108 protein-coding genes, 2 pseudogenes and 1 riboswitch (2 of these 111 cut by a window edge) are annotated in these 115,343 nt (G+C 43.1%); of the genes and pseudogenes, 33 read left to right on the top strand and 77 right to left on the bottom strand.

Translation table 11 applies throughout. The features are described from left to right. The 20 genes from B0G52_RS25160 to B0G52_RS25080 form a co-directional block, all read right to left on the bottom strand. Nucleotides 1–318 carry the 5' end (the start) of an ATPase, T2SS/T4P/T4SS family gene (locus B0G52_RS25160; RefSeq protein WP_094048401.1) on the bottom strand. The gene continues 1,095 nt to the left of window position 1, outside the view, so 318 of the gene's 1,413 nt are visible here — the first part of the coding sequence; it begins with the start codon at nt 316–318; its stop codon lies off the left edge, out of view. 18 nt (nt 319–336) lie between these two features. After that, nucleotides 337–1,551 (bottom strand): CpaE/TadZ family protein, encoded by a 1,215-nt coding sequence (locus B0G52_RS25155; protein WP_094048398.1) that lies wholly within the window; start codon nt 1,549–1,551, stop codon nt 337–339. Nucleotides 1,552–1,563: 12 nt separating this feature from the next. Further along, on the bottom strand, nt 1,564–2,490 hold the full coding sequence (locus B0G52_RS25150; protein ID WP_143762643.1) for a CpaB family protein: 927 nt from the start codon (nt 2,488–2,490) through the stop codon (nt 1,564–1,566). 163 nt (nt 2,491–2,653) lie between these two features. Further along, complete coding sequence (locus tag B0G52_RS25145) at nt 2,654–3,613, bottom strand: helix-turn-helix domain-containing protein (protein ID WP_094048394.1); 960 nt, start codon at nt 3,611–3,613, stop codon at nt 2,654–2,656. A gap of 15 nt (nt 3,614–3,628) precedes the next feature. Continuing rightward, nucleotides 3,629–4,690 (bottom strand): GGDEF domain-containing protein, encoded by a 1,062-nt coding sequence (locus B0G52_RS25140; RefSeq protein WP_094048393.1) that lies wholly within the window; start codon nt 4,688–4,690, stop codon nt 3,629–3,631. After that, a complete protein-coding gene (locus tag B0G52_RS35390) occupies nt 4,691–4,993 on the bottom strand; it encodes a type II toxin-antitoxin system RelE family toxin (RefSeq protein ID WP_143762641.1) in 303 nt (100 codons plus the stop codon). It lies immediately after the preceding gene. A 16-nt stretch (nt 4,994–5,009) separates the two neighbouring features. Beyond that, nucleotides 5,010–5,267 (bottom strand): hypothetical protein, encoded by a 258-nt coding sequence (locus B0G52_RS25135; protein WP_094048391.1) that lies wholly within the window; start codon nt 5,265–5,267, stop codon nt 5,010–5,012. A 3-nt stretch (nt 5,268–5,270) separates the two neighbouring features. Then, the gene (locus tag B0G52_RS35385; RefSeq protein ID WP_143762640.1) at nt 5,271–5,837 is read right to left on the bottom strand and encodes a hypothetical protein; all 567 of its coding nucleotides are present in this window, start codon (nt 5,835–5,837) and stop codon (nt 5,271–5,273) included. Nucleotides 5,838–6,101: 264 nt separating this feature from the next. Beyond that, nucleotides 6,102–6,968, bottom strand: a complete 867-nt coding sequence (locus tag B0G52_RS25130) for a hypothetical protein (RefSeq protein WP_094048389.1) — start codon at nt 6,966–6,968, stop codon at nt 6,102–6,104. Nucleotides 6,969–6,982: 14 nt separating this feature from the next. Continuing rightward, a complete protein-coding gene (locus B0G52_RS35380) occupies nt 6,983–7,420 on the bottom strand; it encodes a hypothetical protein (RefSeq protein WP_143762639.1) in 438 nt (145 codons plus the stop codon). Nucleotides 7,421–7,847: 427 nt separating this feature from the next. Continuing rightward, nucleotides 7,848–8,654, bottom strand: a complete 807-nt coding sequence (locus B0G52_RS25120) for a hypothetical protein (RefSeq protein WP_094048385.1) — start codon at nt 8,652–8,654, stop codon at nt 7,848–7,850. Between the two features lie 256 nt (nt 8,655–8,910). Further along, complete coding sequence (locus tag B0G52_RS25115; protein WP_094048383.1) at nt 8,911–9,177, bottom strand: hypothetical protein; 267 nt, start codon at nt 9,175–9,177, stop codon at nt 8,911–8,913. A gap of 274 nt (nt 9,178–9,451) precedes the next feature. Then, nucleotides 9,452–10,558, bottom strand: a complete 1,107-nt coding sequence (locus B0G52_RS25110) for a hypothetical protein (protein ID WP_094048381.1) — start codon at nt 10,556–10,558, stop codon at nt 9,452–9,454. 81 nt (nt 10,559–10,639) lie between these two features. Beyond that, on the bottom strand, nt 10,640–10,957 hold the full coding sequence (locus B0G52_RS25105) for a hypothetical protein (protein WP_094048379.1): 318 nt from the start codon (nt 10,955–10,957) through the stop codon (nt 10,640–10,642). 469 nt (nt 10,958–11,426) lie between these two features. Next, nucleotides 11,427–11,576, bottom strand: coding sequence for a hypothetical protein (locus tag B0G52_RS35690; RefSeq protein ID WP_158223859.1), 150 nt, complete (start codon nt 11,574–11,576; stop codon nt 11,427–11,429). A gap of 543 nt (nt 11,577–12,119) precedes the next feature. Continuing rightward, nucleotides 12,120–12,680 (bottom strand): winged helix-turn-helix transcriptional regulator, encoded by a 561-nt coding sequence (locus tag B0G52_RS25095; RefSeq protein ID WP_094048375.1) that lies wholly within the window; start codon nt 12,678–12,680, stop codon nt 12,120–12,122. 158 nt (nt 12,681–12,838) lie between these two features. Next, nucleotides 12,839–13,000, bottom strand: a complete 162-nt coding sequence (locus tag B0G52_RS35685) for a hypothetical protein (protein WP_158223858.1) — start codon at nt 12,998–13,000, stop codon at nt 12,839–12,841. Continuing rightward, nucleotides 12,987–14,078 carry a hypothetical protein gene (locus tag B0G52_RS25090; protein WP_094048373.1) on the bottom strand — a complete coding sequence of 364 codons (1,092 nt, stop codon included), beginning with the start codon at nt 14,076–14,078 and terminating at the stop codon, nt 12,987–12,989. The genes B0G52_RS35685 and B0G52_RS25090 overlap by 14 nt, the downstream gene beginning before the upstream one ends. An 89-nt stretch (nt 14,079–14,167) precedes the next feature. Continuing rightward, nucleotides 14,168–15,103, bottom strand: a complete 936-nt coding sequence (locus B0G52_RS25085) for an IS3 family transposase (protein WP_233163035.1) — start codon at nt 15,101–15,103, stop codon at nt 14,168–14,170. Next, on the bottom strand, nt 15,021–15,335 hold the full coding sequence (locus tag B0G52_RS25080; protein ID WP_198960721.1) for a transposase: 315 nt from the start codon (nt 15,333–15,335) through the stop codon (nt 15,021–15,023). The genes B0G52_RS25085 and B0G52_RS25080 overlap by 83 nt, the downstream gene beginning before the upstream one ends. A 576-nt stretch (nt 15,336–15,911) precedes the next feature. On the opposite strand from B0G52_RS25080, the gene B0G52_RS25075 reads away from it, so the two are divergent. After that, nucleotides 15,912–16,772 carry a hypothetical protein gene (locus tag B0G52_RS25075; protein WP_094048369.1) on the top strand — a complete coding sequence of 287 codons (861 nt, stop codon included), beginning with the start codon at nt 15,912–15,914 and terminating at the stop codon, nt 16,770–16,772. Between the two features lie 264 nt (nt 16,773–17,036). Here B0G52_RS25075 and B0G52_RS25065 read toward each other — a convergent pair whose 3' ends face one another. The 41 genes and pseudogenes from B0G52_RS25065 to B0G52_RS24845 form a co-directional block, all read right to left on the bottom strand. Continuing rightward, complete coding sequence (locus B0G52_RS25065; RefSeq protein ID WP_094048365.1) at nt 17,037–19,226, bottom strand: DNA cytosine methyltransferase; 2,190 nt, start codon at nt 19,224–19,226, stop codon at nt 17,037–17,039. Between the two features lie 61 nt (nt 19,227–19,287). Further along, on the bottom strand, nt 19,288–19,620 hold the full coding sequence (locus tag B0G52_RS25060; protein WP_094048363.1) for a hypothetical protein: 333 nt from the start codon (nt 19,618–19,620) through the stop codon (nt 19,288–19,290). A 2-nt stretch (nt 19,621–19,622) separates the two neighbouring features. After that, nucleotides 19,623–20,480, bottom strand: coding sequence for a ThiF family adenylyltransferase (locus B0G52_RS25055; RefSeq protein ID WP_094048361.1), 858 nt, complete (start codon nt 20,478–20,480; stop codon nt 19,623–19,625). Nucleotides 20,481–20,534: 54 nt separating this feature from the next. After that, complete coding sequence (locus tag B0G52_RS25050) at nt 20,535–21,827, bottom strand: Mov34/MPN/PAD-1 family protein (protein ID WP_094048359.1); 1,293 nt, start codon at nt 21,825–21,827, stop codon at nt 20,535–20,537. Between the two features lie 58 nt (nt 21,828–21,885). Then, nucleotides 21,886–23,034 carry a hypothetical protein gene (locus B0G52_RS25045; RefSeq protein ID WP_158223857.1) on the bottom strand — a complete coding sequence of 383 codons (1,149 nt, stop codon included), beginning with the start codon at nt 23,032–23,034 and terminating at the stop codon, nt 21,886–21,888. After that, complete coding sequence (locus tag B0G52_RS25040) at nt 23,000–23,464, bottom strand: hypothetical protein (protein WP_094048355.1); 465 nt, start codon at nt 23,462–23,464, stop codon at nt 23,000–23,002. The genes B0G52_RS25045 and B0G52_RS25040 overlap by 35 nt, the downstream gene beginning before the upstream one ends. Beyond that, entirely contained in the window at nt 23,464–23,802 is a 339-nt protein-coding gene (locus B0G52_RS25035) for a hypothetical protein (RefSeq protein ID WP_094048352.1), read from the bottom strand. Before B0G52_RS25035 ends, B0G52_RS25040 begins: the two co-directional genes overlap by 1 nt. A gap of 614 nt (nt 23,803–24,416) precedes the next feature. After that, nucleotides 24,417–25,157, bottom strand: a complete 741-nt coding sequence (locus B0G52_RS25030) for a hypothetical protein (RefSeq protein WP_094048350.1) — start codon at nt 25,155–25,157, stop codon at nt 24,417–24,419. A gap of 435 nt (nt 25,158–25,592) precedes the next feature. After that, a complete protein-coding gene (locus tag B0G52_RS25025; RefSeq protein WP_158223856.1) occupies nt 25,593–26,045 on the bottom strand; it encodes an SEC-C metal-binding domain-containing protein in 453 nt (150 codons plus the stop codon). 163 nt (nt 26,046–26,208) lie between these two features. Further along, nucleotides 26,209–29,421: a helicase-related protein gene (locus tag B0G52_RS25020; RefSeq protein ID WP_094048346.1), complete on the bottom strand. Its 3,213-nt coding sequence runs from the start codon at nt 29,419–29,421 to the stop codon at nt 26,209–26,211. Between the two features lie 264 nt (nt 29,422–29,685). Then, nucleotides 29,686–31,668 (bottom strand): group II intron reverse transcriptase/maturase, encoded by a 1,983-nt coding sequence (ltrA, locus tag B0G52_RS25010; RefSeq protein WP_094048342.1) that lies wholly within the window; start codon nt 31,666–31,668, stop codon nt 29,686–29,688. 694 nt (nt 31,669–32,362) lie between these two features. Then, nucleotides 32,363–33,121 (bottom strand): annotated as a pseudogene (locus B0G52_RS25005) (DUF6094 domain-containing protein); the annotation flags it as partial. A 137-nt stretch (nt 33,122–33,258) separates the two neighbouring features. Further along, on the bottom strand, nt 33,259–35,106 hold the full coding sequence (locus B0G52_RS25000) for a reverse transcriptase/maturase family protein (protein ID WP_094048338.1): 1,848 nt from the start codon (nt 35,104–35,106) through the stop codon (nt 33,259–33,261). Between the two features lie 641 nt (nt 35,107–35,747). Next, nucleotides 35,748–35,906 carry a hypothetical protein gene (locus B0G52_RS35680; protein WP_158223855.1) on the bottom strand — a complete coding sequence of 53 codons (159 nt, stop codon included), beginning with the start codon at nt 35,904–35,906 and terminating at the stop codon, nt 35,748–35,750. Nucleotides 35,907–36,491: 585 nt separating this feature from the next. Beyond that, nucleotides 36,492–37,568, bottom strand: a complete 1,077-nt coding sequence (locus B0G52_RS24990) for a phosphoadenosine phosphosulfate reductase domain-containing protein (protein ID WP_233163025.1) — start codon at nt 37,566–37,568, stop codon at nt 36,492–36,494. 81 nt (nt 37,569–37,649) lie between these two features. Continuing rightward, nucleotides 37,650–38,240, bottom strand: a complete 591-nt coding sequence (locus tag B0G52_RS24985; RefSeq protein ID WP_094048334.1) for a hypothetical protein — start codon at nt 38,238–38,240, stop codon at nt 37,650–37,652. Continuing rightward, entirely contained in the window at nt 38,227–38,592 is a 366-nt protein-coding gene (locus B0G52_RS24980) for a hypothetical protein (RefSeq protein ID WP_094048332.1), read from the bottom strand. The genes B0G52_RS24985 and B0G52_RS24980 overlap by 14 nt, the downstream gene beginning before the upstream one ends. After that, nucleotides 38,586–39,560, bottom strand: coding sequence for a DNA adenine methylase (locus B0G52_RS24975; RefSeq protein ID WP_233163023.1), 975 nt, complete (start codon nt 39,558–39,560; stop codon nt 38,586–38,588). The genes B0G52_RS24980 and B0G52_RS24975 overlap by 7 nt, the downstream gene beginning before the upstream one ends. Before the next feature lie 55 nt (nt 39,561–39,615). Then, entirely contained in the window at nt 39,616–40,368 is a 753-nt protein-coding gene (locus tag B0G52_RS24970; RefSeq protein ID WP_094048330.1) for a hypothetical protein, read from the bottom strand. Between the two features lie 96 nt (nt 40,369–40,464). After that, nucleotides 40,465–41,880 (bottom strand): hypothetical protein, encoded by a 1,416-nt coding sequence (locus B0G52_RS24965; protein ID WP_094048328.1) that lies wholly within the window; start codon nt 41,878–41,880, stop codon nt 40,465–40,467. A gap of 185 nt (nt 41,881–42,065) precedes the next feature. Further along, on the bottom strand, nt 42,066–42,545 hold the full coding sequence (locus B0G52_RS24960) for a prepilin peptidase (RefSeq protein WP_158223854.1): 480 nt from the start codon (nt 42,543–42,545) through the stop codon (nt 42,066–42,068). A gap of 2 nt (nt 42,546–42,547) precedes the next feature. Continuing rightward, on the bottom strand, nt 42,548–43,432 hold the full coding sequence (locus B0G52_RS24955) for a coiled-coil domain-containing protein (protein WP_094048324.1): 885 nt from the start codon (nt 43,430–43,432) through the stop codon (nt 42,548–42,550). 333 nt (nt 43,433–43,765) lie between these two features. Further along, nucleotides 43,766–44,275, bottom strand: a complete 510-nt coding sequence (locus tag B0G52_RS24950) for a hypothetical protein (RefSeq protein ID WP_094048322.1) — start codon at nt 44,273–44,275, stop codon at nt 43,766–43,768. A 462-nt stretch (nt 44,276–44,737) separates the two neighbouring features. Next, nucleotides 44,738–45,814: a hypothetical protein gene (locus B0G52_RS24945; RefSeq protein WP_094048320.1), complete on the bottom strand. Its 1,077-nt coding sequence runs from the start codon at nt 45,812–45,814 to the stop codon at nt 44,738–44,740. A gap of 22 nt (nt 45,815–45,836) precedes the next feature. Continuing rightward, nucleotides 45,837–46,253 (bottom strand): hypothetical protein, encoded by a 417-nt coding sequence (locus B0G52_RS35375; protein WP_143762636.1) that lies wholly within the window; start codon nt 46,251–46,253, stop codon nt 45,837–45,839. Nucleotides 46,254–46,323: 70 nt separating this feature from the next. Further along, nucleotides 46,324–47,826 (bottom strand): TOPRIM nucleotidyl transferase/hydrolase domain-containing protein, encoded by a 1,503-nt coding sequence (locus B0G52_RS24940; protein ID WP_094048318.1) that lies wholly within the window; start codon nt 47,824–47,826, stop codon nt 46,324–46,326. A 1,038-nt stretch (nt 47,827–48,864) separates the two neighbouring features. Beyond that, nucleotides 48,865–49,836, bottom strand: coding sequence for a DnaA N-terminal domain-containing protein (locus B0G52_RS24935; RefSeq protein WP_094048316.1), 972 nt, complete (start codon nt 49,834–49,836; stop codon nt 48,865–48,867). 538 nt (nt 49,837–50,374) lie between these two features. After that, nucleotides 50,375–50,983: a signal peptidase I gene (gene lepB, locus B0G52_RS24930; RefSeq protein ID WP_094048314.1), complete on the bottom strand. Its 609-nt coding sequence runs from the start codon at nt 50,981–50,983 to the stop codon at nt 50,375–50,377. Nucleotides 50,984–51,505: 522 nt separating this feature from the next. After that, a complete protein-coding gene (locus B0G52_RS24920) occupies nt 51,506–51,898 on the bottom strand; it encodes a hypothetical protein (protein WP_094048310.1) in 393 nt (130 codons plus the stop codon). Continuing rightward, nucleotides 51,899–52,216: a hypothetical protein gene (locus tag B0G52_RS24915; RefSeq protein ID WP_094048308.1), complete on the bottom strand. Its 318-nt coding sequence runs from the start codon at nt 52,214–52,216 to the stop codon at nt 51,899–51,901. A 356-nt stretch (nt 52,217–52,572) separates the two neighbouring features. Continuing rightward, complete coding sequence (locus B0G52_RS24905) at nt 52,573–53,325, bottom strand: hypothetical protein (RefSeq protein ID WP_094048304.1); 753 nt, start codon at nt 53,323–53,325, stop codon at nt 52,573–52,575. Nucleotide 53,326: 1 nt separating this feature from the next. Further along, the gene (locus tag B0G52_RS24900; protein WP_094048302.1) at nt 53,327–54,595 is read right to left on the bottom strand and encodes a DNA polymerase III subunit beta; all 1,269 of its coding nucleotides are present in this window, start codon (nt 54,593–54,595) and stop codon (nt 53,327–53,329) included. A gap of 311 nt (nt 54,596–54,906) precedes the next feature. Then, nucleotides 54,907–60,585: a 3-keto-alpha-glucoside-1,2-lyase-like domain-containing protein gene (locus B0G52_RS24895; protein WP_158223853.1), complete on the bottom strand. Its 5,679-nt coding sequence runs from the start codon at nt 60,583–60,585 to the stop codon at nt 54,907–54,909. Between the two features lie 479 nt (nt 60,586–61,064). Continuing rightward, on the bottom strand, nt 61,065–62,237 hold the full coding sequence (locus tag B0G52_RS24890) for an S-layer homology domain-containing protein (protein ID WP_094048298.1): 1,173 nt from the start codon (nt 62,235–62,237) through the stop codon (nt 61,065–61,067). Nucleotides 62,238–62,525: 288 nt separating this feature from the next. Further along, nucleotides 62,526–63,836: a replication initiation protein gene (locus tag B0G52_RS24885; protein ID WP_094048296.1), complete on the bottom strand. Its 1,311-nt coding sequence runs from the start codon at nt 63,834–63,836 to the stop codon at nt 62,526–62,528. Nucleotides 63,837–64,632: 796 nt separating this feature from the next. Next, nucleotides 64,633–64,902 carry a helix-turn-helix domain-containing protein gene (locus B0G52_RS24880; RefSeq protein WP_255407510.1) on the bottom strand — a complete coding sequence of 90 codons (270 nt, stop codon included), beginning with the start codon at nt 64,900–64,902 and terminating at the stop codon, nt 64,633–64,635. A gap of 344 nt (nt 64,903–65,246) precedes the next feature. Further along, nucleotides 65,247–66,416: an RNA-guided endonuclease InsQ/TnpB family protein gene (locus B0G52_RS24875; RefSeq protein ID WP_094048292.1), complete on the bottom strand. Its 1,170-nt coding sequence runs from the start codon at nt 66,414–66,416 to the stop codon at nt 65,247–65,249. 59 nt (nt 66,417–66,475) lie between these two features. Further along, nucleotides 66,476–66,661: pseudogene (gene tnpA, locus B0G52_RS24870) on the bottom strand (IS200/IS605 family transposase); the annotation flags it as partial. 570 nt (nt 66,662–67,231) lie between these two features. After that, nucleotides 67,232–67,921, bottom strand: coding sequence for a thermonuclease family protein (locus B0G52_RS24855; protein ID WP_094048286.1), 690 nt, complete (start codon nt 67,919–67,921; stop codon nt 67,232–67,234). A gap of 388 nt (nt 67,922–68,309) precedes the next feature. Then, nucleotides 68,310–68,513 carry a hypothetical protein gene (locus B0G52_RS24850; protein ID WP_094048284.1) on the bottom strand — a complete coding sequence of 68 codons (204 nt, stop codon included), beginning with the start codon at nt 68,511–68,513 and terminating at the stop codon, nt 68,310–68,312. Between the two features lie 152 nt (nt 68,514–68,665). Then, nucleotides 68,666–69,019: a hypothetical protein gene (locus tag B0G52_RS24845; RefSeq protein WP_094048282.1), complete on the bottom strand. Its 354-nt coding sequence runs from the start codon at nt 69,017–69,019 to the stop codon at nt 68,666–68,668. A gap of 382 nt (nt 69,020–69,401) precedes the next feature. Between B0G52_RS24845 and B0G52_RS24840 the strand changes: the two genes are divergently transcribed. The 3 genes from B0G52_RS24840 to B0G52_RS24830 are packed head-to-tail and all read left to right on the top strand — an operon-like array spanning nt 69,402 to nt 71,312. Next, the gene (locus B0G52_RS24840; protein ID WP_094048280.1) at nt 69,402–69,602 is read left to right on the top strand and encodes a hypothetical protein; all 201 of its coding nucleotides are present in this window, start codon (nt 69,402–69,404) and stop codon (nt 69,600–69,602) included. Next, nucleotides 69,592–70,848 carry a DNA polymerase IV gene (locus B0G52_RS24835; RefSeq protein ID WP_094048278.1) on the top strand — a complete coding sequence of 419 codons (1,257 nt, stop codon included), beginning with the start codon at nt 69,592–69,594 and terminating at the stop codon, nt 70,846–70,848. The genes B0G52_RS24840 and B0G52_RS24835 overlap by 11 nt, the downstream gene beginning before the upstream one ends. Beyond that, on the top strand, nt 70,845–71,312 hold the full coding sequence (locus tag B0G52_RS24830; RefSeq protein ID WP_094048276.1) for a YhjD family protein: 468 nt from the start codon (nt 70,845–70,847) through the stop codon (nt 71,310–71,312). The genes B0G52_RS24835 and B0G52_RS24830 overlap by 4 nt, the downstream gene beginning before the upstream one ends. Before the next feature lie 194 nt (nt 71,313–71,506). Here B0G52_RS24830 and B0G52_RS24825 read toward each other — a convergent pair whose 3' ends face one another. From B0G52_RS24825 to B0G52_RS24805, 5 genes are all read right to left on the bottom strand, one after another. After that, nucleotides 71,507–71,806, bottom strand: a complete 300-nt coding sequence (locus B0G52_RS24825) for a hypothetical protein (RefSeq protein WP_094048274.1) — start codon at nt 71,804–71,806, stop codon at nt 71,507–71,509. A 355-nt stretch (nt 71,807–72,161) separates the two neighbouring features. Then, on the bottom strand, nt 72,162–72,590 hold the full coding sequence (locus B0G52_RS24820) for a hypothetical protein (protein ID WP_143762634.1): 429 nt from the start codon (nt 72,588–72,590) through the stop codon (nt 72,162–72,164). Nucleotides 72,591–72,754: 164 nt separating this feature from the next. Continuing rightward, nucleotides 72,755–73,282: a hypothetical protein gene (locus B0G52_RS24815; protein ID WP_094048270.1), complete on the bottom strand. Its 528-nt coding sequence runs from the start codon at nt 73,280–73,282 to the stop codon at nt 72,755–72,757. A 1,141-nt stretch (nt 73,283–74,423) separates the two neighbouring features. Next, nucleotides 74,424–75,935: a hypothetical protein gene (locus B0G52_RS24810; protein ID WP_094048268.1), complete on the bottom strand. Its 1,512-nt coding sequence runs from the start codon at nt 75,933–75,935 to the stop codon at nt 74,424–74,426. A 180-nt stretch (nt 75,936–76,115) separates the two neighbouring features. Next, nucleotides 76,116–76,928 (bottom strand): hypothetical protein, encoded by an 813-nt coding sequence (locus tag B0G52_RS24805; RefSeq protein WP_094048266.1) that lies wholly within the window; start codon nt 76,926–76,928, stop codon nt 76,116–76,118. A 121-nt stretch (nt 76,929–77,049) separates the two neighbouring features. Between B0G52_RS24805 and B0G52_RS24800 the strand changes: the two genes are divergently transcribed. The 4 genes from B0G52_RS24800 (at nt 77,050) to B0G52_RS36475 (ending at nt 81,270) form a co-directional block, all read left to right on the top strand. After that, the gene (locus B0G52_RS24800; protein ID WP_143762633.1) at nt 77,050–77,766 is read left to right on the top strand and encodes a hypothetical protein; all 717 of its coding nucleotides are present in this window, start codon (nt 77,050–77,052) and stop codon (nt 77,764–77,766) included. Between the two features lie 1,157 nt (nt 77,767–78,923). Beyond that, nucleotides 78,924–79,343, top strand: coding sequence for a hypothetical protein (locus tag B0G52_RS24795; RefSeq protein ID WP_094048261.1), 420 nt, complete (start codon nt 78,924–78,926; stop codon nt 79,341–79,343). Between the two features lie 22 nt (nt 79,344–79,365). Continuing rightward, nucleotides 79,366–80,808 carry a hypothetical protein gene (locus B0G52_RS24790; RefSeq protein ID WP_094048259.1) on the top strand — a complete coding sequence of 481 codons (1,443 nt, stop codon included), beginning with the start codon at nt 79,366–79,368 and terminating at the stop codon, nt 80,806–80,808. A gap of 339 nt (nt 80,809–81,147) precedes the next feature. Continuing rightward, the gene (locus B0G52_RS36475; protein ID WP_255407508.1) at nt 81,148–81,270 is read left to right on the top strand and encodes a hypothetical protein; all 123 of its coding nucleotides are present in this window, start codon (nt 81,148–81,150) and stop codon (nt 81,268–81,270) included. Nucleotides 81,271–82,394: 1,124 nt separating this feature from the next. Here the strand turns inward: B0G52_RS36475 and B0G52_RS24785 are convergent. Next, on the bottom strand, nt 82,395–83,252 hold the full coding sequence (locus B0G52_RS24785) for a helix-turn-helix domain-containing protein (protein WP_094048257.1): 858 nt from the start codon (nt 83,250–83,252) through the stop codon (nt 82,395–82,397). Nucleotides 83,253–84,857: 1,605 nt separating this feature from the next. Between B0G52_RS24785 and B0G52_RS24775 the strand changes: the two genes are divergently transcribed. From B0G52_RS24775 to B0G52_RS24755, 5 genes are all read left to right on the top strand, one after another. Next, a complete protein-coding gene (locus tag B0G52_RS24775) occupies nt 84,858–85,736 on the top strand; it encodes an ATP-dependent DNA ligase (RefSeq protein WP_094048253.1) in 879 nt (292 codons plus the stop codon). Nucleotides 85,737–85,915: 179 nt separating this feature from the next. Beyond that, on the top strand, nt 85,916–86,143 hold the full coding sequence (locus B0G52_RS24770) for a hypothetical protein (RefSeq protein ID WP_143762632.1): 228 nt from the start codon (nt 85,916–85,918) through the stop codon (nt 86,141–86,143). A gap of 793 nt (nt 86,144–86,936) precedes the next feature. Continuing rightward, entirely contained in the window at nt 86,937–89,471 is a 2,535-nt protein-coding gene (locus B0G52_RS24765; protein ID WP_233163033.1) for a UvrD-helicase domain-containing protein, read from the top strand. A gap of 9 nt (nt 89,472–89,480) precedes the next feature. After that, a complete protein-coding gene (locus tag B0G52_RS24760; RefSeq protein WP_094048247.1) occupies nt 89,481–90,092 on the top strand; it encodes a hypothetical protein in 612 nt (203 codons plus the stop codon). A gap of 463 nt (nt 90,093–90,555) precedes the next feature. Further along, complete coding sequence (locus tag B0G52_RS24755; RefSeq protein ID WP_143762631.1) at nt 90,556–91,854, top strand: hypothetical protein; 1,299 nt, start codon at nt 90,556–90,558, stop codon at nt 91,852–91,854. Between the two features lie 46 nt (nt 91,855–91,900). Here B0G52_RS24755 and B0G52_RS24750 read toward each other — a convergent pair whose 3' ends face one another. From B0G52_RS24750 to B0G52_RS24720, 7 genes are all read right to left on the bottom strand, one after another. Continuing rightward, nucleotides 91,901–92,314: a hypothetical protein gene (locus B0G52_RS24750; protein ID WP_143762630.1), complete on the bottom strand. Its 414-nt coding sequence runs from the start codon at nt 92,312–92,314 to the stop codon at nt 91,901–91,903. 18 nt (nt 92,315–92,332) lie between these two features. Beyond that, a complete protein-coding gene (locus B0G52_RS24745) occupies nt 92,333–92,764 on the bottom strand; it encodes a protein-tyrosine phosphatase family protein (protein WP_094048241.1) in 432 nt (143 codons plus the stop codon). 18 nt (nt 92,765–92,782) lie between these two features. Continuing rightward, entirely contained in the window at nt 92,783–93,262 is a 480-nt protein-coding gene (locus B0G52_RS24740; RefSeq protein ID WP_094048239.1) for an ArsI/CadI family heavy metal resistance metalloenzyme, read from the bottom strand. 2 nt (nt 93,263–93,264) lie between these two features. Next, entirely contained in the window at nt 93,265–93,687 is a 423-nt protein-coding gene (gene arsC / locus B0G52_RS24735; RefSeq protein ID WP_094048237.1) for an arsenate reductase (thioredoxin), read from the bottom strand. Nucleotides 93,688–93,714: 27 nt separating this feature from the next. Further along, complete coding sequence (locus tag B0G52_RS24730; RefSeq protein WP_094048235.1) at nt 93,715–95,007, bottom strand: arsenic transporter; 1,293 nt, start codon at nt 95,005–95,007, stop codon at nt 93,715–93,717. A gap of 12 nt (nt 95,008–95,019) precedes the next feature. Further along, complete coding sequence (locus B0G52_RS24725) at nt 95,020–95,334, bottom strand: ArsR/SmtB family transcription factor (RefSeq protein ID WP_094048233.1); 315 nt, start codon at nt 95,332–95,334, stop codon at nt 95,020–95,022. Nucleotides 95,335–95,426: 92 nt separating this feature from the next. Next, nucleotides 95,427–95,864 (bottom strand): arsenate reductase ArsC, encoded by a 438-nt coding sequence (locus B0G52_RS24720; RefSeq protein ID WP_094048231.1) that lies wholly within the window; start codon nt 95,862–95,864, stop codon nt 95,427–95,429. 144 nt (nt 95,865–96,008) lie between these two features. On the opposite strand from B0G52_RS24720, the gene B0G52_RS24715 reads away from it, so the two are divergent. The 6 genes from B0G52_RS24715 to B0G52_RS24690 all read left to right on the top strand — a co-directional run bounded on the left by B0G52_RS24715 (nt 96,009) and on the right by B0G52_RS24690 (nt 101,942). After that, nucleotides 96,009–96,446: a MarR family winged helix-turn-helix transcriptional regulator gene (locus tag B0G52_RS24715; protein ID WP_094048228.1), complete on the top strand. Its 438-nt coding sequence runs from the start codon at nt 96,009–96,011 to the stop codon at nt 96,444–96,446. Between the two features lie 88 nt (nt 96,447–96,534). After that, complete coding sequence (locus B0G52_RS24710; RefSeq protein WP_094048226.1) at nt 96,535–97,590, top strand: flavin-containing monooxygenase; 1,056 nt, start codon at nt 96,535–96,537, stop codon at nt 97,588–97,590. Nucleotides 97,591–97,982: 392 nt separating this feature from the next. After that, nucleotides 97,983–98,303, top strand: a complete 321-nt coding sequence (locus B0G52_RS24705; RefSeq protein ID WP_094048224.1) for an ArsR/SmtB family transcription factor — start codon at nt 97,983–97,985, stop codon at nt 98,301–98,303. A 69-nt stretch (nt 98,304–98,372) separates the two neighbouring features. After that, nucleotides 98,373–99,821, top strand: coding sequence for an NAD(P)-binding domain-containing protein (locus B0G52_RS24700; protein WP_233163020.1), 1,449 nt, complete (start codon nt 98,373–98,375; stop codon nt 99,819–99,821). A gap of 1,063 nt (nt 99,822–100,884) precedes the next feature. After that, a complete protein-coding gene (locus tag B0G52_RS24695; RefSeq protein WP_369827127.1) occupies nt 100,885–101,136 on the top strand; it encodes a DUF302 domain-containing protein in 252 nt (83 codons plus the stop codon). Nucleotides 101,137–101,298: 162 nt separating this feature from the next. Continuing rightward, a riboswitch (cyclic di-AMP (ydaO/yuaA leader) is annotated at nt 101,299–101,432 on the top strand. 3 nt (nt 101,433–101,435) lie between these two features. Then, the gene (locus B0G52_RS24690) at nt 101,436–101,942 is read left to right on the top strand and encodes a C40 family peptidase (protein ID WP_233163018.1); all 507 of its coding nucleotides are present in this window, start codon (nt 101,436–101,438) and stop codon (nt 101,940–101,942) included. Nucleotides 101,943–102,072: 130 nt separating this feature from the next. On the opposite strand, the gene B0G52_RS36845 is transcribed toward B0G52_RS24690, so the two are convergent. Then, complete coding sequence (locus B0G52_RS36845; protein ID WP_483296164.1) at nt 102,073–102,375, bottom strand: four-helix bundle copper-binding protein; 303 nt, start codon at nt 102,373–102,375, stop codon at nt 102,073–102,075. Between the two features lie 159 nt (nt 102,376–102,534). Here B0G52_RS36845 and B0G52_RS24685 point away from each other — a divergent pair, with 159 nt between their 5' ends. The 4 genes from B0G52_RS24685 (at nt 102,535) to B0G52_RS24670 (ending at nt 105,485) form a co-directional block, all read left to right on the top strand. Continuing rightward, nucleotides 102,535–103,161, top strand: coding sequence for a TVP38/TMEM64 family protein (locus B0G52_RS24685; protein WP_094048220.1), 627 nt, complete (start codon nt 102,535–102,537; stop codon nt 103,159–103,161). A 93-nt stretch (nt 103,162–103,254) separates the two neighbouring features. Further along, a complete protein-coding gene (locus B0G52_RS24680) occupies nt 103,255–103,590 on the top strand; it encodes a four-helix bundle copper-binding protein (protein WP_094048218.1) in 336 nt (111 codons plus the stop codon). A gap of 69 nt (nt 103,591–103,659) precedes the next feature. Beyond that, on the top strand, nt 103,660–104,355 hold the full coding sequence (locus B0G52_RS24675) for a response regulator transcription factor (protein WP_094048216.1): 696 nt from the start codon (nt 103,660–103,662) through the stop codon (nt 104,353–104,355). Beyond that, the gene (locus B0G52_RS24670) at nt 104,352–105,485 is read left to right on the top strand and encodes a sensor histidine kinase (protein ID WP_094048214.1); all 1,134 of its coding nucleotides are present in this window, start codon (nt 104,352–104,354) and stop codon (nt 105,483–105,485) included. The genes B0G52_RS24675 and B0G52_RS24670 overlap by 4 nt, the downstream gene beginning before the upstream one ends. A gap of 50 nt (nt 105,486–105,535) precedes the next feature. Here the strand turns inward: B0G52_RS24670 and B0G52_RS24665 are convergent, their stop codons facing one another. Beyond that, nucleotides 105,536–107,167, bottom strand: coding sequence for a multicopper oxidase family protein (locus B0G52_RS24665; RefSeq protein WP_094048212.1), 1,632 nt, complete (start codon nt 107,165–107,167; stop codon nt 105,536–105,538). 176 nt (nt 107,168–107,343) lie between these two features. Here B0G52_RS24665 and B0G52_RS36470 point away from each other — a divergent pair, with 176 nt between their 5' ends. The 6 genes from B0G52_RS36470 (at nt 107,344) to lgt (ending at nt 111,056) form a co-directional block, all read left to right on the top strand. Next, the gene (locus B0G52_RS36470) at nt 107,344–107,472 is read left to right on the top strand and encodes a hypothetical protein (protein WP_255407507.1); all 129 of its coding nucleotides are present in this window, start codon (nt 107,344–107,346) and stop codon (nt 107,470–107,472) included. A 61-nt stretch (nt 107,473–107,533) separates the two neighbouring features. Beyond that, on the top strand, nt 107,534–107,956 hold the full coding sequence (locus tag B0G52_RS24660; protein WP_094048210.1) for a BlaI/MecI/CopY family transcriptional regulator: 423 nt from the start codon (nt 107,534–107,536) through the stop codon (nt 107,954–107,956). After that, nucleotides 107,953–108,801, top strand: a complete 849-nt coding sequence (locus B0G52_RS24655; protein ID WP_094048208.1) for a M56 family metallopeptidase — start codon at nt 107,953–107,955, stop codon at nt 108,799–108,801. Before B0G52_RS24660 ends, B0G52_RS24655 begins: the two co-directional genes overlap by 4 nt. Before the next feature lie 210 nt (nt 108,802–109,011). Beyond that, a complete protein-coding gene (locus B0G52_RS24650) occupies nt 109,012–109,542 on the top strand; it encodes a TlpA family protein disulfide reductase (protein WP_094048206.1) in 531 nt (176 codons plus the stop codon). A 1-nt stretch (nt 109,543) separates the two neighbouring features. Then, a complete protein-coding gene (locus B0G52_RS24645) occupies nt 109,544–110,272 on the top strand; it encodes a prolipoprotein diacylglyceryl transferase (protein WP_094048204.1) in 729 nt (242 codons plus the stop codon). Continuing rightward, complete coding sequence (gene lgt, locus B0G52_RS24640) at nt 110,253–111,056, top strand: prolipoprotein diacylglyceryl transferase (protein WP_094048202.1); 804 nt, start codon at nt 110,253–110,255, stop codon at nt 111,054–111,056. Before B0G52_RS24645 ends, lgt begins: the two co-directional genes overlap by 20 nt. Here the strand turns inward: lgt and B0G52_RS24635 are convergent. Then, on the bottom strand, nt 111,053–111,877 hold the full coding sequence (locus B0G52_RS24635) for a C39 family peptidase (RefSeq protein ID WP_094048200.1): 825 nt from the start codon (nt 111,875–111,877) through the stop codon (nt 111,053–111,055). The two genes, lgt and B0G52_RS24635, sit on opposite strands and share 4 nt — an antisense overlap. Nucleotides 111,878–111,976: 99 nt before the next feature. On the opposite strand from B0G52_RS24635, the gene B0G52_RS24630 reads away from it, so the two are divergent. The 4 genes from B0G52_RS24630 to B0G52_RS24615 all read left to right on the top strand — a co-directional run. Next, on the top strand, nt 111,977–113,179 hold the full coding sequence (locus B0G52_RS24630) for a D-alanyl-D-alanine carboxypeptidase family protein (RefSeq protein ID WP_198960720.1): 1,203 nt from the start codon (nt 111,977–111,979) through the stop codon (nt 113,177–113,179). An 81-nt stretch (nt 113,180–113,260) separates the two neighbouring features. Next, a complete protein-coding gene (locus B0G52_RS24625; protein ID WP_094048198.1) occupies nt 113,261–114,163 on the top strand; it encodes a F510_1955 family glycosylhydrolase in 903 nt (300 codons plus the stop codon). Then, nucleotides 114,160–114,816: a phosphatase PAP2 family protein gene (locus tag B0G52_RS24620; RefSeq protein WP_094048196.1), complete on the top strand. Its 657-nt coding sequence runs from the start codon at nt 114,160–114,162 to the stop codon at nt 114,814–114,816. Before B0G52_RS24625 ends, B0G52_RS24620 begins: the two co-directional genes overlap by 4 nt. 31 nt (nt 114,817–114,847) lie before the next feature. Beyond that, nucleotides 114,848–115,343, top strand: partial view of an urease accessory protein UreH domain-containing protein gene (locus B0G52_RS24615; protein WP_094048194.1) — the 5' portion only. 251 nt of this gene lie beyond the right edge of the window; 496 of the gene's 747 nt are visible here — the first part of the coding sequence; its start codon is at nt 114,848–114,850; its stop codon lies beyond the right edge, outside the window.

Here is a 115,343-nt window from a genome sequence, read left to right as displayed (position 1 = left end):
TGTGCTCTCATCAATATCGATTTTGTATTCCAGAATCAGGTTTTCAACAACCGCCTTCAATCGTTCCTGGGCATTTGGTTCTCCTAAACCTGCACTCATAATATCCTCATGGAGCTGGGTATCGTTTTTCGATCGATCCATTAGATGCTTGTATATTATTTCTGAAGCTTCACTAAGGGACATTTTTGTTCTTACTCGACGTTTAGCAATCGGGATTAACTTCTCAGGCTTATTATCAAGTGAATTCAAATGTTTTAAATCCTTTATATAGCTTGTCAGATGAAATTTCTTCCTAATCCTCATAGTGGGTTCGCTCACAAATCAGTCTCCCCTTTCCTAGAACAAAGATGATAACTTTTTGAAAATCCCCTGCTTCTTTTCCGGATTGTCATTGCTGGAAACGTGTTTACCAGCTGCACTTCGAACAAGTTCATTTATTTTTTCATTAAACTCCTCACTTACACCAAGCTGGTAAGCAGGAATTCCCTCATTCACTGCTCGAAGTCCTTCTCCCCCCATAATGTTAGGAACTTCGGCCAATAGCTGCATCCCCAAATGATTTGAGATACTTTTTCCTTCCCCGCTCTTTGTAGATCTATTAACTATTAAGGCGATATCTTTAGGTTCAATTCCACAGTATTTCCAAACGCAATCAAACCACTCACCCCAACTTAATTTGAAAGAAGAGAAGTAATTCTGTGTGACCAACCATTTATGGTCCGCCAACCTTACTGCACTTATTGTCCCAGCATTATCAGGCTGCGCCCCAGCATCTACGATCGTAATATCAAAAGTAGCTTTTGCTGTATTCAGCAGATGGTGAATCATTTCTGGTGTGACATCAAATGCAGTATCTCTCCTGGATGATCCAGTTAGAATATGTAAGTTTTTAAGCCTTCCATAAACCAGACATGCTGCTAATAAATCATCTGAGCTTAGAGTACCGGTCTGCATTTTTGGACGAATTTTAAGATTGTTTCTTCCGCGATCTGTCAAATTGAAGTTTGTCCGGATTTCTGGATTTTTTAAGTTGAGGTCAATTAAGCCCACTCTAAGTTCTGGGAATTTTTGCGCTATTGCTAATGCCGTATTTCCAGCGATGGTGCTGGCACCATCCTTGTTTGATGTAGACCAAATGGAAATAACTTCTCCAAGATCAGTACTTGTTGTATTTCGAACATTAGGTTTAAATAATTCGTTTGATACCGCGGTTCCTATTTCTTCAGGGGACTGTCCAGATGGTACTATCAGGTACCCAAAATCATTTGACAATCGAGTTACGACTTCTTGAAGACTTGCATCGTATACTTCATGGTCTAAAATAATTATTACTTTTGCTGCCGGCGATTTTTCCTTGATGGTAAGCATCCATTCCCAGGGGTATACGTCTTCAAAAAGATTACAATTTGCAACGACAATATCGAATTGGGACCTCATTTTGTTCATAAAAACATATTTGTCTTGGGCAATTTCGATATTGATTTCAAACTTCTTATTTTCGAGAATTTTTTCTAAACTTGCATCTTGTTTCAAAGCGAATAATGCATTCATTTCGCCAATCTCCTATTCGTTCGAATTTTCAACATTGGAGGAACTCGAATTATCCTGAGTATCAGTGAATGAGGACTTTTCATCTTCTTTCTCTACTTGACTCCCCCTCACATTTTGGGTGCTAACTTCACCTGTGAAGTTGATTACTTGATCTTCATCCATTCCTTTAATGAAGATGGAGGAACCATTTACATTCTGAAAAACATCGGTTACTTTAGCCTCCGCGCTGTCGGTTTCAGCTAGATTGGGGAGTGCAAGTTTCACTTTTCCACCAATGGATCCAAGAACATAGGCTGTATATATATCATCATTCATAATGTACGTGTTCTGTTCGGCTTTTCCAGTTGCCTTTCCACGGTCGTTTCTAAGTTGCTCTGCCTCCGATTGTGAAAAGACCGAAATTGTTTTCTCGTCAGTGATCTCAATGCCCTCAGCATTCTTTACACTGGAAACCATGAGTCCCTCAATTATTTTGATTGCGCCTATGTGCCAGTATTGACCATTAAGAACTGCACGCTTTGGAGTGTCAAACTCAACCCAGACGTCTACTCGATCTCCTTTTCTAACCATATTGTTGACATTGGCAATTTGATCAGTCTTAAAGCTGAAGTACCTTTCCCCCTCCTTTGGGACAATCTCTTTTTTAGAGAGTTTCCATGGGAGAAATTCCTCTTGTTCACTTATTGGAACTACGACTGTTAAACCGATAAGTTGATCGATATCAAGAATTGCATTTGCTGAATGCGCTTCGTTAGCGATTACGACCTCTTGCAACATAGACCGCTCAATTACTTCACTGCTTTTTAGAAATCTTGTTGGTTTTATGGTAGTTCTCATCTCGACGTTCGATTTAGTTGCCTGTATAAACTGGTAGTATCCAAAAATTGAAACCCCCATCATTACTAGCGATGCGATCCATAGAAGTGCTTTCCTCCTCAATCTTCTCAGTCCCCTTGTATTAGTTTTTTGAAATAAAAAAGGACCCTATTGACACACCTATTCCTAAGAATAGAAGCTCAATAGAGTCCTTAATTTGCTTAAAATGAGTGAATTCACTCGAACTGTTTTAATTATAAGTCTAATTTTCCATATCCGCAATAGATTAAGTTTCTAGTGGATGGTTCTTCTGATGTTCAACAATCTCATCTATTTTTTTTCCTATCCATTTTGGAATCGAACTGTCATCTAGATTCGATTTAAGAATATTTTCAATTTCAAGCATTGAGCTATATTTTAATGGCACTGTAAGTCGGATTTCGTACTCTCCTAGAACAATGTTGCCAATTCCGTCTACCCACACGAAACCATCTATGACATATTGGCTTAATGCAGCATACAATGCTTCGTTATAAGGAATTATGCAATTCCTACAAACTACTAAATAGTAATTACTATTTTCATAGATTATGACATTGTGTATACCGCAATAATATACGAGTCTTTCTAGAACAAAAAACTCCACAGAGTAAATGTCATTTGACTTTGGTATCTGAAACTCTGTTCGACCCTCATATCCAATGTAAGGTCGATTCATACATTCTGCCGACTGCCACTTAAGATTCGCTAAGGTTTTCCTTTGTCCAAGCTCATCAATGACTTCCAATAGATCAAGATTCGTAATGCGGTATTTTGAACCATCGATATCAACAGAATCAAATAATCTTAGTGCATCTTTGAATAAAGACAATTTTTTCCCAGTACGATCTTTTTCGTTAGTCTTTTTTTGCTTTGATCGATACTCTTCAAGTATTTGGTCCTTTGATTGACTGAGCCACATTTTATCAACAAAATACTTTTTAGTGTTGCTTGCAAAGGGAGCTGAAAGCAACCTCTTTTTCTTCTCGACCCATTGAATTAAGAATTTTAAAGGTACATCTATTTCGATTGCAGCCTTTCTTAGGCTTATACTTGTTTCATAAAAATGGAAATCAGATTTCCTAAACCGTAGATTCTTACCTTCCTGAAACCCTACGACTAAACCTTTCTTGTTCCAGTCATAAACAGTTCTTACAGTGACATCACATAATCGAGCAACCTCTTCTGGTGAATAGGTACGTTCCAATGCCATCCGTCCCCTTTATTGATAACCAGTTACCTTGTTCTTACCAGTTGACTTACTATGGTACATGGCTTCATCAGCTCTCTTTATTAGCTCGCTCACCGAAACTCCACTTACCCACTTCGAAAAACCAATGCTTGCAGTGATTTGAGGCGTCGATTCTTTTTCTATTCTATACCTTACATTCTCACAGAACTCGGCAATCTGAATATCCTTTGTAATTAGCATAACCATCTCTTCCCCACCAAATCTAGCAGCGAAGCCTTTGCTATCTACTTCCTCTTTAATAATATCAGCTATGCTTTTTAAAGCAGCATCTCCCGCTTCATGTCCTTGAGAATCATTAAGTTTCTTAAAATTATCCAAATCGAGTATCACCAAGGTTACTTGCAATTCCCTTTCCACGTATCTTGCTATCATTCCAGTGAAGTATCTGCGATTAAACAAGCCAGTTAACATATCAATGACGGAGTCTTGATATGACTTCTCCAACACATCAGATATTCGCTCAACAATTATGACCATAAACATACAGATGGTCAATCCATTTAGTATAGAACCAAGAAGATCCACCTGAAAGTATTTATCAATACTTAGAAATTGTTTAAGCAGCTGTGTTAATTCCGAAGCTAGCATTAGCCCTAGTACAACACTCACCTGAGTTGCGGGAATCCATTTCCCCTTGTTACAGCAAGCTAAACACAGAATTAAGGCAAATAGAATGCTTTCCCATCCATCAAGTATTAATCCGGCGCCAAAAATAATAACAGAAAATCCATATAACGTTACTCTGGCACGCCATGGAATTACTTTATACAGTTGCAGAATTCCTAAAAATGAGATGTAGAACCCAGAATACTGAATAGAATCTCTTAACGTTTGTATCCAATCGTTTTGTTCTAGGGAAATCGAAAGCAATAAGAGTATTTCAGAACTTAATAATAGGGCTGTGCCATATCCGTAAACCCTATACCCTCTCTTTTTTCTTTTTTTAAAAATTCTAACTGATAATATTAATGATACCAATAAAAACGGAATAAAGCATAGATTTAAAATGATTACTGACAGATTATCTGTCATTTATGCAACCACTCCTCTGAACCAACTGGATGGTTCACATTGATATGTGTTTGAAGTTCTGTAGCATACTCTTCCTACAACAATTTCCTTTATGTTCTCGTTAATCATATAGAAAATTCTTACCCGGCCGGCTTTTAATTTTTTCACGACTGAGTTGCACAAGAGTTGCTCATATTGATACTTTGCAGGACGGGGTTCCTTCATCAATTCTTCAAATACAGCTTCAGCTATTACTCGATCTTTTTTTTCCAAACATTTCACTTCTTTTTCTACTCTTTTTGATGAAAAACGAACTGTGTACATGCGCTACCCCCTATTCCTATGCCTTTCTTTCCTGTTTCCATTCTAAGAACCAAGTTGCATTATTAATTGCAGAGTTTTTCTTTACATTATCTTCTCTGTTAATTGCATCAACCAAATCAAATAGTAAACAAGTTGCGATCGTATCATCACCTGTGAGCAGGGCATCAATGAATTTTTGAACACCGCCATGGTTTCTCATTACTTGAACGAGATAGTCCGGTATTCTAATCCCTTGGTGTATTTTCTTTAAGCCCTTATCCTTTTTGGGTCTCAAGTGTCAGCCCCTGCCCTTCACAATCATTCTTAGCTCAGTTTTTCCAACAAAGGTTACTGGGAACGGAAGTCCATTTTTTATTAATGTTCCATCAATTCCTTTAAGATTTCTGAATGCCTCGCACGCTTCTGATTCTCCAATAAACATATTATTTTTATATGAATATTCACTCAGTAATCCCGACGGTAATCTCATCAACACTAACAAGTTCCAGCCCGCAGGTTGACCAGGATTGATTGATCCATAAACCAAACCACCAAGACCAGCTCTGAACTGACTTTCCCATCTCTTTTTATAAAGCTCATTATGTTTAGCTCGTTCTGATTCTAGAATTTTTTGATATTTTTCCCCATAACTTGATGGGATGAGCATTACATCGTCAGATCCAAAACTAGAGGCTATTTCTGAATTTGGTCTTGTAAAAAATCCGTTTTCGACAGGTTTTACGAATTCAGAATAAGAATTAGTTTCGAGACGCACGTACTGCGTTTCAACTTCTCTGCATATATTCACAGTGAAAATCTGACCTCTATATAGGAAAGTATCTCTAATAGATGTAATATGAATCACCCTGCTCCCCATCCCATTTTATTTATTTCTATTTTATCACGTCATATTTTTAATGCAATATTTATCCTGAAATATAAATTATATATTTTAAAATTGCAAAAAAAGACTACTGATATAAAATCAGCAGTCACCTTGAGGGTAAAGATACTATTCTTTTACGAGCAATACAACCATAAGGTCTAAATTTGCGGAAATGGCATTAAGCCTAAAAGTATCTACTCATATTTTACACATTTAATGCTGAAAGGTGCAAGAGATAAGAAGTTACTGTTCAACATTTTCAATTTCTTTCTTCTTTAATATTGTAATGTACTCTGAAGTTTTAATGATTATTTCGGTTTTTTTCTTCCCCCCATAATCGTTTTTCCTAAGCTGACCATAAACAAGTACTTTTTTGTTCATGTACAAGTTAAATTTATCATCATCAAAGTGCTTATAGTAATCTTTGAAGATGACAAGTGTGACAGGAGCTTCTTTCCCTTCGAGTTCAAGGTAAGTTACCTTTTCGAGCTGCCTAACGGCTATGACTCTCCCGTAGACGAAATAATTTATTCTGAGCGCCTCATCTGCCCAAACTGTTTCATGCGCTTTCTGTGGACCCATTACAACCATAGACATTGGGATTTTTCGTCCAGCAACACTAAAGTAAATCGATGCTAATACATCGGGCTCTACAGAAGTTAATAGTTTAACAATGCTGGTTAATGATCCTATTACATCGGGTGTCTCCCTTTTATCCTTCAACCCTAAATTCTCAGTATCCGGTTTTTCTTTAGTTTCTCTTGGTGCCCGTTCAACTGATTCATATTCTGGATCAAGTCGTGATAGACTTAGTCGTATTATTTTTTTAGGAACACCTTCTGCTTCAAGGACTGCACTTTGATACTCACCAATTTTTTCCACAGCACCAGCCACATCTAACGGCTGATAAAATCCGCAATTAGTAGTATGCTTAGTTCCTTTATCTCGACCAACAGTTTTAAAATAGGCTTTTGTCCGTTCATTTCTTCCTACAAACACAACCGGAGCTTTGCAATTCACATCAATACAATACAGCTCATAACCATGTTTCTGCTCATCGTATTCAATTGCACTAATGATCTTCCCACTTGGTAATATCGCTGTCAGCATTGACATCCCTCTCCTTAGTTTATATTCCAGTTCTTTGGTCTTGGATAAGGCACCCAAACCGTTCCGTCTTCAAAAACTTTGCCGTACTGGCCATAGCCCTCCTTATCGACTATCCACGCTAGATTATGGCGCTCTACTGCAGATGAGACATTTAAAGGTTCATATGCCGGAGTGGATGACCATCTCACAAATGGGTTCCAACCTTGGATTTTTGCATAATTGCTTTCAGCATTGTAAGGATTATAAATCCACACACCAAACCGAGCGCCTAACGGAAGTGCACACCAGCTCATCCCGTTAAGTGGAGGATCGTTTGGAGGAAGATTGGGGTAACCCTCATATAATGATTGCATAAAACCATTGTTCAACCAGTCTACAGAACTAACCAAGTATTCCGAATAGAAATTTTCTGGTTTCCTGCCCCTCAAACCAATGTGAATTAGCTCTCCCACAAAATAGTGCTCCTTTCATTGTAGATTATAAAGAACAAAGTAAGGCAAAAAGATGAAAATTAAGCACAAAATCGAAATACCAATGGACATCATTAAAAATACAGACATTAGCCTAGTGTTTTTTCGTATTTTAGCAAGGTATCTCAAAATCATACAAATTAAAACGGTACAAACTCCGATTAGAACTCCGTACTTTTGCAATATAGACAGAGTAATCAGGATATATGTTTCGCCCTGTTCTTCAATAGGAGTTGATTTTGCTGCACCAAAATAAAAAATCATAATTATCCTCCTCAATAATATATCATTTATGGTTTCTGGTATAGTATCTATATGGGAGACTATACAAAACAGTAACTGAGAGTACTCATTTATCGATTTATGATAAATCCAAAAAAGGAGATTTTTCGTGTTTAGAAACGGGAGGTTAACTCGCTCCCGCTTCTGTTAAATCAGCATCATTAATACCTGGCCAAACCTGTATTACCTCTTTCCACTGCTTTTCTTTGCCTAAGACATCGATCTGAGCAGTAAAAAGATCACCAATGCCCATATGTTCAAATTCCGCATGTTGTAAAACAAATGAGAATCCAGTTGATATTTCTTCGCAGACAACTAAATCGATCTGGTCACTGTCGATAATGCGGCAATGAACGACATGTTGTCCATCTTCCCAAACTTTCCGCTTACTTGAAATTGATTTACCAAAAGTAATTATTGATTCTTCATCAAGAATTTCCTCATTTCCTTTTTCTATTTTTAGTAGTTTTAAGAAATCCTCTGATGGTAAATTTGCCAGTTTTAGCGTTGACATCTTGGAAGGGCTTCTAGTAATAACTACTGGCTCTTCAATGAAATTATTGCTATCGAGCACACCTTTCATAAATCTATTCGCAACCATATTTTCCTTTTGCAATTGAACCGAATCCCAGCGTTCTTGGTTGCTGTTCTCATGCTCGACGTCACACTGTTCAACGTTTGTCCAGTTTTCCGGTTCCTTACATACAGTTCTTGAAGCTGACTGATATGTTTGGCCCTGATCCATTGCTTCCTGTTTTATCTTTTCCTTTCTGTGCTGCAGAATGGCCCTTCTTTCGTTTACTTCAATGTGTTCTCCGCTTTCAGACAGTACCTCCCATTTTCGAACATGCCACCTATGAAGGCAAAATACAAAAAATGCAATCAGCACTATCACAAGTAGACAAATTGAGAGAACTAACTTTAATCCGATCATGTTTATCAGCCTCCAAATAGAAAAACCCTACGTTGGCTCTTTCTAGACGAATCTAGAATAATGCCACCCGTAGGGTTTAAATTTTGCAGAGAATGCTCAAATGAGCGTTTAAATTTATTATTCATCATATCATATTTCTTACTTGTTGAGTACCTATCCTTATTAATTATTAATGAGTTCTGTTGGAGAATGTACCTGATACCGCAATGTTCCAAGGATCTAAGTTCGTTACAACAAATGCAATTCTATCAAATAGTTAGACTTCAAAATATCCAATTTCTCGCATATTGTAGTTAATCAGCATGGAAACTGAGTAAACGTTGCTCCCCTTCTTGTTTGTAACTTCAAATCTCGTCTGAATATTGTCTCGCCCTGGGTCAACGCCTTTGAACAAGTATTTATATTCAGCTTCTTCGGAAGGATCTTTTCGCATAGTGCCATTTCCCTCAAGCTTATAATCTTCTTCTAAAAATGTAGCAAGATGGTTCATTGCTGAGTCATGAGCGTGTGCGTGTTCTTTCATAAATACTGTTAGTCCCCTTTGGAATAGTGTGTCTGTTTAGTAACTTGTGCTTTTCTTCGATTTTTTGTCTGAATGCAACTCTATTTATCATTCAAATGTGTAATTTCGTGAAGCACCTAGTTTAGAAATAATTCGGTTTCATTCGGAGATCCAGAGAGCGAGCTGCAGTTGTTCGAATTGGTCCCTAACGCCGGCGCACCGATCACGAAGGATGCAGTTCCCGCTTCCCCGATACTTCTTACAGCTTCCGAACGATTGTGAGTACCATTCAATTTTAAATAATGAGTTCTGTTGGAGAATGTGTCTGATACCAATGCTCCAGGGATCTAAGTTCCTTTACTCCAAATGCAATTCTATCAAATAGACTCCATGACTTGGGACATTCTTTCTGACCGTGAATAGTTTGGACCTTCAAATACTTTCTTGGTGCAATTAACCATGATGTAGTATCACAACTAAACCAGTTAAATGCTACCAAATTTGAATCAGCTACGCCCAGTCCATGGAAATTTGTATTTGGAAATGCAGTAAAGATTTCTTTGAGCCGTGCTCTTCGTGCAGTCCTATTCTTTATCCCTAATATTCCACCGATGCCTACAACCGCCGGATCGTATTGCTCGATCACGTATTGATACTCGGACAGCGGACTATCAATTCCAATAATCGGCATAGGCTCAACTTCTGATGCAATCATTGTTTCATAGTTTTCTCTTGATTCATTATCATTCCCGATCTTGTCAAACGACGCCCACATGCAAAAGTATTCCCGATTTTCTTTGACGAATTCGATGTACTCATGGATTGTAGGTTCGTCTTTAATCTCTTTAAACTTCGACAAATTAAAGAGACTATATTCCCCACTATCCAATAAAATCTTTCCTCTAAAACCATATTGATCGGCAAGTCTCCTCCAAGCGTTAGTCTTATCTTGCCGAATATAATAATAACTAAGTAATATATATTCAGCCTGTGTTTCTTGTGCAAGTTTGAAATCTGAGGGTGCACGATGCGAAAATCCGCTAAAGAAAACACGAGTTCCAAGTAAGGATAGCCTTAATTCGCGCATTTTGGAAATGCGTGCAACGCCTTCAAATATTGCCTCAAGTAACCCAAATAATGCAGATGTGTAATTCGTAAACGCTTCTAATTCCTTCTTTGTGATTGTTCTCACTCGAAAAACAAACAGTGCAGATCGCTCAATTGCTCGTTTCGCGATTTTGTAGCTACCTCTTTCCGATCTCTTTGTCTGAATAATGATCGAATCATTGTCTATATCTAGAACAGAATTTTTCATTCCTCGCGCAGTTTGAAAGACATTTATTTTTTTAAGTCGATTGATGTATTTACGAACTCTTCTTTGGACTTCCTTTTCTGATCTCATCGTGCCCTCCTTAATTGAAAAGAACGAAGATCGCGGCAATCCCGCTTCCCCGTTCTTTTCGTGGTTATTTGCAATTAAGAATTAAGAGTTAGCTTTTTGAAGGTCAAAGCTATATAAATCAGCATCCTTTACACGTTCATCCCTATGGCCCTTAAATCCGATCATAGAGGTCCTAAACTTTTCTCCATGGTATTTAATGTCGATACAGCCACCAGATTCCCCGGTGCCGTATGGAATGATCGATAGTGTTACGATCCCGAAAACGGTATTTAGCACAACAGTACCCTTTGTCTCAACGTCGACCTGCAGATGATCATAACTAGGCGCATTAAATGTGGCCATCAGTTCCGCAGGCTTTCCATTTTGTAATTGCTCGTTCGAATAGAATTTTGTGTTCATTTAGTATATCCTCCTGAAAATAGGTTATTAGTGAGGGCGGTCTGTATCAGCTTGTCGCTAGGCTTAGATGACCATAAGCGGCAGAGAAGCTGAAGCTGCCCGATCTGTCCATTACCGGTTAAGTGTCGTTTGATTTCCTTTGAATTAAGAAAGAACGAGAATCGCGACAATTCCGCTCCCTCGTTCTTTCTCTTTATCTCGTAATTCTTGCAATAAAATCCTCACTTACCCTTATTTACTCAGCAGCTTCCCAACAACTGTGTGTTTCTTCAAGGCTTGGAGTTGCTGCATTTTATAAATTGCTTTCATCAATTGTACTTTGCTCATAATTTCGCCCATGCCATAGATATGCCGGGATCACCCCCCCAGCGCCAAAATGGCAGAGGGGCTCCCTCCTCATATTATGGTTGTTGATAAATGCTACAAAGTTTACTTTGTAATTAATCAGATCAGATAGGATAATCTTCTTTTAAACTCTAAGGATTATTTCCGTTACATCGCCATCATGGTTGATACGGTCAGTTTGGAATGCTGTAGCAAGATTTATTACATCCATGCTGTTTCCCATTTTTTTCAATACCAATGTCCCGTCTTTCCTTATGACATTAATTGTTTTCATATCGTTAACCTCCTGATTAAATCAAGACTTTACGTTACTTATGCTTCACCTAAGCCTGTCACGGTAAATCCAAGCTCCCATAAAAGTGGTAAAGAACACTATAAATGTTTCACTCCTTCCATAATCTACTGAACCGAACGCAAAAAAAGCCCTAGCGAACCGGAATCATAGGAAGGAGTATCCTTCGAAATAATTCCGCCACTAGGGCTTCTATCTTGCGTTAAGGTGTGATTGATGATTAAGCTGATTATAGCACAATTCTTTCACTTTGGGGAGTTACTATCTTTGCCATGAGATTGCCGGCTATTTTCCCTCTTTACTATTTTCAGCAAAATTTCTTCTCTCTGCTTTCTTCTTTCCTCCATCCCAAATTTTATCGATTTCTCGACTATCGAATTCGGTTTGCGTAGGAACCGGTACAGATTTGAATGATCATGATCAGTCATTGAACATCCCCCTATCAGATTTAATACTGATAGTTTCCCCCGTATCTTGAATAGCTAACCCTTATTCTTGTCGACGAAAAAGCAATTTTTGTCTATGTCAAATCGGATATCTCGATCGAATCAGCTTTTTCAGTTGACTGATACGGCTTTGAGAAAACTTTAGACGGTTTGCCAGCTCCTTCTGAGTCATCTTCGGGTTCTCCTGGAGGATTGCCATCATTTTTAAAATTGAATCATCAGTCTTACTTTTTCTTGTACTTCTCTCGTTGATATTGTTGGATCGATTCTTGCTTAATAATGTGGCAAATTCAGAAGACTCCTGCCCCTCTTGGGAATCACCCAAAACTTTTTGAATCTGCTTTCCCGTCTGGTCCCAATTTGCGTTTATTCCACTCAGTTCGCCTAAGCAACTTTCGCAAATGATCTTATTTTTATAGACATGAATATGGTCAATAGATAGACAAAACATACAACCTGAACCCGTATAGTGTTTTAATACAATCTCTTTCGAAACTTCATCGTAAAAAATCTCTACAGAATCCTCATTTGGCTTTATCCCTGTGTATCGGTATATTTCGATCGGTATGACGATTCTGCCTAACTGATCTAGCTTTCTGATCATGCCATAGCCAGATATACTTCCCTCTGGAGAAAACATTATGTCCACCCTTTCACTCGTTCTTCGAATTGTGACAAACGATAAATCCAATCTATATTAATTAAAAATAGACCGTCCCCAAACAAGGAGTCGGCCTATTTATTTTTTCTGATTGTATTAACGTGGAGTCATTAATCTACTCCAAATGAGAGAATGTATTATTCATTGCTGTTCGAAATAACGACCAAGCGCTTCGTTTCATTCTCAGAAACCTTCCTAAGAACTTCATCACGATGCTTTCGACGAGCGTCATTCAAGTCCTTTTGTGAAGCAAATGCGACAGCGTGGACCTTTTTCGTTTTACGTTCAAGCAAGCTCATGATGAGCGCCTCCTTCTTCTGTCCTCTCTTGTGCTTCATTTTGCTGCAGAATCAAGCAGAGTACATGAAACATTCGATAGATTTCTCTTATCTCAATCATATCAGACGGTAGAAGTAGCGACAATGCTTTTTCATTGCGTTTCTCATCGAAGTGGAAATTCAGTAGCCATACTTCCCCTTCCATCATTCTCATCCGGTTGGAAACGACATAGTGTCCCGGATACGGATTCACCCAATGGGGCTTGTCTACCTCAGCTCTGACCGCAGCGATCATTGAGTAGTTCTCGTATACCGAATCGTTGATATCCACAATATCAGGGCTGACGCCAGTGGTGCGTTCGTCTGCGATTTTATAGAGCCGGTCATCTTTCTGTCTATAGATCGTAATCCCCGAAATGAAGGTAAGGTCGCTGAAAGACATACGTTTGTTTACGAATCGATACAACGTGATATTCAATTCCTTAAGCACCTCAGATACATAGGCAAGCGCAGCATCCGCTTTTTCTTGCTGCTGAGCAAACAGTTTTATTTCCTGCTCGTACTCAACAAGATTGGCCTCAAACGATTTATTTTGGAGATCCTTTTCCGCAATCTCAGCTTCAAGGCGTTGAATTAACCTGCTCAGCTCAATCGTTTGAACACCAAACACAGAACCCACGAAATCTTGAAGGCCCTCGAAGTTGAAATCGCTCAGTGACATGATTCTCTCCCAGTATCGTTCGTACTCTTCCCTTCTTTTCTTTTTGAATAAACCCAAGTGGAACTCAGGGTTGCCAGGGATAATCATCTTGTTGATATGAGGAATCATCAACAAGTAGTAAACCCCCGCTCCTGTAACGGTAACAATGACGATCGTTGCCCAAACTGGCAGGTGATTCTCGGCACTTATTACTCCTACGCCTGCAACACCAGCGACTGGAATTGAGATGCCACTGACTGCTTTGAGGAGTGCAGCAATGTTCAGACGTTTCATCAGTCGGCCAAGTGCCTTAATAGGTGCAACTACTGCAATCCAAAACCAGTGCCCCTCTTCCTTATTCCGTGTTAACACCTTTAATAAAGGGTCTAGATCCTTCAAAGTTGTCAGTGCTGCGTGGTAATTCTTTTTTACTTGTGGAGTTGTCAAAAAAAGTGCAGTTTGAAAACACCCACATACAGAAATCCCTGCTAAGCTGCTTGTGACAGCATTCTTTCGCGATAAATAGCTGGGGGCCAGCCCCCTGGATTAGAGGTGTAGATCCGCCGTCTGTTGTAGTAGACCATGATGTATCTGAAGATGATCGATTGAATATATGTCATCGGATAGCGCTCCGTGTTGATCTTGTACAGCTTTTCTTTCTTTAGCGTAGCAAAAAAGCTTTCCATCCTTGCGTTGTCATAGCAACGCCCTGAGCCGCTCATGCTTTGAATGGCATCTCGTTTAGCCAGACTCTTTCGGAATGCATGGCTCGTGAATTGGCTGCCCCGATCGCTGTGATAAATCATTCCGCGAGCATTTCTCGCTCTACAAGCGTTCTCAAAAGCTTTGATGCAGAGTTCCTTGCGCATATTGTCGTCCATGGCGAGACCTACGATCTCTCCGTTAAAACAATCCAGTACGGCGGACAGATATAGCTTGCCATCTGAACAAGGGACTTCGGTGATATCCGATAACCACTTTTGGTTAGGTGCTGAGGATCTGAAGTCTCTCTGAATCAGGTTCTCGCTCTTTTGAGCTGCGGCATCCTCGCGCGTAATGCCGTTCGGATGACGCTTCGCTTTCTTCAGCAGCCCATGCTTCTTCATGATGCGATAGACGGTGCTGTAGCTGGTCGTAATCTCTATCTGTGACAGCGCCAGCAGGATACGTTGGACGCCGTAATTACTGTTGTCTTCATGTTCTCCAATGATGTCTTTGATTTTGACCAGAAGGCGTTGTTGCCGCTCCTGTTTGGGCGTAGGCTTCAAGCTACGGTAATAGCCCGATTCGCTGACAGCAAGTACCTCGCACATCTCCTTGACGGGCCATCTATCCCGTCGTTCACGGATGTACGCATAGAGCTGACGTGCTTTTACCGCTTCCGGTCTTTTGCAAATAACCGAGTGCGTCCTTGAGAATGTCATTGGCACGGCGCAACTCGCCTATTTCTTTTTCTAATTCAATTTCTCGCACAGTCTTATCGGCAGAAGTGAGTCCGCTCCCGGTATGCGCCCCGTCGCCGTGCAGGATTCTTTGCTTTCTCCATCCCTGCAAAGTGTAGTAGGCTACGCCTAACTGCTCGGCGGCTTTCCTGGGGCCTATCTCATCGCTCAATCTGACTGCTTCTTCTTTAAATGCCTTGTCGTATCTGTTCATTGTCACTCGTCCCCTCGTTTGCTTTCATTTTATTTCATACGAGGGTGTATTTCGACTGCATTTTTATCGTAGCACTCCATTGCTCCATCTTAACCCACCTTCCCTTGTATTACTCTGGCACGCAAAAAAAGCCCTACATGCCGTCTCCTTAACGATTTCTCGTTAAAAAATCGGCCCATAGGGCTTATATCTTGCGAAAAGGATTTATACCAGAATTTGAAATAATTATATCACATAACGATGTTGTTTCAACACCTGCTTTCCACTGTAACTTCTTGCTACCTTATTATTCCCTACGCTATGTATCTACTTCGTTTGATCGGGCATACTGATGCTAATAGTTGTTATGAAAGGAGTCGTATTATGAGGATCTTCCGGAAGAAGATACAAAGTAAAAAAACTGATAGGAACCAACCCAGAATTACAGGAAAACAGACGACAAAAGCTCCTTCTGGTCGTGTTCTTTATGTTACAACGTTTCAGAGGCCAAGTAGTAAAGAATAAATGAAAGGATACTATGCAGATCTCCCAATATATTCTATGATATTCAGTATGGGTAAAAAGGGAGGCGCAATTGTGACGGGTTTTCTAAAGTGGGCGTTAAGGGGGTTCCTATCCTTTCTCGGGATTTTGTTCACCTTCATTATCATAAAGGTGATAAGAGATCGCTTGGTTGCATCGATTACCGGGAGTGTACTCGATAGTGTGGTCGATTTTATGGCTTGGCCATTTAAGTGGATCGTTAAGATGATACCTGATTCCTCTGCTACCCCGCCTCCGGGTGACTTTCCAAAGTGGACTTTTTTTAGTCTGAGCTTTTCTGTTGAATTCGTTTGGCTTGCGGGTCTATCTTCCATTCTGGTTTTCTTATATTTTCTGATTTACAAAGGATTTAAGGGATATTATCCATTTACCGACAACCGTATTAAATGGATTGCATCTTCAGAAATGGCTGCTGCAGTTGCCGCTGTCGATGAGCGGCCCGGATCCGATAGTGCATTGGCAGCCGTTGATACCTTTCTCGATGCATTTAATAGCGGAGTCGCCTCCCTGCTCAACCTGAAGGAACACGAGTTCCGATCCTATTGGCTTGTTGAAGGGAATAATGATAGAGCATTTACTTCTGTAAGCACCTCCCAGCATTTAAACGAAAACGATATTCATATCATTGAAGCTGCCCTACGACATCCCGGTAAGAAGACTTTCGCTGATCGGCCAAACATCGTGCCGGGCAAGTATGAAAACTACCCAGTGGACTATGTTCTCTTTCAACGGAACAGTGGAAATTTTCGATTAGCTTACATCGTATTTGTCATGAAGAAGGATGCGATCACGATAAAACAACAGGAAGCCTTCTTTACAGCAACGGCTAATCTACTCTATTTAGGCCACGTGGACAAATTTCCTGAAACTGTGCTAAAATTAAATAGAACCTAGTAAATTCTTCTGGAAAGGAGCGCGATTATATGGCAAAAGCGCTGTGGATAGGCCCTAAAAAGGGTAGAACGGTAAATGTAAATTCTCGATCCAAGTATTCTGGCCAGCGTGTATCCTTGGACTTCCAGATTCCTCCCGCCACTAGCGACGTAATCAAGGAATTAAACCTAGCGAAACTCCAGGTGGCTACTACAAAATCGAATACAAAGAAATAAATAAAAAACACTCCAGAATGAAGAATCATCTGGAGTGTTTTTCGCTTTACTACTGCATAAGTATGGCATATGTCCGCTCATCATCATCATGCGGATGTACCCAAACCTCTTCAAAACCCATCGTGAATTCTCCAACGCTGCTTATCATTAAAGCATCTAGAAAAACGTTACCCACCTCTTCTGCAGCATCTGGAGGAATTGCGTTTCCGATATATTCTCTCGCTTTTGCCTCCGAACAATCTACCAAGTCAAATGGAGTTCCATCTGGCAGTGTCATTGGAAGCGTCTGGATCGCACCGAGTTCCATTGTTGTTAAAGGTCTGTGCCAGGTCCCGTCTTTTGAAAGAATGATAAATACTCCCCTATCGTCATCTGCAGGAATCTCTGAATCTGGTTCACCCGTTCCCGATAGATCCTCAAACGAGAACCAATCGTCCGCCACAGCACTGGTTGCAGCGTGAATATCAGCTGAGCCAATTATGGTTTTTGCAGGCTCATCTGCGGGCATGACACCCATAGTGCCTGCACGAGGATTGCACGTAAGTCGCGGGTCATTGATACTAGGAGCTCCACTTTGAATGTCAGGAGCTCCAGTTATCGTTGCAGCTACCCCCATCCAATCTTCCATCTGCCATTTATTCGTGTACCGCCCACCACACGACGGCAACGGCAATCGAACATCAGCAATCGAGACTGGCGCATTCATTACACGTCCTTGGCTCCGGATCGTATCCGAAACTCCATGCCAATCATTTACCCCATATCCACCAGGATACATATCTTTGACTTTTCCGGGATCAGCGATCGCAAACTGACCGCTACCAAGCCTCGTTCCCGTGACACAGGGAGCAGGGTCATCAACAGATACAATTTTGTAGACGGCTGGGTGTCTGCTTGCTCTCTCCTTTAGCGTCGGATCCGCAATGCACGCTGCACCATTGGTTGGCCCCGCGCTGCCCGTGATGCATGCTGCCGGTTCGTCGACCTGCATAATGCGCATCAAGTTTGCTTTTCCGTTACCTTCATTGATTTGAAAACGAGGATCCGAGATGGCCGAACATCCATTGCTTGTTCCTACACCCTGAGCACCCGTCACCGTTCGAGATGGCTTCTCCCAATCTCCAACTTCATATGCACCTGCACGCGGTAAGTGGCCAATACGGACATCCGCAACGGCTGAGGCATTGCTTCCTCCGACTCTTGATTTCCCAATCACTGCAGTTGATGGCTCGTCCCAATCCTGGACGCCCCAAGCTCCTCCACCACGCGGGACATGTGTTAATCGGTAATTCCACCAATCTATTTTATTGAGATCTCTCCAATCTCCCTTTTTAGGAATCAAAGCAAGCCGCAGCCACGTCTTGAACGAAAGGTTGGGAAGCCGATTAAGCCTACCACCGTGAATCACATCACCAGGCAGGGGCAAATTACCCAGAACATCTCCAATCGTTCTGTGCTTTTTCTGTTCCGGCTTAAAGATAAAGCTCGTCATCACTCTTTCTAAACGCGCGACAAGCAAATACCTTTTCCGGATTTGGCCAAGACCGCCGGTTAACCCTAAGTCATGGTCATAACCGGTGACTGCGTATCCCTTCCTTTTTAGTAAATCTACAATCTCCTTTAATATTTCTTTCCCGCGAGTTTTGATCCGCGGTACATTTTCAAGGGCAATGATTTTAGGAAGTGCATCACCGTACTGTTCGCATGCCTCTAGCGTGAGAGTCAGTCCACGAATGGTAAGCTGATTCAGTGCTTGATATTTCGCAGTCTTGCTGCTTTTCTCCGGCAACAATCCGCTGAACCCTTTACATGGCGGACTGGTCAAAATTAGATCCGGAACAATGTACCCGAATGCCTCCCAAAGATCCCAAGGTGTGCATTCTTTCCAATCTGCCGGCGGTCGCTTGCCATGAAAAGCAACGTACTGTTTATAACTGAAGAGGTCTATGACTTTGCCTGTACCTTTATTACCAGTCAGTCTTTCGTAGTTCTTGCTCGCGATCGGATCCGCGTCAATACTACAGAGCGATCTAAATCGCCCCACTGTTCCTTTGTAGTGGCCTCGTGAGCGCTGAACGCCAATCGCTCCGCCACCTACACCTCCGAATAGGTATGCCACCGTGAATTCCGTTTGGACTTGTTCAGAGGGTGCATTCCCACCATTACCCCAGTAGGAACCCGCGAAGTCAGCTTTACACACTGGAATGACGTTAAATTTTGAAATAGGTTGAGCTCCCATTTTTTTCTCCTTTTATCAAGACAGAGGGCCGAAAAAAACAGCCCTCTCCCGTCTAGTAATTTTAGAAGTTCAGTTCCAATTGAAATAAGTTTCTCTTCTCTTTTAAAAGCTGCTTCAACAGGGAGACATACGGGACGCGGTTCTTCAGCAGCGCCCTGACAATGACACCGTATCTTGGAGAGCGCGGCGGAACTTTGTGCTGCAGGAAGATCCCTGCAAGCTCCTCGATCAGTCTAGCCTCATCATCCAAAATGATGTCACATCGAGCGATTGTCGTGGTTTCCCCTTCAAGCGACAGGCATTTGAACGAATAATCCCCATAACGATTCGGAGGATTCACTTTGATAATTTGAATACGTTCAGCTGATGGCCATTTGCACGCATTGGTCTCCATAGTTATCCCCCAATCAGGTGATCAAAGGCGGAAGCTTGTGCTTGACTCACATAGGTGGCGCGTGAGCCGCAAAGTCTCGCGTCAAAATGCACTTGATGGATGAGAATAGCGCGTTCAGAAAGCAAGCTGGTTACCAGGTTGTTAGAGATCTGGGCGGCAAATTTGTTAGACATAAGTCTTTGAGGTTGTGATTCCACAACTGCGCCGCATCCAGGAACCCTTGAATCTGTATCGGTCAGGATCTCGGGGTAAACCCCAGTAACGGGTTCCATGATAATTTCGCCCCGATACTTGAAGCCCACGACCACTTGTCCGTTGTTCCCAGTATCGGCTCGACCGACCATCCCTCCTGGTCCCCGCTCCATTTGGATCGCGTGGACGCCAGCATCGATGTAGATTAACGTCTGGACGCTTGAGTCACGAAAATACGTGTCTACGATCTGCCGGGTAGCATTGTTGTCGACCATGGCAACGATTACGGGTATGAACTCTCCGCGGTTCGACGTATTCACCGGCATGAGTTCAGCGAGCTGCTGAGCATCCTGGATATAACCGGCATGCCTAAAGACCTCTAGGTCGTAGTGGCTGCCATATCGTTCCGCAAGACAAGTCACCTTGTACTCTCCAATCTCCTCCGGTTCGAAGAGTTGGTTCCCCAAGTTTTTCTCTTCCACCTTGTCCCCATCAATCAACATGATGTGATCCAAGATGTACCTTTTTTCAGAATGATTCTGATTAGCATTGCTGTGCGTACGAAGGTCTTGACACAACCCCCGGAAAAAGTGGCTACCATTTGCGCCGGCACCGACGATCGTGAATTGGTATATTGGCGTTGTGGGGAATTTAATTTCGCTTGGCATGAATACAACCTCCTTTGTAGACAAAAGAGGTCCAATAATGGACCCCTTTTTCCTCTATTCCCGCTCAACGCAAGCCAGCCACTCGAGTGGAAATTGATCTGAGTAAGTTACATCCGAAAAATCGAACAATTCTTTTGCCGACACTTCGTAATGCTGGCCGTTAAAACCTGCCCTAAAGCGCATATCAATCATCGGTAAGTTTAACCTACCAATGACGCCATATACGGCAAAAGCTTTATCATTAGCATCATCCTGTCCCGAAAAGTCCGCTGGCCAGAGATGGTGTGAATGAATGTAGACAACAATCCTCGTGTCCGGATCGTCCAAAAAATGAGGGAAATCAGCCCTGACTTCCGCCAAAGAAACCCTTTGTCTTGGACAATGGAGTGCATACGAATGCTTTTCCTTGTTCCAAGTAATGTAGACCGCCGCTTCAACTGGAGGTTCCTGCTGTGCAAAGTGTTTGAAAAACGCTACCGTCTGGACTAGAAATTCCCCTGGAATTTTGTCCAAGTTCAAATGGAATCCTTCTGGTGGTATATCGAGCTCCCTAATTAACTGCGAAGGCGCTACGATACGCATGAAGTCATCCTCACGGACGTCAAATAACCTACCTTGCCTACCAGCAACAACCCCAATTGGAGGTTTGTCGGTATCTTTGAGATAATCTTGCCATTTCCAATACAATCGCCTGGTTCCTGTCGAATATGCGCCCCACTTTCCGTTTGTTACAGCCGGAAACAGACGCTTATTTTCTCGGTCAACCCTCCATGAAATGGCTTCTGACGATGCGAATTCGAAATAGTCGTAGGCGAAAGCTTGTTCGATCATTGCGATCGTCATATCTCCATCGTAAAGGTCTTCAGGTTTCTTTTCCTTTTTCGCAATATTCTTCTCCCTAACTTCACCGGAATCCTCATCAATATCAAGATTGTCTTCCTCTTCCACAGTTTCACTTTGAACCTTGTCGTTAGAGTTCTCTTGTTTCTCTCTCGCCTTCAGAATGTCAGCTCGAACGTCTTCTGGCACTTTTGTCCACAAAGCATCTTTAACCTTTTCCAAAGGAGTTTCATCCCCCATATCCACCAGCTGCCTCGCATAATGTTCAACTTCAAACGTGTGGGTAGCGTAGTGGATCGTCCAACCCTGAACTGGAATCGGCATTTTCCGAATACCTTCGCGCGTGGAGTACTTTTGCTTTGCAGTTTCTGACTTTCGAGCTTGTGCTGTGGTTGCCTTCGAAGCGGTTGACTTCACATCAACATTCTTCTTATCCTTTGATTTTGTGGACGACTGTGTTGTCTCCACTTCAATTCCAAGCAATGCAAATAGATCAGATTGGCTCATTATTAGGCACCCCAAATAAAGAGGGGTTTCCCTCCCTTATTGTGTAATTTTCTATTCCTTAGTCCTCAATTTTTAAGAGTTCCCCGATGTTTACGTCTAGGGAGACGAGCAATTGATCTTCGAACTCCCGACCACTCATCAAGGTGAGGATTGCACGGTAATCCATATCTCCGGTTTTTGGGTAAAGATGAAAGTTTCGTTCTCCATTCATAAAAATGTCCGGAAATGATTCTAGCTGCCGAACCTTATCAATGTTGGGAAAAGTACTCCAACAACACTTCCCGTTTCCATAAACATTGGAATAAGGATATCGGTAAAGGAGCGTTTTCTCAGTAATCACGGTATCTTTTACTGCAAAAAGGAATGCCTCTATGCCAGGTTTCTCCTTCTTCAATTTGAACACATAAATTAATGCTGGGTGCCCAACAGAAGGATACTCCGTGCCAATAAGATTTACATCTATCATTTGCTTGTGTACTCGTATGGCGATGATCTCCTCTTGCCGTCGTTTCGAGTAAAATATGCAATTGCTCGGTAGAATGGGCGTGTTGATTACCAGTTCGTCCAAATGAGCCAAAGCATAATTCATAACCGATTCTTGCGAAACTCTCTCCGCAAGAAACGTCCACATTTCATTAATGCTCTCATGTGTGCGAACATACTTAAAAATCGTATCCAATATCGATTGCACCAGCCCTATGTTTGGTGAATCAAAAAATTGAACAGATTCCAGCAGGTGCTTCGCCAACTTTGCAACAGCCTCTGGATCCAATACGTTTTCCGCCTTAGCAAGAATCCCTTGAAATAGACGTCGATATGCGTCTGAATCCAATTCTGTATTAGTTAGATTTTTACACATCACACGAAGTAGCTCAGAGAAATCATAAGCATACGTTCTCTTGGTGTGGGAATAAGCAGAATCTCTCATATGCTTGAGAAGTTCATTGAACCAAATTTCTCCATAGTTCTTATCGCTTTGCTCATCAAGGAAGGAAAAAAGACTGTCGAATATGTTATAAGGCCCTTCACTTCTGGCTGTAAATGCTTCGAAAATCATCCAATCATCTGCATTTTTAATCATCAAACGCATGAGATCGGCTGGGTTAACGGAATATTTATTGATGATGTTACCGTTTAATTCCCGTTCAACAATCGGGAAAGTACGCCCGGATTCATCCAATATTAACCTTGTTCTTTTTTCGTTCATCTCTTGCATACCTCTTCACCTTCCTTGTCATTATCGACTCATTCCAGAGTTTAGCTAGTTCCACAAAATCCTCGAACATCAAATGAAGTTTAGGATAATGGGTTGAAAATTCAAATTGAACCCCTAGCTTATTCACCTTAAATTCAGTCTCTGTCCACTCATCCGAAAAGGCATGACTCTTTAGCAGTGCTCTCAGGTCATGTATATCTTTTCTAGAAAGTGGCCCAGTTAACACGAATTTATCCATGTTTTCCTGTATGGACTCTCCAAATAAGGCTTTGAGAAAGTAAGATTGGATTGGATCCCCTACTTTCCAGCTCGGATCAACCGAAAACCCAAACTCCATCATCTTTTTGACCATGATGACGTTTGACAACATACATAAATAGTCATCTAGTTCATTGTAAGAAAGGCTAAAAAAGCTACTCATTAAATAAGTCTCCTTTTCCGGATGCCATGCGGCTTAGAATCCGAAACAATCTTTGACATTCCGTGTGTTCGGTTTAGGTCCATAATCGGGCAATAAGCATTAAACAGTTCGTAAAAATCCTCATCGTTGTCAATTGTGTAAAAGTACCGCAGTTCTTCGTACAGCTCTTCCATGTGTTCCAAAGAAACTGTGTGAAATGCAGATAGCTCTTGGATAACCGGCTTTCTTAGAAATAGGAGATCATCAAGAAGAGCTAACCCTTGCTCAATTCGGATGAGATTTTTAGGGCTATCGATCTTTACGGACTCCAATTCTTCCACAAATGCAAGTACGTTCATGCCGCTTAGCTCCTTTTCATGAAATAAAAAAACGACAATCCTTCCGCTTCATTGCGGAAAAAGTGCCGTCTTTTATAGATATCTCTATATGTAAAACGCCCATGATTGAGCGATGCTTTCGATCACCAATAAAGGTTTTCGAGATAAGCAGCCGCAATCATAGGCGTGTGATTTTTGCTTAAATGCCAGAGGCAGTCGGTTTCTAATGTGATTGTAACATATCTAAAGCTGAAGATAAAAGCCTTACCTTTACATCATTGTAATTGGCCTTTAGAAAAAATTTGAACCACTTTGGCTAGTAGGTTTTGGGGATTGATAAGACGTAGCAGATTATAAGAATCATTTACGTTTCTGTCAGGCTGCAAGTTGACGATCCTGCTTATTGTGACTTCGTCTGCAGTTGCTGAAGATGACTGCTTTTGTGGCAAGGGGATCGCACGGAGACGTAGGTTTCATTCAAAGGAACCAGTATGCGAGCTGCAGCTCCTCGCTTCCTGCCGCTTTCTGCAACTCGGATGTGCCCGGCTTCATCCAGATTAGGAAGTGACCAGCCAGTTGAGCCCCTGTTGGCTGTTGCCGCTCAGCTGCGCAGCCCGGACGAGACGTCATGAATTTCAATCTATTATGCCTTCTTTGGAGCTATCTCTTAACCTATGCAATTGTGTTTCGACTTCTTTGATTTCTTGATCAAGATTGCGAATTAGCGATTTATTGTATAACAGATGTGTCGTCGGCTTTACGAAAGCCCCTCCCCTTAAGACACCGTCGATACCAATTACATCCCCTTCCAGTGTCACAACCTTGCATCGTTGTTTCGTCTTGTTGGAGACTTCATTTGCAGCTTTTAGATCTTCAACGATAAGAACATCACCGAGTAAGTGGTTGAATACCGGCAGATACGCCTCATCTACTGTAACAAGTTCAATTGCTTTCCCCAAATATCCTTTTGTCCGCATAGCCTTTTGAAGAACTGTATCATCAATGGTTTTTCCAACAACTCGATCCAATGACAGAAACGCAGCACTTCCAGACTGGCGCTTCTTTAGATATGCAATTGCATTTGCAGCACTTTCAAAATTCTTAATCAGAACATAATCGGATACATCACCTAAAATAGTAATCATAGCAATTAAATATTTCTCTGGAAAATCGATATAATCGGCAACTATACCACATACTCCATCAAGAAGCCTGCAACGTCCTGCTAGTAGAACGTCGCGTGCTCCTTTTGATACACGATCGTAGGATTCACATAACTCCAGTAGTGTATTTTTTCTTGAGATGATCGCTTCTAATTTTCTTTGCAACTGAATTATTTGATTATTCATTTCTTCTTTAGAAACAGGCTGATTCATCTCTGCTTCAACTCCTGCTATCTACTTTATTAATTTCGAACTCCACTATAACCAGCAATCATCCCGATCAGGACAAATTATCGAGAAATCGCGGTTTCCTCCAACTCATCACTACTCCAGAATTAGAAAAGTATTTCGAGCATTAACTTCAACATTATGTCATTGGGAGCATTACTGGTATTGGTTGAGATCCGTTCTGGTAGTCAAAAGCCCGATTAATATTCGTCCTAACCGTGTATGCGACCCGCATGAAATCATACATTAGTGCCTTAATATGCAATTCAGGAGGAAGAAGATATCCTTCGATTTTCGATGAAGAGTCATTTTGGTATCGGGCTGCAACTCTATGGTTTCCGTCGACTGCCCATTGTTCGATAGTATGAGCTATATTGTATTCAATCACGTAAATTGGGTTAGTATTTGATCGTGCATATATTAGTTTTTTTGTTTAAGAGCCGAAGAATTAACAAACTTATTTAAATCCGCAACATAAAAATTTTGTGTTTGTAGGTTATTTACTTCAATCAGATGCTCAACTGCTGGAATGCTCCAGGCGAAAACGATCTTCCCCAATCTCCCGAGATGTTCACGATTATAAATTTGCTTGCCTGGTATGTGACTGGGGTTCCTTACTATATCTACCTGCGCTGCCGCTTTAACTGCACTTCTTAATTCTCGAATAAGTGTTTGGTGATTTGGAAAATGGTTTAACATTCCCTCATTGTCGTATATTTCGATTTGAGCTAGTAGGTTTTCCAAAGTGGTGTCCCTCATAAGTTGAATCTCTTGTAATGAAGGTTCCGTATGAACTGATTCACCGATATGACAGTGCTTGAATTTCTTGCCGCTTCCACACGGGCAGGGATCATTCCTACCAATATTCGTCATGCCTGCTCCTCCGTTCATTGTCTATTTTGAGAGTACGATACCAAATCCTAATATCGTAAAGAATTAAATCAAATTATACCTCAAATACTAGATTAGTTGGAGAAATCTACTCATTTCAAACAAAGAAGAACCATGAGCCAACCTAGGCTCATGGTCCAACTTCTTACCCAAAATCCCACATCAGCTGATTTTCGTGAGTAGGAATTTGTTTTTTTAATATCTTTCTTGGCTCATCCATAATCAGCTCCGCGAAAGTCAATATTCTGATTTCTTCCTCTAGGTTGATGACATTGTTCGACAAAATTCGCGTTGTTGCTGAAGTTTCTGCTTGTACTTCTTGCCTGATGAGAAGATCATTCATTAGGTCGATTGTTCTCGTTTCGCCAATTTCCTTAATGATTGGTTTTTTAGATCTTTCTTGATGCCATTGAGCAGGGTCAATGCCACACAGTTTTAGCGTTTCGTCAGCCAATCGTTGCATCCGTTCGGAAAGCACGTCCTTAAAATTCGCTTCTGCGATCATTTCAATGCCGGCCATTTCCTTCGCGGCGAGTGTAGTCCACGCTTTTGCGACATCTGCACCGGCGAAACAAGATGCTAGGTCTCTAGCCAACGAAGACTGGGAATCGATAGAAAAAGAGGCTAGTTCTGATTTATCAAGCCTACCCTCTACCATCAATGCATGGCCGCGGGCGCTCATGATATGCATGAATTGTTTCATTTGCTGCGAACGATTGTAGATCGGGTAGTAGACCCGACATTCGCGATCTTGTCCGATTCTCCATGCTCGCCTAGACGATTGCCGGACTGTACTCACTTCATAACTTAATTGATTATAAATGATGGTTGGCCAATACATCATGTCAAGACCAACTTCAACAAGCTTCATGGCGCAGATTATTACCGGATATTCTTCTGCTTCATATTCAGCCAATCGCTGTGTCCGAAGCTCAGTATTAGGCTCATTCAATATTTTACATCGAACACCCATCCGCTGAAGAATTTCTTCAACGCGTTCGTTCATGTTATACGAACCGGTGAACTGATTAAAAATGATGCAGCGCCTACCTTCGGACAGTTCACTCTGGACAGTTTCGACAAGCCATCTTTCTTTGGCATGGAGCATCGAGCCATCTCCAAGTGCAGGTGCTGTATACGCTGACTGTCCGAGTCTTACGATCATTTCTTGGTCAGGACGAGCAGAATACATGAGCGTGGCCGGATTAAACTTTGACCGAGCTCCCGGCGTACCCGAAGCACCACTCGCTTTTTTGCATGCTTCATGTAGTGTGTTATGAAATTTGGTATAATGCTCACCGTGCCCCTCATCCATGTCGAGGAATACGGGGTACTCTTTCAATTCTACAAGTGGTAACCCGAGATCCGGAAGTTCAAGAAAAGCCGACTTGTGTAGCAGAAATTGCGCTGTGAGCTGCGGCGCTATTCCTGGGGCCTCCTTGGTCTGAACACTTCTTTTATTTCTTCGCGTTATAACACCTTCGTCTCCACCCTCCTCTTTGATAACCTGCTCCAGCTTACCGAATCTCGACGCCCACTCAACTGAGCCAGTTTGATAATCCACGCCTGCTTCAAGCAAAGAACGCGGATCCGTCCGCCAAAGCAACTCCTTTATAGACGTCGACTTGCCATTGGTAATCGTTCCAGTTAACATAAGTGTTCGTTTTGCCGACTTTACCATTTGTGCAAAGGCGTCGCCTCGACCACTGTCTTCTGACTTACACATATGCGCTTCATCGCAGATGTAAAGAGCAAAATATCCTTTCAATCGCTTTAGTACCTGACTGATATTTACACGCGATCGATTCCTGGATTCACCTAAAGAGTGGATCGCTGGTCGCCACAGTCTTTCTCCGCATATGCGATCCGGATTTTCCTCTTTCCCTTCCCTGGTTGCATCTACACCTGTTAAGGGAAAGGAATGCTCGCAGAATTTTGGGAGTTTAGAGTGACGCTTCCACTTGATTTTTATTCCTTTTGGAAGCCCATTTGGTAGTAGCTCTCCTTGTCGCCGCGCAATTTCAAGCTCTTGTGCTGAAACCATTGGAACATCGGCGAATGTGTCCCACGGGGCTGGTACTAATTCGGATTTATCGTCACCTTCATCCAGTGGGACCAGTATGGGCTTTCCGCATCCTGGACAATGCCAAGCATATTCAAAAGTACCCAATTCATCTTCGAGAGGTACATTGTACATACGCTTCCAGATGCCTCCGAAATAAATCTCAGAACCCAATTTTGCTTTATCTATGCCCACCAGGGTAAACTCAAGTTTTTTAGGCTTATACCCCTGCCGAACACGCTTTAGCAAAGCTAAAGCATCATTCCCGCTCCGGATGATGTTGACTTCAATGTCTGGAACGGTTTTTAGTAGCTCCTTACTCTTCCATTTTGGCAGCGTGATTGCGGGAGCAGACAACAAGACCGCCATTCCTGACTTTCCCGTTCGCCTCTTTTTCCGTTGGTGCATAACATGCGCAGCGCCCCCAGCCATAATTGATTTCCCCGAACCCATATCGCCACCAAGGATGGGTGACTCACTGTCCGCACAATCTACTGTGTTTACGATGGCTTGGATCACATGGGCCTGTGTTGGAAATGGAATTCGTAGCATATCTGCGATAGCCGGATCAATGGGCTGGTCAAATGAATGACGAGGTTTAAGATCCGCCAACTTCTCGGCCAGATGGGTTGCGTTGTTCAGCATATACTCCGACATGGACCACTCCGGATTGAACTCGCCCACCACATCACTTTCTGGTATAAGCAGTTTCTTTGTCTTCAACGCCTCGGTTAATCTTTCTATGGCTTGCTTTTCGTCGGCTTTGAACAGAAGGGCTTGAACCTTATTCCACTTCATAAAATTCGGATTAACCTCAACAAATAATGGTTGGCAGTAGTCTTGGAACATATTATAGTAGGCGGATTCCCATTCACGCGGAAATCCGAATCTACAAATCACATGTTCTGCAACGACTTTTTCCATATTCCCTTCAGGTGCAATGAGAAGCGCGCGATTATGCTTCTCAGGGTCATTCACCTGTTCAATAGAAGAAAGCTCGAAGAATTGGTTATAGATGCAGCCATGTGCGACATCTCCAAGTCCAATCGGTTTCATTAACCGTTTGTATGGTTCACCGTTGCATCTCGAATACGCAATACGATTCATTTGAGCTTCATATGACTCCAACAGGCTAGCCGACACCGCCTTCACAGATTCTGGCAGACCTGCAAAAGATGCAAAATACAAATTCCGTGTTCCTTTGCCGCCCCAGTCCCAAATCAGGAAGTGAACCGTTACCTCAATGACTTTCCCTACTAACGTAATCTTCAGCTCAAAATCCTTCTCGGTGTTCATATGATAATGTCTCCTTTGATGATGATGAAAAAACAAAAGCAGGATAAGATTTTTTCTTATCCTGCCTGCGCAGTTACTTTAAGTCGGTTACACCGTACTCGTTGGTAAATACCCGAATGACGGAAGAAAAAAAATCAGTCTTTTTCGTACCGACGAACTTACCCTCATCATCGGTCATTTTCTCCGTTTCGGTTCTTCTTTTCGTTACACCGCTAATTAATAGCGATAGGTAATGATCATCCTTCCTCATTGAGAGGTTAGGAGTCATTTTCCCCCGCTTCGCACCGTACGTGCGGCTTTTACCGCATACGGCGCTCCATCGTGATTAGAGCGTTGCAGCTCCACCGCGAAAAGACCCTTAACTTTCTCACGAAAATGAAGAACTTTGCTTCTTATCTTTGGTCCAAGCTGGCTGAGCTCGACTTCATTATGAATGTACTCATGACAGGAATTATGAAGCGTAGCAAGATTGCTTACCTTATTGACCAGATCAATGGGCAGATTTGGGTCAATATGATGGATGTCAATGTCTGGAGGATGAACCTCTCGGCCACAGACCCTACATCGTCCCTTATCCCTGTTGAAAGCATATGCTCTGTTTAAGTAGAATTCGAAGTTGTAGATTCCACCGCGTCCACGTTTTCTGCCGCTTCTGATCACGAGCGAGTAATGAAGGCTCATCAATTCATCTGCTCTGGCTAACGTAGATTTGTTTCCCGTTCGCTCGGTGTAGAGTTTACGTCCTTCCGAGGTGAATGGGGTTTCTAATGGATTTTTAAGCTTCGAATTCTTCCATTTGCAGAACTTGAGTGAAGTGACCCCAACTTTACGGTCAAGGTATTCGATAGCCGGGATGCCAGAGATGTATTCAGAATGGACAGAAAGCAAATTTTGCGTTTCGTTTGCAGGTGTCCATCGAACAGCATGGTTTCGTTTTAAGGAAAGGTACGCAGCCCATGCTAGATTTCTCTCGAACTTCCTTAGATCGATATTCACCCAAGTGGCGGGTTCATAGTATTGAATGACCCCGCGTATTTTGCTGTTCAACACATTGATGTGGTGAACTAGAGCATCCTTGTTGGGGATGTGCCTCATTTTTCTAGTGAACCGGTGAATTTCATCAATCTTACTTTGGAGACGTGCCGGGTTTGGTCTGATCCTCGAAATAAACCCCTTTTTGGATTTACCCTTCACTACTTTGAAGTTGAAGCCCACAAATTTAATAGGCTTCTTCTCAACATTCGTGATTAGGGTTTTCTCCTCGGAGAGCTTCAATCGAAGATTAGTATTGAGATACTTAGCCACCCTAGACTTCCACATTTCAGCAGACTTCTTGGATTGTGTGACGAGTATCCAATCATCGGCATAACGAATGAGAAATGCTGGTTTAAGCTTGCATCTTCCCTTCGTAATGTCTCGAAGCATCATTTCCTTGCCTCTGGAGAACCCTCGTTTGTATTGCGAACGAGTTTTCTTTCTGTCCCACTCTCTGATAATCCATTCATCCATGATATTCAGGTATACATTTGCAAGCAACGGGGAGATGATACCGCCTTGGGCTGTGCCAAGTTCATTGGATTCCATTTCGCCCATGATGCCTGATTTTAGGATCGCTTTGATTATCATTAGCACTCTTTGGTCTCGAATCCCCATGTTCCATAGCTTGTTAATCAGTATGGAATGGTTTACGTTATCAAAGAAGTTACTAATGTCACCTTCAACAACCCAGTGGTACCCTGTTTTATGGATAACGTCAGCGACTCTCCCGATTGCCATATGTGCGTCTCGCATTGGTCTGAAACCATATGAGTGGTTAAAGAACTGAGCTTCTAAGATCGGCTCGATGACCATTCTGATACATTCCTGTGCGATCCGATCAATGATAGCAGGTATACCTAAGGGTCGTTTTTCAACCTTACCCGGTTTATCAATGTAAACTCTTCGGATAGGTTGGGGTTGATAGCATTGAAGTAAACTTTTAACCCTCGGAAGGACTTGTTCGGCGTCCATCTGAAGGATGTCCCTCTTCATTGTTTGACCGTCAGTACCGGGAGTGTTTCCACCTTGATTAGCCTTCACTCTGTGAATTGCTGTCAGGATGGTAGCGTCAGCTGTGATTATTTCGAGCAGCCCTTTTACCCTTGGTCGGGTACCAGCGGCCCATGATGTTGAAGCGTGCTCATACAGTTGGTCAAGGATTGAACGTAATTCTGCTTCATTGTTCGGATTGTTGAATTTTTGTTCCATTGGCACCACCTCCTTTCGGAGATTGCCTTTGGCTTTAGTCAGGTATGCACAACGGCTTCCTCAACAGTTAAGGAATCTTTTGCTGTTAATCACGACTATGCCCCTTCGCCATGTACTAGGCTTTCCCTAGCTCGGACTACTACGGGCTGATGCCCCCTGATTTGGTCGGTCATTTCCTACCGACTAGAAACATCTGGCTCTGCCGCCATTAGCAGTTTCTATCAAGGTTCCACTGTTCCATGTATCCTAGCTTTTCATCTTCACCTTAGCCCTCCACTTTGACCCGCCAGTCATTCAGTTGTCCTCGATCGGTGGACGCAGAACATCATGACTTAATGTCGTGATACAGAGTTGCAGACCACAAACAACAACTCCGCGGCTGGACTCCCTGAGGAGCATACACCTTCTGGTTCGGTGTACTTGGGCTTACGAGCCGTACAAACGTGGATTCATATGGTGATTAGGCATAGTGAATTTATAGCCCCCCGCATTTCCCTATCCATCACAGGAAGGAAAATTCCGCCTTTACCGGGCTCCATACAGGTATCTGACAGAGATATCTGCATGCCGGAGTCTCAAGGTAGAGTCGCCGATCTTCAGCTCTAAGTAGGTACTTCCCCTACCAACTCGGATACATAGTTAGATTCATAAGAATCCCCTAGTCTTTGTTACTCATTTCTGAGTAGTTTGTGCACTAGGAACAGTGCGCACTGTGACTTCCCATGTTCCCGCCAACTGCTCCTGCAGCGAGGGCAATGCCCATGTGAGCAGGCTTCAACGGCAGCATAGGGCGTTTGAGCTTAGTTTCATTTGATGTTGGTACCAAGCTCTTCCTCATCTCCTGAAATAGCGAAGAACTCTCCAGATCTTTGTTCAATTCCTCGACATCCAGCGCATCTCGCCGAAAGTAGGGAGGCTCCGTTGAAAGAGCGCTAGGTACAATAAATGGAGCGACCTCTTCAAGCGTGGGTAATAAAGTTCGATCCCCATTTCCGAGCGTCTGCAGCGCTCTGTACATTCGTGTTTGCTCCCCGCGAGGCGCTCGCTCATACCGTGCGACAACAATCACTTGCTTGAAGTTGTCGTAGTGTTCATCAGTAAAGCGATAGACCGAAATATCCCGAAATCTGCCGCTCAATAGACCTGCTGTATCCGTCAGCACATACTGAGGAATACAGAAGAGCAGCAATCCGCCCTTTTGAAGTACACCTTTCTTGAAATCCGTAAGCGCACGCAAAAAAGACAACTCTGCTCGCTCACCGTCTACATTTGTTTGGTATGGCGGGTTCAGCCAGAGGAGACTAAATTTTGCCTCCGCGCGAACGCGCTGGTAGCCGTCATGAATCACATGATCCAAAACTCGGCTCGCCTCCTCTGCCCTACCTGCTTCAATTTCACTGCCATACGTGATGACATTGCGATTGGGTCCTTGTAAGGCTTGTGCGATCATGAGAAGGGCTTCGCCGCTAGGTAGGAGACGGACGAGTTATTGCCTTTCGACAACACTTTTCCCGACTCCCCCATACGAACCGTGCTTGCAAGTTTCCCCGCACACGGCTCTCTCAGCTAATTTTCTGAACACAAAACCTTTCAGAGCCTGTTGGCATGAAGGTTTACATGGCATCCTTTACATAAGACAAGGGTTTTCCTATTACGAGTAGACATGAGCCATACCCATTTGGGAATCTCCTTAGATCCTCGATACTTCTTTTTAAGATCCTTTAGTTTCCTAACATGGTGGACTTCAAGCGTTAGTCCGGAATCTTCCTTACCACATAGTTCGCACTTGTGAGCTAGTAGTCTCTTGATAATACCACTTCGGACAGTTTGAACTTTTGTGGAGCGGGGAAACACGTCTACGTCTGAATTGGCGTTCGCGACAAAGTCATTTTTGGCAAAACCCTCATTGTAGTACTTGAAAGTCAGTTGCTTACCAGAGGATTTGTTGTCAACAATGATGCCGATTGTGCCATCCACTTTGTATTTCTTCCATACTGATCTAACGGAAATTTTCATTTTTGCTGCGATGGTCTTTGCGAGACTGTACACATGAAAGAACTTAAACTTACCAAGTTGATAAGCCACGTTGTCAGCAAGTCGATAGTAATTATACAGCCCTCTGACTTCTGAAGCGTATTTGACGATTATCTCTGCTAAGTCCAAGCCCATCAGTTCAGCACGATGAATTGATTTCCCTTTAGTGGCGAAACGAGACAGCTTCTCATGAACAGCCTTGGCAGGAACCTTCAACCGGACAATGCCATTGATATTTCGGGCGACGATGCCATTTTTCTTGGTTGTCACCGCTGTGTCATCGTCACCAGTGTAGAGTTCATATCCAAGAAAGTTCACTGGATTTCGCTTATCGTTAAAATGGGTGATTAGGGTCTTTTCGGCAGACAAGTCGAGCTTAAGCTGTTCTTTGAGAAAGGAGGAAACTTCGTCACGGATTGTGACGGTCAGTTCCTTATTCCCAATAACACCAATAACAAAGTCGTCAGCGTATCTAACATACTTGATCCGTACGAACTCCCGATCCATCGGGTCGACCGAACTCATTTTACGTCTGGCCGATGCTAGGGACTTATACTTCACAATGAATTGGCGGCGATCTATGTTATCCTTGTCCAGCGAATCGATCTTGATTGACAACTGCTTCATTTTATGAAGCGAGTTCACATATTTAAGATTAGGTTTTCTTCTTGCTCTATCCGTCTGATACTTGGGGATAATCACCTGTTCGATGAATTTATCTAGTTTGTCTAGGTATATGTTTGCGAGGATAGGACTAATCACTCCACCTTGCGGTGTACCCGAGTAGGTATTGTGAAAGTTCCAGTCCTCTATATAACCAGCCTTAAGCATACGACGAATAAGTTCGATGAAACGCCCATCTTTAATTTTCTCCTTTAAAGTGTCGAGGAGAAGGTCATGCGAGATGTTGTCAAAGAAACCTTTGATATCCCCTTCTATTACCCACTTAACCCCAGTCCATTCCCGCTTGATTTGTTTAAGGGCGGTATGGCAGCTGCAGTTAGGGCGGAATCCGTGAGAATTGTTACTGAATTGGGGCTCATACATGGCTTCGAGGAATGATCTTGCGATTTCCTGAACTATTTTATCCATGAAAGCCGGAATCCCAAGAGGTCTAAGTTTCCCATTTTTTTTCGGGATGTTGACCCGTCTGACGGGATGGAAATGGTACTTTTCCGACTTCAGAGCTTCGATAGCGTTAGAGATACGATCAAGTCCGAAGCCATCTATTGTAGACCCATCAGTACCACTTGTCATGTTTCCTTCTTTGGCATACTTATTTGAGTATGCCTTCAGGAAGAAATCAGGATTAAAGAAGTTACGGTAAATTCGGTCGAATGTATAAGACACATCCGTCCTTGCCTTGTGTTCAGTGATACTGAGCACCATTTCAGCATTCTGCATTTCGCATACCTCCAATTGGCTCATATCACAATTAACCTGCCGTCCTTCGCCAGCACCCATAGGTGATCTCTCGATCGGGTGTCACGCATGCTACCATACGTGTGTGGGCAGTTTTCCTGCATCCATTTACGGCTTTACCTGTCATTTCAGGTTCCTCAGACTACTACGACAGCTCCGTACACCGCGACAGATATTCAAAGGACTCAGAGGTAGAGGTTTAGTCCTCTACATGACCCTAATAGCCAACAATGGCGTTCTTTGCGATGTATCCTAGGTTCCTCCAAATTCCACTGGCATCGTTTAGGTCTCCCGTTTGAACCATGACGCGCTTATTGCGCCTGCACACCTTGAGGGGATTTGCGAATACGGAGAGGGAATACTCGCAATCATGGTGTGAACCTCATTTCAACCGTGGTATGAGGCTCCCTGCTGTTTCGGGCCGATTCTAGGATTCAGGCAATCAAGCTTTGACCATGCGATGCTTAGGCTCGCGGAACGTACCATGCTCACGGTTATTTGGAACTTCCGCTTTACTACCATGCTATTGTCCCCAGTGACCTTTCAGCCATCTAAGTAAGGTAGTCGCCTATGCTAACGATTCCCCAGTTAGCAACCTCTTCAGGCGATGGAATAAGGCATACCTAGCGCAACTCACCACAGCAAGGATCATACAGGAAATAGGACAGGCAGTCTCCGTTCTTATTTCCCTCTTCAGGCAGAATTCTTTGCAGCAAAAGTTCCAGTTCATAAGGCGGCGTCGCGTAGAACCCAGCCTTTGACTCCGATCCAAGCCTGGCCATTACACCCGCCTCCTACGCAGTCCTGTAGAGCGCGCCGATTCCGGATAATGAATGTGCATCGGACGCTTAAGCAGATCTGCTGTCCGATCCTCCTTCGGGCGAATACGCCTAAATAACGTATACGCAGTCAGTGTAATTGCCGCGATCATGATCCCGCCAATGAATACGCCGAGCCTACCACCTGGTATACTTGCATACCAAGCTGACAACTCTCCATCCAACAACTTATCCCACATATTGACTCCTTCACCACAAGCGCACGTATGCCAGATGGCACATACGTACGACTTGTGCCACCGGTTTTGTACGCCCAGGTGAAAGGGCAGAATATAAAAAACACCATGCTGTAAAAGCGAATGGTGTTTTTTCGAGGGGAATATGGCGAACAACGCAAAAAAGCCGTTTCCGCAATCGGTCATCCTTCAGGAGAAAAATCAACCCTTAAGGTGATCGATCTTGCGGAAACGGCATAGCGCCATAAATAATATATTTTCAGTATAGCAAAGGAAAAAAAATGATCAAGCGTTTTATGATACAATCCCTGTGCCTTCAATTTTCACGAAGGTCCGCTAGTCTGTAACTCATTTACGGGGAACCCCCTTCACAACCACGAAAAGCCCCTGCTGGCATGATAAAATCTTCCATCACCAGGTCATCGACGCTAAAGGATCGACTTAGTGCCAAAGAAACCCACCTGGGCAGCAGCGGATCACCGATAGGGAGTACCTTGGATACCGAACCGTTCGCAACCTTTTCGAGAACAGAAAGTTTGACATCGATCGTATGATCAATTTCTTTTTCGACCTCAGCAAACCGTGCGACCCGCTCCGGCGCTATGTACTGATAGGCTGCCCATTGATGCGCAGTTGAGAAAATACAGCCCATGCAGGACACTCTGCCAAATCCTAAATAGTAAGCAGGATGAGGCATGATCTTAAACTCGCGGAATAGCGCGAAAATGTCCGCTTGCTTCATGTCGATTACTGGGCGCCAATGATGCACCAAGCGTCGCCGGCTCGTCGATCCGTGCAGCTCCTTCTCCAAATAGTTTGCACGGTTGCCTCCTTCAGCACGTCTTTCGCCTGTCACCCAAAGAATCTTTTTACGGTGCTCCAAAGTACCGCTCATCCTCGGATTGTTACCCAATGTCCGTTTAGCAGAATCCACCTTGTATGAGCTGCACCACCTTATTCTAAGGTCTGCGCTCTGAGCTGGAAACTTCCTTCGCGTTGAAAGCTTCCCTTTAGTTGTCGGCAGACAGATAGTCTGATCTCCTTCTTTGTAAAACACATCTCCAGTGTAGCTATTTTCACGCATAAGTTCCCCATAAAGCCCTCCACGCCTCCATTGATAATATACCGGCACGCCGAATTTTTTCCCGACCGCTTCGATGTAAGGTTCAGTGCATGGCCAGTCCCAAAATTCTTGATGTTCTTCTCCATGGCCGTCAACTGCTTGATGCCACAATTCAACTTTTGACAAGTCTACTCCGTTTTTAATGAGCTGGAAAAAGCTCCCCATAGAATCCTTTCCCGCGGAGATATGCACGACTACGACATCATATTCATGTAAGGGTAGCAATTCAATGGGTTCGCCTTCTTGGACATTTTGGGGCTGATCCAGTCCGAAAGTAAACATCATTTGCTCGTATTGTATTGCCAATATTTCTTTCCCCCTATATGCATGGAAAGCCGGCGCCAGCGCATGAGCGCTGATGACCGGCTTCCATTGATGTTTTATTTTTTATGCTCTCTTTGCTGCGCGGATCTGCATGTTCTGCCTGATCAATTTGCGAATCTCAAACTGGTTGGCACGATAAAATGCGGTACCCGCTTCAGTCAGAAAATATCGCTCCTTCTCTGCTTTATAAAGCTCATGATTGGGAGGCAGAAACGATGTCTCCCATTTGCCTTGTTGGAGTATAGAAGCGAGCAGCGCGATGCACTGATCGTGCTGCCAGCTCACTTGTTCTTCACCACTACTCGGAAGTAAAGTCTGATGATAAAAGGAGGACCACTCTTCTCGATCAAAAGCAATCAGCACCTTGTACAACGTCTCAGGCATATTGTCAGGTCTGCTTTTGCCCATCATGAATTCCACAAATCCGAGTATGTGAGCATATAGATCCGCAAACACGACATCATTTACACTCACCTTGTATACCCCTATATGACTTTCGCCATTCGAAAATAGGACTTCGAAGGAAATAGGAAACGTCTGTTCCTTTTGTAGTTGAATGGCTTCCTTCCGGAGTATGTCATTGGCATCACGCCAGCTCGTCGCCTCTTCAACAATCTGATTATGAAAGAAGCGAATTCGTTCAACTGATACCATTTGCTCTCCTCCTGATCACATCCCAGTTAAGTTCAAAGTAGGGCTCAATTAATTCCAAATAGTAATCGCCATTGTTATGCAGCATGATGAGGTAATATACATTGAAATACCGGCATATTTTCTCGACGGCATCCAAGTAGAAATCTTCTAATTCGAACCCGAAAAAACAAATGGCGGAGTATCCCTCGTAATAAGCCCACATAAAAGTATTGAGGATATTCGCCACATGCTCTTGAACTGGCTCTATACCTATTTGTTGTGCTTCATTCAAAGCAAAGAGATCCTCCAACTCCTGTAAATACTCAGGAATAAACTTCTTCGTTACTCCATTTTCACTTTGGCTTATTAACATGAGTAAACCCTCCCCACCTTCTCGATTTCCGGATAAAAATACAATTGCTCGATGAACGGCGCGTTATCATAGCAAAGGATAATATCCGCCCCCGGCATGCCGTGATACAACGATTCAAGGAGCTCCTTCAGTTCATAGTGCTGCTCTTCGTCGTAATAACATCGATAGAGATTCTTCCCTTGCTCGTAGAAAGGCGGATCAATGAACAACGTGCAGTTATCACGCCAGTATTCCTCTTCAATGAATTCGCACGCGTCCAGGTTGCTGACCGTATACCGATCACCCAGCGCGTGAATCGTATTGATTCTTTTGATGAGGGCCTTCGGATTCCATCGCGATGTGAGGTCCTGAACAGTCCCCTGCCGGCCGCCCAACGGATTAGCCTTATAGATCCCCGAGAATGCTAGACGGTTGACTATCAGCGTATTCCACGCAGCATCCATAATCGTGCAACCGTTGTAGTCCGATTTCACGATGGATTGCGCCTGGAAAAACGATTTGTGCGTCGGTTGGTAGTGCCGAATTCGATAAACCATCTCATCCGGCATGTGTTGTACGACCCACCAAAGGGCATAGATGCCGAAATCCAAATCGTTTAGCCTGAGATGCTTTATGACGCCGGCCTGGAGAAATGCAAATTCAGCGCTTGCGCCTCCGCAGTAGGAACTGCTCATCGTTTCGGTTTTATTTCTTTGCAACTTCAAGTAAAGGTGAGGAATAAACTTAGACTTTCCACCTGGATAGCGGAGCAGCGAGAGCTGTTTCTGAAATTTCAGATTTACCCGCGGTGCCGGCGTACTTGTCCGTTGCTTATCCTCTAAAAGCAATGTAAATCGGTGAATCCCTTCTCCTTCGTCGATGTATGTAAAGCCATCGCATTGGCACCAAAATCCACGGCCATATTGATCGATCTCTGCCTCGTGAAACTCAAATTCTTCAAAGCAAAAACGACACACCAGGTTATCCATATCGATAACTCCTTCGATTGGTATTTATTCTCTTTTCAAGACCTCTTGGTTTTCTTTATAGGCAATCTTGCAAACAGTCCTCTGGAATCCACCCGTACAAACGGTTGAGAAATTCTTCTGTTGGAACAGGGGGTTCATGTTCCGTCCAGCTTTGTCTGCGTTGGGCCTTCATGATCCGCTTTACTTCCTGCAGACGGTCTTCAATGGATAACGCGTCTTGCTGGAAATCATAAGCTTCTATGTGTTCTCCGCTGATGAGTGCGACCTTCATCCATCGCTTTACCTCTTTGAGTTGATAAATCAGGCTCAGCTCCTGCAGGATAAGATCACAACCCTCTGGCGTTAGCCGCAGCGCTGTTAACCCCTTTCCTTTGCTCTTACCGGCTGAAACGAAACCAGCCTGTTTGTAGCAATATCCTTTGTTCGATGACTTTACGGATTCATCTCTTACATAGGTGATGATGCCGTCAGGCGGCAGCTTTCCTCCCCAGTGCATCAGCGTGGCATATACTGCCCATTTGATGAGAAAGGAGCTGGTCCTGAAGCTTTCGTTCCGGAAAATGGTGCTTTCAATGGCGTCGAAGCCATCTTTTCGGAACTTACTCTTCCAGGAGCACCAAACAGCATCGCCGCGAGCGGTCCGTAAGACTAGGTTCTCGCCTGGCCTTGTAAATTGAACTGAGCCTATTTTTTCCTTCTTCCGCGTATAGTGCCGATCGGCAAGCGCCGCGCAATCAGGATCAGCCTTATACGTCCGAATCCACGGGCCATAATGCTCAATGGGTAGAACAAGCTGGACTGCTCTCATGGATACACCTCCAGAAATAAGAAAAACCGAAAACAGAGCTTCATTATGAAGCGCTGCATTCGGTCCCTTGTCTAAGTTTTATTTTATCTTTCTTGATTAATTTAACTCCAAAAAATTCGGCCTAAAGCCGAGGTTAAGTAAATCATCGAGTCCTTTCGACTGCTCGATAGACCATGTTGCGAAAATGAGCTTTACACCACGTGCCGTAAAATACTCCCTTGCCGCCTCAACTAAATTGATCACAGTCTTCCCAACGTTTTCGAGCTTGGTTTGCGCGTCAGCGTCCGGAGCCAAAATGACCGTTTTTGCACCCAGTTGCATGGCCGGTTCAAAAAGGGATTGCATCGCACTCACACTTGCAGTTTGTAAATGGATCTGGTCAGTGAAATCCGCTGCGATGTCTCCTTTTAAGGGGCCTTCGCCTAACCACACCGTTTCCGTATCATAGACCTCTGCTAAGTGCTCTCCGGCTTCCCAACATTCGAGCAGCCGAGATGGAACTGCTACATGATAGGGTGCCGGCGTAGGCATGCTAATGGTTGCTCCTCTTAGAACGCCACGTTTGAGATCTTTGGTTTTGCTGAACCAACGATACCGATTGCCCACGATCAGTTCCGCGCTTCCCCCGCTCACACTTACTGGCAGTTGGCTGCGCTTTCCACTCCAAAGAAACTGACCGCCATAATCGTAAAGTTCAACCAGATCGCCTTTCTTTTCAGCCCTTATACTCCCTGTTGTAACGATCGTATCCGGGTCATCTAGACGAAGTTGAAGCCCCCAGATTTGATTAAAGAGATTTCGAAAAGGTACGATTATTCCTTCTCTCCCAAGCATCGTCCAATAGGGTCCGTACTCGCCTTGCGCTAAATAGAATCCCGGAATGCCTTCAGGCTTTTTACCCAGCTTTTTGATGACGTCGCGGGCAAGTTTGTACCGGTCCTGTGGGTTATCCGACATCGAAGCATAGCTGCGAATCTTGACCGTTTCGATCGGGATCCTTCGTTCTTCTTCAAAGTGTTTGCGGTGCACATCAGTGAGATGCATTAGACTTAAAAGCCCGCGATAATAATCATTTAAGACTTCCGGGCTTTGCTTATGCTCTGACCCATCGTCTTCGACAAGTACTACTTCACCGACACAGCGATCAGTCGTCGGTTGGATGACAGTTCCATCATCATACTTCAGTGGAATGCCGGCCAATGCGCAGACCTGATGCACGGCTGTCGTGAACCGCTCTCCTTTCAGTTCAACAGTGTCCCACATCCTGTAGGCAAAATAACTAAGAACCTCAATACCGCCAATGTCATCTCGGGTAAAATCCTTCCAATAGTGTTTCGATGGCACAATTGCAACGGATGGATTGTTCTCTCCTCCATTGCGATAAGCCATATAAGCGGTCCCTTCTCTCTTCAACTTTTCGCCAAGTGCATTCTCAGCGAATTCTTTAATATCCAATTTTCGAATCATTTCCATTGTTTCATCACTGATTCTTTTTTTTGGCGCATCCGTCATAAGATCGTCCCCCTTGTTATCAATTTTTGAAGCACAAAAAAACGCCCTATAGAGTGTTTGCGTGCTTGATCCTTGCACACAATACAACCTATAAGGCGTTTCTCTTGCGATGAATGCCACAATGGCGTTAGTTAATTAGTTTTATCTTAGCACTTCGACACCTTATTCGCAATCTGCCTTTTTCCCTAAACGTGGACAATCAACCAATTGACGACTGGCTCTCCAAATACATATGCGATGAGCGCACCTACTGCCGTAAACGGTCCGAGTGCCATTTTCGCATGAATATCTTTCGTCGCCAAAATCCGAATGATCGCATAAACCATGCCGATTACCGCGAATAGGAGAAGAGCCATTACTGTATATGGAATACCGAGCGAAAATCCAACGAACATCCAGAGCTTGAAGTCCCCGCCCCCAATTTGATTTTTCGTGATCAAGGAGGCAAGGAAAAAGAGCGCGCCTACCACTACTCCTGCAATGACATAGCTTTCGAATGGGAAAGTATGTTCAAAAAATCTTAAAACCAGCATTGCCGGCAGTCCGAATATGATCAAGCCATTGGGGATGATCATTTTCTTGAAGTCCATGTAGGCAGCGGCAATGACGACTGCGAGAAAAACGGCATCAATAATTATGGTTAGCGTGGAAATTTCCTCCGGCAAGTTCATTCCTCCTTGCTGTCGCTGTCAGAATTCTCTACTGAACTTTTCTTGGATTTTGCCTTCTTTTCCTCTCCTGGCTGTTTCTCATACTCTCGACGGATTTGTTCTGCTCGCTCATACAACTCTCGGATTTGTTCCGTCGCTTTCTCACTCGCTTCCGATAACTTGTTTTGCATCTCTGTCCGAAGCTGGAGCATCTCCCGCTCCTTCTCTAAATCCTTTCTTTCTGCAAGACGCTCCAGCTCATCCTTTTGTCTGCTCTCTTGAAGTCTTAATTGTTCCTCCAACTCTCTAATCTTATCTTCCTGTCGCTGCAGAAGCTTCGTATTTTCATCATTTAATGCTCTGAGCTCCTTGTTTTCGTCGGCGGCGCCCTTATATTCCTTTACGATTCCAGCAAGCGATTCAACCTTTTCCCGATACTCCTCTACGAGTAAGTTGTCTTTTCTCGAAATCTCCTGAAGTTGCTCCCCCTGCTTCAATTGGGCCTCAACTTCTTTCGCTAGCCGCAGGTTCTCTTCTGATTTCTCCTTTAACTGATTCTGCAATTCTGAAATTTCTCGTTCCTGAATGCCGATCACTTCAGCTCTTTCGAGCATGGTTTGATCATGCGATTGCGTTAAACTAATTCGTTCTGCAATTTCTGTTTGGATCATTCCGAGGAATAACTCAACGTTTCGTCTCGAGTGATATTCGAGTTCATCAAGCTGCTTACGATAGCCTGCCCCTACTTCCCCCTGTTTTAAAAGGTTCATTTCATAGAGCGCGGCAATATGTTCGATAAATGCTTCTTGTGTCTCCAACTTCGACTCTTCAAACAAAGTTTCGAGCTTTTCTTTTAATTCAGAACTCACTTTGTATGCTTTAACAATTTTCGCTTCGCTCACATTTACCACTCCAATAATTAGAGTTAACTATATATTGTATATTTTATCAAAGGTTAACCAGGTTTACTAGGTTAACTTTCTTATGAAGCAATAGCTTTAGTGCCCATCGGCCCGTTAGATCCAAAACGGACAATGAATAGTTAACTGTTAAACCCTTATATAGCAATGGTTAACTAGGTTTACCCGGTTAACCCTTAAAAATAGCGATTTAACATCACAGTTTTCGCCGGTGGCGGAAGTGTGTAGAGAAAATAATGTAATGCCTTTGTATGGTTCGTACTGCGCGGTTTAGCCACTACATATCACCACCCCTGATACTAAAAAGAACAACGCCTATTCGCGCTGTTCTTTTGGATTTTCTATACTTGAATCATTATCTTTATCCAACCGTTCTTGTTCTTCGTTTTTTCGCAACAAAGCTGATCCATGGAGTTCTTCAAGAGTTTTTAATTGTGATTTATAGAATTCAAGTTGCTCCCTCAAATCCTTATTACTAATCATTATGATTACTAATCCTAAGCCGAATAACACTATGAAATCATTTATTTCTTGCATTTTATTAATTCCATCAAGAAATGAAAAGTGAGGTAAAACAATTATAGATAGAACTGCTGCATACAGTGAAAAATAAGCTAACCGATCGAACATCTTTTGTTTCTTTATAGTTTTATAGCTGTCTTTTGCTTCAAAAGACAGAAAATCAAAAATAATAAATAAGAAGCCTGCTATAGACAAAGAGAATACATATTTATGATCTAGCTGTATTCCAGACGTTAACCTCATTGAGGAAAGAATCAGGAAGGCGCCGCCAATCATTGTAGTTAATCTAACATTTGTATTCATGCCATGACTCCCTTGGATTCCAAATCCTTCAAATCAATGATACAGTACAATAGATTTTTCAACAATAAGGATCATCTTCCGCGATGTTATTGCGCCGGAACTCACCCAGAGATAAGCCAAGATCGAGCAGTCGTCTCGTCTGCCCAGAAAGTGGAGCGGTATCCCTAGTTGTAAAGCCACGATCACGGCGATCAACGTCGTTGGACGATCTGTTCAGGGGAGATACGAGTCATGTCGATCACAAATGAAGCGTACCTGGGATTGAGCCTGGAAGCTCTTGCGCTAATGCTGAATCGTTCACGCTCGTCGATTGCCAAGTAGCTGGAGAAAAGAAGGATGGACGGATCATACCGTTATATCTGAAATTCCTGAATTCAAGCGCTACGCTTCAGTGTCATATCAAAAAAGAAACAGCAAAGAGCCACGACTTGAAAAATAAAGTCTTAGACCATTGCCTTCTGATTAAATTCTTAATAACGGTAGCTTTAATCTTGTGGCTAGTTCTTCTGCCTGACCTACCGACCATTCCCTTGTATCTTCTGTTTCTAATAGAAAGACTGCAATTGGATTTGTAGAAGGATCATTAAGAAGCACAATTTCGTTATATAACTCGTGTCCGGAGATATTCTCAATGCCGGAATTTTGGTATTCTTTAGAATCATTCTCGATTTCTTCGATGTGCATAGTTTTGCATGTTTTAATACTGTTATATTCTAAGTATTTATTTGGGCCTAGCGGTATAGAAGTAAGCGAGAAAAATTCAGCATTGATTCTGTCTTCGCAGAAATAAAAATCATTCACATAGCAATCAGAGCTACAAATGAGCAAAACATTCTTTAAATTTGGCTGATAAACAAACCCAAATTCCGATTTTCGATACGTCCCTTGAAATTCGTCTGTAATTAGACTTGTAGAAATTATAGGTCTGCTCTTGGCTTGCTTAAGCGCATCATTAGCATCAGTGCCTATAGCATGTACAAGAAATTTAAACTTACATCCGCGTCGATAATCACTGGGTTTTGTAAGTTGATTCTCCCACTTCCTTAATGTAATCGCTGCGAGAGGCTCTTCAATATCATATTTAAAATTTATATATGTTTTATATCGTGATATAAAATCCTGATCATCCCAATTTAAATGATTAATTATTTTCCTTGCGAGATCATGTTTGGATGAAAATTTGTTTTTTAGATCTCTCTCTCTTTCCGCTCTATCTTTTTTATAATCAGGAAACCGCTTCTTAAAATACTGGAAACTTTCCTTAATTTTTTGAACAGCATTCACATCATCATTAGTGAAGCCCCTAAATGTTCCGTCTAAAATCAGATTTATATTGGTCTCTGTCTGCTCTAACAGTGTGTCCAAAGGTAGATCATCTAATTGAATGGAATTAATACAATTAGTTATAGCGTCGATGAAATTGTCGATGTCATTAGGTTGAATATTATTAGAACAAGCTGCTATCATATCGATTTTTTTGCGTCTCTCGTATAATAAGCTATCAATTACTGTCCGTTGAAACATAGTATTAAAATACATTATATTCCCCCATTAATTACATCTAATTGTCCTTAGTTGGGGATTCCCAACTCCCGTCCCAGCCACCAAAAAGCTCTAGGAACACATCTTCGGGATCACAAGCGACTACCGTATGTTTTTCAATAGCCACCGCCACCTTACCAGCCTTACTTTTGTGCCATTCAACATTTAGTACGTTCCTCCATTCACCCTGGAAGGAATGAGGAATACTGAGGAAGCGCGAGTAACGATGAGACCTAGCTAACATATCGCGCACCCGAATTGGACGAACGATATTCGTATCGACTCCTCCTTTCGTACTTGATTTCATACGAATGTACAATGGACTTTCGCATGTCTTGCAGAACATTTCCGTTGGAATTTCAGGAACGGACACTTTTTTGCATTCATAACAGTACGTGCTGTAAATTTTGGGAAACCAACCATGGACTTTGGACACTACATTCATTACTCCTTTATTTAAGTTTGAGATTGATTTCCAACTAGCGCCGTCTTAGATAGAATAGCTTTCACTCCATTCCGATATTTGCACCACTTAATTTATAGGCCTCTTTTATTAGTTCCCATATTAAATTTGGAACATCTTTCTCACCCATACGCCTAACAGCTTCACTGATAAATTTGACTTTATCCAGTTTTGAATTCCCTCTTTGCCATACTAAATGATTTATATCATGCAAAACGCCTTTCTCCGATTTGAAATCCGATTCCTCATAACCCTTCTCCGCTGGATAAAGCTCATTCAGGCTGGCCACAACAATTGGGAGAGGAACCAAGTCTTCGAATGTCCCCTTCGGTATGAAAGTTAAACTGAATTTGTCCCGCTTCCCCTCCATCATTTTTTCAAGTTCACGCTTCTCTTTTTCTGCATCACTATCAAGTAGCACACAGATTTTCAGTTCCGGAAAGTTGCTTCGAATAATCCTAAATTGTTCAAGCACCTTCTCTTTTGATTTACAATTAAGAACTAGGATGTTCTTGAGGGAAAGCGGCATCCCTATCCGGAGCGCCATTTGCGGAAGCGCCAACTCCTCCGTTGCACCTTCAACCAAGATGACGCATGTCGGATCTTTTACAATGTTGATGTTAGTTGATGGATCTCGTATCAGTTTTTCAATCTCATTTCTTACCTTTAGACGGAATTCTTCATACCAGTTAAACCCTATTTCAATTTGAACATTTGGGTCATCTTCCAAGAGATGTGCATATAGGATGTCATCGTGATGTATAGTTGGCTGGTCGTGATAATCACCGCATGTTGGGCATATTACCCTTTTTTGAACTTGCTTGCTTTTCGGTATAATGTTCTTCAGTTGTTTTAATTTCTCTATTGTATTGCTCGAAAGACCAGGATTAGAGATTAACCCTTCCACTCCGCCAATCGAGCGATATGTCTCCTGAGAGATAAACCGATCAGTGAATTGAAGCGCGAAATTATTCTCATATGATGGAAACCTTACATCCTTGCTAACGACCATGCTCAATAAGTGTTCGGCGTTTTGTACATTCCAGTGATAGGCTTTTCTATAAAACGTCGACAACGCCATTAAAGGTGGGAAGCATGTAATCTTTAATGCAAAGTCCAGTTGCTCTGATGGGGCAGGCAGCTTCCAACCTGCTTCTGCCCATGATAGGAGAAGTAAGTCAATGTAGTTCAAGTCCATTTCCGTTAACTCAAACAAATTGTTTAACTCAAGAGAATACTCTGTTGCCAACATATATGAAAACGGTGTCATCTCGAAGCCGATGGACAAGCTATCCGGATCTGAGTGAGGTAGAAACCGTTCAAATAAAAAGTGGAAGGTATCCCTCCAAAGTCCCTGATAATATTGTATCCTTTCTTCTAACGTGGAGTTACCCTCCAAAGTAAACTGTTTTTGATCCAGTACCAGTGCTGCAAGGCCAGAAAGTTCGCTATCCTTGTGAAACAATGGCAAAATAGGGAAGATTGCAATCTCATCTATGATGGCTTTAATTATTCTCGGTTTAATAATCGTTAATCCCTCTTTCATCACAAATCATCTCCTATCTTTTATTCTAGTATGGGATAGGATCTCCATGATTGCAATAATTGCCATTTCGGTAAGAAGTGCTGGGCGTCTCACTCGACTATTTGACCCGAAGGAGGGACGGTCCACCCATCCTGAGCGCAATACCGGAAGGCACAACCTTATCGCCGTCGCCGCGCCAAAGGCGAAGTCGGATTTCATCCGGTGAACCAAGCGAGTTACTGCAGATCGTGCCGGTCTTCGACAGCGCCGCGAAGAACCAGGAGCACGAGCTACCTCTGCTCGCGCTGATCGCAAAGCCGGGCTTCAATCGGTCGAACTGAAGTTGAACATGTCGGTCGTCGTCGCCGCAGCGTCCAACGGTAAGTCGGCTTCACCTGGTGAACCATTCCAAGTTGCAGCTAATCGTGTAGGCCGTCGCCGACCGTGCGTCAATCGTAAAGCCGAGAGCCACCCGGAGAAACCGGAAATGCGAGTTGCAGCTGATAGTGAGGCGCTGACGCCCGTACGCTGATCGAAAAGGTGGGCTTCAACGGTGAACCCGACGTGAACTGCAGTTGATCACGCCGTTCATCGTCGCCGGCGCGCCAAATGCGAAGCCGGGCTTCACACGGAAACCAGGAGCGCGACCTGCATCGCCGGCGGCGCGGGCTCAGTTGCTCTGATCGCTCCTGAGAAATGAGAAACAGGAGTCCGAAGCTGCAGATATTGGATCCGGCTGTGATCGCTGAGGACCAAACCCGAAGCCGGGATATTTGTGTCATTTTTTGAATATTAGAAGAATCATTTATTTGTTGATGATCTTTTAAATACTTAAATACTTAATTATTCGGGTCTAGAATTTAGACCCTCCCCCTCTAGATTTTAGACCCCCCATCGCCCTCTAAAATTTAGACTACGAAAAATTGTGGATAACTCCGCCCTCTAAAATTTAGACTACGCGCCATCTAGAATTTAGACCCCCCCCTCCAAATTCTAGACGGGGGACTCTAAATTCTAGACCCCAACTTATCCACAAAAAAAACCGCCATTTCCGGCGGATTACTGCTCTAATGAATCGTATTTAACCTGGATATAGTCCTTCAGAATAAACTGTGCCGCATTTTTTATGTTGCTTTGATATCGGGTTTCAAGCCATTCCTTGTGAAAACGAGTGGGCGCGTATACCCAGAGTACATTCTCTCTTCGAATACAAAATGTATTTGAAAACCACGTATTATAGGAGGGCTTCGAAAATTGATCTTTAAGCACTTCAAGGACTTGTTCCCAAAATGCCAGATCATCTTCATTTCGTTCAGCTTGAAGAGCCTCCCTCTTAAGCTGATTAATCTTTTGTTCCTCATAGTACGGCCTGCGGATTGGAACTACTTCACCTGTAGTAAGAGCCTCATTAAAGACCGATTCGTAGTCAACCTTCTCCATCACTTGTAGAGAAACAGATATTTTCTGGTTCAAATCTGCCATGAACCGATGATGCTCAGTTTGTAGCTTCGCCGGCAATTGTTCAATCAATTCTTCAGTAAGAAAAGGGAACTCTTTCCTCACTTTTGTAATCGGTGATTCTTGCATGTTGTTACGAGCGGTGTTTTCGCACTGGAATTGATAGATAAAACCATAGCGCTCTAACAGATCTAGATACTTCCGAATCGTTTCTTTCGAACGATCAGTGAAATTACAAAGTGATTGAAGTTCAAGCCAGCAATAATCCTTATTGTAACAGTGCATTCGCAGCAACAGGTAAATGTTCAAGCCTTCCGGTTTGATGAATCTGTTCCAAAATTTTAGAAGATAGTGGTGAACAAACACCACATTCCCTTCCATCAGAGGCAAGTTCAGCCCGAATCGATCAAGCGAAAACTGAACCACCTCGGACTCTTGGAAGTACACCTTTTCCTGCTCTTCTTCAAAATAATGAATGCTCTTTTTATGCCTCATGCCTGTTCGGGGGACTTGCCTTCCCGTTGACCTGTATCTAAAGTACTTGAGTTTCTCTTCTCTTCCTTTTAAGTTCATTGATCTGTGGCACGCTAAAATGTTGACTTCAATAAGTCAGACATGATATGATTTTATCAATAAAACCATATCTTAGTAATCAAGAGCTCAAGGGTCCCAATCCAAAGCTCTTTTTTTATTTTAGCTGATCCACTTCCCTCCCATCAGGAATATGTGTCCATCTCGCGACATCACTCTTCATCCCTCCCTCATCAAATTTCGACATACACAAAAAAGCCCGATTTGAACAGGCATAAATACACCTGAACCCATAGGGCTTTTGCTTGCTGGAATGTCGATAATACATATCGACGAGATTAAAGCCATTTTATCATCGATCTATACGACTCGCAATCAAATATATTTGCTTGATTGGACTATTTTTTCAATAATAGCATTAGTGAGCGGATCCTGATGCCCGGTTTCGTCTGTAAACCCCCGGACGGACTGCAGCTGCTCGATCTGGCCGATGCCTTCGCCGCGCGGATCCCGATGCCGGCACGCTTTCGGTTGTTTTGCCGATAAGGCGACCTTCATTCAAAAATGCAATAAGTCCAGTTTACAACTCTAATTCCCTAATAGAGTTGTGCTGAACAAAGCGTACTTGGTTGATTGGCCAAATTACTAAGTCAGCACGTCCAATGACTTCGTTCAAAGAAATTGCGCCAAGAGCTCTACTATCCTGACTGTGTAAACGATTATCCCCCAGCACAAATAGTTTATTATCCGGTACCAGATACTGAGAATAGTCTCGGTTCATTTTGATACCATTCTCTGCTTTATCATACAAACTACTCTGCAGATAAGGCTCTACTAACACTTCGCCGTTTATGTAAACTAAGTTGTTTTTCAGTTGAATCCGGTCCCCAGGCAGTCCGATTATTCTCTTGATTAGGGTTCTGCCCTCCGGAGAACGAAGTACAACGATTTCCCCCCGCTTTGGGCTCCGTAAGTCAAAGATCAGTTTATTCACAACGATCCTCTCTCCTGTTTTGAAGGTCGGAAACATCGAAGGCCCCTCGATCGCATACGGCATAAATAAAAATTTTTGAATTAAAAATAAAACGATTGCAGCAGTGAGCAGAGCCTTAATCCATTCTTTGGCTTCATTTTTCTTTCCTGAACTATTCAGTATTTCTTGCTCTGTTTCTCTCACAATTGTATCCATAACTTGTTTCACCTCAGTTTTTCAAACCAGTAAACAAAAAGCCCTTATGAGCAGACGAAAATACGCCTGAACCCATAGGGCTAATGTTTGCGAGAATGTTAATTGAATCGACAATTATATCCATTTTATCATCGATTTATAGAACTCGCAAATGAACAGAATTGCTTGTTAGGTTTTATTCATTAGTTTACGAATACGATTTTGTCAACAAACCTTCTAAAGTTGCTGATAAAATTAAACAAAGGTATATCATAATAGAATTTTCGCACATCCTTTTCCAAGATGCTATTGAGCACCTCATTAGTAGCACCCCAAAGGTCTAATCCTTCCCAGTTGACTAGCCATCTCCAGACGTCTCCCTCACAGTCAAAACGTACAGTCCGTTGTTCTTTGTCAACGATCATTGTTACTGTATCTGTCTTCTCATTCGTGTTAGTCATAATTTTCGACCCTTTCGGTTTTTATAAAGATTTCCCCAATTGGCTCGCTTAGCGAAAGCCAACCAATTGAGGAAATCATAATTCAATTGATCCCAAAGGTAAGCAATGGCTGCTCTATTACCGAAGCAATTGCATCACGCAAATAGCCTTGATGAAAGGGACGATATCTCCCCTGCCGCACGATCAAACCTGAATCCACTTGGACCGGCTCACCATACAATTCGGTCTTAGGAGAAACGTGGCCTTTCCAAATCACAAACTCTTCATGTTGAGCATAGAAACGAACACTCAACACTTTACGACCGCGCGGCCGTTTGAATCGGATAAGCAAGCTCTCTTTGTACTGTGCGTACGGGGTTACGGACACTTCCAAAATGGTCATATGCTGACGGTATGGAAATCCGAAATCCGTGAGTGCAGTAAGTGTATACTTTTCGCCGGGAACCAGTATCGATGCTATCTTTTTGTAATCCAATTAAATTACTCCCTTCATCTTTTCGATTGGGAGTTCCTGTATTCGGCCGTCGCACCAATCGATAATGGCTTGCTTTTGAGTACCAGCTGCCCAAATGAGATACGGTTCAATTAATGTGCCTTCTTCTGTTGTCTGCTGCAAGAAGATCCCTCGAAGTACAAGAAGCAGATGTTTGACTTGCAATCTCCTCATATCCTCCCAGGTAACCGCCACTTGCTTTTGTACTTTCTCTTTACATTCGATACACAGCGCTGAGGGGCAATGCCCATCCAACACATGAATCGCGCCACATTCGCAAATATAAAGTCCGATTTTCACAAGGCCACCTCCAAATCTTCAACAACCATCGATCGGGCAATTTCCCAATCGAAGGTTTCGTAAACAAGTCGCGCTCGTCTGAAGTCTCCCTGCCTGCTAGATGCTGTAAAGAAATAAGGTATTCGCCTACCTAACCGGTTGAGAACAACCATAAACACCCTGAAGATAGGTCGGTCGGTTACGATTACAAACTCTTCAATACTCTCATTTTTGCAAACTGGACAACTGAGCTTTCCTTTCGTGTGATGGGTATGCGCCCTCCCACATTTACATTGCAACAAGAGCACTTTATTGTTCTCCAATTGATTACCCTCCTAAGATAATAAAAATAGAGTGCCCTTTAGCACTCTTTGCGTTCATTTGAATTCGGCAGCATGGTATTCTGGAATCATGTCCAGAATCCAATTTTGCGGACGAATTAACAGTGATTGGATGAACATCCATTCCTTTTTCGGCAACGGCGGCTGCATCGAAAATTCCTCTACGATAGCCGTAATTACTTTTAATAACTCGAAGCGATTTAGATCCGTCTCGGGCCGTACGTAACTAGGCTCGTCGATCAATCGCATGCCTCTGGTATCTCTAATCTGATTCATCCGTTTCCGGATGCTTTCAAAATCCTTGATCATGTATTGGCTGCAGTCGTCCCAATAGATTCCTGAGAACTCCCAATATGCAGAACTGCATATTGAAGAAATTATTGCTGGGAAGCTGCCTTCATGGATATCTGATAAAGCGACCCGGTATTCCGGAAACTGCTCAATCAAGATGTACTTTAACCTCCAGATCAATGACTCTATCAAACTAAGATCTTCATCGCATGGAACTGTTTCCGTCAACTGATAGTGGATGAATTGGAGTGATGTTAACAGTTGAGCGGTTGAATCCTCGTAGCGCTCCCGCTTAAAACGGATGCGATAGAACGCAATGGATTGGCCATAAACGCGATTGTAGCAATCTATGATCTCGTATTTATAACCGTTGAACAGTCCAAGCAGTTCGCTTAGTGATCTTGTACCTAGTAGATCAAGGACCTTATCGTCTTTGCAATCACATAACCCATTAATCACATTTGTGAAGGTAACATCTGTAGGAATAAAGATGCTCATCTTAGCCCTCCGCTGCACGTAATGGAAGCACTAATGCAAACTTGGTGTAATCCTCATACTCCAAGGCATCCGGATAGAAAATAATTGGACTCAGCAAACCGATGAATTGAATACGCACTTTTTCATGCGAGCTCAGCGACTTTAGGGCATTCTTAGCCCTCGCTGGATCGATCAAAAAGCTAGCATCGCCATCCGTCTCTACTTCCAAACAATCTTCTGCCTTCCCAAGTTGACCCTTTGCGCTAAGCGCGAGGACGCCATTACCGAAGCGCACAGAAACCGAACAACTACTGTTTTCTTTCTCTCCGGCCACCATCAGTAGACACCTTTCAAAGGCTCCAAGCAAATCTTTTTGCAACACAATGCACTCTGCTTTTATCCCATTTGGAACCATCTTAGACAAGTCAGGGTATTTACCTTCGACAACCCGAGAGATGAGCGTCGAGCCAAAACCATTTACTGTAATGGTTGCCGTTCCGAACTGTACAACGATCCTACCTTCGTGCTTCCCAAAGACCTCGTATATACGGTCTACGGTATCGTGGGATATGATCATGTCAAGCTCACGCAAAGTCGTGGCTTCCAGTGTTTCAACTGAAGCCTGCCTTCGATTTGTCGTTTCTACAATGATTTTACCTTCTTCCCTGCATATCAGATGTATGCCGGCGATCGGTGAATCCATTGTTTTCTTTTCAGATGCATATTTACTGTTATGCAATGCGGAACAGAATTCCTTGCTCGAAAACGCTAGAGGGGGTACGGACTCTGGTCGAGTCTGAGGATACTCCGAAACATTCAGTAGTTGAAGCACATACTCCGATTTTCCACACCTTATGTTGAGGAATCCATAGTCTTCTTCCCCATTTCCGGCATTGAATTCGAAGATCCATTCAGCCTTTTGGGGTAACTTTTTTAGCAGCTCCGCAAACCTACCTGCAGGAACCAACGCTTCGATAGCTGCATCTGCTTCGAACATAGTATCTTGCCCAAATTCGGCAGCGTACCCTTTAATAAGGGTCTGATTGCTGTTGCTACCAGTGGTGAACAATGCGACTCCGTCCACCTCTTCCATTCCATTTGCGGTTCGCTTGGGTACCTTGGTTTTAACTTGCAGAAGCATCCCTTTTAATACCGGAATTGATTCCACTTCTGCGCAAAAGCCCGCAGTTTCATCGATCATCCGAATAAAAGCTGGCTTGTCCCTAACTTTTAACCGAACCGTCATCTCTTCTGCAGCTTTCTCTTGCATCATTTCAAGTAAGTTGCTCATATGTGCCCTTCAAAAGTCCTCGGGCATTCACCTCCAGGTAGAAAATCATGTCCTCTCGGAACATGAGCCTTTTAATTGAACGGTGCGCTACGTCCGCCAATAGAGTCTAGAAAACGCAAAAAAGCCCTAGACAGACAGATACCTTCGATTGCCTCATGTTTCTGAAGCAATTGAGATATTCTGCCGCTAGGGCTTCTAATCTTGCGTATAATGTTCTTCCTAGATTCTAAGTCCACTATATCACATATTTTAACGAGAAAACAATCGTTTCTAGATGCAAGAAAGGACGCCACAAGGCGCCCTTTCTTGTATTAATGCCGGTTATGAACTAGAATAACATCGTTTATATTGCCCCTGATAATGATCGGAACATCAACTGAATCGACGACGCCGTTGCTCCAATTAACAGTAAATCGCATGGTGTATGGCCCATCCTTTAAGGTTTTGGCAAACCCTACATCCAGCATTTCTCCATTAAAACGAATGCGATCTGTCGTTGTCATCACCACGGAGTTTGTTCTCGTCAGCAGCTGTGCGACGACCTGCAGCGGCTTCGTCGTACTTGTTGGCCCCGTATCCGTCACAATCGAAGCTAATACGAACGCTTCTCCGGCCCAAAATACATTCTGATCTCTTTTCCTGGTTGGATTACTTGCATTCCATTTTAATCGATACTCTTCCCAATCATCCGTGTGAAGAACCTGGCCTTCAATGGTCAAGTCTCCTACAACGATTGGCTTAGTAATCGTGTCCGATGCGCCGATCGGATCACGAACCGTCAACTGCACCGAATATACCCCTGGACGATTGGCCGTATCCGAGAAGCTTGGATTTGTCTCTGAGCTGGTTCGGTAGTAGCCGTTTGGACCAGTAATCACCCAAGCCGAACTTAGTGTATCCTCGTCAGCGTCTGTTGATTGGTTGATGAGGTGAACTGTATCCCCCTCCCATGCCGGCTTCGGCGTCCAGTCGAAGTTAGCCACCGGAGGGGTATTGACTACTTGGACACGCTTGATCAGTTGCGCTGTCTGACCAACAGAGTCACGCACGACTTGCCGGATCTCAAATTCACCGAGCGAGCTGAAGCTCTTCGTCCAGGTTCCGCGATCCGTACTCTGCAGCGACTCGGCCGTGCCGGTTGTCAGGTTCCGAATGAAGTATTGATGCGGTAGAAATTCTGCCGGGCCGTCTTCCTTGTCCCATGCAGTCGATGTGATCGTAAGCGTCTCCGACGCACTGAGCGTCGTTTTGCTCAGTGTAAAGCCTGGAATTGGCGGCTCGTCGATGATTGGCTGCGTAATGTTGATTGCTTGGATATACCACTCGGACCATGCATTGTACTCGTCTCGCACAGCTTCTCCCACCGTATATACGCCAGCTTCCCGCGGTGAGATGAGCTGCATATCGGATACCTCTCCGGATGGAGATATACTGTAGTACACCCTTTTAGTTATACCTCGACTATTTTTGTAGTCAATGCCAGTTGCCTCCGAGCTATAGTTGGTCGGGCTTAACCAACGATCGGGATCGTAAGACGTATCATTCCAAACGACTTTTTTGGTTACTGGATCGATACTGAGGGTGAACTGTGCAATCGGCCGGCGATGCACGGCAATATTTTGCCAGTAGTCGTCCGAAAATTGCCGATACGCATCAAAGGTCATCGATGGAAATAGATAGTCCGGATGCGGGTCATCCGATCCGCGATACGTTATTTTGTACAATCCTACTCTGTCGAAGCTTAGAATCGGTGAATCCACCGTCTTGCCATGTACGGACGATAATCCCGATTTTCCGTCACCGGCATTAAGGAACTTATTAGGGTCGATGTGCTCGAAATCCCAAGTTGTTCGTTCCTTGAGTTGTGGATCATTTTCCGGATCACTCCAGGATGTCTCGTATTCAACAGATTCATCCACCAACGCGACATTGTCCATCATATCGACTTCATACGGCAACACTGACATATCCTTGAAAGACACATACTCACGGTTTGCGTAAGGACCGTAATAGCCAAATATTGGCGGAGAGTCCTCGATTACTTCTACTAATGGGACTCCGTTGATGTAAACTTTTATCCTCTTCCCGACGACCCTCACCTTATAATTTGTCCATACATCTGGCGGTGAATCCCGATTAATTTCCTTCAGGATAGTTCGATTCCCATCGACCACTTTTACAATTCGGACGTGATAGTTTGTTGTTTCTACCCGATACATGTTTCTATTGTCTGTCATTCTAAATGAGAGTCCGGCAGACTCCCGCGTCTTATAAAATGTTTTTGGGAGCTTCAGCGCATATTGAAACTCAGCGTTGATAATTTCTTTACTGGTAGAATAATATTGTCCGAGGTTGGATGAATATTCCGGTATTGTTCCAGGTCCATCGACAACTTTATTTGTAACTTGGTGCCTCCTACACCCATAGCAGTCGTAACTGTCCGTATAAGCGCCGTAAGTTAAGAAGACCTTACCGTCATCCATAAATCTCGGAGGGTATGCCACTGGACCGCGGTAATAATAATGTCCAACATCATAACTTCCCAATTCCACCGACTGATCGATCGTCCCGGTCAGCAGATTAAGCGACTTGTAATAGAGCTTAAAATTGCTGTCCGAACCGGTCTGGTCAATCCATAGTACTTTACCATCCTTCGAGGCAATTGCGGAATTCGAAAATCGTGTTATGTTCCCTATTCCAATTGCTGATAATGTTTTTCCCCAAACTTTGTTACCGTTGAAATCATACACTTCAATGGTTGATCCGTAGTTTATGACGATACGATTACGTGCGTAGTGTAGAACTTTTACACTTGATGGATCACTATCAGCATCACTATAAACCAAGTGTTCGCTAATTTTTCCACCTGTTGTATTGTTTCGAATTATTAAATAAGTGTTTCCCCCACTTTTGAATTCGAGATGAGCCATCCGATTTCCGTCTGTAGAGACCGGAAATACTTTGGGTAAAACCTGTGCTGTGGAGTACCCAACTCGATACTCAACCGCATCCCTTGGCAACGATACAGAATAGGCTTCAGTGGGGCCAATCATTCGAGCAATATAATATACATTGCCACTACCTTCAACATAAGAGGTCTTTACCTTGAATTCCGGATCACCTGTAACATAGCTTAGATTATTGTACTTTCCGTCGCTGTCGCATAGCTGACCATTCCAAATAACTACTTTATTCGTGCTAGGGTTGTAATAAAAGTAATTATAATTAGTACCGCCATAAGTTCCAGTCGTTCCATCTGAGCTGTTCCAGCTACATAGCTGGCCAGAATAATTATAGATGGCCAATCTACCGTCTGTAATAAACGAATAAGAACCGAGCCCTCTAACATATTCATCGGACCAAGGTGAATTTAGCTCGGCCTCAATGACCCCATTCTTGCGCATCTGATGGGTATAGCGACTGTTATATGGCGCATTGACGCCATTATCCTTAATAGTCAATGTATATTCTTCCCCGAACGCAGCTCGAAGGAGTTCATCAAAATCGACCCCTCTTATCTCAGCGCCAGCAGTTGGTGCAAAGTATCTAGATTCTTTATTTAGGTATTCATGAGGGTAAACCGGCCAAACTGGTTCCACTTGCGTATGCGTAATTCCGCTCACCAGTTCGTTCCCATTTCGGTAAAACCTTTTAACTAAGTCACCATTAAAATTGGAGGTCTTCCATGTGCTCCCTAAGAGCTGATTAGGCAAGAGCGCATCTGGCAGAGCCCCTGGAGGCTGCTCGATTTCTCCGGAAACCGTAAACGAAGCTTGTGGATTATCATTTACAATCTTCAGATCAAAATCCTTCTGGGCCTCTTTCCCCCAATCCTCCTTCACATACACATGAAAACGATAGTTACCAATTCTAGGCGGATTGAAAATGAATATATCGTTTTCGTCGAAATCCACAGGGATAGAAGTCTCATCCTCAAAGGAGCCATCATTATTGCTGTCATATCGATACGTGGTGAGATTTTCGACGATGATATCATTATCCGGTGAATAACTGTTATTGGTCATTACAACCGGAGTTGTGCGAAGCGCCGTATTATCAAAATCTAGTTTAGGGACTGGCGGCAGATCCTCTTTAACGGTTAGCGTATGCGATGCCGGCGCCTCCGACTTTAGCCCGCCGCTGTCCGTGACCTCAAGCGTGATGATCTCTTGGCCAGGCGTATAGTACCGCTCATGGACGTTGGTCCAATCATACTTAACGATACTCCGCTTGATCGGCGAGAAGCTGCGCGAGCCATCAAAAGGCTTAGGCAACGGCCGACCCTCTACCACTTCATAGGGCCCGTCTATAATCGGAATTGGGTTCTCCGGAATGACTTGTACGCAGACGTTTCTTGTGGACGCAGCTCCGAATGGATCTCGGGCAGTGACGCGGGCGCAATGTTGACCCAGCTCGTCGGCCAAGATATTCGTATGCATCTCATCGTTAAGCCACAATCCATACTTTTCCGGAAGCGACTGCACCCAGGAACTCTTTGAGTTTGCAAAATCCCAGGTGTAGGTGATCGGATCGCCGTCCGGATCATAAGGCTCAGCTGGGTCTGCCACCGGAAAAGGTTTATTGATAATCCGCAGGTTAACACGCTTGTTGATTACAACATACCACGGAGCATCCCAGCTAAAACGGTCATATTCTTCAAACCAACCGGCGTTAAAATATGGCGGACTATTGGAGACCGGGCCATTTACGATCAGGTCTTTTGTGGCCAGCCAGCCAGTCTCGACTTCTTTGCCATCGCACTTAGCAAAGATTTTTAAGGATACCTGATGCACACCGATACCGATAATGTCCGGATAGCTCGAGTATGGATAAACTGTATTTGCTGTCTGACTGGTGACATTATTACTGCGAGACCAGTTGCCATCACGCTCGATTAGATAGTTATGCTTCTGATATGTACATTGTGCCGAAATTTTGAAGTCGCGCGGCTTTAATGTAAACGTATCTCTCCACTCAATTGTCTGGTCAGGCAAAATATCAAAATTACCAGTGATTTCGTACGGCTGCGGCTCTGGCGTCGGCTCCGGATCGGGCGGCGTCGTTCCGGCAACAACCGTAACCGTTGCAGATGCTTTAAGGTGATAGAGACCCGATTTCCACTCAGCACTAACAACAGTAGTGCCAGCTTTTACTCCGGTAACTTTGCCTTTACTATCTACCGTTGCGACCGCTTTATTACTGGATTCCCATTTTTCCGCCCTAGCTGAAACACCCGTCCAGTTAACGGCACCGTACCCCGTCGTTTCCACCTCAGCTACCATGTTCTTACTTTGGTTTACGCCAACTGAATTTGGCATCATACGCATGGTTTTAGACTGCTTGACCTCGCCTGTCCACCATAAATCCATAGGTGTCGCATAGTTGACAATCCACTTGTAGTTCCCGAGCTCGCCGTATCGTTTGTTGTCCGTCCAGTCGGGTCCGCCCGTTTTCGTAAAGTGTTCAACTACTAACTTATCTTCTGACCAGACGCGCGGTGCATCTCTGGTCGGTGCGGAAGGTTCGTATGTATCACTTATCACCCATGTCATTTTGGACTGATTAAGGGCTGATTTTTCTACATACTTTTTGGCGTAAATGTTTCCTGCCTTGTCTTTCCAGCTTCCAGGTTGATATTTTCTGGTATCAACCAGTTGTCTAAAGTACGCCCCAGAAACGGGATATTCTTTTTGCATGCCACCTTCGAGGAGCTTCCCTCCATAATCAACGGTAGCCGAATCATTAGTAAGCTCCGATGTTGCGCGAAACTTCCCGTTATCCATTTGCGTCCACATGACACCTGGATTTGTAAGTCCGGAGGCTTCGACCGGAATGGTGAGTGTTTGCGAGGTTGCAGGCCCACTCGGGCCAATAGTTGGATTTCCTAATGATGGTGCAGCCGCTTCCGCCACACTTTCATTGTTTGGGAATACCGGGATCAAAGAAATAGACAGCGCAAGCAACACTAGCAATGATAGATTCTTCTTCATACTCGACCCCTCACTCCTAAGTGTAATTATTTTTTTCACGAATGTGCCTCCCATTTAATAGTAATTTGCTGCAATCGTCCCCTATGGATATCCTAAAAAGAGAATAAAAAAACCCGACGAGAGGCAGCTACGTAAGAATCCAAAAATGGAGTTCTTAAATAGCCGATCCACCCATAGGGTTTACTACTTGCGAGCAATGTTGGTAATACGAACTAGGGATAATATACCATAGGCCGAAAACACCGACAAGCAGTTATGCACCTGTACTCTCTCACTAGGCTCACTAATATCTTGTAATAGCTTGCTTCAATGGCTTCTTTGCGGAGCCTTTTTGACGACGATCCGGGAATATTCAAGCTATGCGGAGGGTGGCTTGCTTGCCTACCTCCCACAATCGGACTTTCGAAGTTCCGTGCTTTGCTGGACACACTCGTTCAACAAAATAAAGAGGACGCTTTGTAGCGCCCTCTCTGAGTAAACTACATTAGTCGAAAAGATGAAAACGATCCGTCCTTAGCATTAATATCGATCCAAATGTAGTCTTTCATGACGTACTGCTTAACCCAGAACCTTTTCTCTTTTGCCTTGTCAAACGTAGGAATAGTTTGATACCCATAGTGTTCAATTAATTTCCCCCTTAGAGAGTCACTCGTGATATACGGGACTTCACTTAAAAAGATCAACTTGTCCATCGTATCGGTGGCAGGCGTGAAGGAGATTTCTATGAAAACAGCATAGGCGTTTGGATGACTTTTCATTTCGTCATCAATGAACATCGGCGCATAAACACCAACTGGTGTGCTTGAAATCGAATTATCCGTCACGATAAAGCGATGTACTTTCACGTTGCCACCAGTTTTCGTTTTAATGTCCTTGCCGACAATATTTTCAAAGAATTGAGGTTTGGTATTAAGAAGTGCCACTTTCGCCCCGAAAGTCATCATGTTTGTCCCCGTCTTCCCGACTTCTCGTAGTTCGCTCAATTCCTTAAAGTCGTCTGCCTGTTTGCTAAGCAGTTTGAGATAACGGTTAATGATGACGGCTACTTCAGCCCTTGTCGTAGGATTATCAAACCCAAACGATCCATCTGGGAGCCCAACGGTTAACTGCGTGCCTCTTGCAACAGCCACATAAGGTATTCTGTCTGCAGGTATGCCGCTCTTATAGTATTCGGTAAAGGGGACGAGCGTTCCCTTTGTTTCATCCAAGGCCTGCTTATAGGTCGGCTCAGCAATCGTTAACCCAGTGACCATCCACTTCACCATCTCATATCGAGAGATAGCTTCTGTAGCCTTAGGCTTTTTCTTGTAGTCGTTCCGATCGATATATCCCGCTTCCACAAGATTATCGACAGCTTCCTTGGCCCAAGATGGTACATCTGAAAACACTTCCTTGCTCTGATGCGGCTCTCCAACAAGACCCGATATCTTGGCCAGTAGAGATGCAAACTCTGCGCGAGTGATATTGTTGCTTGGCTTGAAGGTACCATCAGGGTAACCTTTGATAAATCCTTTCTGAGCTGCCTCGTTGATTGCATTGCTTGCCCAGTGGTTTGCCATAACATCCTTAAATTTGGATGTCGCTGCAGCTACGGAACTAGCAGCCGTCAGTACCAATGAAATTGAAATAATAAGCATAAGTAATTTTTTCATGACTGATCCTCCTATTTAAAATAATTTTTTGATCTTTCCTCTAGTGTTCCATCCATTTTGCATGCATGAAACCTTTGTTCTTCTTTCCATAAGACAGTAAGGGTAATTAAAAAAACCCAATGGGAGGTAACCACTTCATAACTCCACAGGAGCTACTCATATGGCAAACCACCCATAGGGTTTATTACTTGTGAGAAATGTTGGAAAGAATATGAACTAGGATTAATATACCATAGAGGGAAATTGCCGGCAAGCATTAGCAGAGTGTCATAACAGATCTATAGAGTACTAAAAGTCGGTCTGCTTTTCTAGCCACAACTCGTACACTTTCTTTAAGTATGGATCGTGAGCGAGATCCTCCATCAGAAGCGGCGGCCGTTTCGTTTTTTTTCTGTTCTTCTGAATAACCTCCAAGTTCTGGAGCAACATTTGATCCCTAGATTCAGCAAGTTCAGTTAATTCTTCGACCTTACTGTAAACCCCGCGGTTTATCAAATCTTTATAGTTCTCAATAATCTCTTTGAATTGGCTGAGTTCCTCACGAGTCTGATCTGCCAAATTTTCTTCGACGTTTCGGAGCTCCATCCCAAAGAGCGCATCATCCAGCGGCATATCGTGTACTGAGTTAGCATAATTATCTTCGATGCCCTTAATGATGTACCCGGCCAAGTTTAGAATAGATTGCCCTTTGTTCAGTTGCAGTGCATGCCTAACATTCTCCTCGATATAAAAGGGATGGTACAGTTTCGCAAGCGAAATCGCCTTTTTCCGGTGAACGCCGTTTTGGACAAGAAGATTAAATACATTCTCTGCGTCGTAATTGGCCATGTCTTGCTCAGATTGAATATTTTTTCCGTTCCGGCTGATCTGGAAAATGAACGATTCTACCGATCGACCAACACGCTTATGTACATCGTACGAAAATGTGATATCAGTCTTTTCCTCCAACTCTTTCTGAACGCTATCTAGCAACTCGCGTAAATGCTTAAGCATTTTGTACTTGTCGTCCGGAATATTTAACAAGTAACGCAGCTCCGCTATTTTGATCACGCGTTCCTTCCGGAACTCCCGTTCCTTTAGAATCTCATAGAGCCGCCAGGAGTATTCTGAGCGAAGCTTTAGCACATTCTTGATGCGATACTTCGTGTATGCGCGCTTCAAGTTCCGGAAAAACGGGGCGAGATCTTCGGATAGTTTTATTTTAACCCTGCCTTCGCCCTTAACATAAGTCGCGCTCTGTACCCAGGTTATCTTCTGTTTAATCGAGTTGTTCTCAATCACGAGCTGCTTACTCTGCAGCTGGTCGATCGTCTTCTCAACGCGCTCATAAAATGACTTTTCGACTACCCCTAGCAGATTGGCCAAATCTTTGATTTGGACTGTATACGTTTTAAATTCTTCATCGTCAGGCTGGACCAACGAAACCAACGAGTATATCAGTCGGCGTTCCATTAGCGATAGATCCTGTTGCGAGTTTATGATCTCTTTGGACTGATTGATCCAATAGTAGTCTTTGATTTGTGCTTCGTATTCTGGCACGACAAGCGCCATTTGACCATCATCCTCAAATTCGGTTTCGTAAGGTATGTTATCTTGCATACGCAACACCTCTTTCCCTACTATACCTCAATCTTTCCAAGCTTGTAATAGAGAAAAATCGGGCCACAGACACATACGACTATATGTCCTGATAAACGGGGCTGATATCCTCTTTTCTTAGATCTGGACTCCTGATAAACATAAGGCAAATGGCAGAAGTGGAATTAATGACATTCCGATATGTCCGGAAAAACAGGGCAAAAATTTTTTTCGTGTTCTAATGAACATCTCATATGTCCGGTCAATGGGGGTTGAAGGGAGCATAACGAACGGCTACCACTCATATGTCCGGATAAACAGGGCTGCATACGAAGGTTGGACTTTGAATATAATCTTACAACCCAATGAGGGAAGCAGAATGAAGTAATTTCAACCCCTTTTACCCGGACATTCGATTATTAATCCCGCTTCCGTGTACATTTTTTCAGTCACTCTGATGCATACAAGCCCTAATGACCCCTATTTTCCGGACATGTCACCCTTTCTTTCAGGACATGACCCCGTTTATGCGGACAATAGGCCATCATTGATCGGACATCTCGCCCCAAATGATCGGACTTTCCACCCTTATCTACCGGACATCTCGCCCCGTTTTTCCGGCTATTTGACCCCATTATACCGGACATCAGGCCATATCTCACTTACTCTCGTCTACGATCAGCCATCGCTTAACAAGGTATATAACATTTAAAACAGATTTAAAAAAGAAACAATAAGATAAACAAGTTCCCGTCTTGAATGATACCAACCCGGTTTTCCCGGACATAAAAAGGACGCAGCTTAGTACGCCCCTGAATCAATCCGGTATTCGTTTGATAATCTCTTCGAGCAGCTCTGGGTGTTCAATGAACACTTGATGAAAGTCTGTGGGGATCCGCCCAGATGCCAACACCAAATGATATTTATTGACTCCAAGCGCAGAAGCTAACTTAATAATCATTTCTTCAGTTGGAACAGAATCCTTATCCGCCTCAAGCCGACTGATGTAAGCATCAGTCACCCCGAGGAGCTCCGCGAGTTTCTTTTGCGTCAAACCGTCGATCCCTCTCCGTATTCGTTTGACCATCTTCCCGAAGGACAATCCAGGGTCAAACCAAACTTGCATATTGTCCACCCTTCCATCCGCACAGCTGCTACTAACGAAAGTGTATCATTCTCAGTAGTCCTACTCAACAAAGTCTTCGTTATGTGCAATTACCAAAATCATTTGACAGTTTAGGTTACATGAACCTCCCCTACTTACGCTTCGCTTAGAAGTAGAAGTTTCTTACCAGTCACACCGTTACTTTCTGCAAACAAATAGGTTGACTACTTGCTTTCGCTGCCAGCAGCGGAAATCTAACAGTGTGGTTCAGTAAGCAACACTTTTGCAAGTGGGTGGGAACTCACCATCTACTACTTTTCGCTATACTAAGCGATCCGTAGATACTTGATCGATTTCGTTTCGCCCAAATATCGGATATCTCCATGCAGATATTTGGACAAAATCCCTTTGCTCCCGTGAATATCCCGATGTTCTTTGTAGCTGCAGGAACATTTGTAATTTCTTGTAGAAGTCTTTTTTCTTCTACCACAACAAGGACATTGTTGACTCGTATAGCTTTCATCAATCGTCTTTACGCTTGTTCCATGTTCTTCAAGTTTGTAGCCCAGCTGTTTCTCGATTTTGCCGAAACTCCAATTGGATAATTTTTGCGTTACGTTCTTTCTTTTCTTCTTTTTCGTGTTGCGTTGTACGCCTTCCACTTTGCCAATAACAACTTCTTTTACGTCATTTTGCGTGCACCATTGAACAAATTGCTTGGTCGTTTTATGAATGATATCTTTCAGTTGGCGCTCGCTTTTGCTGAGCATGTAAGTTTTGGCTCTGTTGTACTTTTTCCATTGCCGGCTGCCCTTTTTGCATTTGCTCATGAGCTTCTGGAGCTCGGCCAGCTTCTTGTTTCGGAACCGGTGAATACTTCTTGCTTTTCTTCCCGTGATGATGATCGACTTGTTTGCGGTGGTCGTTGCCGCGATGGAGTGGATTTCACCCAGATCAACTCCTGCAACCTCGCTGCCATCGTTTAACGCAGCAATTTTCCCGTCATCATAGATCATGGAAACCATCAGTTTTCGGTCATATACAAGTTCTATTTCTTTGATTTCTGCATCGGGCAAGTCGGCAACAATGATCTGAATCGGTTGCTGGCGCTTGCCATTTTGGATACCTAGACTTAATTGTATCGTGTTCCCCTCAATTTTGAACGACTTGTCTACCCATTTCGTGTTGAAGTGCTTCTTGTTTTTATGGGGGTATTTCGTATTCACGCCTTGGTTTTTAGCTTGTTTTGCGCTGTCTCTGGCAAATAAATATTTATGACAAACAGCCTGTACAGACTGCGAGTGCAACGGGAATTGATTTTTCAATGCGGTTTGAAGTTCTGTTTTTCCAATCCAGCTTCCATTGTGCTGCAGGGAATAGTTCTTTGCAATAGATAGATATTGGTTCCAAATTTCTGCGGATACCCGGTTGCACGCAAACAGTCTATCCAGATCGGCTTTAGAAGTTCGAAACGCTGCTTTGACACATCGGATCATTGGGATTTCGCCTCCTTCCCTTGATTCTCAATATAGGTTTTCAATACTTCCAGAGGCGCTCAGCCCACGGTAATCAGGCAGTAGCTTTGCGAGCAGAAATGTTCTTTCCACAAATTCTTTTTTACAACGGGAAAGTCTTTCTTAATAAGACGAGAACTGGCACTCTTATAGGCGTTGATAAATCTGGAAAGTTCCGTGTTTGGATGCGCCTTGAAAAGCACATGGATATGATCATGATCGTGATTTCCGTGACCCGTCACGGCTCCTCTTTACTCTTCACCCCGAAGTTTCCGTTGGAAAATACAATAATGAATATAACTAGGACAGCGAGTAGGTAACTAAAGCCTCTATCCATTAACAATGAAATTCCAACAATGAGTATTACCATGATGACTTTTAGAACATTACGTTCGAGCCTTTTCTTCACTAAGGCTTTTGAATGCTTCAGTATAGCCAGGAAAGCAGCCCCCACAAAAATAGCACCTAAATGTGAATGAAACGAATCGTCGGTAACCCAATTTATGACATGTTCCATTTTGAACTTTCACCTACCCCCGCTCGTTCTGCTATGATCTACACAGTATTATACCTCTTCCATTCTTCTGGAAACACAAACATTCCTTCGATCACTTGGACAACGATAGCGTCGTCCGTTGGTTCAACAATTCTAATCTCATAATGGAAATGTTTCTGCAACTGGCAGTAGTCGTAAATCTCCTTCGCTTCTTTGAGAGTAACAGGACTATAATATCGCCCGTACTTGTCCATATACCCTTTGTACATCCTGACACATCCCCACATTTGAATGATAGACCTTATTTTGATCGGTCGAAACCGTTATCTGTGACATATCCCGTAATGCTCCAAATGCCAATTTGTTCATCCTCAGCTTCTGCTTCGGCCTTCTGGTAGTCTTCGGCATATTTTGTGTCCGGCTCGAAAACGTAGGCAACGCGCGCTAGGCCATTTCTAACGATCTGCTCGTTGATGCTGTTGCCATTAACAAAGAAATATCCAAGCAATCGCCCATATTTGTCGCGTCCAGTTCGATCCTTACCCAGACCGAACTCAATCATCACTTTCTTTTTTACCACTTGCTTCCTTAGATACGCTCGCGCCTCCGCTGCGAAACGATCCTTTGATTTGATCTCAGGCGCGTCGATGTTCAGCAGGCGGACCGCTTCACGTCTTTTACCATTCTGAATCGTACATGTGTCTCCGTCATAACAAGACAATACCATGTAGGTTCCATCAGCAGGGATAGTCGGCGTATCTCCTTTAACTTTCGTTGCAATTTCCTCGATCAATTCCTGGGACGACTTCTCCGACTTTTCACCCTTAAATGCTGCTAGCGTCTCTTCGTATGATTCCAGCAGCATCCCTTTGACTTCGTAAACTTCCTGGCTGGTTATCCCTTCTTCATGGTACAACGGTTCAACCGGCACAACATAACAACCCGTCAGGATAAGGAATACAACCATGACACCAATCGACCATTTTTTCAAAACAAATGCCTCCCATCTCTACAGTTTATTGTTCATAAAAAAGGAAATTGTCAGCGCACCGCAAAGGAATGATAGTAAAAGCCATTTCATGGGTTTTAGCCTATTCTTTTTAGAACGAGCTCGGGAAAATGAAAGAAGTCCCAAAGCGATCAAGCATAAGAAGGACTTTTTATAAGGATTTAAGAAAGACCCAACAAGACCCAGTGCGGAAATATTTAAAAAGTAAAATAGAAAAAACTGGTGCGGAATCTTTCGGAAGAAGTTCATGATATACATGTTCCTCTCATACTTGATCGTATCTATCCAACGCTTTACTGCTTAAGTGTACCAAGAAGCTTACATTGGTTCTGTACACCCGCTCCCGTTTTTTCCTCAAACTTGAGCCTGATCATACTACAACTCTAATAGAGTCTCTTTTCTCAAGCCGATCGAGCGCATAGTCGATGTGTTCCAATGCAACTAGTGAGGCCCACAGTTCTTGTTTTGAATCCTTGGCGTCAAGGTTTATTGCCAAGCATTTGGCTGCATCGCGAGCCGCTTTAAGTGATTTCTCCAATTCCTTAATCTTCTTGTTAACATCATTCTTTTTCATCGATTTCCCTCCTAGTTTTAATACATGTGATCAACTGACCACAGTCATGCAGTGAAGCACCGCGAGCAGTTCCCAGCGCGCGGTGCGAAAAAGGGATGGATCCTAAGTCTCTACATCTTCCTCCTGCACAGAATCTTCGTGCTATGTACAACTTAATCAAAAAGTTCAGGCTCCAGCAGACGAAGGAGGCGCTCAGCATCAATGGCGTCGCCTTCTCCGTCAATTACGCGATTACGTAGTTCATCATCAACCGGGCCGAACAAATACAATTTCTCGCCCCGGTTATAGTCTGCAATTTCTAGGTCAGCTGCGATACTGAAAATACAGAATATTTCGTCGTCGCCATGTTTTTTTATCGTTTCAACTGAAATACCAACGCTATTAAGTGCCGCGACATTTTCAGGGGTATTCCTCACAAATGCATTCGCCATTTCACCATCCTGATGTGAAATCACTTCCAGGCTGTTAAGTACATCCAATATAGCTTGTTTTGCTTGTCTATCCACCGGAATCACTCCTTCTCCTTTTTTTGGTAAATCGATACTTACTGTACGTATTATAACAATAATAAAGTAATTACTCAATAAACTTAAGTATACACTTTATTTATGACTGCAAAAAAACACTCTCTCGGCACCAGGCTGTAAAAAGCCGGCAGCACTCGATAGAGTGTTTCCCTTGTTAGTAATCGCTAATAGCGGTAATTTCCATCAGTTTAACATAATCTCATCTAATAAGGAACTTGACCTTAATACAACTTCTTTTTCAACGTGCTAAACGGCTTGAACAAAATCTATATGATTAGGGCTGTTTTTTATTCCACTTGAATAGAACACTTGTTCGTGTTATATAAATAGTAAGAACGTACGTTCTATGGAGGCGATTAAGATGTACATTTCCAAGTACATTGGTCGGACGGTTGAGATCGTATATATGGACAAGAAGGATCGGATCAGCAAACGGACGATACGGGTATTCCGCATCGATGCGGGGATGGTATATGCTTTCGATACGTCCTGCATTGGGCCGAGAAGATTCACTGTCGAGCGGATTCTGGCGGCGCAGCCGGTGATCGTGCATGCCTCCTGAACGCACAATCTTCCTTGTGGACTGCCAGTCGTTTTACGCTTCAGTCGAGAAATCCGCTCATCCAGAATACCGCAATCTCCCTGTCGCCGTTGGCGATCCCGTCCGCCGGTCCGGAATAATCCTGGCCGCATGCCCACTTGCCAAGTCCTTTGGTGTCAAAACTGCTGATCGTAACTTTTCAGCATTGGCCAAGTGTCCTCAACTCACAATTATTCGACCTCGGATGATGGGATACATCACAATATCCTTGGAGATTACTCGTATTTTAGAGACTTACACGGATCTTGTTGAGGTATTTAGTATCGATGAGAGCTTTATGGATGTTACTGGGATTTTAAAACGTTATGATTCTGTTGAGGATCTTGCACAGCAAATTCGATCGGAAATACTTCTGTCCACCGGCGTTTGGACTCGAATTGGCATTGGACCTACGAAAATCCTTGCAAAAATGGTCAACAATTACGCAAAAAAAACAGATTCGGGTTTATTTCGGTTGGGGTTCGATAACTTGGAGCAAGAACTTTGGCCTCGACAGGTACAAGAGCTATTCATGGTAGCAGATAAGATGTCGGCACATTTTCAAGCGATGGGAATGTATAGAATCGAGGATATTGCGAAGTTGTCACTAGACGAGTTCAAGAAAAGAATGCGTCTGAGGATGGGCCGTAAGGCAGATGTGCAGGCCCGTTATTATTGGGAAATGACTTGGGGAATTGATGATTCTCCAGTCGTTTCGTCGATTCGAGACGAGATCAAATCAATATCACACGGTAAGACACTTCGGGCGAGTTTATATTATAGGCGACTTGACATCGAGCTTGTCCTCCATGAGCTCGCTGCTGGGGTTTGTCGCCGGGCACGGCAAAAGGGAAAGCAAGGGCAAACTGTTTCCGTTGAACTCGGAGAAACGGATGGCTCATGGGCAGCCCGCTTCGGTCGTCAAACTACGTTGCCACATGCCACAAACCTGACTCGTGAGCTCGCAAAAGCCGCACTAAGGCTCTTCAGGACGCATTGGCAAGGAATGCCTGTCTGTTATCTATACGTTTCTCTTACGCAGCTTAGAGAGGCCGACGCAACGCAACTCACCTTATTTGAAGATCGGGCTAAGATGCAAGACTTGGAACATGTAACAGATGTAATCAAAGATCGCTTCGGTACTGCCGCGATAATACCCGCTTCCTCTCTGCAGGAGGCAAGTATTGTACGAGAACGTGCCGGACAAATTGGGGGGCATTACAAGTGAGCAAAAAACTTGAAGGTAATGGTCGATGGGGTGTTAAGATGCTCCTAACTGATCATACAGCAAAGTACGAGCAGCGTGATCTGACTAAGAGATCAGGTAAGCCAAATTCGGAAGAGCTGCTCTGGATCAGGGACACAATTCTATTGCCGCACTTAATGACAATGCTTCAGCGCGCCCATGACGAGGTAGAACGTTCTGAAATGACACTGCACAAGGTGATGGCACAATTTCTTCGAGTAGTGATGGATCATGTCACGCTTGAGATGTTCAATTTGCGGCGCCAGTTGCGCCAGCAAAACATTAGGCTACTGACAGAGGAGACCCAAGATGACATCTTTTATCATAAGTATGTCTGCCGGGGTTACGAGGATCGTTTTGGGATGACCAGAGAGGTAATGCGGGGGGAAATAGGAAATCACATTAAGCGATTTGTCAATCAGGTTTTGCGGCCCGCATCAAAGTGAAGCTGTCATAAATCGGATCCAAGAAGTCCCCATGATACGCGCTCTTAAAATAACCTTGTCTACTCCGACCAGCCGACAGCGTGTCATTCGTAAAACCGGGATTCAGTCGAACAAACCAGGGTGCGTAACTGAAGATGCTTGGCCGGTTGCCGGCCCCGGCACCTGCTGTTCGTGCCGACAATCTAGATTTACACCTACAGACCGTGATTGAGGTAGTTCTTTGTTCGGTAATCTTCTTCGACTGTGCCGTAGATTTCTAGTTTATGTAGATCCAACAACTTAGAGATTTTTCTAACGGACTGTTTCTCGTTGAATTCATCAACGACTTGATTTCCAATTGCCTCTGCTTTCTCTGATGAATCAGACTTAATAAGTAAAACTGAATCCCCCCGATACTTTAGGAAGTCCCAGAATAAAACTCGTTTGCGGTCATAAACCTTCATGACAAGAATGTATTTCCTCGAACCTTCCATCATTTCTTGATTGGTTTGCATCGTTATCTCCTCGTTTGTTCATATTGAAGGCTTCAATTCCACTTTCGCACGTTTGTCGTCTCCGGTGGCGTGCGATTGAACTGTGCTGACAGCGGGGTAGAACCAGGAGTGAAAAACAACAGCTGGTCGGCTGTCTTCATCGCCTGCGCGGGTTCGGTTTGCGCCGATCGTGCCAGACGTCGACGGCGCCGAGCGAACCAGGAGCGCGACCTACATCTGCTAGCGATGCCGCCATCGCTAGCACTGCTGATCGCAAAGCCGGGCTTCACCCGGAGCACCATGCGAGTTGCAGTTGCTCGTTATTTTCTTTCCTTTTAGATGAACAAAATGGGTCGTTCTGCGGAACAACGTATATTCAATCATTCGATTCTCGAATAAAAACATGCGGAAAATCAAGTATGTGCTCTCTAGAGACATCGCTGCTATATAAAAAATTGTAATTATTGAGACGGGGGACAACTTCGATCGTTTCATAAGAAAGGACATCACGGTCTTCTACATGGACCCAGGAATAACCCTCATGAATCCATTCATTAATGAGAGACTGATTAACGGTATACTTTCTTTTCCCCTCTGTCATATATGCTTCGGGGTATTTATGAAATGTGATATAATACACATCCCCATATCCATCGACTTTTACCAAGAAAAAAGGGAAAGGTGCAAGCGGTGTTCCACCTGTACCGTATTCACTCAATTCTATCTCAATCAACTTTTCCGGTATCTTCAATATTTCAATGAAGATCTGCATCCTGCCCGAATCACACACAGATTTTTTATTCATTTCACGTGTGTGACGAATTGTTTCACGTAATTGATCTAAGGCTCTCCCCCCTAATTTCCCTCGGGATTGTAGAATCGATTAAAATTTCTTCTGTTTCCTTTATAAACGCCCTCACCTTGTGCATATTTGCTCACTCCTTCGCAAAATGAGTCTTCAGGACGATTCTAGAAGTGATTATCCCGCTTCCGTTGATCAACCATGGTTTCTCGTAAGCTGTGCTCCAGGGCACTTACGTGTAAATGGTACTTTTCTCTGTAAAACTGGCCCAACCACAGTACAAAGGCACTGGCCAGTGAATAGAAAACGAGTAATGTCTTTTCTTCAAAGCTAGTAATCGCACTTCCGATCACCCAGAGAGTCAAAAAACCAAAAGCAAGAAAGAGATAGTAATCCCGATCCGCTGCCTTCAACTTTTGTTGTATGATATCGGGGTATAAAGATTCTGGTTTTGATGTCTCTCTTAGCTCGCCGATAAGCGAGCAAATGAAACGAAATGAACGAAGCTGCCTTGCCGTATACATAACGATCATCAGTGTGAGCAGCGACAAAATGAGCATCTGGAGCAACGGTGGAAACTCAAACAAAAACAGAAAATCAACGATTAAATATAGCACGGGAATTCCACAAAGTGGAATTGCTATTTTAAGCACCATGCTGGAAACGAAGATTGACTTATCGTTATCAGGATGCAATTTGTTTCCTCCTAGTGGTTTGCCTGATTGGATGTATTGCCTGTTCGTTTTTTTATCCATACTAATGAGGCCGGGAAAGGCGTATTCCTATTCAGGAAACGGACGATGATGTGAATTTCAGCCCAAAGGCTATTGTTCTTCATCTTCCCCACTAAAAATAATCACTAGATACTATCTTCTTGAGCAATATCCTAGTTTGCTTCTCAGCTTCAGGGGGTGTTAATGGGCCTGACACCTCAATATTTTTCCATTTTCCTATAACAAGCAGGATTACTTTTTCCACTTTTCAATTGCAAACAGGATTATCAAGAAACCTCCTAACATGACATAGGTTAAAAATAAAGGTAGAATTGCTTCTTTAGGAATGAACTTCATCTCTAACCCTCTCGTTTCCATAATACGCTTGGAGTGAGTTGCACCACAATTAAGTTTATTCAGATCCCGTTGTCAGCCCGACTACCGCATCGGATTGCTCCGGATGCTTTGAATCTTAAACAGCCGGAGAATCCTAACTCTGGTCATACTGTGACGCCCCCTTTCCACTCAATTCGAGTAGAATAACGAATACTGGAAAAAGAATAATGCTCATCCATAATGGTTTGAGGACAAGTAAGGCTACTAGACTATAATGCGAAAACATGACCCAGATACCTCCGAAGATAAAAATGGAGGCAGCTGAGGCACATAAAGCTAAGAAGTTCATTACGTAAGTCACTTCGGCAATCATCGGGTGTGTTTCAAAGAATCTACATAAGTGCTTATATACAGGTACAGTTTTAATGGTTATGACATCCACCCCCTGGAATGCAACCTCTATGAAATGATCCGATCCGAAGCGGGATTCAACGCGACAATGCCAAAATGTGAAATAAGAGCGTATTGAAATATTTCATCTCGCGCTGAGGCAATCCGTAATGGAAGCGGCCCATTTGATCTCGCTGCTCTTGGGTTTTTCGTCTAAATCCTCTAAAATAGGGTTTTCCATTGCGTAGTATATGTAAGGGTTCCTTAGGATCGACTTTTGAGAACCCTATGCAGCAAACTGCCCCACATGCATCGGATTGTTAATGTTCATCGTTGATCTCCCCATTTCATTTATTCCTGGCATCGATGCACGGTATTATTTGCCGTTAGACATGTGCTATGCCGTTCCCTCGTCGGCTTCGATATCCGAATCTGAATCCTTGAAGTACCGCATAATGCGGTCTATCAGACCGCCGCGCCGGCGAGCTTTCAGTTTTTTCAAGACTTCATCACCTAAAATCGCCCGAAGCATCTCATGTGCCCTCTCCCGCATTTCCTGACGCGTCTCATCCCTCACATAACCGCTCGTCCAAAATGATTCGCCGTCCATATAGGTCTCCAAAAATACATTCATTACCGGAATATGAAATAGCTTGCGATGAGCGTATTTATTTCTTATCACGGGGCTGTGTGCCCGCTCCAACCGCGGCGTACTCTTATTCATAACCAATAGGGTCTTCTCCCCATATTTGCTCAAAAAGGATTCGTACTTCTGGCGGCCGCGCGCGAGCCGCATCGCGTCATAGTTCCCGACGGCAAGAATGATATCTGCACTTTTCAATATAATTTGTTCTCTGGGGTCATGATAGGCCGTGCTGATATCCGAGAACAGGAGCGAGACGTTTTTACTGTACGTCAGGAGCTCCGCTGTTTCTGTCTCAGTCCAATTGTGCAGTTCTACGTCCGGATCTCGCAGAATATAGCGTACGCCCTGTATCCTGAGCGCGTCTTCCCAAGCAGGGACAGCATCCATATCTAACAAGGCGGAATGCCAACTTTGCCATCGCTTACCTTTGCTCTGATTGCGGATCTGCTCGACTAAATCATAAGCATTCATTATTTGCATCCAAGCGGCCGGCGGTGAAGCTGCTTCCATCACACCGACTTCCACGTCTAGCGCAGCTGCTTCTTCGGCCAGTAAGCGTGTGAGCGTAGAGGATCCAGCTCCCTCGAACAAGGAAACGACGGCAACACTTTTTGGGCTAATCTTTATTTGCTCGTAGATGTATTCCGTTTCTTTCTTTATCCGAACTTCCGTTCTCACTTCCGTGCGAACCTCAGTGATAACCTGAGGTTCCGCTGCAGGCGTGGATTCTGCGCCAGGAGGTGCCTGCTTTGCTGCTTGCGGTATAAGCGGCTGCTGAAGGATCTCTTCAGGGGTTCCCTTCTGTTTGGCTTTTCGCTTTCGTAAATCGTCCGCGATTGCGTCTGATTTATTCCGAAACAACTCGGTGTTTTCGTATTTCGGAGCTTGCCTGAGCTGGGTGGTCCACCCTTTCGGGAGCTTCCCCTCATGGAATATATCCGTTACGTTGGAAAGCACCAGTTTACTGAGAAAGAGATCATCCACGGAGCGGGTGCAGAGGAACACGATTCGGATATGAAAATCATACCGCCTAAGCTCCTCGATCAAATCCAGCCATTCGTCGTCGGTTTCCGTGTCCCCAATGAGCTCGTCAGCGACAATGATCATGTTGGCGCCATGCTCCATAACGCGCGGAACGATGTTCTTGCGCGTGAGCGCGATCCCGACGACTTGTCCTACTAGATCTTCTTCCAAGGCCGTCTTAGTAATGGCGTTAAGTCTCTCATCCTGTAATCCAAGTACAATACGGTAATGATCATTCAAGCTACTTACCGCCTTTCTTTATTTCTCTTCTCCTGGTGCCTGTTCAACAACTCAATTTTTTCATCAATTGTAACTATCAATTTTACGTTCTTCATGTCTCCACCTTCGGAATATAGTGCTAGTTTGTCTTGCTAGATACTTCCTTTCCTATAGACCCTTAATTAAAAGCCCCTGTTGGGCCTAGAGCAGATCCATTTGCAGGGGCTGGAGGTTTACTTCGCCGACTCGTCTTCCCTTCTGAGCTAGGAAAAAGGCATGGGGGAAATTTTCTAAGCATTCGTCTACCAAGAAGGCTTGAAAGAACGATTCCGGAATGTAGTCCATACTCCCGACAATCTCTTCAATTGCCTGCAGACTCCCCACACTCCAAACAACCATGGCCGCGCCGCCGTCTTCAGACGGTAGCTTGCCGTCGTTCTGCGCTAGCATAGCCTCGTACATTTCAATCTTTTTGCGCATAAAGCTGAGTGGTTTGCCTTTTTGCGATAACCGCTCCACGTAAAGCGTCAGTGGCCCCTGCTCTGATTGTACCTTCATAACCATATATGGCCGGGGTTCATCTCCCTTTCGCCATACCGGAGCATAGGAAGCAGCCGGTAATCGGCCCCGCTCCTCCAACTGCAATCGGAACTCGTTGACTGCGGACATCGCTATAGGGTTATCTTTGTAGCGCATTAAGGAAATGGGATCCTGAAGTCCCTCGATACCCTCAATCAAATCGTAATATTGGAAGGCAGCCAGACCGAGCATCCAAATGTATTCCCGCTTCCCTTCTGGCGTCTCGATGTAAAACCCGTCAAACCAACCAACCTTCTGCAGCAGCCGAAGCCGGGAAGCAATTTCATGGCCTTTTGCGAAGTAATGCCGTGCCAAGTAACGGAGCTGTCTCTCGGTGAGGCAGCGCCAGGAAAGCAGAATGCGCGTAAGTGTAAGATCGGGAGGGCCGATCTCCCCATTTTGAAGCCTACGCATAGTCATATCGATGTTGATCATAGGAGGGCGCTCCCATTTATGCGCGGAATAAATCAGCGCTGGATGATCAAGCAGAGGGATGTTGCCATCCCTCGCCCGCCAAATACGGGATTCATCCAGCACTGGGGCTGCCGTCTCCCCAGTGGAAAGTTTAGAAGCTTCCATATCGTCCGCCAGCTTGATTTGCAGTTGGGTTAAGTCGGAAAATCCGCGCTTTTCCTCTTTGATTCTCTTTATCCAAACTCTGAATAACGGCTTGAACAGTCAGTCCTTGCGGCAGATTGGAATACCGGTACTGTTCGCTGAGCGGCTTTTGCAGATTTCCGATGATCACAATCCCGCTGGATACGACTTGAATCAGATAGCTGTTCTTGCCAGGCGCCTTGGCTACGATCTTGGCTACGACACGTTCATCCGGCGTGTGAATGGTGTCAATAATTTGCCACTTCAGATCCCTTTCCTCTTTCAGCAGCGCTCGACGGGATACCCGCAGCTTGATATCCCACTCCCAGTCCTCATCATCTTTGTCCCCGGATGGGGACGTCGGTCCCCTACTGGTAAATCGTTCCCTTTTGGGGTGTGCCCCCCAAGTGGAATATCGTCGATCCCAAATGGGGATTTTCCCCCGGAGCGGGAAGCGGTTCCGTTATGGATCATGAACGTATTTGCCGACCGCGCATCTTTCATTTCTGGATACGAGAGAGCATGGTCCGCTTTAGGTAATTTGGACTTCGAATCAGAAAAACTACTTGGGGACAATGATTCATTTTCGTTTGAGCCTAACGCTTCATCTTTTGACAAACCTGTACACCACCCTCCTCAATTAGACATGGTTAATATTACCTACAGCCTAAAATAGCAAATAATTGTCGGATTGTGTATATTGCTCCTAGCCGCTCCCTTCTTTGTCTTAGTTTTGGTTCAACCGAAACTATTTTCTTTATTAACCTTATCCCTTTGGGGATTCCTAATTAGTTGCGCTTTACAGATAGAAAAACAGGTAAGGAAAATTAAAGCAGAAAAGTATCGGCATATTGTAAGTTCAATTAAAGCTATCAGCCCTTGATATATATGGGATTGACAGTGGTTTTAGGGAAGGGAAAAACAAGCAATAAGAAAGGCAATAAAAATAATAAATATTTTTTTCAAATATAAGTGTTCAACAGTATTGCTTGATCTGTTTAACTTCTGAATTGAGCGTCAAGATGGTTTCTTGAATTGTTAGCTATTAGAGTGCCAGAGTCTTTGAGAATAGAGGTGTTGAAATGGGTCAACAATAACTCACGCAAGTTCAGATGCTGGACATACGAATATGTGAACTAAGAATTCATACTGTTCTGTAAACGAGCGATTTTATTTGCACTTATTGAAATCCCAGTTTGTCATTTTGTCATAACACTAGTTTTCCTCTAAATTCCGGATGAATGTAAAATTACGGATATTACATTGGTAGAGAGGTCTGTCTTCTCTATTAACAGCGAATTGGGGAGCGAGTTGAGTTTCGTAAGAGATCTATTATTTTGATAATGAACACTTGGATATAGAGGTCTAATTATGATCAGACTGATCGGCACAACCCCATTGCCTTTCATTCTGACTTCATATGTTTCTTGAATCACAATGAAAGTTTCAAAACTGAATATCATATTTATTACATTTTTCTTCCCTGATAACTTCAAATAAGTATCTTGATTAGAAACTATGCACATCAAAGTGCAATTAACTCAATAAAATTAAGGGATAATTAATAGTAACTATTGATTCTGAAATACATGAGTATCACTATCAAACTTAACAAAAATTCTGATGGATTATAGGGAATGGTTATAACTGGATGACGTTTGTGTGAAAATAATGAAAAATTGTTCAAAATAATATATAGTATCTATTCAGAATAAAAAACGTAGTAACTATAAAAAATCCCTAGAACAAAAGGGGATTTATTGCTATTCCGATACAATTTCGATTATAATTTATATTGTAGAAACTTAATGAGAAACTAGAATTGATAAGGGGGTGGTATCCATCGATGCGTATCTCAATCAGAAATACAGTGATGTTGATTTAAGCGAACAACAAGTAGCTATGTTAACTGACATCGTAGAAACTGACCTCCCTTTAAAACGTGTTCTATTACATATCGCTAAACACGCTGATATTAATAAGGACGAAGAGGTCATGTCTGGTATCTCGATTAAAGGACTTGCTGATTCAATTGTTTTAGAAAGACGTGTCCAGCAAAAAAAGAATAAATCCAAAAAGTTCAATATTGAAAAAACGAATATCGATCGAAAGCACGTTGAACGAATAACGGATACATTACTTAAGATGTCCCTTTGTTATTTTGTTAGCGTTCCCCCTTCTAAGCTTATATATATTTCACGTAGAGGTCGGCAAATCGCAAAAGAAATTGTTCGTAGAAAGAAAGAGCAATAAACAATGAAAAGGAGATGTTTCAATGGATTTCAGAAGAGCCCTCCCTTCTATCGCTACCACGGTAGTAGGTTTTGGCCAGGCAGGATCGAGGATTGCTGATAAGTTTGCCGGATTTAAGACTGCTGACGGAAAAACAGTTTATGTAACTCATGCTCTAAATTCAAATGATGGAGATTTGGCGGAACTAAAACATATCCCGTTGGAAAATCGTGTTTCATTGAAACTAGGCGGGATGGGCAAAGATCCGGAGAAAGGGTTACGCGTGCTTGAGGAGAATGAAAACGCTCGTGCCATTTTGCGAGACTTCATACGTAATAAAGTAAAACCGACTGATGAATTGACTTTGTTTATTGCAGGTCTTGGTGGTGGTTCCGGAACCTCAACAATTATTAAAGCAATAGAAGAGTTTCATGATCATCATAACAATAGTTTGCTGAAAGCCAAGTTGCTTGAGATTAAAGAGAATGTTGGACACGAGGAATTCTCTCGCAATGTAAGAAAGTACCAGGTAGAGGCATTTCAACAAGTAAGACACAAGTATAAGAAAGTAGGCGTAATTGTCACGATTCCAACGCGCAGTGACGGACCTGATGTTTTAAGGCAGGTAAGCTCATTTGCGTCAAAAATATGGGAAATAACTAAGAACAAAACTAAGGGTATAGCATTTACTATTTTTGCAGATAATCAAATGTTTTATGATCGGTTTCAAAGCATTTCAAGTGATGGAAGATATAACAATTACCGCGATTTTGCCAATGCCGAACTTTCAAGCATCTTCCATGAAATCAACGTTGGATCAAATATTGGCGGGACCTCGGTTACGATAGATTCAAATGATTTCAGACGTGTTATTATGGAGCACAATGGCTGCCTTATTCTTAATAGAGTCGAGCAAAACGCAAAGACTGTAACAAATGCTACTGAATTAAAGCAATTATTCTTGTCCTCTCTGGAATCGAACAATTTCCACGATCCGATTAGACTTGAAGAAGAAACTGAAAACGAGGAAACCAAATCCTATGCAAAAGTATTTCATGTTGGACTGTTAGCCATTATTCCTCCTGAGTTAAATCATATCGGCAGTTCTTTTATTGATGATGCCAAGGAGGAGATTAGCAGCAGATTGCCACTCCAAGGGACAATTTTCTCTGGTTTCTTGAATGAACATAATCAATATAACGCAACAATTTATACCTTCTATAAAGCAGAAGCTCTTCCTACAAGGCTTTCAATCGGTCTTGTAGAAGAATACGAAGAGTTTATGAAGAAGCAACAAAAAATTCGTTTCAAGACGGAGGGTATCTCTCAGATTGCAGTGGCAGCTGAAGAATTTGATTTCGATGATATTGATATGCTCTCAGAGATGGGCATTGAGATAAAGGATAGCGATATTACGGATACTTCAGATACTCCAGAAGTTGACGAAGATTTCGACTTCTCCGATATAACTCCAGAAGATCTTTAATTCAAGCTCTTCCCCCTCCCTTCATATCAGGGAGGTTTTCTTTTTTATGGCATAGTATGACGTTTTTTATTAAATACGTCCGATCCGGACGCTGTCACTGGAGCATCGATATCTTAGCCCGGCTACGCCTGTATGAAGTAAGACGCGAGTGCAACTGTGCGAGTCGTAAGACGTCGCTGTCGCGATGGAGAAACGGGACGAGGCGACGCCGGACGAAGAACGAACTTATTCACGCGGAGAATGCGGGTGGATCTGGCCCAGTATCGCGACTACAAACGGTTCAATGTCTCTCCGGAAGAACAGAAGGTGTTGACTGCAGCCGAGTAGTTTATCGGCCAGATGGCCAACGGTCAAAGCCGTTCGGGAACGGGAACACAGCTGCAGGAGCGTGAGAAGCGCTTGAAGGCCGAGATGAAGCCGTTTGAAGCGGCGGACTACCATTACCGCACTCTGGATCATTAGTAAGGACGCTATGAAAGGCTCTACGCCCTTGAATCGCGTGTTCAGCAAATCGGAGAGGGAAAAAGTGCCGGAAGCTCGAACAGCGGGCAGAGGAAGCCCATAGCAGGCTTCAGTCGCTCGGTTTCTGAGATCGCGAGAAGTACGGAGAGTCGAAAGGCGAACGTAATCGACTTCCACGAAAAAAAAGGATTATCCGGATTCGAGGTGCAGCTCCCCGATCAGCGGCATGTGCTTGCGCAGGCCGATCGCATTTTTACAGCGAATCGAGGTTAGACAAACTGGCCACGCAATAGGCTTCGGAAGAGCTACAGAAGCTGCATTTGAATCTATCGCAGGAGATCGGGGGCAGCGCGAGAGAACAACTCCGGGAAGACATGGCGCAATCCTGTCACATGATGGCGCCCGTTCACGAAGTCGGGCTTCGCCCCTTGGCGCACCAAGTTGTGAACTGGATCTGCGCGATCTGGCCGTTGTCATAGGCGCGCTGATCGCGGAGTCGGGCTTCGCCACTGGCGAATCAAGTCGCGAACTGCTGCTGCACGAACGATCTAAATGCTGTCACCTAAGAGCATCGATTACCGGGTTTTGCCCTACTGGCGAACGAAAGTCGTGAATTGTAGTTGCGCGAGTTGAATGCTATCGTCGGTGCTCTGATCGAGGATCCGGGCTTCCCTAGACGAACAAAGTCCCGAGCAGCCAGTTACGGGGAGCTGGAAGCTATCACCGGCGCAGATCGCGAAGCCAGTATTCTCCGAAGATCCGAGGCCGTCTAATAATAGCCATTTAGGTAAAACTTAATACCCGGGCCCCCATTTCTCCAGGCGATCACCCGTGCAGTTCATGGCATGTTCGGTAAACTTGTGAGTGATTACCGGGCGTCATATTTGGCTCAAATCCTCTAAATGTCCTTCACGTGGGCCGCTGCAATTTTAGCCCTCCCTCCTGACTCTTTTCTGGCTCCCTTCTCGCACGTCGCGACCTCATTTACACCCCCGGACCGCTAGTCTGCAGGAACCCATTCCCTCCTTGGCCTAGTTTATCGCGCATCCCCCTCTCCCATCTGCTACTCAATTCACTGAGAAAAAAAGACACAGGTATCAAAACCTGTGCCTTTCCTTTAAACCTTATGTTATTTCCTTTTTGTACTCTTCCTCAATTCTGTTGGCTATGAATTCCTCTATAAATAGAGTTTTAGCTGATAGATCTTCTTTTTTTTTGAAGAGGCCTGTTTTAACTGGATTCTTGTTCCAAGCCTCAATTGCTTCCATTCTAAGTCGTTGATGAACTCTTCTGGATAGCGCGAGTTCATTGTGAAGGGCCTGTCTTAATTCGATTGATCTCTCTTCATCTGATTTTTGATTTTCACTTTTAGTAAGGGAATTCTTTATCATGGCAGTGTTCTCTTCAAGCAATGATCTCATTGTTTCTTCTTGTGCTTTTGTTACTGTTGTCAGCTTCTTTTCAATGTTTTCTATCTGATCATTGTTCTCGTTCCTTATCCGACTCAGTTCTTCTTTTAGGAATTCCCTATTTTCTTGGTTAAATTTATAAAGAAGGTCTTCCATGTGTGACACAACAAGCTTGATTTTGTCATCAAAATTTCTAGAAAGATCAGCTAGTTGATTATTCTGATGCAGTCCACCCTGCTGTCCCATGATAGCCAACTCATTAGCATTCGTTTCAAATTGAGGATTATCTCTCTCCAGACTTTGCATTTCTAGGAGTAGTTCTTTAATTAAAGGCAATCCAAGGTCCTTTTCATCGCGCCATTTATTAATTTTAGCGACCCATAATTCATGTTTTTTTGTGTAAAATCTTTGATTTTGTGCGTCTCGTGGCACTCGAAAGGCTTCTCCTAGCACTTCCTCCCATTTTCTAAGTGTTGTTTGTGGCACACCAACTAGCTCTGAGAAATCTTTAATTGAATAAGCGCGTAGTTGATCAAGTGCCTCTGGACCAAGAGAATATTCATTTTCATACATAGAGAAAACACTCTCCTTTATCTCAATATGTAGAGGGTCTACATATCCAATGTGCAGATGTATCCACCTCTATTATACACAAATACAACAGTTCATGTAATTCCTCTACAAAATAAGGGTATGTGGATACATAGAAACGGGTATATGTATATATACATTAGTGAAGGTGTATTCAATCAGAAATGTAAGTAGATACATTAAAGAGTGTAGATGTATTCTGTTGATGGTGTAGGTATATACCTGTGATGTGTAGAGGGTCTACATATCGGAATATTTGTGTTTTTGGCACATTTTTTGAAGGTGTAGCTATCTACATGCTGAAAGGGAGGGTGGACACATGCAAGAATAAAAGAGGTGCTCATGATGGTTTTATAGATACTAATATAGAAACTATAATGGTATCTATAAAGAAATGTAATGTCACCAGTCGGGGTATCATCATATATAATAAGGTTATAATAATAGTTTCCTATTTAGATACTATAAATACAAATCAGACCGATTACCTGTGGCAGAATATCAAAATGGTCCATAAAGAGTAGGGTATTGTCATGAAATCAGGCTATGAAGAATAATAGCCAGTCAATTTTCTCAATTAAAATATGGTCTAAAGTATGGTTTCTAATATAGTAACTAATAGAGAAACTACTCCGAGAGAATTAAACAAACCAGTTTTGTATGTTTCATGAAGATGAATCATTTGGTCAATTGAGAACAAAGTGTGCAAACATTCTCTTAAAACCAAGGGGGGGCTTAAAGTGAAAATACCAGTAGAAAGGAGGAAAATCATAAACGACAAATCAGTTGTAGGGATCTACATATGCGTCGGGAGGCCACTATCATAGAATGAGAGGGGCTGGAAACGAAGATTGGTATAACTGAAGTCCTGGTTACGAGGATGAGGGTTTGGGGGGCAAGAGAGGGAGACGGCTACAGGAAAGTAGGAGGGAGAAAAAAGCTAGAAGCCACGATTTGACCATTGCTCTCTGTAAGTACTCAACTGACTTTCGAGATCAAAACTAAGACGAATATTTGGCTGGCATCTGTTGTGCATCCGCACATAACCGTTCAGCATTGGTTTGATCTTTCAAGATCTCCTGACTTAGCTGTGACCAGAGAGGACCGAACTTTGATCCTCTGCGGTGAAGCTATTTGCTATCTGTGACGCCCGTTAGAGAAGGGCAGCTGGTAGACCGTAAAGTAAAGTAGGTGACGACGAGGGGGCTGCTGGCAAATGGGCATGGATGAATGGATCTTGCAAAGCAATAGCTGCAGCATCTCCGACAGCGACGGTAAGAAGCGAATCTCTTCGGAAGCATAAGACACATCGGCCAGAAGCAAACGTTACAAAGTTCAGTCTCAGAATGAAGTGGGGTGCGGCTAGGAGATTGATTCTTAGCTGTACGACAGAACATAATGACTGCCGCGGTACATCCTGTTTTTTGAAAGTACTGAAAGAAGAAGAATAGACGATCGCAACCAAAAAAACTGTAGGACGATAGCGCGAATAAAGAAGAGGCCAGGCGTTATTTCTAAATGTCATAAATTGATAATAAACCCATCACCCACCAATATACTGATTCTCACGTAAATGTTACTCTTATTATGGTGATTACTATGTTCTATCCTCCAATGTTAATGCAATATGCAATAGACAATGTTCCATTTGATGACAAAAATTATAGGACACAACTCAAATTGGATGGAATCCGGCTACTTGTATCTAACGGGAATAAAATAAAATTGTACAGTAAAAATCAAGATGTAACCAACCGTTTTCCGGAACTTCATAATCCACCGATCAGTAAAGGTACAATAATCGATTCTGAGCTAATATCTACAGATGAAAGAGGGCACCCTGATTTCGAAGCATGTCTTGCTAGATTTAATTCTCTGAAAGATAAGAATAAAATCCATGTTTGTGCATTCGATATTTTATTTTACCGCGGTGATAATGTAATGCACTTACCACTTGAACGACGTTTAGAACTATTGGAGAAAGAGTTAAGGGATACAGAGTATTACTCAAGAGCACGATGTTTTGAAGGGAGCGCCATCCAATTATTTGGAATCGTGAAGTCATCTGGACTAGAAGGTATTGTCTTAAAACGGTCCGATAGTAGATACTTAAGTAGCAGAAGTCCTTGTGAGCCAGGAACTAAAGGAAAACGCAGTTGGAATTGGCAAAAAGTCATTAATTACAGCGTTACTCATGACGTCCTCATTACGGGATTTTCAAAGCGGGATTTCCAGTGGCTAATTGGCAAGGTAGAACGGGGAATTATTCGGCCACTTGGAACGATTGAACTTGGAGTTACAGCCAAAGCTCGTAAAATGGTTTGGCCTAAACTTCAGAGCTCAATAATAAAAGAGAATAAAGACTTCGTGTATGTTGAACCAAGAATTAGTTGTACCATAAAGCACCGGGGATACTATAAGTCTGGACTTATGCGGTTACCTGTTCTTGAAGAGATTCATCTTTAACTTATTTACTTAAGAAAAGGTGAAGTGCTCTTTTACAAACTTAGGGTTTGACTTCGTTGGATTTTGATTATAAAATAAATCTAATTTAATACTCCAACAGGAGAAGCACTCCTTTGATTGCCATTTTGGCTTTCATTGGAGTGCTTTTTTATTGGGAATTATATATAAGGAGGATTACTATGTTCTATTATCTTTATTTGAAAGTGGACCCGAATGAAGCAATGTATTGTACACTCAAAGGCATTAACTATGATGGTGAAGTTCGAACAAACATGAAGATTACGTTCGATCAATCTGAGATCCAAGAGTTTACACTTGAGTATCCTGAACTTCTCGGTATGCATGACACATATCGAGTTGTTGACGTATATCAATGTGGCGGGATGGGGGGGATCATATTAGAGTGATTTTATAGAATCACTGTAGCAGATAAGATAGAGGAGGGGGGCATGAAGTAGCCTGGACCAGCTATTTGTAGAAACACTCAGTCCGTTGTGGCGATCCATACGTATGATGGTAGGGGAATTGCCGCGCCTTCATTCCGGCTGTAGTCGAAGTTGCCAAAAGCATATGACAGCTGATCAGTTTATATTATCAATGAGCCAGGGATGACCCACTGTGAGGGGTAGGATTTTCAACTAGAAGCGTTAAAGGTGGTCCGTATGCCGAAGTAGCAGAACGGACTCCTTTCTTTTGTAGAGGTAGGGAATAAGTCATAGAAAAAAATCTATCCAAATATTGACTTCTATTATCAACGCGGGGTATGTTTGTCTTATTATACCAAGGGGCGGGGAGGCAATCGTATGACGGCAAATTTGGGGCGAATTAACTCTTAATAAGCAACCCGTACCAGGAGGAGAAGAAAGTACAAGCAGTCCACATTGAAGAACAACGGAAGACTCCGTTTTTCTCAAATTTACAATGTTACAGGGGGCGTTGCGTTAGAATCGACTCGATTTGTCGTTCATCAACCTCTAAGAACGCGGCCACCCGATCGGAGTCCGGATGAACTTAGGAGTGAGGAACTGCAACTAGCCGAGTTTCGCCGCCGGCAGCGCGAGGAACGGCTCGTCCGATCGTGTCCGGAGAAATCAGGAGTGTGGAGCTGCAGCTGGTCGGCCGTCTCCGCCGGCAAGGAGTGTAGATTGAGTGTTAAATGCATGTTGACATAGAAGCGAAGCAAGGATGGATAAGAACGTGATGAAGAATGTGATAAAAAGTTTCATTTCTACTATACTCGAATGGTTTAAAGAAAAGCGTCGACAAAAGCTAAGAATTATTGAAGAATACCGGGATCTATTAGAAAGAGCTGAGTACATTTCCGAACGAATAAATAGTTTGAAAATTAATCCGATGTACATAAATCACGATATAAAGACACGATGGAAAGAGGAGACTGTTACTCTACAAAGACAGCTTTCGGAGAAGTCACCAAAGAAATACAAACATACAGAAAAAGAAGTAATGTATCTAAGGCTTCTCGCCTTTAATATTGAAAATTTTGATAACATTTGTAAATCAAACAACGAAACATTTATCGCAAATGAGTTGGTGGAGTATGAATATTTTTTCAATAATATAGAGGGAAGCTCTTTAGATATTCAACAGAGAACTTGCATTTTAAAAGATGAGATCAATAATCTTGTTATTGCCGGTGCAGGAAGCGGCAAAACTAAAACCATTATTGGAAAAGTGAAATACGTCTTATCTCGATATCGGATCAGTGCTGATGAAATATTGGTACTTTCTTTTACAACAGCGACTGCAGAAGAGATGAAGGAAAGATTACATAAAGAAACAAATGAAAAAATTGAAGTCAGAACATTCCACAGTTTGGGTAAAGATATCATTTCAAAAGCTGAAGGAAAGGCGATTGCAAAAACAAATATTGAATTGGAAAAAGTAATTAACAGTGTAATAGATGACGTTAGCTTGGAACCAAAATTTAAGAAGTTGGTTAACGTTTATTTTCTAGAGTATTTTAAGGAGCAAAAAGAAGATTCGGAATTTGAAACCTTAGCCGACTACTATGATTATCTTCGTGATAAAAACATAAAGACATTTAAAAATGAAAGTGTGAAAAGCTACGAGGAGATGGAGATTGCTAACTTCCTTTATAGGAATAACATCAGCTATATATACGAGGAAAAATATAAATATCCTACAGAAAATATTGACTATGGACCTTATCGTCCTGATTTTTATTTGCCGGACCTTGATATATATATTGAGCATTTTGGTATTGATCGAAATGGAAATGTACCTAATTTCTTTTCCGGAGGTGAGGGAGAGACCGCAACAGAAAAATATAATAAAGGAATAACGTGGAAACGGAAAACTCATAAAGAACGCGGAACAACAATGGTTGAAACGTATTCCTTTGAGAAAAAAGAAGGGGTACTTTTCGTTAACCTGCAGAAGAAATTAGAAAATTTAGGAGTACAATTCTTTCCGATGTCAGATCATGAACTTTTTGAAAAGATTAAATCCAATTACATCTGTAATTTTGATGGGTTCAAAAAGCTGATCGGGACATTTTTAAACTATGCTAAAGCAAATGATATCTCCTTTGATGAGATCAGGAAAAAGAATGAGAAAAACCTTAATACTTTTCACAGGGCAAGAAATCAGTATTTCATTCAGATCGTTGAACCTATTTTTCTTAAATATGAAAATATGTTAAAGGCCGAAAAAGAGATTGATTTTAATGACATGATCAATATAGCCACAAGGAAGATTAAAAAAGGTGATTATAGAAGTCCGTATCGATATATTATCGTAGATGAATACCAAGATATTTCATTTGCACGTTTTTCACTTATAAAATCACTAAAAGACCAAACTAATGCGAAATTGTTTTGTGTGGGCGATGATTGGCAGTCCATATATCGATTTACAGGGAGTGCCATTCAGTTGTTTTCGAAATTGGAGAAGTATGTTGGTTATACGGAGAAATCATATATTGAAACAACCTACAGGTTTAATAAAAACATTATAAGAATCGGGGAAGATTTTATCACGAAAAATCCTTCCCAACTGTCCAAAAAGCTGAAGCCTAAAGATCCAAATGATAATACCCCGGCCTGCACGATACTAATGGGAGACACTAAAGAGGCGCTTCAACAACATCTTATTAATGCCTTAATAAAATTACCTGTTGGTGCGAAAGTTTTATTTTTAGGGCGATATATAAGGGATTATCAGTCATTTGTTACGGATGAATTGAAGTTTACTCCTGTTAAGAATAAAAGTAACAATGTTGACAGATATATCATCACATTATCACTTAGGTCAGATTTATTTATTGAGTTTATGACGATCCATAAAAGTAAAGGGCTTGAATCAGAATTTGTTTTTGTTTTAAATAATACGAACTTAAAATTAGGCTTCCCTAGCCAGATCGAGGATGACCCTGTCATGCAATTATTGCATGACAACGAGGAGAAATTTGAGTATGGGGAAGAACGTCGATTGTTTTATGTCGCTTTGACACGAGCCAAAAAACATATTTACTTAGTCGCTGACAATAAAAATAAATCGACGTTCTTGAGGGAAATAGAGGCTAGATATAAGCAATCTGCGCATAAAAAAGATTCAGAAAATAAATACTGCCCTGTTTGCAAGAAAGGGATCGTGACACTAAAAATTGGGCGAACGGTGAATGGACGAAAAAGGTCTGATTACTATTCGTGCTCAAATATTAAATATTGTAAGTATATTATTTATGAAAAATGATGGGGAAGTATGAGAAATTTATTTAAGGCGGTGGAAATACTGAAAAAAGTGTTCGTTTTATTTATTTTACTTTCATTTATTCTTGGTTGCGCAGGTCCGGAGAGGATAACCTTTCAAACAAATGATGTAGAATTCTCTGATCCTGTTGTTATGAACTTGGGGGATGGGTATTTTCAAATTAAAACCAATGTCAACCTTCCTGAGAATACGCGCAGAGAGTTTCAGATAATTAGCGGTAATTTCCTCGAGTATGGCGATATATACGTTGAAGATAGCCACTTTACCACACCAAAGATCTTGGGTCTTCCTGGTGAGGAAACCTACAGCTTTAAATTGATCACGCTTGGTGAACAAGAAATCAATAACTCCGACGCAATTTACAAAGTTCCGGAATTCAAGCTAAATACAAGAATAAAAATTGACTTAGGAAAATACATACCCAGCAGCAGTGAAGTATATGATTACATGGCGGAGCTATATAATGTTATAACAGAGGATGGCTCCAAATTTGTTGACTCCCAGGCCCTCGATGAGTTTGCTCTGAAGGAGGCAAGCCAAAGGTTTGGCATACCCACTAAAGAAGTTGATCGGTTATTTCGCCAAGAGGCACTCATAAAATGAACCACTAGACTAATTTATTTCAGACACCGAGGTTGCTGCAGCTGCAAGTGGCCGAGTCGATCCGATTGTTTGCATTTTAAAAAGGGAGGAGAGGGGGGCGCCTGAGAATCTCATCGCCTGGATGCCATTCCGGATGAGCGCCCCCGATCTGGCCGCCTGACGTTGCCGGCGACGGCATCTCGATGCAATCCTGCAGCTGTGCTCCTGGTTACTCTTTTCGATGAACAACGTCCAATCCGGAGGAATTTACCACATATGTATAAAATACAATGTAAAGTGTATTGTCAGAATGTCGCTCTGAACATATAAAATTCAAGGATCTTTATATAGAGTGTCAACATATTAATATTAACTGGGTGAAAATCCTGGTTATTTGTTGTATTATTTTGGAAGGAAATATGTGTCTAAAGTCGAACTACAAGGGATTATCGAATAGGGAACTTCTCAATGGAGATGAACTTTGATGACAGAGTTTTTGTTTGATCCAAGGGCCTTTATAACGCCTCCGTTCATATCTTGCCCCAAGTGCGGGAAAGAAGAGTTTGGGGTATTGCTAATCACAGATAATTCCTATAGCAGAAGATGCAGAAATTGTATGTTTCCTAGTCGCAATGAAAGCTCACAGAGCTATTCCTTGCCCATTCTTAATAAGAAAGTTATATATCTTGACCAATTTGCAATAAGCAACATGATGAAGGCACTGAATCCAAAGATGAGGTCTAACCAGGGAAGAAAAGTGGATGAATATTGGTTAAGATTGTTTGAAAGACTAGACAGCCTGTGCAAGCTTCAATTAATAGTGTGTCCGGATTCAGAAATTCATAATAACGAGTCCTTGTTATCTGGTTTTTTCGAACCATTAAAACGCATGTATGAACTATTAAGTGATGGGAGAACATTCTTTGAAAAAGGAATGATTAAGAGAAAGCAAATTGTTGAACATTTTTCAAATTGGTTAAATGGCAGACAAGAAACTTCATTAAACCTTGATCCTCAGTCTGTTATTCATGGGAAAATTAATGCTTGGGCTAGTCGATTAATAATCTCTGTGAACATGGGAAACGATAATGATATAGTTGAGGCTATCAAAGAATACCGTGATCAATCATTTATAGGACTTGAGGAAGTGTTTAATTATTGGATATCTTCTAAAAATCTAGATTTGAAATTCTGGTATAAACATGAAATACAGTCTTTCGGTAATGCAACAATGAAGAGCTATATTAATTATCTAAGTAAGTTAAAGAGCGCACATGAATACAGTGCTAGACCTGAGGAATTACTACCAAATGACTCGGTGCAACTTATTTCAGATATGAAAAGCATCTTGGATCAATTTGAGTTTCATAATCTCGAACAAATGTGGGCAAAAATAATAGAATATTTTAACGAAGCAGATTTTAGCCAATTACCTACTTTACACATTTCAGCTTTACTTTTTGCAGCTATTGCAAGACAAGCAGCTATTGGAAGGAAGAGGCCACCTAATAGGGGAACTATGAATGATGTTAATATGATTTCTTCGTATATGCCCTATTGCGACGCTATGTTTATCGATAAAGAATTTTCAAACATCCTAGGAGAAATTCCAGAAGGGGATCTTAACTACAAGGCAAGGATATTTTCTCTATCCACAAGAGAAGAGTTTATGGAATACTTAAACACAATTGAAAAAAGTGCTACTGCTGAACACATTGCTAAAGTCAACGAAGTCTACGGTGAGTCGTGGAAAAAGCCTTATGTGACGCTATATCAAAGCTAATTGTTAATGGGCTGTAGAGTAATCTGCAGCCCGTTATATCTAGATTTTATCTTCGATCAAGTCCAAAAGCATTCCAAAGTGCACGCAATAAAGGCTTCAGTATATCGGCAGGATCTATTGAACTTGAACCTAACGGATCCAACCTAATTTCTGGTAGTTGAATAAAATCATCGTCGATAGGACGTGGGTCAAGATAGAAGCCATTACGAAGCGAAGGAACAACTCCTTGCATACCGATCATGGTTACTATTAAGTAAAAGGGGTCTTGCATTTCAAATTCCTTAAAGTTTTTAAATTGCATGCGAAGATTATCTGCCACGTCTGCAAATGACTCAATAAACATTTCTACTACAGACGTGTTATATTCGTCTCTTTTACGGAAGAAACGTGCACTAGCTGATTCAATTATGCCGTTTTTGAAAGAAGAAGCGAAATGCCGTAATGAGAAAGGGAATGCCACTGGGCATTCCCTTTCTCATTACGGATATAATCTTTGTAACGCTTCACGTTGGATAGGCTTGAGATCAATTTTCGGACGAATGCCTTTGGCGATTTCTATAGCTTCATCAACACTGTCCGCAAGTCCAAGGGCGATTAGTGTACCTGCAGCAACCGTCCCCGTTCTTCCTTTGCCTCCACCGCAATGAAAGGCCACTTTCTTACCAACTTGATACGCGTTTACGATTTCGTCTATTGCTTGCTTGTATAAGACATGTTCGCTTTCCGTAGCATTATCCCCTAATGGAATTTGAACCCACTTGGCTTTGGAATCCGAATATGCACATTCCGTTGCTTCGGCACGCAAGTCGACAACAACATCAATGCCTTCATGATTTTCAATGGCTTCAATATCCGTGGCCCCGCCCATGAAAATGCGGTTCTCATGAAGCGAGTGATAGCTATTGGACATATTGTTCATTCCCCGTCACTAGGATTTGTTCTTATGGAAACTAGTAAACGAAACGGAAACCGGCGCAGACGGTGGGGCACAGCAGAGGGATAAGTCCCTAGCATCGCCAGCAGATTCAAATTCGGAATCCTCTTTGGTATAGAAGATTTCCCACGCATTATCATCCGGATCGTAAACCCAAACCTTATCCTGGACTGCGTAGCAGCAAGTCGTATTCATTTCATCGATGAGTAGAAGATTGGCCTGCCGTAATCGCTCGCCCATGGCCAGAACGTCTTCTGTGTTGTCTACCTGAAAACCTAAGTGATTGAGCACGCCTTTTTTCTCAAATGGGCGAACATTTAAGGAGAAATGCAGAGCTGGATTATCTAATTCAAACTTCGCATAATTCTCTTTCACTTTTGTCGGTTCGGCCCCGAAGAAACTGCGATAGAAAGAAAGAGATTTATCTAAATCGGAGCAGTTAACGGCAACATGCATTCTTTTAATTGCTGCCATACCTATTTACCCTCTTGAACGAACTGCTCAACACGCGATTTGATGGCATTGCGTACGGCACGGAACTGATCCATGATTTCTTCTTCCGTCCCAGTCGCTTTAGCGGGGTCATCAAAGCCCCAGTGCCATTTGATAACGTTCGGATTGGAGATGACAGGGCAATGCTCATCGGCATGTCCGCACAGCGTGATCACGTATGTCGCCCGATTCAAAGTCTCCGGATCAATAACATTGGAGGTATTAGAAGAGATATCAACGCCGGCTTCTGCCATGATTTTAACTGCCCGTGGGTTCAGACCATGGGCTTCAAGACCCGCGCTTTTCACTTCATAGAGATGGCCGCCGATCGTATTTAAGAATCCGTCCGCCATTTGGCTCCGACAAGAGTTGCCCGTACAAAGAAAGTACACGAGTGGTTTTTCCATTTTGTCATTCTCCTTAAGGTTTATGAATTAGTTGATGATCATGAGCCAGAGATAAAGGCTCGCCAGCGTGATAAAGAGGACAGGGAGGGTCAGAATGATGCCGACCTTGAAATAATACCCCCAACCGATTTTGACACCCTTAGACGAAAGCACATGAAGCCACAACAAGGTAGCTAAGGAACCGATAGGCGTAATTTTTGGACCCAAATCGGATCCTATGACATTCGCATAGATAAAGGCTTCACGTACAAGACCTGTTGCATCGGTACCTTGAATGGCAAGCGCGTCAATCATGACGGTCGGCATGTTATTCATGATCGAAGAGAGGATGGCCGCGATAAATCCGGATCCGACCGTGGCTACGAACAACCCCTGGTCTCCGACCCAATCAAAAAGTTTGCCAAGCTCATCGGTAAGACCGACATTTCGTAATCCGTACACCACGACGTACATCCCGATCGAGAAGACGACAACCGCCCATGGAGCACCTTTTACGAGGTTCCAGGTATGAATCCCTTTACTTTGCCTAGCCAGTAAGAGAAAGAGGATTGCGACGATGCCAGCGATAATGGATACAGGGACGTTAATAAATTCACTCGTCAGGTACGCGATTAATAAAACGGCCAGAATAACCCATGAAATCCGGAACAACCGCATGTCCTTAATAGCTTCCCTAGGCTGTTTCAACTGAGTAAGATCATACTGCTTAGGAATGCTCTTCCTAAACATCAGGTACAGCACCAATAAGCTAGAGGCAATCGCAAAGATCGTTGGGACGATCATACGACTGGCATATTCGACAAATCCGATTCCGAAGAAGTCCGACGATACGATATTCACCAGATTACTGACAACAAGCGGAAGGGAGGCCGTATCCGAGATAAACCCGCTTGCCATAATAAAGGGGAGAATCATTCGTTCATCGAATTTCAAAGCCCGAACCATTGCTAATACGATCGGCGTAAGGATCAGCGCAGCTCCATCATTGGCAAAAAATGCGGCTACAGCTGCGCCGAGCAAAATGACGTAAATGAACATTAGATTGCCATTGCCTTTGGCAAACCGGGCCATGTGCAGAGCAGCCCATTCGAAGAAGCCAATCTCGTCCAAGATGAGTGAAATGAGAATTACCGCAACGAATGCGAGCGTTGCATTCCAAACAATCTGTGTAACATCCCAAACATCATTAAAGTTGACGACACCGAAAATTAAAGCGATGATTGCGCCGCCGCAAGCTGACCATCCAATGTTGAGCCCTTTAGGCTGCCAGATGACGAAAACAAGCGTGATAAGAAAGATAAGAGAAGCGATCGTTAACATAATTCCTCCATATTAGTCGCAGCTTTGGCCTTTTAATGAATCTATTCGATCTTTCATCGAAGGCAACTGATCCAGTATTTCTTTGATATACGGCTTATCCTCTAAATTCAGGGAATAGTATACCCACTGACGACGTTTGGTTTCGTTGATGAGACCACCGGTTTTTAACTTCTTCAGATGCTGACTCACATTCGGTTGTGTGGTCTCCAGAAGTTCGACGATATCGCAAACACACAGTTCACTTTCTTTAAGAAGGGCAAGAATCGTGAGTCTGCTTTTGTCCGAAAGAAGTTTTAGGGAATCCAACATATCCTCAACATTAGTCATTAGAATTTCACTCCCTTCCTTGCAAGTTCAACTATTTCGTATTATACACAGCCAGCAATATAAGTAAACAATAATATTAGTGACGACTTATTTTAAGTTGGGCTGTTATAGGCTTGGTACTGTTGAAGCAAGTGAATTACTTTGTGCTTGATTTCATCTCTTGCTTTTCGAACATCCTGAATGGATGGAACCTCTTGAGCTAATGGGTCCTGTATATTCCATTGCTCATTACGAATTCCAAAGGGAACGATGGGGCATTTTTCCTGAATATCTTCACATAACTTAACGATCACAGTAGCCGATAAAAACACTTTCATATCGATCCGTTTGGAGGTCTGTACGGAAACATCAATTCCGATTTCCTTCATTGCTTCGACCGTCAAAAAATGAAGTGGACTCGGATCTAGCCCGGCACTATCCACGATGATGCCTGGATCTCCATAATGTTTCGCAAATGCTTCAGCCATTTGACTACGACAGCGATTTTGACCGCATAAAAAGTAAACCTGCAAGGCTCTTTCCTTGGACACTGTTATTCCCCCTTAACGTAGCTTCACTCCCTGATTATATAATCCATTTGTTATATTAGTGTTAAATGATATTCAGGCACGAGAATTAATTTTAGTTGCAAAATGCAAATAATATTGTTATAAAGAATACAGAGGTGATTGAACATGGAAGACGTAAGAGCGGTTCTTCAACAAATGACGAAACGATTCGGCTTACTTAATAAAACCTGCTGTTCTGTTGGGGCGGTAGAGGTCACGCTTATCCAGAGTCACATTCTGTATGAAGTGGATCGCCAACATCAGCCCTCTATACAGCAGATTGCCGAAACATTAGGTACTGAGATTACGACGTTTAGCCGGCAAGTCCAAACATTGGTTGATAAGAACCTGCTGACACGAACGCCATATGCTGAAGATCGTAGAATTCAAATTCTTTCGCTAACAACTGAAGGAAAGTTCGTAGCGACAGCAATTGATGAACGGATGAACATGTATTTGGATCAGGTTTTTTCTCAGATGAATGATTTCGAAAAAGAAACTGTCATCCGCTCTCTAAAATTACTCAATGAAAGCATGTCCAAGGTAAGCTCATCATGTTGTTAGGCCAGTTATGAATTTGCTTTTCCACCCTAAAGGGTGATCTCTTCTATGAAATACTTGCATTATGCAAATAATATTGGAGGCTACTGATATGAATGATTTTTTTGATACGATCGTCATTGGTGGGGGTCAGGCTGGACTTGCAGCCGGTTATCACTTACAGAAGAAAGGTCTGCGTTTTCTAATATTAGAAGCCAGCGATGATGTAGGCGGTTCCTGGCCACGCTATTACGATAGCCTCAAACTGTTTTCTCCAGCACTTTTTTCATCGTTGCCAGGCATGAAGTTCCCAGGTGAGGCAAATAAGTATCCGAGAAGGGATGAAGTCGTTCGATATTTACATGATTATCGGACGAAGTTCCAACTACCTGTTACGGAAAATCAGCGGGTAGCGTCTGTCGAAAAGGGAGCTGAAGGATTCACCATTCATACGATGTCAGGAGAAACATTTCGAGCAAAAACCATCATCAATGCAACTGGTTCATTTCACAATCCCTACACGCCAGTTATTCCGGGTCAAGATACTTTTCGGGGTCGACTTCTGCATTCTTCTCAATATCGGAATCCAGAACCTTTTCGCAATCAGCGCGTGATTATTGTGGGCCGCGGTAATTCAGCAGTACAAATCGGCGTTGAGTTGTCGGAGTTTAGCAAAACAACCTTAGCTGTGCTCCAACCCATTCAATTCGTGAATCAAAAGCTATGGGGTCAGGATCTACACTTTTGGATTAAATTAATTGGCTTTGATACATTTCCATTCTGGCGACTCGGAAAAACTGCACCAAGTTCAAGCGCGGTGAACGACCCGGGCCAATACAAAATGCGAATAGCGGAAGGGAAACCGAATCAGCAATCCATGTTTACTTCATTTTATCCAGATGGAGTCATTTGGCCGGATGGAACAAAGGAGGCGGTAGATAAAATCATCTTTGCTACAGGCTATCGTCCAAATCTTCCCTATCTACAAGGCATTCATGCACTTGATGCAGAAGGTAGACCTTTGCATCAAGCTGGCATTAGCACCGTTCCAGGCCTTTATTATGTCGGGTTGGAAGGGCAGCGTTCATTTGCTTCGGCAACCTTAAGGGGAGTAGGGCCAGATGCAAAGTTTATTGTCAAACGGCTATTTTCTTATTTGAAACTTTAATATCCACAGCATGATCCTGACAACCCGTCCATCGCTTCAGAATCGCTCCTTAATGGGGAGTAGCAAAGTTGATTCGGGTTATACTAATGACTAACTTTTCGGTAGCCATCTTATTTATAAATCAAAATAATTTGATTTAATGTTGCGATTAAATACTAAATCATGTTAAGATCACTACATCAAATAATTTTGATTTATGGGGTGTATCCGGATGTTCAATGTTTATGCGCTCGAGTACCTGATGTCTCATCACCAGCAAACAGTTGAAAAACAAGCACGACATGCTTGGAAGTGGATAAATCGGTCTGAGGAAGAAACTGTGTTAGAAGTTAAGGATATTCAACCAAGCGTCATGTGCTGCCAACCTGTTTGTTGCTGAGGAGGCATGAGCAATGATTAAACAACTTCCTGTTTTTGAAAAGAAGAATGATTCGATTGACTTTACTCCATATGAGAGTAAGTTCAAAGCGTTGGCTGACCAGAAACGTTTGCAAATCATGTACGAACTTACGCAACGGGGAAACACATGCGTATGTGACCTTGTCGATATCTTGGATATGTCTCAGTCGAAATTGTCTTACCACCTCAAGATCTTATTGGATGCTGGCTTAATCCTTCGCGAGACAAGAGGGACTTGGAGTTACTATGAACTCAATCATACTGAGGTGAACCGAATCTTGTCCCCGGAGCTCTGTTGCATCTTTCGAAAATGAAATGTTCCTTGAGTTATGCATTAAATTTGATTTTATATCAAAAAGTATTGATTAATGGAGGGGTTACAAATGAGCGATTGTTGTTCTACAAATGTGAATCAAGTGACTTTTATGAGAAGAGATGAAATTAAAGCGCGGCAACTGCCCAATGAGCTTAATCAGTTACCCGTAGCCGTAATTGGCGGAGGACCGGTTGGCATGGCAGCTGCAGCACACCTTGTCGTCAAGGGAGAACCGTTTATCCTCTTTGAAGCCGGAAATGAAATTGCCGGAAATATCGCGAATTGGAGCCATGTACGCTTATTCTCTCCTTGGCAATATAACATCGATAAGGCTGCAAAAAGTCTTCTGGAAGCTAGTGGGTGGACGGCGCCCAATGATGACGTGCTCCCCACCGGAGGAGAACTAATCGAGCAGTATCTCAGGCCAGTATCACAGCTTGTACAGATACAGCCCCATATTCACTATAACGCCAAAGTCATTGCGATTAGCCGTAAAGGGTTGAGCAAAGTAAAGACATTAGGTCGAGACAAACTTCCATTCGTTATACACGTTGAAGTTAATGGCGATCGCAAAACGTTCGAAGCTAAAGCGATCATCGATGCATCCGGAACCTGGTCTCAACCCAATCCGGCTAACTCGGAAGGCGTATGGACAAGTGACGAGTTGGCGTTGAGCGATCAGATTACTTACGGCATTCCGGATGTTACCGGTAAACACAAAGATCAATTTAAAGGGAAACGAGTGCTTGTCGTGGGGAGTGGGCACTCTGCGATTAATTCATTGCTTGATCTAGAGCGACTTAAAGAGGAGGCGCCGGAGACGGAAATCGTTTGGATTATTCGCAAGGCGAATCTTAGGGATGTATATGGCGGACAAGAAAACGATAGCCTGCAGGAACGTGGAACATTAGGCATACGGATCGAAAAGATGGTCGAGAACGGTAATGTCGAGGTATACACTTCCTTCAACATCGATACATTCAGCAAAAACGAAAACACGATTTCCGTTGAAGGGCATCAGTACGGAAAAATCGCCCGCATTGATGGTATTCAGGAGATCATTAGCAATACAGGATCGCGGCCGGATCTGGACTTCCTTCGCGAAGTTAGAACGGACATCGAATCAAGTATTGAAAGTGTGCATTCACTAGCACCTTTGATTGACCCAAACATTCACAGTTGCGGTACAGTAAGACCGCATGGGGAAAAAGAATTGCGTCAGCCAGAACACAACTTGTACATCGTTGGTGCCAAAAGCTATGGCCGAGCACCAACGTCCTTGATGGCCACCGGTTATGAGCAAGTCAGATCCGTTGTCGCCGCACTCACTGGTGATTGGGAAGCTGCAACGAAAGTAGAGCTTGATTTACCTGAAACAGGTGTTTGCAGCACTGGGAACTTGTTAAATTCGAGTAATGTTGTTGTTGGAAAGACGGCTGAATGTTGTGGTGGTGCAGTACTTAATGAGAAGAGGGTTTCAGTAAGTGCGCCTACTAACTCATCTTGCTGTTCGTAAAAACAATTATTTACATTTAATGAGTCATGCTGTATGATAAATCCACAAATCCGGAAACACCGGTATAAGAAACTGCTGTAGGTTCTGGCTATAGCGCAACGTATTCTGGTACGTTGTATTCTAACCCACTTTAATTTTTCTTATCATTGCAATACTTTAAATCGATTTGTAAGCACCTTCCTATGAAATTACGGGGAATTCTAGATATCAAAGGACTGTGATTAGTATCGTAAGTGCGCTCCTTATAGTGACATTGGAAAACACCCTTGTGTTTAATCCGATGAATACTATAGGGGGTGCTTTTCGTTATGGAAAAAAGGACAGAAGTTTCTTGCGTACATTTTGGAACGAAAGAAGAATATTGTAATTATTACACTTGAATCGTTAGGTATGAGAGTGACGGCTAAATTCCGAATCTACCACAAGTACGATCGATGTTGGAAAAAGCAGGACTAGGTGAATATTGGGAGATATTAAACAGCATGTTAGACCCGGATTCTATATGGTTCCAACGATGATTGACGAGGAGAAAATTGAGGTTGGAACTAGCAAAATTGGCGGACGTCCTGATGTACCTTCCACATTTAATTGGCCTGACTATGTTCTTGTCAACCGACAATTGTCGGATGTCAAGAATGTGTACCGATTGCCGCTTGAGGCCAAGAATATGTACCGATTCCCGATTAGCTTAACTAATGTTGCAGCACCACAAGGTAGCCCCCGGTTTGAGCAGCTTACTTGGGCTAGCCCGGGCAGGCTAGAGAAGACCTCCAACCATAACTGTTGGCAATAAGCATAATGTTCACAAACAATTTCAAGTTCAATTCTGTATGATTAGCCGTCACATGGCTGTTAACGAAACGGCGTTTGGATAGACCGGCGGATTAATTTAATTAAGGTGGAGTTGAATTATTTAAGGAAGGTGCAAAGTCATGTTCCATTACACAATTAAAACAGCAAAATCTTCACAACAAGTCATAACCGATCTCTCAAGCAATCTCCTAAACGAAAATATCGGAGTGCTCTGGAAAGTGGATCTGAAAGAGAAGGTCATTGAGAAGGCGTGGATTTCGAAAGAGAATATCATATTCTTGAGGTCTGCAATCCGGAAGAAGCAAAGCGTGTTTTAACTGAATCGCCTTACGTTGGTTATTTTCTTCCCTGTAAGATCGTCATTTACGAAGACAATGGCAACACATTAATTGGATTGCCCAAGCCCACAGTTTTAATGGAACTTCTCGGTAATGAGAAGCTTAAAGCAATTGCTGTTGATATCGAAAATCGATTAATCAAATGTATTGATCAAAGCAAATAAACACGAAAGTAGTTCTATGGGACATTCCGTGCGGAATATGCACAAATGTCCCTTTATTTTTTGTCGATTCGAGTCAACCCATCTGGAAAATGAATGAATTCTAATCTATCCCAAGAAGGGATTCGGCATAATAAACCGAAATACTACAGAGTGTATTATTAAAACTATATTTTGCCGAATTCTCGATTAAGAGAAACGGGGGAACCGTTTTGGGTGAATTAACCTTGATCATAAAGGTTATAGGGAACCTTCAACCGAACCCTCAGCTAACCTCGTAGGCACCGAAGGGAGAAGCAGCTTTGAAGAAGGTTGGTTTAACGTTGTTTAGTATGATCCTATTTTTTGCTTTCAGTGGAGGTAGTGTATTCGCATCCCAGATTGAATTGAAAAAAGCCGTTGACGAAGTCGTAGGTACTCCTTACCAATGGGGAGGCACGACGACGAGTGGTTTTGATTGTTCGGGATTTATCTTGTACATATTTAATCAATACGAGACCAAGTTACCGAGAACTTCCAGTTCTCAATCAAAAATTGGGACGAAAGTTGAAAAAGATGATCTCCGGCCTGGAGACCTTGTTTTCTTTAATACCAATGGCAAAGGGGTTTCGCATGCTGGAATCTACGTTGGCGATGGACAATTCGCACACTCGTCCAGCAGTAAAGGCGTTAGAATTAGCGATTTGTCGGAAAAATATTATGCGAAAAGATATGTAACTGCAAGAAGGGTCGTAACGGGTGAAAACTATGAAGATATGATTAAAGATGATCATGCGAGCGAGGACGATTCTCAGGCCTTAGAAGAGTAATTATATCTATGATACAAGGCAAGAATCGTCCGGCATATAGGGGATTCTTGCCTTTACTCTGTTTAACATTCGTCCCGGCGATAGTACGGTCATGTATGGGGTATTTCAGTTGAAGTGACTTCACCCCACTTCAATGCTTTAATGTAAAAGCACGACAATCTCTTGCACAGTTCAAACACATTTGCCCACACATTTGGGATTCCCGTTCGTTATGCTTCAGACATTCTTTTGCACAGTACTCGCAAACAAAAGCACAGTAATCACATAGCGATTTAATAAGGACACTATTTTCTGCGATAAACTTGGCGCAAAGTTCGCATACGGAAGCACAATCCGACAATAATTTGATTTGGAACTTTCTCATCGTCACATCCGAACGATTCAAAAGAATATCCCAGGTTTCGCAGCACATTGCCGCACAGTCCTGAAGCATTCGAATTATTCCAGTTGACATTGAAATCTGCCCTTGCATGTTCGGGCCTCGCCTTCAATTAGAAAATCACCGCTCCGTTATGCTATTCGCTGTGCAGATGTCCTGTTACTTTGTATAGTTGCATTTAAGTTATTAGTAAGGTGGGGTAAGCATTAGACCATGAGAAGAAAGTTCTTCTTTCTCACGCTTTATGTAGGATCCGCGGTTGCGATTTTCACATTTCGTGAACCTTTAACTCGTTGGATGGAAACGGAATCCACTTGGTATATGGATGTTCTCATCTGCCTTTTTGCTTTACTCGTAGCGATCGTACCCGCTTTTCCATACGGGGTAGTCGCTGTGATACTCGGCGCTAAATATGGATCCGCATTAGGCACAGGAATAAATATCATCGTCTCTGTGTTAGCAGCGATCATCTTATTTGGATTAATTAGAGGGACCTTTACCGCCGAAGGAAGACACAAAATTGCCCATTTTAAAGGCGTAACCTTCTTAACCGAATTTACTGAACGCAACGCATTTATGACGATCCTATTCGCACGTTTGCTTCCCATCGTTCCGGCCCAAGTGATTAATGCATATGCTGCGTTAACAAAGATGCCATGGAAGCCTTACTTTTATGCCACTTTGCTCGGGAAAATCCCATTTATTCTATTGGTTACTCTTATTGGCGATCAATTCTTCAATGAGGCAAATTACAGGGGAATTGCTTACATTGTAGCGGTTTATGTCTTATTTCTAAGTTTTGTATATGGCTTATTTCGCTTTTATACACGAAAACCATAAATAGGGCTTTTCGTTTTTCGCTGGCGAATAAGAAATGAAGGAGAGTGGGTATAACTATCCAACGTAGTTACAAAACAGAAGGAGGGATACGTTATGTCGCATGAACATTTTCAACATTGCATTGATGAATGCTTGAAGTGTATGCAAGAATGTTACCATTGTTACAATGCTTGCCTGAATGAAAACGATGTCGCCATGATGAGGGAATGCATTCGGTTGGATCAAGAATGCGCAACCCTTTGTTCCTTAGCAGCAGAGGCAATGGCGAGAAACAGCTCATTCGTAAACGAAATTTGCGAACTTTGCGCTAAAGTTTGTGAAGCTTGCGGGAATGAGTGCAAAAAACATTCGGTCGACCATTGTCAAAAGTGTGCCCAAGCATGTTTTTCTTGTGCAGAGGCTTGCAGGAATATGACGGTGGCAGCATAATCGCAACCGAAATAGAACTTACCGATTCATCGGTAAGTTCTATTTCCATAAAACGGAATTGAGGGTGCCATGAAAACCATATTGGTTATTGAAGACGAGACAAAAATACGCGAAGTCATCACTTCTTATCTGGAGCATGCCGGCTACCGAGTGATTGGTGCTGAATCCGGCGAGACAGGCTATAACATCATTCAACAATTTCCGCTGGATTTGATTTTATTAGATTTGATGCTTCCGGACATTTCGGGCGAAGAGTTATGCAAACGTATACGGGCTAATCATTCCATTCCGATTATCATGCTAACGGCAAAATCCTCCAAGACCCAGCAAATCAATGGATTAGAAATCGGTGCGGATGATTATATCGTTAAACCGTTCGATCCAAGGGAATTGATTGTTCGAATTCGTACGGTAATGCGTCGTGCTCATGATGATGGACTGCTTGCCGATCGAATCGAAAGCGCGAATGGGGAAATGACGATTGACTCCTTAAAACAACAAGTTCTTTTGAATGGTGAACCAATTAACCTTACTCCTGTCGAAATCAAATTACTGTTCGTTCTCGCGAAGCACCCCAATCGTATTTTTGACCGTGAACAACTAATCGAAAAAGTACATAGCCTGGATTTTGAAGGAGACTCCCGAACCATCGATCAACATATTAAGAATATACGTCAAAAAATCGAAGAGGATCCGAAAAACCCTATATACATCCAAACGGTATACGGAAAAGGATATCGTTTCACGGGGGGACAAATCAAATGACCCGCAGATTATCGTTCCGATTGAGCTTATTATTAATGGCATGGTCGGGCCTGATTTTAATCATAGCCAGTGTGGTGATTGTCAATGCCACGCATTACCATTTTCAGCTATACGGAAAAGAAGCGTCCGTACTCCAACCAAGCGACAGCATGTTAAATTCTCATTTGGAACAAGCCATTATACAATCCGTCATACTAACCGTAACTCTGGCGTTGATCTTAGCATCATTAATGAGTATTTATTTAGCTCGCCGGATATCCAAACCGCTTGTTCAAATGAAACAAGCCGCATTAACGATGTCGGAGGGCGAATGGAGTGTAAGATCACCGACAAACACCCAGGATGAGATGGCCGATCTTGGAAAGGCGCTGAATACTCTTGCTGAACAATTGCAGAAACAACAAGAGCTTCGCCAGTCCATGACTGAGAATATCGCGCATGAGCTACGTACCCCCTTAGCGACCTTGAAAAGTATGATGATCGCGATCGGAGACGGGATATGGGAACCAACCAAAGAAAGAATCGAATCCTGTCAAGACGAGATCGACCGACTAATCTACTTGGTTAGTGACTTAGAACAACTCAACGAAATGGCTTCCCCCGATTTTAAATTGGAAAAATCCGAATTTGAATTCATTGAACTGTTAGAGAAAATCGTTCGTCTGAATGAAGCTGCATTTACCGAAAAGAAAGTTGAGCTGCGTTTGCGCATGTATACAAAGATTCGCGTTTATTGGGACGAAAACCGGATGACGCAGGTGATCAATAATCTGTTGTCAAATGCGCTAAAGTTTACCCCCTCGGGTGGAACCGTTCATATAGCGGCACAGGAAGATACACATAGGGTCATCCTAAGCATTCAAGATACGGGCATTGGCATTCCGGAAAAAGACCGTAGCCTTATTTTCGAACGATTTTATCGCGTGGATAAATCACGGAGTCGGAAGACTGGAGGGAAGGGATTAGGATTAGCAATCGCCAAGTCTATTGTAGAGGCGCACGGGGGCCGGATCTGGGTTAAAAAAGTTAATGAAGACAAAGGAATGACGATCATCATGAACATTCCTCGAAAGAAAAACCACGATGCGGAACTTAAAGAAGTAGAAGACGGCTCGGCAATACCTTCATAAACACACCCCCGATGAGAGTTATCGGGGGGTGTTGGATCTGGGTCTTTATTTTATTCCGGCTTATTGCCGGCATTCGGATCCGCAACAAAGTCCGTTTTATAATCGGAATATTTCACTTCGGTAACCATTCCCGCTGATGCATGATGCAAATCATGACAGTGGAACATCCAGTTTCCTTCATTGTCCGCAATGAACGCAATGACGTACTCTTCGCCAGGCTTCACGTTTATCGTGTCTTTGATGATCGGCGAACCTTCAAGTGGTTTGCCGTTCTTGCTTAACACCTGGAAGAAATGCCCGTGCAGATGCATGGGATGGTCATCAGATTTGGATTGATTGACAAGTCGAACTTTAACGGTATCCCCTTTTTTTACAGGGAGTGGTTCGGTTTCCGGAAAGGTTTTGCCGTTGATCGTGTAGACGGTTTCGCCTTTTTTTGATTCCGTGTTCAAATTCATCGTATATTCCATCGTATAGGATTGATCTAAAGATAAACTTGCTTTGCCAAGTTGACCATAGCTAGTTAAATCCACAGAGCCAAGCATTTCCTTCTCGTTGGCTTTATCAGTCTGTTCAGTCGATCCTTCGTAGGCAATCCACGCCTTCATCCCTTTAACGGCGTTGTTGTCGCCATGGTCTTCGATCAGCCATTTTCCAGGGTTAGTCGCTTCAAATTCGAGATCATAACGTTCACCCGGAGCTAGCGTGACGACATTATCTGTCACTACCCCTGGGTTATTGAGGGGTTGGCCATCTGTGGCCGTTATCTTGAAGTCATGACCATGCAGATGGATCTGATGGGACAGGTATCCGGCATTTACGAGACGAATACGAACCTTTTCGCCTTCTTTAACGACCAAGGGTTTCACCAGGTCACCGGATTTCCCATTAATCGTATACAGGTCATACATGCTCATATCGTGTGCCATGTCCATTTCCATTCCGCCCATGTCCATATTGGAATCCTCCATGTCCATGTTGGAGTCTCCCATGTCCATCCCGCTATGGTCCATGCCGGACATATCCATATCCATATCCGAAGAAGCGCCTTGAGACATATCCATTCCGCTGCTCATCCATTCATCTAGCAATAGCGTATAATCGCGATCCACTTTCTGCACATCATCACCCTCAACGATAAAGGAGCCATAAAGCCCGCGATCCAGTTGATTTACGCCATCTTGATGCGAGTGGTACCAGTAAGTCCCAGGTACAGTGGCTTGGAATTGGTAAGTGAAAGATTCACCCGGTTGCACTGCATTTTGCGTGACGCCGGGAATTCCGTCCATCTCATTGGGGACCGGCACGCCATGCCAATGTATGGTTACCGGATCCGGAAGTTCATTTCTCAAATTGATCTTTACCGTATCCCCTTGCTTTACCCGAAGTTCCGGCCCGGGTACGGAATTATTGAAGGTCCATACCGGCAAGGTCTTACCGGGCGCAATCTCTTGATTGCTTGCAACCGCCGTTAAATTAAATTCCTTTCCAGTTAAAATGTTCCATTCCGCGGTCTGCGCAATTCCCGTTTGCTTTTCCGTAGATTGTGATGGCTTTTCTTCCTCGTTCCCCATATTCATTTTCGAATGGTCCATTCCGCCTATAGCGCTTGAACAACCCGCTAAAATCAAGGAGATCGCCCCTACGAGTCCAACGGTTTTCAGTTTCCAATTCAATCTCATCTTTAATCCTTCCTTTCCATTCAATCAATCGCACAAGTCCATCTTACCTTACAATTATGTAGAACTTGTGAGGAAGGAGACGCGCAGAAGAGACACAGGAATATCATATCTTGGATGTTGACGGACGATTCTTTAGGAACTACAATTCGTAGTATATAACCTGCAAGGAGACATCCATGAGAAAAGAAAGAGCGCTTGGCATCAAACTGATTTTGCTGATTTTTGTAATCGTTCTTGTTGGTATTTTTCTCTGGGGGAATTATCAAGAAAAATCCGATACGGTTTCAATACTTTGGCTGAGTTAAGCTCAGTTAGGACATGATGCCGATCTTATGTTAAAATGGGGCGGAAAGGAGCGTGGATCATTTGAAAGTGCCTCGGATGAGAATGAACGAAGAAGGTTTAAATCGTTTTTTTGGCCCGCTTGAAGCACAGATTATGCAGATTATATGGAATCATAAAGAAACCACGATTCGGCAAGTACAGGAATATTTAGACGAGGAGCTTTCCTATACTGCGATTATGACGGTGATGAACCGACTTCATGAAAAAGGCCATCTTAAGAAAAAAACAACAGGAGCCGGAAGAAATCGACTGAGCGTTTTTCAATCTGTCCAGAGTAAAGAAGAATTTCTTCAAGAACAGACGAAGGCTGTTACAGAAGGATTAGTCCAAGAATACGGCGAATTAGTCGTCAATCATTTATTTGATGCCGTGCAGAAAGCCGACCCCGAATTATTGAAGTTGCTTGAAGAGCGGTTAAACGAATGGAAGCGTGATCCCTCATGAGGATAAGACACCATCTCACCTTTGGATTTTATCTTCTTATAAGCGGTTTTGCCTGGGCGCAGATGATCCTTTTTTGGGTACATGAAGCTACTGGATTTAATCCAGAGTGGGGCATATTGCAATATTGTTTGACTATCTTAAAGGAGCAAACCGCGATTCATCAGGTTGTTCTCGTGGGGTTAAACATCCTGATTGCCTACAGCGTCTTAAAGCTAGTTGGGTTCGCCATCCAACAGATAAAGTTAGGAAGCCATTGGAGAAAACACGTAAATTCCCGATATAATCACGTAAAAACGACTCAACTGAGACAACAATTTAATGAAATCGGCATAAAAATGACGGTTATTGATCATGAAGGCATCATTGCAGTGACCTATGGCTTCTTTCGGCCGCGGATTGTCCTTTCGTCTAAAGTAATCGATTATTTTTCAGATCGCGAAATCGCAGCCATCGTATGGCATGAGAACTTTCATTGTCGGAACTTTGACCCGCTCAGATCGTATTTTCTTCAAATAATGAAGACAAGTCTACCTTTTCTTCCGATCCTAGAAAAGCTGTCTCATTATATTCAGGTATGGATGGAGCTACTAGCGGATCAGTATGCAATACAAAAGCTCAATAATGCAAAAGATTTGGCCTGTGTATTACTGAAGTGTACGCAACAGGTTCAAGTAGTACCTGTAGGAAGCGTAGGTTTTGCCGATGCAGCTATCAATTATCGTCTTCAGCAACTCATCGATCCCAAACAACGGATCAAAGTGCCTGTAATGAATTCGATTCCCACGATGAACTCCATTTTGATGCTAACCCTGTTAACAGGAGTTATTGTAAGCGGCTGTTCGTAAGCCGCTTCTTTTATCGCTTTATAAACTACTTTATGTAGTATTTAATGGGGGCATAGGATTGGGCCAATATGGGGGGCGGCTAATGAAAATCGGCGGAGCAATAACGGTTGTAACAGGCGTTCTTTTATATACGGATCAACTCAGTCTGATTACAAGAAAATTAATCGGGTTATACGGAGGTTTTATAGGTTTCTAGAAGGAGGGAGTATCTTGCGAAATTCGATTATTGTGATGATCGTTGTAGGCGTTCTGATCGTACTCGCGTTCTTGCAACCGGATGGATTCAATAAGGAGGAAACCGCCAAAGTCGGTTTTCAGTCCCCGCGCTTTGAGTTACAGGGACTGAGCGGAGAATCTTATACTTTGGCCGATCTTAAAGGAAAACCAGCACTGATTAATTTCTGGGCCTCCTGGTGCGGCCCCTGTCGCAAAGAAGCTCCGGAACTGGTCCGTCTCTACGAACAATATAAAGGACAGATTGCATTTTATGCGATCAATATGACCGCAGATGATTCTATTGCTGGCGCCAAAGCGTTCGTCGAAGAATTTAAGCTGCCTTTCCCTATCCTGATGGACGAAAATGGAGCAGTTACGGAGCAATATCGGGTCAAATCCATCCCCACGACCTTTTTTGTCGACGGCAGAGGAACGATCCAAAGTATTACAACAGGCCTAGTTACAAGCGAGTCGTTAGAAAAGCAGATTCTGCAAGCCATCAATGCCCCGAGAGGAGCAACCTGACATGGAAGTGTTCCAGCTTGGTTCCTTTCAGATCCGCTTAGATTGGGTGTATTTGATTATCACGATCGCCTTGGGAATGACTGCAACGAAGTTATATTTGAAGAAGAAAGCACCGAGTGATTTGCAGTACTTGGATTTCTTTGGAAACGCAATATTTCTTGCCTTTATCCTATGGAAGCTGAGTCCGATCTTTACACAGCTTGATTTGTTGATCAATCCCTTCGTTCTCCTTGTCACACCGGGAACACCGAACGGATTAAGCATCGGAATACTCGGTGCAGTGATTTATGGCGCATGGACGATCAAGAAGAAGCAGTTGCCATGGCGAAGGGTGATGGATGCGCTTTTGTTTGGATCCGTGTGTGCGATCTTCCTCTATTCGATCACGCACTGGCGGTATGGTACGCAGACAGCGATGCCATGGGGCATTTCGTTATCTGATTCCGCATACCGGTATCACCCTGTTAACGTCTATCAAGCCCTCTTGATGGGGATCGTGATCGGACGAGCCTATTCGAAACCGTATGGGATGGGTAAAGTCGCGTATACCGGGTTTCTGGGAATCGGAATCTCTACGCTTGCGATTACGCTTTATATGCCAAAGCTTGCGTCGTGGTACGGACTAACTGCTCCGCAATGGTATGCCATTATTTCCCTAGGCATCGGATTATTTATCTATTTCATCGTAAACCTTAAAGGAGGGCAAGTCCATGAGAGTAGAGCTGTTTAGCATTGGAGATTTTGCCATTCGTTCATACGGGGTTATAGTTGCGTTAGCCATTCTAATGGCTGCATCTCTGGCTTATTATCTGGCGAGAGATACGCCTTATCAAAAACACATCCCGAATATTCTTGTATTTGTCGTTCTGGGTGCGATTATCGGTGCGCGAATATGGCATGTATTCTTTTTTCAGTGGGGCTATTACGCAAAAAATCTTGTCCAAATCTTCGCTATCTGGGAAGGGGGACTTGCCATACAAGGCGCATTGGTTGGCGGTTTTGTCGTGGGAATTATCTATGCAAAAATTCATAAATTTTCATTTTGGGAATTTGCGGATACGCTTGCACCCGCCATTATTTTTGGACAAGGAATCGGCAGAATCGCATGTTTCTTAAATGGAGACGCTTACGGGTCGCCTACTGGCTCTTCGTTTGGGCTGGTTTATCCGGAAGGGACTCAAGCCTTTGATCGATATGGCTCGCAGCCGCTCTGGCCGGCAGAGGTATGGGAGGGGCAATGGGATTTTATCGTGTTCGCGATCTTGATCGGGTTGAAAAACAAAACGCTGCCACGCGGATTTCTCTTTCTGATTTATCATATTTTATACGCTTTGGGTCGTTTCAGCCTTGAATACCTTCGCGGAGATTCGCCTCGTTATGCTTTCGAATGGACGGCAGGTCAATGGACCAGTGCGGTGATCATAGTAACAAGTATCCTAATCATGCTCGTCATGACTTACCGCAAAAACAAAGCCCAAACAAGCAAAGAAGTTACCGAAGGGTTGATCCATTAGGGGATGGGGTCATAGGAAATGGCTTGATTCCCTAATGCATTCCAACCGGAGAGAAACGTGCTTTTTTCGATTTTCACTTGTTTTTTTCCGCTTAGCGGATCATTCAGGTAAACATGGTCTTTGTCATAACCGGTTAGAAGCACGCTATGCTCTTTGAACGTTGCTTGAATGGAACCGTTCTGCGAATCCCAAGTGATCCACGCCTGCTTGGGAGGCGCAATGTAATTCACGGTTGTCCATACGACGACCGGGACGCCTTTTGACAATTGGATTTCAAGCGACTCCAAAGAGCTGCCTGTTAAATCGACTGCGGAATCGATGTATTTTTCTAATAGCGCGAACAACGGCCCGTGATAAACGCCGTAGCCGATCGTTTTTCCGGTAATATCGCCTACAAAACCTTGATTGGGATCTCCCCAGCTTTGAATTTTTCGGTTTTTGCCATAAGTAATGGGGGTAGAGTCTCTCGGAAGTTCTGGTACCAGATCCATTTTATCAACCTTTTCTCCGTAGAATCTGAGTAGCATGGCAAGCGAAGTTATCTCACAGCCGTTTCTCAGTTCCGGAAGTTGTTTGACTAAAGGGGCGCTTAATAATACTTTGGCTTGGTGGACGGGCTTCTCAGGCTCATCCGTCTTGATCTCATTCTCTGCCACTTCCATCTTGACTTCCGCTAATGGTACGGACTTGGGCACATTCACTTGAATCGGGTAGTTGACTTTTTGGATGGGGTCTTTCTTTTCAGCATTGTAGATAATAAACACTAACACCGCGATTAGAGCAATCAGCAAAGCATTAAAGAGGATGAGAAATCTCAGCATGTGATGGATCAGTCCTTTTATGTACTACGTTATGTAGTAATTATGATACTATAGAAATGGACTTTGAAACAACGTCTACTTCGGAGGAATACAACCATAATGATTTTTATCTTTCAGCATGTATTTCGTATCCTGCTTGTCATCGGGTTCGTTTCCGGATTGGTTGGATACCCCACTAATATGCAGGCTGCGCAAAATCGGCAGGATCCCCAAGAGCTCGATATTCACTCCGAATCCGCGATCTTGATCGATGGGTTAACGGGAACCATCTTATACGCCAAAAATGAAAATAAAACTTATTATCCAGCAAGCATCACGAAGATCGTAACCGGTATCGTGGCATTGGAAGCGTCTAGTCCCGATGAAATCGTGACCGTGTCCAAAGAAGCTCGCTACGAGGACGGGACGAGAGTGTTTCTTGCCGAAGGGGAGCAAGTCCCCATGATGAAACTGATCGAAGGACTTTTGATGAACTCTGGGAATGATGCCGCTACGGCGATCGCAGAACACATTGATGGGTCGAAAGAAGTTTTTGCCCAGCGAATGAATCAATTTGTTACCGAAAAGATCGGCATTAAAAACACGCAATTCCGGAATCCTCATGGACTATTTGATTCCGAGCATTATACGACCGCGAAGGATATGGCCTTAATCGCTCAATATGCCATGAAAAATTCCACTTTTCGCCGCATCGTCTCAACCAAAACGAAGCCCTGGAATGGGGAAGAGTGGAAGTCGAATCTCGTGAATCATAACAAATTATTAAGGACTTACGACGGAGCCACGGGGATTAAGAACGGTTTTACCGACGAGTCCAGATTTACCTTAGTCGGCTCGGCGATGCGAAATGGAATGGAGTTGATCGGCGTCGTCATGAAATCGGCAACGAGTAACGAATCTTATTCGGATATGACCCAATTGTTGGATTATGGATTTGGAAATTATGAACGCAAGCAGATTATGGCGGCTAATGAAACTAAAGCTTATTCTGCAGGCGGAACAACTAACGCATTTGTAACGAACTATCCAATTGTTGTCACAGTTCGTAAAGATGAGGAACTGCAAGTCACCCTAGACGAAGTTGGCAATTTAAGCGTCAAGGAGGGGATAAACCCTTCGCGGATCATCACCCGATTATCTCCGATAGAAGTTGCAGATCCGAAACCAACTCCAACTCCTGAATTGGAAATCAAGAATGAAACCAACATTTGGCGCATTTTCATTACAGTTCTCTGGTTTTTGATGAATTTGTTTTTAGGCATGATTGCATGGACCATAAAAGAAAAGCGAAAAACGAGTTAGGCCGGCCGAAGCTACACAATTCCAACACAATGTCATGATACAGTAAGGTAAAATCAAAAAAATAGGGGAGTTCATTTGCATATGAAAAATTTGAAGCTGCTTAGAAAAAGGATGGCCACATGGGGAACCATTGTCGTATTGACGGCCGTCCTTTCTGCTTGTACCTCATCGGCTGCGCCCGATTCGATTGAACATATGCACGGACTGGCCTTCTCCAATTATGGAAAAGAAGTTTGGATTCCCGCTCATGAAGGAATCGTTGTTTATCGGGAAGGCAAATGGTCGAATGCTCCGGGCGAGCAACATGATTATATGGGATTTTCCAACACGAGTAACGGATTCTATAGTAGTGGACATCCAGCCAGCGGTTCGGATTTACCCAATCCATTAGGCTTAATTAAAAGTACGGACGGTGGAAAAACGATTGAGACGCTTGCGCTCAGTGGAGAAGTCGATTTCCATGGCTTAACCGCAGGATATCGTTCGCATACGTTGTATGTCTTTAACAGCAGCCCTAACGCCCTGATGCCGACACCAGGTTTCTATTCTTCGACTGATGAGGCAGAAACATGGAAGCAGAGTGCCTTTAAGGGAGTAACGGGCCAACCCGTTGCTTTCGCTGCGGATCCGGACGATGCTGGCACCGTTAGCGTAGCCACGGACCAGGGTTTATTTCAGTCCCGGGATTTCGGGAATACGTTCGAGAAATTAACCTTTGATCTTCGTATAGCCGCAATAAACTATGCAGTAAGCGGAGAACTCCTTGTAAGTTCTCTAGACGGAAAGTTGATGATGCAATCGGAAGAAGGATGGACGGAAATCGTCCTTTCCAACAAACGTCCGGAGGAGATCATTACCTATATGGCACAAAACCCGATGGATTCAAAGGTGTGGGTAGTGGCTACTGAACAACTGAATCTTTGGTTAAGCCGCGATCAAGGTCGATCTTGGACGGCTCTGGCTAGCCAAGGTAAATTGCAATGAAGTTGCTGTTTGTGTTGAAAAAACATTCTCCTTTGGGCTTAATGTTGGTTTTTCCGATTTTGGGCGCCATCTATGCTGCTGTAAATCAACCGGGCGAAAAAGTTTATTCCTTGGTTACGCCGTTCGATCAAATGGTCCCCTTTATCAAATGGTTCATCATTCCTTATGCGTTCTGGATCTTTTACATTTATATTTGCTTGTTATTCTTTTATAAAAGGGATCGCCATGCTTATTATTTAACCCTTGTAACCTACGTGGTAAGTGCATTAATAAGCTATGGAATTTATTCTGTTTTTCAAACGACTGTTCCACGACCTTATATTCAGGATAACGATATCGTATCCGAGCTGGTTCGTTATATGTATCAGCGCGATCAGCCGTTTAATTGCTTCCCAAGCATCCATGTTTTTTCGAGCTATTTAATGATGAAATCGTTGTATAAAAGCACCTTTAAGACGAAAATCAATCAAATGCTCATCTATGGCATGTCAACCTTAATTATTGTTTCCACAATGTTTGTCAAACAACATGTGTTATTGGATGTGGTAGGCGGGATCCTGTTAGCCGAAGTGGTGTACCGCTTCGTATCCCGACTTCAAATCGTCGTGGCGGCTAGAAAGAAACGGCAATCGAATATCGGAGTCGGGCTGTAAGATCAAGGGGGAGCGAAAGGGGAGGGAGACCTTGTATTCATTTTTTAGTGAAATTAGCCGATGGCTAAGCTCTCCATTTGCAGATATTGCGATCAATTCCAAAATTGCTTTACTGGCTGCGCTTTTTTTCGGGTTCGCGGGCTCTGTCGCCCCCTGCCAGCTCACCGCAAACTTGGGGAGTATCACTTATTTCGGAAATAAATATATGAACGAAAAGCTTGCAGGCATCGAATTTTTGCTCTACCTGTTAGGTAAAATCGCAGTCTATTCGATTTTTGGTTTCTTGTTTTGGCTTATTGGTCAGAACGTTTCCGTTGAGGCAATCCCCATTTTTGTCTATGCTCGAAAACTAATCGGCCCGTTATTTATCCTTATGGGTTTATTTTTTCTTGGTCTCGTAAAAATAAAGCGTATTTCGTTTGGATTTAAGCTCGCCGCTTTCGTTCGGAAGATTTCCGATCGGGCAGGGAACAAGGGTGGAGCTTTTCTTATGGGAGTCGCTTTCTCACTTGGGTTCTGCCCCACGA

It is taken from the genome of Cohnella sp. SGD-V74 (assembly GCF_003001675.1).
Classification (GTDB): Bacteria; Bacillota; Bacilli; order Paenibacillales; family Paenibacillaceae; genus Cohnella.
Note: the sequence above shows the minus strand (reverse complement) of the source record. Positions and strands in the feature narration are given on the sequence as shown.

Bases quoted from the DNA above. Each gene is read 5' to 3' on its own strand.
- B0G52_RS25155 (WP_094048398.1), bottom strand. From the start codon at position 1,551: ATGAATGCATTATTCGCTTTGAAACAAGATGCAAGTTTAGAAAAAATT.
- B0G52_RS25140 (WP_094048393.1), bottom strand. From the start codon at position 4,690: ATGACAGATAATCTGTCAGTAATCATTTTAAATCTATGCTTTATTCCG.
- B0G52_RS35390 (WP_143762641.1), bottom strand. From the start codon at position 4,993: ATGTACACAGTTCGTTTTTCATCAAAAAGAGTAGAAAAAGAAGTGAAA.
- B0G52_RS25130 (WP_094048389.1), bottom strand. From the start codon at position 6,968: ATGCTGACAGCGATATTACCAAGTGGGAAGATCATTAGTGCAATTGAA.
- B0G52_RS25120 (WP_094048385.1), bottom strand. From the start codon at position 8,654: ATGATCGGATTAAAGTTAGTTCTCTCAATTTGTCTACTTGTGATAGTG.
- B0G52_RS25115 (WP_094048383.1), bottom strand. From the start codon at position 9,177: ATGAAAGAACACGCACACGCTCATGACTCAGCAATGAACCATCTTGCT.
- B0G52_RS25110 (WP_094048381.1), bottom strand. From the start codon at position 10,558: ATGAGATCAGAAAAGGAAGTCCAAAGAAGAGTTCGTAAATACATCAAT.
- B0G52_RS25105 (WP_094048379.1), bottom strand. From the start codon at position 10,957: ATGAACACAAAATTCTATTCGAACGAGCAATTACAAAATGGAAAGCCT.
- B0G52_RS35690 (WP_158223859.1), bottom strand. From the start codon at position 11,576: ATGAAAACAATTAATGTCATAAGGAAAGACGGGACATTGGTATTGAAA.
- B0G52_RS25095 (WP_094048375.1), bottom strand. From the start codon at position 12,680: ATGTTTTCTCCAGAGGGAAGTATATCTGGCTATGGCATGATCAGAAAG.
- B0G52_RS35685 (WP_158223858.1), bottom strand. From the start codon at position 13,000: ATGAGCTTGCTTGAACGTAAAACGAAAAAGGTCCACGCTGTCGCATTT.
- B0G52_RS25085 (WP_233163035.1), bottom strand. From the start codon at position 15,103: ATGACATTCTCAAGGACGCACTCGGTTATTTGCAAAAGACCGGAAGCG.
- B0G52_RS25080 (WP_198960721.1), bottom strand. From the start codon at position 15,335: ATGAACAGATACGACAAGGCATTTAAAGAAGAAGCAGTCAGATTGAGC.
- B0G52_RS25065 (WP_094048365.1), bottom strand. From the start codon at position 19,226: ATGGGAGCTCAACCTATTTCAAAATTTAACGTCATTCCAGTGTGTAAA.
- B0G52_RS25060 (WP_094048363.1), bottom strand. From the start codon at position 19,620: ATGGAGACCAATGCGTGCAAATGGCCATCAGCTGAACGTATTCAAATT.
- B0G52_RS25055 (WP_094048361.1), bottom strand. From the start codon at position 20,480: ATGCCAAGCGAAATTAAATTCCCCACAACGCCAATATACCAATTCACG.
- B0G52_RS25050 (WP_094048359.1), bottom strand. From the start codon at position 21,827: ATGAGCCAATCTGATCTATTTGCATTGCTTGGAATTGAAGTGGAGACA.
- B0G52_RS25045 (WP_158223857.1), bottom strand. From the start codon at position 23,034: ATGAACGAAAAAAGAACAAGGTTAATATTGGATGAATCCGGGCGTACT.
- B0G52_RS25040 (WP_094048355.1), bottom strand. From the start codon at position 23,464: ATGAGTAGCTTTTTTAGCCTTTCTTACAATGAACTAGATGACTATTTA.
- B0G52_RS25035 (WP_094048352.1), bottom strand. From the start codon at position 23,802: ATGAACGTACTTGCATTTGTGGAAGAATTGGAGTCCGTAAAGATCGAT.
- B0G52_RS25030 (WP_094048350.1), bottom strand. From the start codon at position 25,157: ATGAATCAGCCTGTTTCTAAAGAAGAAATGAATAATCAAATAATTCAG.
- B0G52_RS25025 (WP_158223856.1), bottom strand. From the start codon at position 26,045: ATGACGAATATTGGTAGGAATGATCCCTGCCCGTGTGGAAGCGGCAAG.
- B0G52_RS25020 (WP_094048346.1), bottom strand. From the start codon at position 29,421: ATGAACACCGAGAAGGATTTTGAGCTGAAGATTACGTTAGTAGGGAAA.
- ltrA (WP_094048342.1), bottom strand. From the start codon at position 31,668: ATGGAACAAAAATTCAACAATCCGAACAATGAAGCAGAATTACGTTCA.
- B0G52_RS25000 (WP_094048338.1), bottom strand. From the start codon at position 35,106: ATGCAGAATGCTGAAATGGTGCTCAGTATCACTGAACACAAGGCAAGG.
- B0G52_RS35680 (WP_158223855.1), bottom strand. From the start codon at position 35,906: ATGGCCAGGCTTGGATCGGAGTCAAAGGCTGGGTTCTACGCGACGCCG.
- B0G52_RS24985 (WP_094048334.1), bottom strand. From the start codon at position 38,240: ATGGTATCAGTTGAACGAATTCGCTTCTTTCATAATCAGATTGTTGAA.
- B0G52_RS24980 (WP_094048332.1), bottom strand. From the start codon at position 38,592: ATGTTAATAAGCCAAAGTGAAAATGGAGTAACGAAGAAGTTTATTCCT.
- B0G52_RS24975 (WP_233163023.1), bottom strand. From the start codon at position 39,560: ATGGATAACCTGGTGTGTCGTTTTTGCTTTGAAGAATTTGAGTTTCAC.
- B0G52_RS24970 (WP_094048330.1), bottom strand. From the start codon at position 40,368: ATGAGAGCAGTCCAGCTTGTTCTACCCATTGAGCATTATGGCCCGTGG.
- B0G52_RS24965 (WP_094048328.1), bottom strand. From the start codon at position 41,880: ATGACGGATGCGCCAAAAAAAAGAATCAGTGATGAAACAATGGAAATG.
- B0G52_RS24950 (WP_094048322.1), bottom strand. From the start codon at position 44,275: ATGAATACAAATGTTAGATTAACTACAATGATTGGCGGCGCCTTCCTG.
- B0G52_RS24945 (WP_094048320.1), bottom strand. From the start codon at position 45,814: ATGTATTTTAATACTATGTTTCAACGGACAGTAATTGATAGCTTATTA.
- B0G52_RS24940 (WP_094048318.1), bottom strand. From the start codon at position 47,826: ATGAAAGAGGGATTAACGATTATTAAACCGAGAATAATTAAAGCCATC.
- B0G52_RS24935 (WP_094048316.1), bottom strand. From the start codon at position 49,836: ATGAACTTAAAAGGAAGAGAAGAGAAACTCAAGTACTTTAGATACAGG.
- lepB (WP_094048314.1), bottom strand. From the start codon at position 50,983: ATGGATACAATTGTGAGAGAAACAGAGCAAGAAATACTGAATAGTTCA.
- B0G52_RS24905 (WP_094048304.1), bottom strand. From the start codon at position 53,325: ATGAGCATCTTTATTCCTACAGATGTTACCTTCACAAATGTGATTAAT.
- B0G52_RS24900 (WP_094048302.1), bottom strand. From the start codon at position 54,595: ATGAGCAACTTACTTGAAATGATGCAAGAGAAAGCTGCAGAAGAGATG.
- B0G52_RS24895 (WP_158223853.1), bottom strand. From the start codon at position 60,585: ATGAAGAAGAATCTATCATTGCTAGTGTTGCTTGCGCTGTCTATTTCT.
- B0G52_RS24890 (WP_094048298.1), bottom strand. From the start codon at position 62,237: ATGAAAAAATTACTTATGCTTATTATTTCAATTTCATTGGTACTGACG.
- B0G52_RS24885 (WP_094048296.1), bottom strand. From the start codon at position 63,836: ATGCAAGATAACATACCTTACGAAACCGAATTTGAGGATGATGGTCAA.
- B0G52_RS24880 (WP_255407510.1), bottom strand. From the start codon at position 64,902: ATGGTCAAACGAATACGGAGAGGGATCGACGGTTTGACGCAAAAGAAA.
- B0G52_RS24875 (WP_094048292.1), bottom strand. From the start codon at position 66,416: ATGATCCGATGTGTCAAAGCAGCGTTTCGAACTTCTAAAGCCGATCTG.
- B0G52_RS24850 (WP_094048284.1), bottom strand. From the start codon at position 68,513: ATGAAAAAGAATGATGTTAACAAGAAGATTAAGGAATTGGAGAAATCA.
- B0G52_RS24840 (WP_094048280.1), top strand. From the start codon at position 69,402: ATGTACATTTCCAAGTACATTGGTCGGACGGTTGAGATCGTATATATG.
- B0G52_RS24835 (WP_094048278.1), top strand. From the start codon at position 69,592: ATGCCTCCTGAACGCACAATCTTCCTTGTGGACTGCCAGTCGTTTTAC.
- B0G52_RS24825 (WP_094048274.1), bottom strand. From the start codon at position 71,806: ATGCAAACCAATCAAGAAATGATGGAAGGTTCGAGGAAATACATTCTT.
- B0G52_RS24820 (WP_143762634.1), bottom strand. From the start codon at position 72,590: ATGAATAAAAAATCTGTGTGTGATTCGGGCAGGATGCAGATCTTCATT.
- B0G52_RS24805 (WP_094048266.1), bottom strand. From the start codon at position 76,928: ATGATCAACATCGATATGACTATGCGTAGGCTTCAAAATGGGGAGATC.
- B0G52_RS24790 (WP_094048259.1), top strand. From the start codon at position 79,366: ATGGATTTCAGAAGAGCCCTCCCTTCTATCGCTACCACGGTAGTAGGT.
- B0G52_RS36475 (WP_255407508.1), top strand. From the start codon at position 81,148: ATGGCCAACGGTCAAAGCCGTTCGGGAACGGGAACACAGCTGCAGGAG.
- B0G52_RS24785 (WP_094048257.1), bottom strand. From the start codon at position 83,252: ATGTATGAAAATGAATATTCTCTTGGTCCAGAGGCACTTGATCAACTA.
- B0G52_RS24775 (WP_094048253.1), top strand. From the start codon at position 84,858: ATGGTGATTACTATGTTCTATCCTCCAATGTTAATGCAATATGCAATA.
- B0G52_RS24770 (WP_143762632.1), top strand. From the start codon at position 85,916: ATGTTCTATTATCTTTATTTGAAAGTGGACCCGAATGAAGCAATGTAT.
- B0G52_RS24765 (WP_233163033.1), top strand. From the start codon at position 86,937: ATGAAGAATGTGATAAAAAGTTTCATTTCTACTATACTCGAATGGTTT.
- B0G52_RS24760 (WP_094048247.1), top strand. From the start codon at position 89,481: ATGAGAAATTTATTTAAGGCGGTGGAAATACTGAAAAAAGTGTTCGTT.
- B0G52_RS24755 (WP_143762631.1), top strand. From the start codon at position 90,556: ATGACAGAGTTTTTGTTTGATCCAAGGGCCTTTATAACGCCTCCGTTC.
- B0G52_RS24745 (WP_094048241.1), bottom strand. From the start codon at position 92,764: ATGTCCAATAGCTATCACTCGCTTCATGAGAACCGCATTTTCATGGGC.
- B0G52_RS24740 (WP_094048239.1), bottom strand. From the start codon at position 93,262: ATGGCAGCAATTAAAAGAATGCATGTTGCCGTTAACTGCTCCGATTTA.
- arsC (WP_094048237.1), bottom strand. From the start codon at position 93,687: ATGGAAAAACCACTCGTGTACTTTCTTTGTACGGGCAACTCTTGTCGG.
- B0G52_RS24730 (WP_094048235.1), bottom strand. From the start codon at position 95,007: ATGTTAACGATCGCTTCTCTTATCTTTCTTATCACGCTTGTTTTCGTC.
- B0G52_RS24725 (WP_094048233.1), bottom strand. From the start codon at position 95,334: ATGACTAATGTTGAGGATATGTTGGATTCCCTAAAACTTCTTTCGGAC.
- B0G52_RS24715 (WP_094048228.1), top strand. From the start codon at position 96,009: ATGGAAGACGTAAGAGCGGTTCTTCAACAAATGACGAAACGATTCGGC.
- B0G52_RS24710 (WP_094048226.1), top strand. From the start codon at position 96,535: ATGAATGATTTTTTTGATACGATCGTCATTGGTGGGGGTCAGGCTGGA.
- B0G52_RS24705 (WP_094048224.1), top strand. From the start codon at position 97,983: ATGATTAAACAACTTCCTGTTTTTGAAAAGAAGAATGATTCGATTGAC.
- B0G52_RS24700 (WP_233163020.1), top strand. From the start codon at position 98,373: ATGAGCGATTGTTGTTCTACAAATGTGAATCAAGTGACTTTTATGAGA.
- B0G52_RS36845 (WP_483296164.1), bottom strand. From the start codon at position 102,375: ATGCTTCAGGACTGTGCGGCAATGTGCTGCGAAACCTGGGATATTCTT.
- B0G52_RS24685 (WP_094048220.1), top strand. From the start codon at position 102,535: ATGAGAAGAAAGTTCTTCTTTCTCACGCTTTATGTAGGATCCGCGGTT.
- B0G52_RS24680 (WP_094048218.1), top strand. From the start codon at position 103,255: ATGTCGCATGAACATTTTCAACATTGCATTGATGAATGCTTGAAGTGT.
- B0G52_RS24675 (WP_094048216.1), top strand. From the start codon at position 103,660: ATGAAAACCATATTGGTTATTGAAGACGAGACAAAAATACGCGAAGTC.
- B0G52_RS24670 (WP_094048214.1), top strand. From the start codon at position 104,352: ATGACCCGCAGATTATCGTTCCGATTGAGCTTATTATTAATGGCATGG.
- B0G52_RS24665 (WP_094048212.1), bottom strand. From the start codon at position 107,167: ATGAGATTGAATTGGAAACTGAAAACCGTTGGACTCGTAGGGGCGATC.
- B0G52_RS36470 (WP_255407507.1), top strand. From the start codon at position 107,344: ATGAGAAAAGAAAGAGCGCTTGGCATCAAACTGATTTTGCTGATTTTT.
- B0G52_RS24655 (WP_094048208.1), top strand. From the start codon at position 107,953: ATGAGGATAAGACACCATCTCACCTTTGGATTTTATCTTCTTATAAGC.
- B0G52_RS24645 (WP_094048204.1), top strand. From the start codon at position 109,544: ATGGAAGTGTTCCAGCTTGGTTCCTTTCAGATCCGCTTAGATTGGGTG.
- lgt (WP_094048202.1), top strand. From the start codon at position 110,253: ATGAGAGTAGAGCTGTTTAGCATTGGAGATTTTGCCATTCGTTCATAC.
- B0G52_RS24635 (WP_094048200.1), bottom strand. From the start codon at position 111,877: ATGCTGAGATTTCTCATCCTCTTTAATGCTTTGCTGATTGCTCTAATC.
- B0G52_RS24630 (WP_198960720.1), top strand. From the start codon at position 111,977: ATGATTTTTATCTTTCAGCATGTATTTCGTATCCTGCTTGTCATCGGG.
- B0G52_RS24625 (WP_094048198.1), top strand. From the start codon at position 113,261: ATGAAAAATTTGAAGCTGCTTAGAAAAAGGATGGCCACATGGGGAACC.
- B0G52_RS24620 (WP_094048196.1), top strand. From the start codon at position 114,160: ATGAAGTTGCTGTTTGTGTTGAAAAAACATTCTCCTTTGGGCTTAATG.